Annotated in this window: 68 protein-coding genes (2 of these 68 cut by a window edge); 38 read left to right on the top strand and 30 right to left on the bottom strand. The window is 73.4% G+C overall.

From position 1 onward, the window contains the following. On the bottom strand, nucleotides 1-7,260 hold the 5' portion of the coding sequence (locus GNZ18_RS09170; RefSeq protein WP_156215828.1) for a type I polyketide synthase. 3,012 nt of this gene lie to the left of the window's left edge; 7,260 of the gene's 10,272 nt are visible here — the first part of the coding sequence; the start codon lies at nucleotides 7,258-7,260; its stop codon lies beyond the left edge, outside the window. Between the two features lie 32 nt (nucleotides 7,261-7,292). Then, entirely contained in the window at nucleotides 7,293-18,722 is an 11,430-nt protein-coding gene (locus tag GNZ18_RS09165; RefSeq protein WP_156215827.1) for a type I polyketide synthase, read from the bottom strand. Between the two features lie 215 nt (nucleotides 18,723-18,937). Here GNZ18_RS09165 and GNZ18_RS09160 point away from each other — a divergent pair, with 215 nt between their 5' ends. Genes GNZ18_RS09160 through GNZ18_RS09145 form a run of 4 tightly spaced genes read left to right on the top strand, consistent with a single transcriptional unit; the run spans nucleotide 18,938 to nucleotide 23,545 of the window. Continuing rightward, nucleotides 18,938-19,966 carry a 3-oxoacyl-ACP synthase III family protein gene (locus GNZ18_RS09160; RefSeq protein WP_156215826.1) on the top strand — a complete coding sequence of 343 codons (1,029 nt, stop codon included), beginning with the start codon at nucleotides 18,938-18,940 and terminating at the stop codon, nucleotides 19,964-19,966. A 3-nt stretch (nucleotides 19,967-19,969) separates the two neighbouring features. Continuing rightward, a complete protein-coding gene (locus GNZ18_RS09155) occupies nucleotides 19,970-21,832 on the top strand; it encodes an HAD-IIIC family phosphatase (protein WP_156215825.1) in 1,863 nt (620 codons plus the stop codon). After that, the gene (locus GNZ18_RS09150; protein ID WP_214618511.1) at nucleotides 21,829-22,056 is read left to right on the top strand and encodes an acyl carrier protein; all 228 of its coding nucleotides are present in this window, start codon (nucleotides 21,829-21,831) and stop codon (nucleotides 22,054-22,056) included. The genes GNZ18_RS09155 and GNZ18_RS09150 overlap by 4 nt, the downstream gene beginning before the upstream one ends. Nucleotides 22,057-22,084: 28 nt before the next feature. Then, on the top strand, nucleotides 22,085-23,545 hold the full coding sequence (locus GNZ18_RS09145; RefSeq protein WP_156215824.1) for an FAD-dependent monooxygenase: 1,461 nt from the start codon (nucleotides 22,085-22,087) through the stop codon (nucleotides 23,543-23,545). 68 nt (nucleotides 23,546-23,613) lie between these two features. Here GNZ18_RS09145 and GNZ18_RS09140 read toward each other — a convergent pair whose 3' ends face one another. Then, nucleotides 23,614-24,915, bottom strand: a complete 1,302-nt coding sequence (locus GNZ18_RS09140) for a phthiocerol/phthiodiolone dimycocerosyl transferase family protein (protein WP_173390700.1) — start codon at nucleotides 24,913-24,915, stop codon at nucleotides 23,614-23,616. A 172-nt stretch (nucleotides 24,916-25,087) separates the two neighbouring features. Between GNZ18_RS09140 and GNZ18_RS09135 the strand changes: the two genes are divergently transcribed. The 3 genes from GNZ18_RS09135 to GNZ18_RS41125 all read left to right on the top strand — a co-directional run bounded on the left by GNZ18_RS09135 (nucleotide 25,088) and on the right by GNZ18_RS41125 (nucleotide 45,274). After that, on the top strand, nucleotides 25,088-26,608 hold the full coding sequence (locus GNZ18_RS09135) for an FAD-binding oxidoreductase (protein WP_156215822.1): 1,521 nt from the start codon (nucleotides 25,088-25,090) through the stop codon (nucleotides 26,606-26,608). Between the two features lie 111 nt (nucleotides 26,609-26,719). Continuing rightward, on the top strand, nucleotides 26,720-34,876 hold the full coding sequence (locus tag GNZ18_RS09130) for a type I polyketide synthase (RefSeq protein WP_156215821.1): 8,157 nt from the start codon (nucleotides 26,720-26,722) through the stop codon (nucleotides 34,874-34,876). Continuing rightward, nucleotides 34,877-45,274, top strand: a complete 10,398-nt coding sequence (locus GNZ18_RS41125) for a type I polyketide synthase (RefSeq protein ID WP_156215820.1) — start codon at nucleotides 34,877-34,879, stop codon at nucleotides 45,272-45,274. It begins immediately after the preceding gene. A 61-nt stretch (nucleotides 45,275-45,335) separates the two neighbouring features. Here the strand turns inward: GNZ18_RS41125 and GNZ18_RS09120 are convergent, their stop codons facing one another. Further along, nucleotides 45,336-46,796, bottom strand: coding sequence for an FAD-dependent monooxygenase (locus GNZ18_RS09120; RefSeq protein ID WP_173390699.1), 1,461 nt, complete (start codon nucleotides 46,794-46,796; stop codon nucleotides 45,336-45,338). A 299-nt stretch (nucleotides 46,797-47,095) separates the two neighbouring features. Here GNZ18_RS09120 and GNZ18_RS09115 point away from each other — a divergent pair, with 299 nt between their 5' ends. Next, nucleotides 47,096-47,881, top strand: a complete 786-nt coding sequence (locus tag GNZ18_RS09115; RefSeq protein WP_156215818.1) for an AfsR/SARP family transcriptional regulator — start codon at nucleotides 47,096-47,098, stop codon at nucleotides 47,879-47,881. A 41-nt stretch (nucleotides 47,882-47,922) separates the two neighbouring features. Here the strand turns inward: GNZ18_RS09115 and GNZ18_RS09110 are convergent, their stop codons facing one another. Further along, entirely contained in the window at nucleotides 47,923-48,576 is a 654-nt protein-coding gene (locus tag GNZ18_RS09110) for a TetR/AcrR family transcriptional regulator (RefSeq protein ID WP_156215817.1), read from the bottom strand. 427 nt (nucleotides 48,577-49,003) lie between these two features. Here GNZ18_RS09110 and GNZ18_RS09105 point away from each other — a divergent pair, with 427 nt between their 5' ends. Next, the gene (locus GNZ18_RS09105) at nucleotides 49,004-51,823 is read left to right on the top strand and encodes a helix-turn-helix transcriptional regulator (protein ID WP_156215816.1); all 2,820 of its coding nucleotides are present in this window, start codon (nucleotides 49,004-49,006) and stop codon (nucleotides 51,821-51,823) included. A 111-nt stretch (nucleotides 51,824-51,934) separates the two neighbouring features. Here GNZ18_RS09105 and GNZ18_RS09100 read toward each other — a convergent pair whose 3' ends face one another. Then, on the bottom strand, nucleotides 51,935-54,124 hold the full coding sequence (locus GNZ18_RS09100) for an MMPL family transporter (RefSeq protein WP_312874398.1): 2,190 nt from the start codon (nucleotides 54,122-54,124) through the stop codon (nucleotides 51,935-51,937). Nucleotides 54,125-54,275: 151 nt separating this feature from the next. On the opposite strand from GNZ18_RS09100, the gene GNZ18_RS09095 reads away from it, so the two are divergent. The 8 genes from GNZ18_RS09095 to GNZ18_RS09060 all read left to right on the top strand — a co-directional run bounded on the left by GNZ18_RS09095 (nucleotide 54,276) and on the right by GNZ18_RS09060 (nucleotide 62,421). Beyond that, complete coding sequence (locus tag GNZ18_RS09095; protein ID WP_156215815.1) at nucleotides 54,276-55,490, top strand: carboxyl transferase domain-containing protein; 1,215 nt, start codon at nucleotides 54,276-54,278, stop codon at nucleotides 55,488-55,490. Between the two features lie 27 nt (nucleotides 55,491-55,517). Then, entirely contained in the window at nucleotides 55,518-56,828 is a 1,311-nt protein-coding gene (locus tag GNZ18_RS09090; RefSeq protein ID WP_156215814.1) for an MFS transporter, read from the top strand. 47 nt (nucleotides 56,829-56,875) lie between these two features. After that, complete coding sequence (locus tag GNZ18_RS09085) at nucleotides 56,876-57,118, top strand: DUF5988 family protein (protein WP_156215813.1); 243 nt, start codon at nucleotides 56,876-56,878, stop codon at nucleotides 57,116-57,118. After that, nucleotides 57,115-57,885, top strand: a complete 771-nt coding sequence (locus GNZ18_RS09080; protein WP_156215812.1) for a thioesterase II family protein — start codon at nucleotides 57,115-57,117, stop codon at nucleotides 57,883-57,885. Before GNZ18_RS09085 ends, GNZ18_RS09080 begins: the two co-directional genes overlap by 4 nt. A 52-nt stretch (nucleotides 57,886-57,937) precedes the next feature. Continuing rightward, a complete protein-coding gene (bla, locus tag GNZ18_RS09075; protein WP_156215811.1) occupies nucleotides 57,938-58,924 on the top strand; it encodes a class A beta-lactamase in 987 nt (328 codons plus the stop codon). Nucleotides 58,925-59,089: 165 nt separating this feature from the next. Next, a complete protein-coding gene (locus GNZ18_RS09070) occupies nucleotides 59,090-59,770 on the top strand; it encodes a response regulator transcription factor (RefSeq protein WP_156215810.1) in 681 nt (226 codons plus the stop codon). A gap of 8 nt (nucleotides 59,771-59,778) precedes the next feature. Continuing rightward, nucleotides 59,779-61,878: a sensor histidine kinase gene (locus GNZ18_RS09065; RefSeq protein ID WP_156215809.1), complete on the top strand. Its 2,100-nt coding sequence runs from the start codon at nucleotides 59,779-59,781 to the stop codon at nucleotides 61,876-61,878. A 57-nt stretch (nucleotides 61,879-61,935) separates the two neighbouring features. Continuing rightward, complete coding sequence (locus tag GNZ18_RS09060; protein ID WP_156215808.1) at nucleotides 61,936-62,421, top strand: DUF6463 family protein; 486 nt, start codon at nucleotides 61,936-61,938, stop codon at nucleotides 62,419-62,421. Here the strand turns inward: GNZ18_RS09060 and GNZ18_RS09055 are convergent. Together GNZ18_RS09055 and GNZ18_RS09050 are read right to left on the bottom strand one after the other, a co-directional pair. After that, nucleotides 62,310-64,706 (bottom strand): FtsX-like permease family protein, encoded by a 2,397-nt coding sequence (locus tag GNZ18_RS09055; RefSeq protein WP_312874397.1) that lies wholly within the window; start codon nucleotides 64,704-64,706, stop codon nucleotides 62,310-62,312. The two genes, GNZ18_RS09060 and GNZ18_RS09055, sit on opposite strands and share 112 nt — an antisense overlap. Then, entirely contained in the window at nucleotides 64,703-65,434 is a 732-nt protein-coding gene (locus GNZ18_RS09050; RefSeq protein ID WP_173390697.1) for an ABC transporter ATP-binding protein, read from the bottom strand. Before GNZ18_RS09050 ends, GNZ18_RS09055 begins: the two co-directional genes overlap by 4 nt. Nucleotides 65,435-65,561: 127 nt before the next feature. On the opposite strand from GNZ18_RS09050, the gene GNZ18_RS09045 reads away from it, so the two are divergent. Further along, entirely contained in the window at nucleotides 65,562-66,167 is a 606-nt protein-coding gene (locus GNZ18_RS09045) for a response regulator transcription factor (protein WP_312874396.1), read from the top strand. Here GNZ18_RS09045 and GNZ18_RS43595 read toward each other — a convergent pair. Further along, nucleotides 66,164-68,167, bottom strand: coding sequence for a sensor histidine kinase (locus GNZ18_RS43595; protein ID WP_216651212.1), 2,004 nt, complete (start codon nucleotides 68,165-68,167; stop codon nucleotides 66,164-66,166). The two genes, GNZ18_RS09045 and GNZ18_RS43595, sit on opposite strands and share 4 nt — an antisense overlap. Nucleotides 68,168-68,723: 556 nt before the next feature. Here GNZ18_RS43595 and GNZ18_RS09035 point away from each other — a divergent pair. From GNZ18_RS09035 to GNZ18_RS09020, 4 genes are read left to right on the top strand one after another with little or no spacing between them, the layout of a single operon-like run. Beyond that, nucleotides 68,724-69,977, top strand: coding sequence for an extracellular solute-binding protein (locus tag GNZ18_RS09035; protein WP_156215807.1), 1,254 nt, complete (start codon nucleotides 68,724-68,726; stop codon nucleotides 69,975-69,977). A gap of 2 nt (nucleotides 69,978-69,979) precedes the next feature. After that, nucleotides 69,980-70,927, top strand: a complete 948-nt coding sequence (locus GNZ18_RS09030) for a carbohydrate ABC transporter permease (RefSeq protein WP_308166121.1) — start codon at nucleotides 69,980-69,982, stop codon at nucleotides 70,925-70,927. Beyond that, nucleotides 70,924-71,796 (top strand): carbohydrate ABC transporter permease, encoded by an 873-nt coding sequence (locus GNZ18_RS09025; protein WP_156215806.1) that lies wholly within the window; start codon nucleotides 70,924-70,926, stop codon nucleotides 71,794-71,796. Before GNZ18_RS09030 ends, GNZ18_RS09025 begins: the two co-directional genes overlap by 4 nt. Continuing rightward, nucleotides 71,793-72,692 (top strand): ROK family protein, encoded by a 900-nt coding sequence (locus GNZ18_RS09020; protein WP_216651211.1) that lies wholly within the window; start codon nucleotides 71,793-71,795, stop codon nucleotides 72,690-72,692. The genes GNZ18_RS09025 and GNZ18_RS09020 overlap by 4 nt, the downstream gene beginning before the upstream one ends. Nucleotides 72,693-72,695: 3 nt before the next feature. Here GNZ18_RS09020 and GNZ18_RS09015 read toward each other — a convergent pair whose 3' ends face one another. Beyond that, complete coding sequence (locus tag GNZ18_RS09015; RefSeq protein ID WP_156215805.1) at nucleotides 72,696-73,622, bottom strand: NADP-dependent oxidoreductase; 927 nt, start codon at nucleotides 73,620-73,622, stop codon at nucleotides 72,696-72,698. A gap of 125 nt (nucleotides 73,623-73,747) precedes the next feature. Here GNZ18_RS09015 and GNZ18_RS09010 point away from each other — a divergent pair, with 125 nt between their 5' ends. The 3 genes from GNZ18_RS09010 to GNZ18_RS09000 are packed head-to-tail and all read left to right on the top strand — an operon-like array spanning nucleotide 73,748 to nucleotide 74,846. Next, the gene (locus GNZ18_RS09010; RefSeq protein ID WP_156215804.1) at nucleotides 73,748-74,107 is read left to right on the top strand and encodes a VOC family protein; all 360 of its coding nucleotides are present in this window, start codon (nucleotides 73,748-73,750) and stop codon (nucleotides 74,105-74,107) included. A gap of 2 nt (nucleotides 74,108-74,109) precedes the next feature. Beyond that, nucleotides 74,110-74,433, top strand: coding sequence for an ArsR/SmtB family transcription factor (locus GNZ18_RS09005; RefSeq protein ID WP_156215803.1), 324 nt, complete (start codon nucleotides 74,110-74,112; stop codon nucleotides 74,431-74,433). Continuing rightward, complete coding sequence (locus GNZ18_RS09000; protein ID WP_312874395.1) at nucleotides 74,430-74,846, top strand: SRPBCC family protein; 417 nt, start codon at nucleotides 74,430-74,432, stop codon at nucleotides 74,844-74,846. The genes GNZ18_RS09005 and GNZ18_RS09000 overlap by 4 nt, the downstream gene beginning before the upstream one ends. Before the next feature lie 358 nt (nucleotides 74,847-75,204). Here GNZ18_RS09000 and GNZ18_RS08995 read toward each other — a convergent pair whose 3' ends face one another. Further along, entirely contained in the window at nucleotides 75,205-77,088 is a 1,884-nt protein-coding gene (locus tag GNZ18_RS08995) for an ABC transporter ATP-binding protein (RefSeq protein ID WP_156215801.1), read from the bottom strand. A gap of 139 nt (nucleotides 77,089-77,227) precedes the next feature. On the opposite strand from GNZ18_RS08995, the gene GNZ18_RS08990 reads away from it, so the two are divergent. Then, a complete protein-coding gene (locus GNZ18_RS08990) occupies nucleotides 77,228-78,388 on the top strand; it encodes an aminotransferase class V-fold PLP-dependent enzyme (protein WP_214618490.1) in 1,161 nt (386 codons plus the stop codon). A gap of 6 nt (nucleotides 78,389-78,394) precedes the next feature. Here GNZ18_RS08990 and GNZ18_RS08985 read toward each other — a convergent pair whose 3' ends face one another. The 3 genes from GNZ18_RS08985 to GNZ18_RS08975 all read right to left on the bottom strand — a co-directional run bounded on the left by GNZ18_RS08985 (nucleotide 78,395) and on the right by GNZ18_RS08975 (nucleotide 80,550). Then, nucleotides 78,395-78,814 carry a CBS domain-containing protein gene (locus GNZ18_RS08985; protein ID WP_156215800.1) on the bottom strand — a complete coding sequence of 140 codons (420 nt, stop codon included), beginning with the start codon at nucleotides 78,812-78,814 and terminating at the stop codon, nucleotides 78,395-78,397. Between the two features lie 78 nt (nucleotides 78,815-78,892). After that, nucleotides 78,893-79,939 carry an LCP family protein gene (locus tag GNZ18_RS08980; RefSeq protein ID WP_156215799.1) on the bottom strand — a complete coding sequence of 349 codons (1,047 nt, stop codon included), beginning with the start codon at nucleotides 79,937-79,939 and terminating at the stop codon, nucleotides 78,893-78,895. Nucleotides 79,940-79,941: 2 nt separating this feature from the next. Continuing rightward, a complete protein-coding gene (locus tag GNZ18_RS08975; protein WP_156215798.1) occupies nucleotides 79,942-80,550 on the bottom strand; it encodes an RNA polymerase sigma factor in 609 nt (202 codons plus the stop codon). A 239-nt stretch (nucleotides 80,551-80,789) separates the two neighbouring features. Here GNZ18_RS08975 and GNZ18_RS43590 point away from each other — a divergent pair, with 239 nt between their 5' ends. Next, nucleotides 80,790-82,589, top strand: coding sequence for a D-alanyl-D-alanine carboxypeptidase family protein (locus GNZ18_RS43590; protein ID WP_312874394.1), 1,800 nt, complete (start codon nucleotides 80,790-80,792; stop codon nucleotides 82,587-82,589). Here GNZ18_RS43590 and GNZ18_RS08965 read toward each other — a convergent pair. The 7 genes from GNZ18_RS08965 to GNZ18_RS08935 all read right to left on the bottom strand — a co-directional run bounded on the left by GNZ18_RS08965 (nucleotide 82,586) and on the right by GNZ18_RS08935 (nucleotide 94,640). Then, complete coding sequence (locus GNZ18_RS08965) at nucleotides 82,586-83,191, bottom strand: TetR/AcrR family transcriptional regulator (protein WP_156215797.1); 606 nt, start codon at nucleotides 83,189-83,191, stop codon at nucleotides 82,586-82,588. The genes GNZ18_RS43590 and GNZ18_RS08965 overlap by 4 nt on opposite strands. Before the next feature lie 65 nt (nucleotides 83,192-83,256). Then, nucleotides 83,257-83,886 carry a LysE family translocator gene (locus tag GNZ18_RS08960; protein WP_214618487.1) on the bottom strand — a complete coding sequence of 210 codons (630 nt, stop codon included), beginning with the start codon at nucleotides 83,884-83,886 and terminating at the stop codon, nucleotides 83,257-83,259. Between the two features lie 145 nt (nucleotides 83,887-84,031). Next, complete coding sequence (locus tag GNZ18_RS08955; protein ID WP_156215796.1) at nucleotides 84,032-85,168, bottom strand: hypothetical protein; 1,137 nt, start codon at nucleotides 85,166-85,168, stop codon at nucleotides 84,032-84,034. Then, a complete protein-coding gene (locus GNZ18_RS08950) occupies nucleotides 85,165-85,653 on the bottom strand; it encodes an RNA polymerase sigma factor (protein ID WP_312874393.1) in 489 nt (162 codons plus the stop codon). Before GNZ18_RS08950 ends, GNZ18_RS08955 begins: the two co-directional genes overlap by 4 nt. Before the next feature lie 87 nt (nucleotides 85,654-85,740). Beyond that, a complete protein-coding gene (locus GNZ18_RS08945) occupies nucleotides 85,741-86,289 on the bottom strand; it encodes a GNAT family N-acetyltransferase (RefSeq protein WP_312874392.1) in 549 nt (182 codons plus the stop codon). A gap of 33 nt (nucleotides 86,290-86,322) precedes the next feature. Continuing rightward, nucleotides 86,323-93,618 carry a type I polyketide synthase gene (locus tag GNZ18_RS08940; protein ID WP_156215795.1) on the bottom strand — a complete coding sequence of 2,432 codons (7,296 nt, stop codon included), beginning with the start codon at nucleotides 93,616-93,618 and terminating at the stop codon, nucleotides 86,323-86,325. Nucleotides 93,619-93,626: 8 nt separating this feature from the next. Then, the gene (locus GNZ18_RS08935; RefSeq protein WP_173390696.1) at nucleotides 93,627-94,640 is read right to left on the bottom strand and encodes an alpha/beta fold hydrolase; all 1,014 of its coding nucleotides are present in this window, start codon (nucleotides 94,638-94,640) and stop codon (nucleotides 93,627-93,629) included. Between the two features lie 427 nt (nucleotides 94,641-95,067). Between GNZ18_RS08935 and GNZ18_RS08930 the strand changes: the two genes are divergently transcribed. Then, nucleotides 95,068-95,907, top strand: coding sequence for a hypothetical protein (locus tag GNZ18_RS08930; RefSeq protein WP_156215793.1), 840 nt, complete (start codon nucleotides 95,068-95,070; stop codon nucleotides 95,905-95,907). A gap of 18 nt (nucleotides 95,908-95,925) precedes the next feature. Here GNZ18_RS08930 and GNZ18_RS08925 read toward each other — a convergent pair whose 3' ends face one another. Together GNZ18_RS08925 and GNZ18_RS08920 are read right to left on the bottom strand one after the other, a co-directional pair. Beyond that, entirely contained in the window at nucleotides 95,926-96,111 is a 186-nt protein-coding gene (locus GNZ18_RS08925) for a DUF397 domain-containing protein (RefSeq protein ID WP_156215792.1), read from the bottom strand. Next, complete coding sequence (locus tag GNZ18_RS08920) at nucleotides 96,102-96,905, bottom strand: helix-turn-helix domain-containing protein (RefSeq protein ID WP_156215791.1); 804 nt, start codon at nucleotides 96,903-96,905, stop codon at nucleotides 96,102-96,104. The genes GNZ18_RS08925 and GNZ18_RS08920 overlap by 10 nt, the downstream gene beginning before the upstream one ends. A gap of 98 nt (nucleotides 96,906-97,003) precedes the next feature. Between GNZ18_RS08920 and GNZ18_RS40755 the strand changes: the two genes are divergently transcribed. Together GNZ18_RS40755 and GNZ18_RS08910 are read left to right on the top strand one after the other, a co-directional pair. Next, nucleotides 97,004-97,510, top strand: coding sequence for an ATP-binding protein (locus GNZ18_RS40755; RefSeq protein WP_156215790.1), 507 nt, complete (start codon nucleotides 97,004-97,006; stop codon nucleotides 97,508-97,510). A gap of 23 nt (nucleotides 97,511-97,533) precedes the next feature. Further along, nucleotides 97,534-97,893: a hypothetical protein gene (locus GNZ18_RS08910; RefSeq protein WP_156215789.1), complete on the top strand. Its 360-nt coding sequence runs from the start codon at nucleotides 97,534-97,536 to the stop codon at nucleotides 97,891-97,893. On the opposite strand, the gene GNZ18_RS08905 is transcribed toward GNZ18_RS08910, so the two are convergent. Then, nucleotides 97,866-98,285 carry a winged helix-turn-helix transcriptional regulator gene (locus tag GNZ18_RS08905; RefSeq protein ID WP_312874391.1) on the bottom strand — a complete coding sequence of 140 codons (420 nt, stop codon included), beginning with the start codon at nucleotides 98,283-98,285 and terminating at the stop codon, nucleotides 97,866-97,868. The genes GNZ18_RS08910 and GNZ18_RS08905 overlap by 28 nt on opposite strands. Nucleotides 98,286-98,379: 94 nt before the next feature. On the opposite strand from GNZ18_RS08905, the gene GNZ18_RS08900 reads away from it, so the two are divergent. Beyond that, nucleotides 98,380-99,264: an alpha/beta fold hydrolase gene (locus GNZ18_RS08900; protein WP_214618480.1), complete on the top strand. Its 885-nt coding sequence runs from the start codon at nucleotides 98,380-98,382 to the stop codon at nucleotides 99,262-99,264. A 9-nt stretch (nucleotides 99,265-99,273) separates the two neighbouring features. Here GNZ18_RS08900 and GNZ18_RS08895 read toward each other — a convergent pair whose 3' ends face one another. After that, complete coding sequence (locus GNZ18_RS08895; RefSeq protein ID WP_156215788.1) at nucleotides 99,274-99,411, bottom strand: hypothetical protein; 138 nt, start codon at nucleotides 99,409-99,411, stop codon at nucleotides 99,274-99,276. Nucleotides 99,412-99,585: 174 nt separating this feature from the next. Between GNZ18_RS08895 and GNZ18_RS08890 the strand changes: the two genes are divergently transcribed. From GNZ18_RS08890 to GNZ18_RS08865, 6 genes are all read left to right on the top strand, one after another. Beyond that, nucleotides 99,586-100,509 carry a cytochrome P450 gene (locus GNZ18_RS08890; RefSeq protein ID WP_156215787.1) on the top strand — a complete coding sequence of 308 codons (924 nt, stop codon included), beginning with the start codon at nucleotides 99,586-99,588 and terminating at the stop codon, nucleotides 100,507-100,509. 200 nt (nucleotides 100,510-100,709) lie between these two features. Further along, nucleotides 100,710-101,852: an alpha/beta hydrolase gene (locus GNZ18_RS08885; protein WP_156215786.1), complete on the top strand. Its 1,143-nt coding sequence runs from the start codon at nucleotides 100,710-100,712 to the stop codon at nucleotides 101,850-101,852. A 1-nt stretch (nucleotide 101,853) separates the two neighbouring features. After that, on the top strand, nucleotides 101,854-103,092 hold the full coding sequence (locus GNZ18_RS08880) for an alpha/beta hydrolase (RefSeq protein ID WP_156215785.1): 1,239 nt from the start codon (nucleotides 101,854-101,856) through the stop codon (nucleotides 103,090-103,092). Between the two features lie 87 nt (nucleotides 103,093-103,179). Next, on the top strand, nucleotides 103,180-104,478 hold the full coding sequence (locus GNZ18_RS08875; protein WP_156215784.1) for a sensor histidine kinase: 1,299 nt from the start codon (nucleotides 103,180-103,182) through the stop codon (nucleotides 104,476-104,478). Further along, nucleotides 104,475-105,140 (top strand): response regulator, encoded by a 666-nt coding sequence (locus tag GNZ18_RS08870; RefSeq protein WP_214618475.1) that lies wholly within the window; start codon nucleotides 104,475-104,477, stop codon nucleotides 105,138-105,140. The genes GNZ18_RS08875 and GNZ18_RS08870 overlap by 4 nt, the downstream gene beginning before the upstream one ends. Before the next feature lie 89 nt (nucleotides 105,141-105,229). Beyond that, complete coding sequence (locus tag GNZ18_RS08865; protein ID WP_214618474.1) at nucleotides 105,230-105,835, top strand: response regulator; 606 nt, start codon at nucleotides 105,230-105,232, stop codon at nucleotides 105,833-105,835. An 11-nt stretch (nucleotides 105,836-105,846) separates the two neighbouring features. Here the strand turns inward: GNZ18_RS08865 and GNZ18_RS08860 are convergent, their stop codons facing one another. The 3 genes from GNZ18_RS08860 to GNZ18_RS41955 are packed head-to-tail and all read right to left on the bottom strand — an operon-like array spanning nucleotide 105,847 to nucleotide 110,956. Continuing rightward, the gene (locus GNZ18_RS08860; protein ID WP_156215783.1) at nucleotides 105,847-107,196 is read right to left on the bottom strand and encodes a serine/threonine-protein kinase; all 1,350 of its coding nucleotides are present in this window, start codon (nucleotides 107,194-107,196) and stop codon (nucleotides 105,847-105,849) included. 22 nt (nucleotides 107,197-107,218) lie between these two features. Further along, on the bottom strand, nucleotides 107,219-108,934 hold the full coding sequence (locus GNZ18_RS41120) for a serine/threonine-protein kinase (RefSeq protein ID WP_216651210.1): 1,716 nt from the start codon (nucleotides 108,932-108,934) through the stop codon (nucleotides 107,219-107,221). Between the two features lie 54 nt (nucleotides 108,935-108,988). After that, nucleotides 108,989-110,956 carry a serine/threonine-protein kinase gene (locus GNZ18_RS41955; RefSeq protein ID WP_246249552.1) on the bottom strand — a complete coding sequence of 656 codons (1,968 nt, stop codon included), beginning with the start codon at nucleotides 110,954-110,956 and terminating at the stop codon, nucleotides 108,989-108,991. A 185-nt stretch (nucleotides 110,957-111,141) separates the two neighbouring features. On the opposite strand from GNZ18_RS41955, the gene lysX reads away from it, so the two are divergent. Next, a complete protein-coding gene (gene lysX, locus GNZ18_RS08845; protein WP_156215782.1) occupies nucleotides 111,142-114,429 on the top strand; it encodes a bifunctional lysylphosphatidylglycerol synthetase/lysine--tRNA ligase LysX in 3,288 nt (1,095 codons plus the stop codon). Here the strand turns inward: lysX and GNZ18_RS08840 are convergent. Continuing rightward, the gene (locus GNZ18_RS08840) at nucleotides 114,426-114,977 is read right to left on the bottom strand and encodes a hypothetical protein (RefSeq protein WP_156215781.1); all 552 of its coding nucleotides are present in this window, start codon (nucleotides 114,975-114,977) and stop codon (nucleotides 114,426-114,428) included. The two genes, lysX and GNZ18_RS08840, sit on opposite strands and share 4 nt — an antisense overlap. A 66-nt stretch (nucleotides 114,978-115,043) precedes the next feature. Further along, nucleotides 115,044-115,343, bottom strand: the final stretch of a protein-coding gene (locus GNZ18_RS08835) for a winged helix DNA-binding domain-containing protein (RefSeq protein WP_156215780.1). It continues 795 nt past the right edge of the window; only the last 300 of its 1,095 coding nucleotides appear in the window; the start codon falls outside the window, past its right edge; the stop codon is at nucleotides 115,044-115,046.

Genomic DNA, 115,343 nt, shown 5'->3' with positions numbered 1-115,343 from the left:
GCGTGTTCCGGTGAGGGTGGAGTAGAAGGGGATGTGCGGGGTTTGTGGCGAGAGGTCGATCAGGTCGGTGAGGATCTGGTCGCGGATGCGTTCGGTGTGGGCGCAGTGGGAGGCGTAGTCCACGGGGAGGACACGCGCCTTGATTCCCTCGGCCTCGCAGCCTTTGACGATCGCGCTTATCGCGTCCGGGTCGCCGGAGATGACGGTGGCCGAGGGGCCGTTGAATGCCGCGATCTCCACACCGTCATGGGCGGCGATACGGTTCTGTGCTTCCTCGTGCGGAAGCGGCAAGGACGCCATCGCGCCGGTGCCGGAGAGGGCGGTGAGTGCCTGGCTGCGCAGTGCGACGACTTTGGCCGAGTCGTGGAGGGTGAGGGCTCCGGCGATGTGTGCGGCGGCGATCTCGCCTTGGGAGTGCCCGATGACCGCGTCCGGGGTCACACCGGCCGACTTCCACAGTTCGGCCAGGGACACCATGACGGCCCACAGCGTGGGTTGCAGGACGTCCACCCGCTCGAATCCGGTTCCCTCGCGCAGGACTTCTTCGAGCGACCAGTCGATGAAGGGGTTCAAGGCATCGGCGCAGCGCTTGATGGCGTCGGCGAAGACCGGCGACTCGTCCAGGAGCGTGGCGGCCATTCCCTGCCACTGCCAGCCCTGCCCGGGGAACACCAGCACCGTCTTGCCGGGGGTACCGGCGCGGCCTTGGACCAGGTGGGGTGCCTCGGCGCCGATGGCCAGGGCCCGCAGGGCTTCCTGGAACTGGTCGTGAGTCTCGGCGACGATGACAGCGCGGTGATCGAGAGTCGCACGGGTGTTCGCCAGGGCGGTCGCCACGCCCGCCACGTCATCGGTCACGCTCGTGAGCCGGTCGGCCTGGGCGCGCAGGGCGGGTTCGGTTTTCGCCGAGATCAGCCATGGCACCGGTCCCGACGACTCCGCCGGCTCCGTCGCCGGTTCTTCTGGGGCTTGTTCGAGGATGATGTGGGCGTTGGTGCCGCTGATCCCGAACGAGGACACCGCAGCGCGGCGCAGCCCGTCCTTGTCCCAGGGCTGGGGTTCGGTGAGCAGTGACACCGCACCGGCGGACCAGTCGACGTGCGGGGACGGCTGGTCCACGTGCAACGTCTGGGGAAGGACACCCGCACGCATCGCGCCGACCATCTTGATGACGCCTGCGACTCCGGCGGCGGCCTGGGTGTGCCCGATGTTGGACTTCACCGACCCCAACCACAACGGACGACCCTCCGAACGCCCCCGCCCATAGGTCGCCAACAACGCCTGCGCCTCGATCGGGTCACCCAACGCCGTACCCGTCCCATGCGCCTCCACCACGTCCACATCACCACCGGTCAAACCCGCATTAGCAAGAGCCTGCGTGATCACGCGCTCCTGCGAGGGGCCGTTGGGCGCGGTCAGGCCGTTCGACGCACCGTCCTGGTTGACCGCCGAACCACGCACCACCGCCAACACCCGATGCCCGTTGCGTCGGGCGTCCGAAAGGCGTTCCAAGAGCAACAGCCCGACGCCCTCGCCCCAGCCCGTCCCGTCGGCGGAGGCCGCGAACGCCTTGCAGCGGCCGTCCACCGACAAGGCCCGCTGCCGCGAGAACTCCACGAAATGGGTCGGGCCCGCGATGATCGTGGCGCCGCCCGCCAGGGCCATCGTGCATTCGCCGTTCCGCAGCGACTGGACCGCCAGATGCATGGCGACCAGCGAAGAGGAGCAGGCGGTGTCCACCGTGATCGCCGGGCCCTCCAAACCGAACGAATAGGCGATCCGACCGGACGCGACGCTCGTCGTGTTGCCGACGGCCATGTGCCCTTCGAGTCCCTCGGGGACGGCACCGGCGCGCGCGGCATAGTCGCCCGCCGTGACTCCGGCGAAGACCCCGGTGCTGGAGCCGCGCAGCGCGTTCGGGTCGATGCCGGACCGCTCGAACACCTCCCAGGCCGTCTCCAGCAGCAGTCGCTGCTGCGGGTCCATCGCGGTGGCCTCACGCGGCGATATCCCGAAGAACGCCGCGTCGAACCCGTCGGCGTCATGCAGGAATGAACCGCGCCGCGCATAAGAGGTGCCGACGTGGTCGGGGTCCGGGTCGTACAGCGCCTCGACGTCCCAGCCACGGTTCATCGGGAAATCGGATACGGCGTCGCGCCCTTCGGCCACCATTCGCCACAGTTCTTCGGGTGACGAGGCACCACCGGGATACCGGCAAGCCATTCCGACGATCGCCACCGGCTCGTCCATGACAGCAGCGGCGACGACCGCTTCCGAGGACGAGGAGGCACCCGACAGTTCACCCACCAGGTAGGCCGCGACCGCCTCGGGCGTCGGATGGTCGAACACCAGCGACGCGGGCAGCCGCAGGCCCGTTACCGCGCTCAGCCGGTTCCGCAGTTGCAGCGCGGTTAGCGAGGTGAAACCGAGGTCCTTGAAGGCCCGGTCGGTCGCGGGCGTGTCGGACGCGGCGAAGCCGAGGGCCCGGCCGACCTCGGCGCGGACGAGGTTCAGCACTTCCCGGTCGCGTTCGCGCGGCGGCAGGTCGGCGAGCGGGAGGTCGCGCCCGGACGCGGCGGCCCGGCGCCTGGGCGCCGGGACGAGCCCGCCGAAAACGCTGGGCAGCATCCCTGACTCGGCCTGGGCCCGCAGCGCCTTCGGGTTGAGGCGGGCGGCGGCGATGACCGCGTGATCGGGGACGGCGAGGGCCGCGTCGAGCAGGGCGAGGCCCTGGTCGGGGGTGAGGGGCGCGACGCCGGTGCGGCGGATGCGGGCGAGTTCGGCTTGGTCGAGCGATCCGGCCATGCCGCTTTCCCAGAGTCCCCAGGCGATGCTCGTCCCCGGCAGCCCCTCCGCACGGCGACGGCTCGCCAACGCGTCCAAAAACGCATTCGCCGCCGCGTAATTCGCCTGCCCCGCACTCCCCGCCAACCCAGCAAGAGAAGAGAACAACACAAACACCGACACATCCCGCATCAACTCATGCAGATTCCACGCCGCATCCACCTTCGCCCGCAACACCGCATCCAACGCCCCACCCGACAGCGAAGCGATCGTCGCATCCTCCACCACCCCGGCCGCATGAACCACGGCAGTGACCCGCACACCAGACAAGGCCCCAGCCAAAGCATCACGGTCAGCGACATCACACGCCACCACCGACACCTCAGCCCCAAGCCCCACCAACTCATCCCGCAGAGCCCCAGCACCCCCACGACGACTCATCAACATCAGATCGCGGACACCGTGCTCCACCACCAGATGCCGCGCCACCACACCACCCAGCACACCCGTACCACCCGTGATCAGAACCGTCCCATCACCCCACGAACCACCCACGCCCTCAGCGGCGGCGCGAGCGAGGCGCGGGACGAGGAACTCTCCCTCCCGGAGGGCGATCTGGGGTTCCCCGGTGGCCAGCGCGGCACCGATGCGCTCGTCGGTGAGGGCGTCGTCGGCGTCGAAGAGGACGAACTGACCGGGATTCTCCGTCTGGGCGCTGCGGACGAGCCCCCACACGGCCGCCGCGCCCGGGTCGCCGGGCTCGGTGCCGGCGACGGCCATCGCGCCGCGTGTCAGCACGACCAGCCGGGAGTCCTGGGCGTCCGTCCGGGACAGCCAGTCCCGGACGGCCCGCAGCACGTCACGGGCGACGGTGTGGGCGTGGGCGGCCGCGTCGCCGTCCGACGGCGGCACGGCATGGACCACGAACGGCGGCGCGTCCTCCTGGCCGAGCGCGTCGCCGACCGGTACCCATTCGACGGGCAGCAGCTCGCCCGCGCGGGACGGCTCGGCGGTCTGGAGGGGTTCGGTCCGCACCGTCCGAGCGGTGGCGACGAGGCCGCCGGACGGGTCGGTCAGCGTGAGCGCGAAGGCGTCGCCGCCCGCCGGGACGAGACGCGCGCTGACCGCCGACGCGTCCGACGCGTGGACCTGGAACCCCTCGATCGCGGTGAGCCGCTGCGGCTCGCGGTCGGAGGCGAGCAACTGAAGCGCCGACTCCAGCAGCACAGGATGGACGCCATATCCCGAGGGATCGATCTCGGAGTCCAGGGCGAGTTCGCCTGAGACCTCCTGCCTGCCGGCGGGAGCCACCGGCCCGGGCCCGGCCGGGCGGATCTGCCCAGCCGCCAGCCGTGTCCACGCGGAGTCGTCGTCGGTCCGGCCGTGGACGGTCACGGAACGGGCGCCGTCCTCCCCTGCCGCGCCCACGCTCACCTGGAGCTGCACGACTCCCTCGGTCGGCAGGACGAGGAGCGGGTCGATCGTGAGGGAGTCGACGAGGTCGCCGTCCGCGACGCCGAGGACGATGTCGGCCAGCGCCGCGCCCGGCAGCACCGGCCGTCCCCCCGCGTGATGGCCGTCGAGCCACGGGTGGTCCTGGACGGTGAAGCGGCCGAGGAAGACCGTCCCCTCGCCGTCGGCGAGGGTGAGGGCGGCGGCGAGCAGCGGGTGCGGGGCGCCGTCCAGCTCGGAGGACGCGAGGTCCGCGCCGGGCTCGGGGCGCAGCCAGTAGTGACGGCGCTGGAAGGCGTAGGTCGGCAGGTCGACGTGCGGGGCCGCCGGGTGGAGCGCGCCGGGGTCGACGGCGTCGGTCACCGTCCGGACCTGCGCGAGGGCGGCGGCGGCCGTGAGCGGCTCGGGCCGGTCCTCGCGCAGCGTCGGTACGGCGGTCGGCGCGTCGCCCCGGGCGAACGACGCGCCGACCGGGTCTGAGCCCGCCAGGCATTCGTGGACGAGGGCCGTGAGCGTGTCGTCCGGCCCGACCTCCACATAGGCGGCGGTCCCCTCGCGGTGCAGGGTGCGGACGCCGTCCAGGAACCGGACGGGCGCGCGCAGATGCCCCGCCCAGTAGCCGGGGTCGCGCACCTGCTCGGGGTCGGCGAGGCGGCCGGTCACGTTCGACACGATCGGGACGGCGGGCGCGTGGAAGGCGACGCCGCGCGCGACCTCCAGGAACCGGGCCGCCGCCTCGTCCATGTGCGGGGAGTGGAAGGCGTGGCCGACGCGGAGCCGCTTGGTCTTGCGGCCGAGGGCGGAGACCCGGGCGGCGACCTCGGCGACCGGCTCCGCGTCCCCCGACAGCACGACCGAGGCGGGCCCGTTGATCGCGGCGATCGCCACGGTGTCCTCGTGGCCCGCCAGCAGCGGGGCGACCTCGTCCTCGGCGGCCTGGACAGCGATCATCGCGCCGTCGGTCCGCGCGTCCCGCATGAGCCGTCCGCGGGCGGCGACGAGCGCGGCCGCGTCCTCCAGCGTCCACACCCCGGCGACGTGCGCGGCGGTCAGCTCGCCGATCGAGTGGCCCATGAGCAGGCCGGGGCGCAGGCCCCGGTGTTCGAGGAGCCGGAACAGCGCGGTCTCCACGGCGAACAGGGACGCCTGCGTGTAGAGGGTCTGGTCGAGCAGGGCGGCGGCGCCGCTACCCGGGTCCGCGAACAGGACGTCGCGGAGGGGGCGGTCGAGGTGCGGGTCGAGGTGCTCGCACACCTCGTCCAGCGCGCGGGCGAACACGGGATCGGCCGCGTGGAGTTCGCGTCCCATGCCGGGCCGCTGGCTGCCCTGCCCGGTGAAGAGGTAGGCGACGCGTCCGGGGGTGAGGGCGCCCTCGACCACGCGGGGGGACGGCTCGTCCGACGCGAGGGCGGCCAGCCCCTCCAGCCCGGACGCGAGGTCGTCGGCGAGGACGACGGCGCGGTGCTCGAACGCGGTCCGGGTCGTCGCGAGCGCCGCCGCGACCTCGCCCAGCGGCACGTCACCGGCCCCGGACAGGTGCTCGCGGAGCCGGGCCGCCTGCGCGCGGACCGCGTCCCGCGTGCGGCCGGTGACCAGCAGCGGCACCGGGGCGGGGTCGCCGTCCGCGACGGGGTCGGCGGCCTCGGGAGCCGGGGGCTCCTCCAGGATGACGTGGGCGTTGGTGCCGCTGATCCCGAACGAGGACACCCCGGCGCGGCGCGGGCGCTCCCCCGCCTCCCACGGCCGGGACTCGGCCAGCACCGACACCCCGCCCGACGACCAGTCGACATGCGGGGACGGCTCGTCCACGTGCAGCGTCCGCGGCAGGACGCCGTGCCGCATCGCGCCGACCATCTTGATGATGCCGGCGACCCCGGCGGCGGCCTGGGTGTGGCCGATGTTCGACTTGATCGACCCCAGCCACAGCGGGCGCCCCTCGGGACGGCCCTGCCCGTAGGTCGCGAGCAGGGCCCGCGCCTCGATCGGGTCGCCGAGCGTCGTGCCGGTGCCGTGGCCCTCGACCACGTCCACGTCGGACGGCTCCAGGTGGGCGTCGGCGAGCGCGCGGAGCACGACCCGCTCCTGCGCCGGTCCGCTGGGCGCGGTGAGGCCGTTGGACGCGCCGTCCTGGTTGACCGCCGAGCCCCGGATCACGCCCAGGATGGTGCGGTCGTTGCGCTGCGCGTCCGACAGGCGCTCCAGCAGCAGGACGCCCGCGCCCTCGCCGAAGCCCGTGCCGTCGGCGCCGCCCGCGAACGCCTTGCACCGGCCGTCCACCGAAAGGCCGCGCTGCCGGGCGAACTCCACGAACAGGCCCGGCGACGGCAGCACCGTCACCCCGCCCGCGAGCGCCAGCCCGCACTCGCCGCGGCGCAGCGCCTGGACCGCCAGGTGCACGGCTACCAGCGACGACGAGCAGGCCGTGTCGATCGTCACCGCCGGGCCCTCGAACCCGAACGTGTAGGCGATCCGGCCGGACGCGACGCTGGTCGTGGTGCCCGTCAGCATCTGCCCGCCGTACTCGGCGGGGACGCGCGGCGGCGCGTAGTCCTGCGCGATCGCGCCGACGAACACGCCCGTCCGGCTGCCGCGCAGCCGGGTCGCGTCGACCCCGGCGCGCTCGACGGCCTCCCACGCGACCTCCAGCAGGATCCGCTGCTGCGGGTCCATCGCGGTCGCCTCACGCGGGCTCAGCCCGAAGAACTCGGCGTCGAAGTCCCCGGCGGGCAGGAACCCGCCCTCGGTGACGTAGGTGGTGCCGGGCGTCTCCGGGTCCGGGTCGTACACGCCGGCGAGGTCCCAGCCGCGGTCGCGGGGGAACGGGCCGATCGCGTCGCCCGCCCCGGCGACCAGGCGCCACAGCGCCTCCGGCGAGTCGACCCCGCCTGGATACCGGCAGCCCGCGCCGACGATGGCGATCGGCTGCCGGTCCTTCTCCTCGACCTCGCGCAGCCGCCTGCGGACGGCCCGCAGGTCCGTCGTGGCCCGCTTGAGGTAATCCCGGAGCCTGTCTTCGTTCGCCATGGAAGCGTCCACCTCGGAGAGCGCGTGCGGTTTCAGGAGATGCCGAGTTCGTTGTCGAGTGCGTCGAAGAGTTCCTCGTCGGTCGCCGCGCCGAGGCCGTCCGCCTCCTCCGGCCCGGCGCCGGGCGCCGCGTCAGCGCCGTTCCACTTCCAGAGCAGCGTCTCCAGCCGCGCGACGACCTTCGAGCGGGAGTCGTCGTCGACCGGCCCCGACCACGCCGCCTCGATCCGTTCGAGGTCGGCCAGCAGCGCCCGCGCCGGGTCGGCGTCCTGCGGCGCGAACGCGGCCTGGAGGTGCCGGGCCAGCTCGCCGGGCGTCGGATGGTCGAAGACGAGCGTGGACGGCAGCCGCAGCCCGGTCGCCGAGCCGAGCCGGTTGCGCAGCTCGACGGCGGTGAGCGAGTCGAAGCCCAGCTCCTTGAAGGCGCGCCGCGCGTCCACGCCGTCGGCGACGCCGTGCCCGAGGACCGCCGCCGCCTGCCCGCACACCAGGTCCAGCAGGACGGTGTACCGCTCGTCCGGCGGGAGCTTCGCGAGGCGGTCCTCCAGGGACGTTCCGGCCGTGGCCCGTGCCGCGCCCGCCTGGGCCCGCCGGACGGGCGCGCGGACCAGGCCGCGGAGCAGGTGCGGGATCTCCTCCTGCGCCCGCAGCGCGGCGAGGTCGAGCTTCACCGGCACGAGGACGGGGTCGGCCGCGCGGGCCGCCTCGTCCAGCAGCGCCAGGCCCTCTTCGTCGGACAGCGCGCCGACGCCGGTCCGGCCGAGCCGCGACAGGTCGGTGCCGTCCATGTGCCCGGTCATGCCGCTGGCCCGCGCCCACAGGCCCCAGCCCAGCGACGTCGCCGGAAGGCCCCGCGAGACGCGGTGCCGCGCGAGCGCGTCGAGGAACGCGTTCGCCGCCGCGTAGTTCGCCTGCCCGGCCGCGCCCAGCGTCCCGGCGGCGGAAGAGAACATCACGAACTCCGCCAGTTCCGAACCTGCCGTCAGCTCATGCAGATGCCACGCGGCGTCCACCTTGGGCTTCAGGACGGTGTCGAGGCGTTCGGGGGTGAGTTGGGAGAGGACGCCGTCGTCGAGGACGCCGGCGGCGTGGATGACGGTGGTGAGGGGGTGCTGGTCGGGGATGTGGTTGAGGAGGGTGGCGAGTTGTTCGCGGTCTGCGGTGTCGCAGGCGGCGATGGTGACGTGGGCGCCCAGTTCGGTCAGTTCTTTGTGGAGTTGGGCGGCGCCTTCGGTGGCCGGGCCCCGGCGGCTGGTGAGGAGGAGCCGCCGGGCGCCCCGCTCGGTCACCAGATGGCGCGCGACCGTCCGGCCGAGCACGCCCAGACCGCCGGTGATCAGCACCGTGCCGTCGCTCTTCGGCTCGGACGGCAGGGTCAGGACGAGCTTGCCGATGTGCCGCGCCTGGCTGAGGAACCGGATGGCGTCGGGCGTGCGGCGGATGTCCCACGCGGTGATCGGCGGCGGCTCCAGCGCGCCGTCGGTGAACAGCCCGCCCAGCTCCAGCAGCATCTCCTGGATGCGGTCGGGGCCCGCGTCGAGCAGGTCGTAGACCCGGTAGGCCACGCCCTCGTACGCCTCGGCGACCGCCGCCGGGTCGCGCTTGTCGGTCTTGCCCATCTCCAGGAACCGTCCGCCGGGACGTTGCAGGCGCAGCGACGCGTCCACGAACTCCTTCGCCAGCGAGTTCAGGACGACGTCGATGCCCCGGCCGCCCACTGCCTTGCGGAAGTGCTCCTCGAACGCCAGGTCGCGGGACGAGGCGATGTGGTCCTCGTCCAGCCCCCACGAGCGCAGGACGTGCTGCTTCGCGGCGCTCGCCGTCCCGAACACCTCCAAACCCCAGTGCCGGGCCAGTTGCAGCGTCGCCATGCCCACACCGCCGGTCGCGGCGTGCAGCAGCAGCGACTCCCCGGCCTGGACGTCGGCGAGGTCGCGCAGCCCGTAGAAGGCCGTCATGAAGATCACCGGGACGGACGCGGCCTGCGCGAACGACCAGCCCGGCGGCATCGGCGCGACCATCCGCCGGTCCGTCACGGTGACCGGGCCGACGCCGCCCTCCAGCAGACCCATCACGCGGTCTCCGGGGCGCAGGCCCCGCACGTCCGGGGCGACCTCCAGGACGACTCCGGCGCCCTCACCGGCGGTGGGCCGTCCGTCCTCGGGGACCATGTCCAGCGCGACCAGCACGTCCCGGAAGTTCAGCCCGGCCGCGCGCAGCGCGATCCGCACCTCGCCCGGTTCGAGCTCCCGCAGCGCTTCGGGGGCCGGGTCGAGCGACAGCCCGTCCAGCGTGCCGCCGCCGCGCAGGGCGAGCTTCCACGTCTCCGCGTCCTCGGGGACCGTGAGCGCTCCGGCGCCGGTGTAGCGGGCGAGCCGCGCGGCGTGAACCGCGCCTTCGCGGAGCGCTGTCTGCGGTTCGCCCGAGGCCGCGGCGTCGAGGAGGACGGCGCGGGAGTCGTCCCGTCCGTCGATGTCGAGTAGGACGAAGCGGTCGGGGTTCTCCGTCTGCGCACTGCGGACGAGCCCCCAGACGGCGGCACCCGCCAGATCGTGCACGGCCTCCCCCGGACGCGTCGCCACCGCGCCGCGCGTGACGATCACGAGGCGGGAGCCGGTGAGGCGGTCGTCGGTGAGCCATTCCTGGAGGAGGGCGAGCGTCCGTCCGGTGGCGTCCCGGACGTCCGTGCCGGTGCCGGACACGAAGACCAGTTCCGGATCGGTGAGCGACTTGAGGTCCTGGTGCGCGTCTTGATGGGGGAACAGTTCCTCCAGGCCCGTGCCGAGGACGCTGTATCGCCGCCCATCGGACGGGGCGACCGTCACGGCCGGCCAGTCGAGCGCGAACAGCGAGTCGCGGATGGACGGCCTTTGCGTCTCCAACGGCCGCACCGTCAGCGCCTCTACCGTCGCGACGGGCATTCCGGCGGGGTCGGCCAGCGCCAGCGTCACCCGGTCGCCGGACTCCCGCGCCAGGCGGGCCCGCAGCGCCGTCGCGCCGACGGCCTCCAGGCGGACACCCGTCCACGAGAACGGCAACCGGACCGCGTCCGTCTCGCCGAAGAAGGCCATCGCGTGGAGCGCGGAGTCGAGAAGCGCCGGATGGACGGCGAAGCCTTCCGTGTCGGTGTCCGGCGGCAGGTCGACCTCGGCGTAAAGGGTGTCCTCTCCCTCGTGCCAAGCCGCCTGGAGTCCCTGGAAGAGCGGGCCGTATTCGTAGCCCTGGTCGGCGAGGCGCTCGTACATGCCGTCGAGGTCGATGGGCTTGGCGGTGTCGGGAATTCGCCCGTCGTAGGCGTCATTGCCGGGGTCCGCCTCCCCGACACTTCCGGACGCGTGCTGGATCCATTCGCCATCACCCTTGCGGGAGCGGATGGTGATTTCCTTTTCCGGGCTCAGGACGACCTGGATGTGCGTGAGGCTCTCGTCAAGCGTGAGCGGCGCGTTCAGGATGAGTTCCTGGACGGTGGGGTGCGTGTGGAGGGCCAGATCAAGGAACGCGGTCCCTGCCAGGAGAGGGGTGCCGGTGACGGCGTGGTCGGTGAGCCAGGGGTGGGTGTGGGTGGAGATGGCTCCGGTGTAGAGGGTGGTTCCGTCGGGGAGTTCGGTGGCGGTGGCCAGGAGTGGGTGCTCGGCGCTCTGGAGGCCGAGGTGCGGGGCGTCGGCTGCGGGCTGGGGCGGGTTGAGCCAGTACGACTGGTGCTGGAAGGGGTAGGTGGGGAGGTCAACTGGCGCTGCGTCCTTGGGGAGGAAGGGCGTCCAGTCGATGGTGGTGCCGTGGACGTGGAGGTGTGCGGCGGAGGTGAGGAATCGGTCGAGGCCGCCTTCGTCGCGCTTGAGTGTTCCGGTGACGAGGGTGTCTTCGTCGATGTCGCTGATGGGTGTGGTGAGGACGGGGTGAGCGCTGGCCTCGATGAACGTCTCATGCCCGTCGTTGAGGAGTTGCTGGATGGCGGGTTGGAATCGGACGGGGTTGCGGAGGTTGTTGTACCAGTACCGGCCGTCGAGGTGTTCGGTGTCGAGGCGTCGGCCGGTGAGGGTGGAGTAGAAGGGGATGCGGGGTGGCTGGGGGGTGATGTCGGCCAGGTCGGTGAGGATCTGCTCGCGGATGCGTTCGGTGTGGGCGCAGTGTGAGGCGTAGTCGACCGGCAGGACGCGGGCGTTGAGCCCTTCGTCTTTGCACGCGCCGACGATGGTTTCGATCGCGTCGGGGTCGCCGGAGATGACGGTCGCCAAAGGTCCGTTGAAGACGGCGATCTCCACGCCGTCGTGGGCGGCGATCCGCTGTTGTGTCTGCTCGGCCGACAGCGACAGGGACGCCATCGCACCGCTCCCCGACAGGGCGGTCAATGCGCGGCTGCGCAGTGCGACGACTTTGGCCGAGTCGTTGAGGGTGAGTGCTCCGGCGATGTGTGCGGCGGCGATCTCGCCTTGGGAGTGCCCGATGACGGCGTCCGGGGTCACACCGGCCGACTTCCACAGTTCGGCCAGGGACACCATGACGGCCCACAGCGTGGGTTGCAGAACGTCCACCCGCTCGAACCCGGTCCCCTCACGCAGGACTTCTTCGAGCGACCAGTCAATGAATGGATCGAGGGCCTCGGCGCAGCGCTTGATGGATTCGGTGAAGACCGGTGACTCGTCCAGGAGGGTGGCGGCCATTCCTTGCCATTGCCAGCCCTGTCCGGGGAACACCAGCACCGTCTTGCCGGGGGTTCCGGCGCGGCCTTGGACCAGGTGGGGTGCTTCGGCGCCGATGGCCAGTGCCCGCAGCCCTTCCTGGAACTGGTCGTGGGTCTCGGCGACGATGACGGCGCGGTGGTCGAGAGTCGCGCGGTTCGTCGCCAGGGCGGTCGCCACGCCCGCCACGTCATCGGTCACGCTCGTGAGCCGGTCGGCCTGGGCGCGGAGGGCGGGTTCGGTCTTGGCTGAGATCAGCCATGGCACCGGTCCCGACGACTCCGCCGGCTCCGTCGCCGGTTCTTCTGGGGCTTGTTCGAGGATGATGTGGGCGTTGGTGCCGCTGATCCCGAACGAGGACACCGCAGCGCGGCGCGGTTGATCCTTGTCCCACGGCTGCGACTCGGTGAGCAGTGACACCGCACCGGCGGACCAGTCGATGTGCGGGGATGGTTCGTCCACGTGCAACGTCTGGGGGAGGATGCCTGCGCGTATGGCGCCGACCATTTTGATGACGCCTGCGACTCCGGCGGCGGCCTGGGTGTGCCCGATGTTGGACTTCACCGACCCCAACCACAACGGACGACCCGCCGAACGCCCCCGCCCATAGGTCGCGAGAAGGGCCTGGGCCTCGATCGGGTCACCCAACGCCGTCCCGGTGCCGTGGGCCTCCACGACGTCCACATCACCGCCGGTCAAACCCGCATTGGCGAGAGCTTGCGTGATGACGCGTTCCTGTGAGGGGCCGTTGGGGGCGGTCAGGCCGTTCGACGCGCCGTCCTGGTTGACCGCCGAACCGCGCACCACCGCCAACACCCGGTGCCCGAGTCGTTTGGCATCCGACAAGCGCTCCAGCAACACCAAGCCGACGCCCTCGCCCCAACCCGTCCCATCAGCGGAGGCCGCGAACGCCTTGCAGCGGCCGTCCACCGACAAACCACGCTGCCGCGAGAACTCGATGAAGGTGTTGGGGGACGCCATAACGGTGGCGCCGCCCGCGAGAGCGAGGCCGCATTCGCCGTTCCGCAGTGCCTGGACCGCGAGATGCATGGCGACCAGCGAGGAGGAGCAGGCGGTGTCCACCGTGATCGCCGGGCCCTCCAACCCGAAGGTGTAGGCGACCCGGCCGGACGCCACGCTCGCCGTGCTGCCCATGCCGAGGTAGCCCTCAAGCTCCGGCGGCGGCGTGGGGAAGCGGGAGGCGTAGTCGTTGTACATGACGCTGGCGAACACGCCGGTGTCGCTTCCGCGCAGCGTCGTCGGGTCGATGCCGGACCGCTCGAACACCTCCCACGCGGTTTCGAGCAGCATCCGCTGTTGCGGGTCGACGGCGAGGGCTTCGCGCGGGGAGATGCCGAAAAGGTCGGCGTCGAAAAGGTCCGCGTTGTGAAGGAATCCGCCTTCCCGCACATATGAGGTCCCGGTGTGCTCGGGGTCGGGGTCATAGAGCGACTCGACATCCCAACCCCGGTTCTCCGGGAAGCCCGATACCGCGTCGCGGCCCTCGGCCACCAGCCGCCACAGCTCCTCCGGAGAGGTCACCTCGCCCGGGTAGCGGCAGGCCATGCCGACGATCGCGATCGGCTCGTCCTGGGCGACGGTCGCCCGCGCGGTCACCGCCGTGGTGGTCCCGGAGAACTGCGCCAGGATGTGGCGGGCCAGGGCCGAGGCGTTCGGGTGGTCGAAGACGGCGGTCGCCGGGAGGCGCAGTCCGGTGGCGGTGTTGAGCCGGTTGCGGAGTTCGATGCCCATCAGCGAGTCGAATCCGAGGTCGCGGAACGCCCGGTCGAGGGGAACGGCGTCGGTCTCGGCGTGGCCGAGGACGGCGGCCGCGTTGGTCGCGACGAGTTCCTCGATCTGGTGCGGTTCGGTGAGCGGCGCGGCGGACGCGGCGTCCGCCGCGGCCGCCCGGCGGCGCACGCGGACGAGCCCGCTCAGCAGGGCTGGCAGCGCCCCGGCCTCGGCCTGCGAGCGGAGGGCGGCGGTGTCGAGGCGGGCCGCCGCCAGCAGCGCGGAGTCGGCGGCGAGCGCGCCGTCGAGCAGGGCGAGGGCGTGGCCGTCGGACATCGGCAGGACGCCCGCGCGGCTCATCCGCTGCCGGTCGGAGCCGGTGAGCGTACCGGTGATGCCGCTTTCGGTGTCCCAGAGTCCCCAGGCGATGCTCGTCCCCGGCAGCCCCTCCGCACGGCGACGGCTCGCCAACGCGTCCAAAAACGCATTCGCCGCCGCGTAATTCGCCTGACCCGCACTCCCCGCCAACCCAGCAAGAGAAGAGAACAACACAAACACCGACACATCCCGCATCAACTCATGCAGATTCCACGCCGCATCCACCTTCGCCCGCAACACCGCATCCAACGCCCCACCCGACAGCGAAGCGATCGTCGCATCCTCCACCACCCCGGCCGCATGAACCACGGCAGTGACCCGCACACCAGACAAGGCCCCAGCCAAAGCATCACGGTCAGCGACATCACACGCCACCACCGACACCTCAGCCCCAAGCCCCACCAACTCATCCCGCAGAGCCCCAGCACCCCCACGACGACTCATCAACATCAGATCGCGGACACCGTGCTCCACCACCAGATGCCGCGCCACCACACCACCCAGCACACCCGTACCACCCGTGATCAGAACCGTCCCGTCACCCCAAGAGCCGCCGGTACCGGCGGTGGTGCGGGACAGGCGGGGGACGAGGACCTCCCCGTCCCGGACGGCCACCTGCGTCTCGCCGTCCAGCAGCGTCTGGAGGGCGGCGAGGAGATCGCCGCCGTCGGAGTCGAGGAGTCCGAAGCGGCCGGGGTTCTCCGACTCTGCGGACCGCCACAGCCCCCAGGCCGGAGCGGTGGCCAGGTCGCGGACGCCCTCGTCCGGCAGCACGGCGACGGCCCCGGAGGTCACGAGGACGAGCCGGGCCGAGGCGAAGCGGTCATCGTCTGACCAGCGGCGGGCAAGGTCCAGGACGTCGCGAGCGGCGGCGTGGGCGGCCGCGACGGGATCGTCGCCCTCGGAGGACCGCGGAACCAGCACGATCCGGGGCGCGACCGCCCCGCCGTCGACCGCTTCGGCGAGCGCGGCCAGGTCGGGGAGGCTCGGGAGGCCGGCGAGATCCGAGCCGAGCACCACGACCCCGTCCACCTCAGAGGGACGGCTCCCGGGGACGGTGTTCCACACGACCTCAAGCAGCCCGTCGCGTCCCGCCGGCGCCGCCTCGACGGACGCCGGGGCGGGACGCACCGAAACCGTGTCGATCGCGACCACCGGCGAGCCCGCCGGGTCGGTGGCGACGAGGCCGAGGGCGCCGTCGCCCTTCGGCGTCAGCCGGACGCGGAGGCTCGTCGCGCCGGTGGCGAGCAGCCGCGCGCCGCCGAAGGAGAACGGCAGCCGCAGTGTGTCCCCGGCCGGGGTCGCGAGCGCGAACGCGTGGAGGGCGGCGTCCAGGAGGGCGGGGTGGACGCCGAAGTGCCCGGCGGCGTCGGACTGGTCCGCGGGCAGCGCCACCTCGGCGCAGATGTCGTCGCCGTCGCGCCACGCGGCTCGCACGCCCCGGAACGCGGGCCCGTACTCGTATCCGAGAGCGGCCAGTTCGTCGTAGCGCCCGTCCAGGGGGATGGGCTCGGCCCCGACCGGCGGCCACGCGGTCTGGGCCTCGGTAGCAGGAGTTTCGGAGGAAGCGACGAGCTGGCCGGTCGCGTGCGTCGTCCAGGTCTCGCCGTCCAGGGACGACCGGATGACGATCTCCCGTGACGCGGACGTCTCGACGCGCAGTCGCGGGGACGCGCCGTCCGGCAGGACGAGCGGCGCCTCCAGGACGAGTTCGCCGAGCGTGTCGCAGCCGGCGTGGTCGGCGGCGTGCAGGGCGAGTTCGGCGAGGGCCGTGCCGGGCAGCAGGACGGCGCCGCCGACGGAGTGGTCGGCGAGCCAGGGGTGGGTGCGGACCGAGAGCCGTCCGGTGGACACGGCGGCGCCGTCCGCGAGGTCGACGACGGCGGCGAGGAGGGGGTGGCCCGCCGCGGCCTGCCCGAGGCCGGTGGCGTCGCCCGCCGCCTCGGGGGCGTCGAGCCAGTAGGGGCGGTGGTCGAAGGCGTAGGTGGGCAGGTCGACGCGGCGCGCGCCGGCGAACAGCGGGGTCCAGTCGGCGGGGGTGCCGTGGGCGTGGGCGGCGGCGACGGCGGCGACGAGCGTCTCCGGTTCGGGGCGGTCGTGGCGCAGGGTCGCGGCGAGCGCGGCCGGGGCGTCGCCGGTGCGGCACTCGTGGGCCATCGCGGTGAGGACGGCGTCGGGCCCGAGTTCGAGGAAGCAGCCCGTCCCGGCGGCTTCGAGGGCGCGGACGCCGTCGAGGAACCGGACCGGCTCCCGGACGTGCCGCACCCAGTAGCCCGGGTCGGTCAGCTCATCGGTGGCGATCTCACCGGTCAGGTTGGACACGACGGGGATGCTCGGGCGCCGGTAGGTGAGCCCGGCGGCGACCTCGCCGAACTCCTCCAGCGCCGAGTCCATGTGGGCGGAGTGGAAGGCGTGGCTGACCCGCAGCCGCCGCGTCTTGCGGCCGAGCCCGGCGAAGTGCGCGGCGGCCTCCTCGACGGCGTCGGCGTCACCGGAGATCACCACGGCGGCGGGGCCGTTGACGGCGGCGATGCCGGCCCGCCCGTCCAGGACGTCCCGCACCTCGTCCTCGCTCGCGCGGACGGCGACCATCGCGCCGTCGGAGCGCGCGGCCTGCATGAGCCTTCCCCGCGCGGCGACGAGCGCGCACGCGTCCTCCAGCGAGAACACCCCGGCGACATGCGCGGCTGCCAGCTCGCCGATCGAGTGCCCGAGGACGTGGTCGGGCGCAGGCAGGAACTCGCGGACGAGCCGGTACAGCGCCACCTCGACGGCGAACAGTCCCGCCTGCGCGAAGACGGTCTGGTCGAGCGGCCCCGCCTCCTCGGACCCGGGCTCGGCGAACAGGACGGAAAGCAGGGGGCGCGGCAGATGCGGGTCGAGCGCGGCGCGGATCTCGTCGATCGCGGCGGCGAAGACGGGGAACCCGGCGTAGAGCTCGCGCCCCATCCCGGGACGCTGCCCGCCCTGCCCGCCGAACAGGAACGCGAGGCCGCCGGGCGCGGCCGTCCCACGAACCAGCCCCGGCGCGCTCTCACCGGCGGCGAGGGCCTCCAACCCGCGCAGCAGCCCGGAGGCATCCGCGCCGACGACGGCCGCGCGGTGCTCGAACCGGCTGCGCGTGGTCGCCAGCGACAGCCCCACGTCGGCGACGGAGGCGGTCCGGAGGCCGGCGTGGTCGAGCAGCCGCCGCGCCTGGCCGCGCAGCGCCGTCTCGGACTTCGCCGACAGCACCCACCCGGTCACCGGCGCCGCCGCACCGGCGGGCTGCGGCTCCCCGGCGGACTCCGCGGGCGCCTCCTCCAGAAGGACGTGCGCGTTGGTGCCGCTGATCCCGAACGACGACACCCCGGCGCGGCGGACGCGGTCCCCCGCGTCCCACGGGCGGGACTCCGTCAGGAGCGACACCGCCCCCGCCGACCAGTCGACGTGCGGCGACGGCGCGTCCACGTGCAGCGTCCGCGGCAGGACGCCGTTGCGCAGCGCCATCACCATCTTGATCACACCGGCGACCCCGGCGGCCGCCTGGGCGTGCCCGATGTTGGACTTCACCGACCCCAGCCACAGCGGATGCCCGGCGGGACGCGCCCGCCCGTAGACGGCGAGGAGCGCCTGCGCCTCGATCGGGTCGCCCAGTCTGGTGCCGGTGCCGTGCGCCTCGACCGCGTCGATGTCGGCGGGGCCCAGCCCGGCGCTCGCCAGCGCCGCGCGGATCACACGTTCCTGCGACGGGCCGTTCGGGGCGGTGAGCTGGCTGCTGTGCCCGTCCTGGTTCACGGCGGACCCGCGCAGCACGGCGAGGACGGGGTGGCCGTGGCGGCGGGCGTCCGAGAGCCGCTCCAGCAGCACGAGGCCCGCGCCCTCGCCGAGGCCGGTGCCGTCGGCGGACGCGGCGAACGCCTTGCAGCGGCCGTCGCGGGACAGGCCGCGCTGGCGGGCGAACTCCACGAACGTGCCGGGCGTCGCCATGACGCTGACGCCGCCCGCCAGGGCGAGCGAGCACTCGCCGTTCCGCAGCGCCTGCGCGGCCAGGTGCAGCGCGACCAGCGACGAGGAGCAGGCGGTGTCGACGGTCACGGCGGGCCCCTCGAACCCGAACAGGTAGGAGACGCGGCCGGAGGCGACGCTGCCCGCGCTGCCGTTCACGACATGGCCGTCGAGGCCCTCGGGGACCGTGTGCAGCCGGGAGGCGTAGTCGCCGTACATGACGCCGGCGAACACGCCGGTGCCGCTGCCGCGCAGGCCGGCCGGGTCGAGGCCCGCGCGCTCCAGCGCCTCCCACGCCAGCTCCAGCAGCAGCCGCTGCTGCGGGTCGGTGGCGAGCGCCTCGCGCGGGCTCATCGCGAAGAACGGCGCGTCGAACAGGTCGGCGTCGTGGAGGAAGCCGCCGTCGCGCGCGTAGCAGGTGCCGGGACGGGACGCGTCCGGGTCGTAGAGGCGCTCCAGGTCCCAGCCGCGGTCACTCGGGAACGGGGAGACGGCGTCGCGGCCGCCGTCGACCAGCCGCCACAGGTCCTCGGGCGAGGACACCCCGCCCGGGTAGCGGCACGCCATGCCGACGACGGCGATCGGCTCGCGCCGCGCCGCCTCCAGCTCGGCGAGCCTCCCGCGGGTCTGGTGCAGGTCCGCCGTCACCCGCTTGAGGTAGTCGCGCAGCTTCTCTTCATTCGCCATGCGAGGCCATCCCGTCCTGCCCGTCCTGCGTCATGCCAGCAACCTCGGAGACGGCGCTAACGGTCCGCTTTACGCGCTCTAAAGCGCGCCGCGGCCTCGGCGCGGGCTCCGGACGCGCGGCAAGCAGCCGATTAGCGCGGCTTTAGCGGGCGTCCCGAGCATGGCCGGGACATCGAGACCCCACATGCCCGGGAGTGGGGCATGAGGAGGGACCCATGGACATCTCGGAGGTCCGCGTCCTGGCGGCGGGGACGGCGCTGCCCGGCCCGCCGATCGACAACGCGGCGCTCGCCCGGCGGTTCGGCATGGACGGCGCGTGGGAGCAGTGGATCGCGGCGTTCGTCGGCACCGACAGCCGGCACCTCGCCGTCGACCTGGACACCGGCGAGGTCCGCTCGTCGCTGTCGGAGCTCGGCGCGCTCGCCGCCGAGCGCGCCCTGCGCGGCGCGGCGCTGCGGCCCGCCGACATCGACGTGCTGGTGCTCGGCACGTCCACACCGGAGATGCTGATGCCCGCGACCGTGAACGTGGTCGCGGACCGGCTCGGCATCAACGACGTCCCGACCTACCAGCTCCAGTCCGGGTGCGCGGGCGCCGTCCAGGCGCTGGACGTGGCGCGCGGGATGCTCGCGAACGGGGCGCGGAACGCGCTGGTCATCGGCGGGGAGGTGTGCGCGAAGCACTTCGACCTGTCGGTGGACCTCAAGGACCTCTCGCCCGCCGAGCTGGTCAACGTCGTGCTGTTCGGCGACGGGGCCGGGGCCGCCGTGCTCACCGCCGACCCGGTGGAGGGCGTCCCGGCGGTCCGGCGGGTGCTGAACCGGCTGACCGGCCAGGGCCGGGAGCCCGGCCAGTCCGTGCAGTGGTTCGGGCTGGCCGACCGCGCGTCCGCGGCGGCCGCCGTCAAGGAGGACTACAAGGCGATCGAGGAGTCGGTGCCGCTGATGGCCGCCGAGATCGTCAAGGAGCTGCTGGCCGACACCGGCTGGGACGCGACCGACGTCGACTACCTGCTGCCGCCGCAGCTGTCGGGGAGGATGACCGCGCGGATCGTCGAGGAGCTGGGCCTGGCGGCGGCCGAGGAGGTCAGCTGCGTGCGCGAGACCGCCAACACCGGCAACGCGCTGCCGTTCTTCCAGTTCGAGCGCGCCCTCGCGGAGATGACCACCGGTGACCGCGCGCTGTGCGTCGCGGTCGAGTCGAGCAAATGGATCAAGGCCGGAATCGCGCTGGAGTGTGTCTGACCCATGTCCGCCGACGAGCTGACATCGCTGCACCGGTCCGGGCGCGTCCCGGCCGAGTTCCCCCGCGTCCCCCGCCTGCTGGACGGGGCGACGCCCGACGAGCTGGCCCGCGCCGGACGGCTGCTGGCCGCCGTCGACCCCGGCGAGGTGCTCCGCGAGCATCCGGGCACGCCGGTGCTGAAGGCCGCCGTGACCGGCCACGGCACGCTCTCCGGGCTCGTCCCGTCGCTGACCGCCGAGCTGGCCCGGCACGGGACGCTGCTGCGCCCGGCCGCGTCGGACTTCGACTCCTACGTGTTCGACCTGTCCGACCCCGAGGGGTTCGCCGGGGACGCCGACGTCGTCCTGTGCGTGCTGGACCACGACATCGTGACGGGCGAGCTGCCCGTCCCGTGGAAGGTCACGGACCTGGAGCGGGTCCTCGCCGAGAAGGTGTCGCTGGTCGCGGGCCTGGCGGGACGGTTCGCCGCCGCGTCCCGGGCGACGCTCGTCCTCAACACGCTGCCGCTCCCCCGGAGCGTTCCGGCGCAGCTCGTCGACCACCGGTCCCGGGCGCTCGCGGGCGCGGCGTGGCGGGAGGCCAACGCGCGGCTGCTGCGGCTGACCGCCGAGCACTCCGGCGTGGTCGTCATCGACCTCGACCCGCTGACCGCCGAGGGCGTGCCGGTCACCGATCCCCGGTTGGGCGTCTACGCGAAGGCGCACCTGGCGCCCGGTCTGCTCGCCGCGTACGCGCGGGAGGTCGGGCACCTGGCCCGGCACCTCACCGGGCGCGGCAAGAAGTGCCTCGTCCTCGACCTGGACGACACGGTCTGGGGCGGGATCCTCGGCGAGGACGGCGCCGAGGGCATCGAGGTCGGGCACTCGCCGCGCGGGGAGGCGTTCACCGCGTTCCAGCGGGTCGCCAAGCAGATCACCGCGCAGGGCGTCCTGCTGGCCGCCGTCAGCAAGAACGACCTGGAGCCCGTCCGGGAGGTGCTGCGCGACCACCCCGGCATGGTGCTGCGCGAGGAGGACTTCGTCCGGGTCGTCGCGAACTGGCGCCCCAAGCACGACAACCTGCGGGAGCTGGCCGCCGACCTCAACATCGGCGTCGACGCGTTCGTGTTCGCCGACGACAGCCCCTACGAGCGCGGGCTGGTGCGCCGGGAGCTGCCCGGCGTCGCGGTCGTGGACCTGGACCGCGAGCCCGCCGGGCACCCGGGTGCGCTGCTGGCCGACGGCTGGTTCGACACCGTCGAGCTGTCGGACGAGGACCACGCGCGGCCCGCCCGCTACCGGCAGGAGATGGCGCGCCGCGACTTCCTGGAGAGCTTCGACTCGATCGAGGAGTACCTGCGGGAGCTGGGCGTGACCGTGCGGATGGCGCGCGCCGCGTCCCGCGAGCTGCCGCGGCTGTCCCAGATCACGCTGCGCACCAACCAGTTCAACCTGACGACGCGGCGGCTCCGGCAGGCCGACGTCGAGGCGCTCGCCGCCGACCCGCGGGCGTTCCCGCTCGCCGTGCACGCCTCCGACCGGATGGGCGACAACGGCGTCGTCGGCGCCGTGTTCGCGCGGCGCGACGGCGGCACCGTCCACATCGACAACTTCCTGCTGAGCTGCCGGGTGTTCTCGCGCGGCATCGAGCAGGCGTGCCTGGCGGCGCTGCTGCGGCACGCGAAGGACACCGGCGCGGCGGAGGTCCGGGCCTCCTACCGGCCGAGCGCCAAGAACGGCAAGGTCGCGGACTTCTATCCCCGCTCCGGCTTCGTCCCGGTCGCCGAGGACGAGGACGGGACGCACTTCCGGCACGACCTCGCCGAGCTGCCCGAGCCGCCCGAGCACGTCAGGCTCACCACCGACTTCGAAGGGACCCCGTCGTGAGAAGCATCGACGACTTCGTCGCGCTCGTCCGCGACGAACTCGGCCTGCCGGTGACCAGCGAGACCGTCGGCACCGGGTTCGACGAGCTGCCCGGCTGGGACTCGGTGCACCTGCTGGCGCTGATGGTCGTGCTGGAGCGCGAGACCAGCCGCCCGATCTCCCTGCCCGACCTGCTGGAGGCGCCGAGCCTCGCCGGCATCTACGAGCTGGCGGCCGGCGCGTGAGCCGTCCGCCGCACCGAAAGGAAGCACCGTGAACGCTGAGGAAAGCACCTCCGTCGTCGTGGTGGGCGGCGGGCCCACCGGCATGATGCTGGCCGGGGAGCTGCGGCTCGCCGGGGTCGACGTCGTCCTGCTGGAGCGGATCGGGACGCTCCACGAGCACACGCACTCGATGGGCCTGCACCCGCGCGCCGCCGAGGCGCTCGACCAGCGCGGGCTGATGGACCGGTTCGGCGGGCCGCTGCCGAAGTGGCCGCGCCTGCACTTCGGGCTCATCTGGCTGGACGTGGAGAAGGTCGGCGAGGACGAGTACACGCTCGCCTCCCCCGACTGGCGCGCCGAGGAGATCCTGGAGGAGCGGGCGGTGGAGCTCGGCGCGGACGTCCGCCGCGGGCACCGCGCGACGAGCCTGCGGCAGGACGGGTCGGGCGTCACCCTCGGCGTGTCCTGCGCCGACGGCGACTACGAGATCCGCTGCTCCTACCTGGTCGGCTGCGACGGGCCCGACAGCCCCGTCCGGGAGATGGCCGGGTTCGACGTCACCGAGAGCACGCTGTCCTACTACGGCGTGTTCGGCGACTTCAAGGTCGCCGCCGGGGAGTCCCCCGAGTTCGACACCGGCCTGTACGCGGACGGGATGACCTCGGTGCTGCCGTTCGGCGACGGCCTGATCCGCGTGATGTCGGTCGAGTTCGACCGGCGCCCGCCCGCCGCCGACGTGCCGCTGAGCAAGGACGAGCTGCTGGCCTCCCTGCGCCGCGCGTCCGGCGAGGAGCCCGAGCTGGGCGAGCCCGAGCGGCTGTTCCGCTACGGCGGGCCGACCCGGCACGCCGACGGCTACCGCAAGGGGCGGGTGTTCCTCGCGGGCGAGGCGGCGCACGCCCACTTCGTCCACGCCGCGCACGGCAAGAGCACCGGCATCCACGACGCGCTCAACCTGGCGTGGAAGCTCGGCGCGGAGCTGAACGGGTGGGCGCCCCCGGGGCTGCTCGACAGCTACGACGCCGAGCGGCGGCCGGTCGGCGACCGCGCCTGCCTGCACGGCGAGGCGCAGCTCGCCGTGTTCCGGTCGGGGAGGACGACCTCGGCGCTGCGGGAGCTGATGGCCGAGCTGATCCGCTACGACGAGGTCAACCGGCAGCTCATCACGCAGGTGACCGACGTGCGCTACCCGCTGGGCAGCGACGCCGCCCCGCACCCGCTGGTGGGCGCGCGCGTCCCGAACACGCTGCTGGCCGTGAAGGACGAGCGGCCGCTCGCCGCCGGCTGCGGCGTCCTCTATGACCTTTCGGGGTCCGAGCCTGACCAGGCCCGGGTCACCGGATGGGCCGACCGCGTCGACGTGGTCGCCGCCGAGCCGCACCCCGGGCTCGACGCGGCCGCGCTGCTCGTCCGGCCGGACGGCTTCGTCGCCTGGGCGACACCCGGCGACGGCGTGGACACGGGGCTGCGCGAGGCCCTCACGCGGTGGTTCGGAGAGCCGACATCCTGAGAGCCGTCCCGTGACCGCCGCGGAAAGGGGGCACCGGTGATCCCGGTGCCCCCTTTCGGGTGCGGCGCTCAGGCGTTGACGCGGGCCGGGTTCCCCGCGGCAGCGTGCCCGGCGGCGCCGTCCGGCGTCGCGCCCGAGGACGCCAGCTCGGCCAGCACCTCCCGGACCGAGGACGCGAACGCCCGCACGAGCCCCTCGTCCAGGAACCCGCCGTTGAACGCGAACTCGACGGTCAGGCGGCCGTCGAGGGTGAGCACGAACGCGGTCAGCGGCCCCATCGCGGCCAGCCCGAACCAGCGGAAGCCGGTGATCTCCACGCCGGGCGGGGTGACCGGTGTGGAGATCGCGCCCGCGTTGGTGACGACCAGGCTCGGCATCAGCAGGCTCGGGTCCTCCAGCAGCCGGTGCACGCCGAGGATCTCCAGCTCCAGGTCGCCGCGCTCGCGGGCGCGCCGGAACCCCTCGTTCAGCCGGGCGCCGACGGCGGTCGCCTCACCGTCCTCGGGCACCTCGGCGTAGGCGGTGAACCAGGACGCGGCGAGCACCATGTCCTCGCGGTCCACCTCCGGGTCCAGCCGCGACCGGAGGTCCACCGGCGTGAGGCAGCTCAGGTTCGCGGGGCCGGACGGCGCGTCCAGGTGCCGGCGCAGCGCGGTCAGCAACGCGCCGGACACCAGCCAGTGCCGGCTCAGCCCGTCCCGCTTCGCCGCCGCCGAGATCGCCTCGGTGTCCGCCGCGCTCAGCCGGATCTGCTCCAGCCGGATGCCCGGCTCCCCGCCCGCGCCGTAGGGGAGCGTGACCGGGCGCATCTCCTTCGCCTCCGCGACGCGGCGGGCGACGTGCGCGGAGATGTCCTCCTCGGACCAGGGGCGCAACCGGACCTGGACCGGCTCCGGCACGGCCCGGGGCGGCGCGTCCGGCGCGGCGCCCGCGACGGCGCGGGTGTAGTGGTCCCAGAACGCCTCGTGCAGCGTGACGACGCTGATGCCGTCCGACACGGCGTGGTCGACGGCGAACACCACGACGTCCTCGCGGTCCTCGCCGTCCGCGTCGTCGCCGCGCAGGAGCACCGCGCGGACCAGCGCCTCGCCGGGGTCGAGTGGCGTCTGGATCTCCTCCTCCAGCGCGTCCCGGCCGCCGGGGCGGACCTGGAGGACGGGGTGGTCCGCCGGGTCGAGCGGCTCGAACCGCAGGCCGTCCGGCGTCCGCACGACGTGGCTCCGCAGCGCGGGATGCTCGGCGACCTTGGCGGCGAAGGCGGCGGCGAGCGCGTCCGCGTCGATCCCGCCGCGCAGCGTGCACACCACGGTGATGCGCGTGCTCGCGTCGCCGACGAGCATCGCCTCGACGGCGTTCAGCTTTCGTTCCACGTGGCACAGCCTCCTGTGTCGGGCCTGCTGAATAGGGGTCGAGCACAACCTCCTCGGCGCGGCTAAACCGCCGCTAATCCCATGGAACCGCCTAAGCGCGGGTTTAGGGGGCGCGCCCAGGCTTGCGGCCGGCCGAACGGCCCCCACCGGGGCCCTGAGGAGAGAGGTGCGCATGACGACGACACGGAGAGCGGTGCTGAAGGGCGGTGCCGCGACCCTGGCAGCCGCCGGGCTCGGCGTGATGGGCCTGGCGGGCAGCGCGGGCGCGCAGGCGACGGAGTGGGACCGGCTGCGCAGGCGGCTGGGCGACCGCCTCGTGCTGCCGTCCGACGCCGGGTACGCCGCCGCCAAGCAGATCCAGTGGACCGAGTTCGACGGCGTCAACCCGGCCGGGGTGGCGTACTGCACGTCGCCGGGGGACGTGCAGGCGTGCCTGTCGTTCGCGCAGTACAACGGCATCGCGGCGGTGCCGCGCAGCGGCGGCCACAGCTACGGCGGGTACTCCACCTCCACCGGGCTCGTCATCGACGTGTCCCGGATCAACGGGATCCAGATGAAGGGCGACACGACCTACATGGGCCCCGGCGCCCAGCTCGTCGACGTCGTCGACACCCTGTCCAGGAACGGCGCGGCCGTGTCCGCCGGGCTGTGCCCGACGGTCGCGATGGGCGGCTACCTCCAGGGCGGCGGCATCGGCTGGCAGACCCGCGCGCTCGGCATCGGCTGCGACACGGTCGAGTCGGCGCAGGTCGTCCTCGCCGACGGGCGGGTCGTGACCTGCTCGGAGAAGTCCTATCCCGACCTGTTCTGGGCGCTGCGCGGCGGTGGCGGCGGCAACTTCGGCATCGTCACCGGCTACCAGCGCCGGCACGCGATGGTCCCCCGGATGGTCAACTTCACCCTGTACTGGGCGTGGGACGACGTGCAGCGCGTCATGGCCGCCTGGCAGAAGTGGTCGCGGACCGTCCCGGACAACCTCGGGTCGCGGTGGCTGTTCATCCACTTCGACGCGGCGCCCGGCAACGTCCCCTACCTGATCACCGACGGCGCGTTCCTCGGCTCGCCGGAGGACCTCGCCCCGCACCTGGAGGCGCTGATCTCCGAGGTGGGCAGGCGGCCGCAGAAGCGCGACGTCAACGACCTGACGTTCCGGGACGCGATGATGACGTGGTTCGACTGCACCACCAAGACCGTCGCGCAGTGCCACCGGGTCGGCGCGAACCCCGAGGCGATGCTCCCCCGCACCGGGTACACGCTGGAGCGGACCCGCATCTTCCGCAAGGACGCGCCCGCCGCCGGGCTGGAGGCGATGGTCGAGGCGTTCGACGCCGACCGCAAGGCCGGGCACATCAGGTTCGTGCAGGCGTTCGCGCTCGGCGGGGTCTCGGCGCGGCCGTCCCGCACCGACACCGCCTACGTCCACCGCGACGCGCTGTTCACCGTCAACTGGTCGACGATGGTGCCGCCCGCGGGCGCGACGCAGGAGGACCGGGCGATCGCCCGCCGGTGGATCGACAACGCCTTCACCGTCACCGACCGGTACTCCTCGCACGAGACGTACCAGAACTACATCGACCCCGAGCTGACCGACTGGCGGCGCGCGTACTACGCCGAGAACTATCCCCGGCTCGTCGATGTGAAGCGCCGCTACGACCGGTACGGGTTCTTCGACTTCGAGCAGGCCATCGGCTGACCCGCCCGGCCCGGCCGCGCCGACTTTAGCGCCCGGCAAGACCTCCGTTAGCAGCGCCTCCGACCGTGGAGGCCGACCGACTGCGACCAGCACCAGTGACGAGGAGCCGGGATGCCCCAGGAGGAGTGGCCGAGCACGGCGATCGCGGTGATCGGGATGGCGTGCCGCCTGCCCGGCGCGCCCGCCCCGAACGCGTTCTGGACGCTGCTGCGCGAGGGCCGCGACGCCGTCGGCCCGGCGCCCGCCGGACGCGGCCTGGACGGCGCGCGCGGCGGCTTCCTCGACCGGGTCGACGGCTTCGACGCCGCGTTCTTCGGCGTCTCACCGCGCGAGGCCGCCGCGATGGACCCGCGCCAGCGCCTCATGCTGGAGCTGAGCTGGGAGGCGCTGGAGGACTCCGGCACCGTCCCCGCCGCGCTGGAGCACACCGCCACCGGCGTCTTCACCGGGACGTTCTGGGACGACTACGCGATGCTGTCGCGGGACGCGGGCGCCGCCGGGCGGCACACCCTCACCGGCACCGCGCGCGGCATCATCGCCAATCGCGTCTCCTACACCCTCGGCCTGCGCGGGCCGAGCCTGACGGTGGACTCGGGCCAGTCGTCGTCGCTGGTCGCCGTGCACCTGGCGATGGAGAGCCTGCTGTCGGGCGAGTCCGCGCTCGCGCTCGCGGGCGGCGTCAGCCTGATCATGGACCCGGCGAGCACGCGCGGCTCGGAGCTGTTCGGCGGGCTGTCCCCCGACGGTCGCTGCCACACCTTCGACGCCCGCGCCAACGGCTACGTGCGCGGCGAGGGCGGCGGCGTGCTCGTGCTGAAACCCCTCCACCGCGCGCTCGCCGAGGGCGACCCCGTCCGCTGCGTGCTGCTCGGCGGCGCCGTCAACAACGACGGCGGCGGGGCCGGGCTGACCGTCCCCGACCGGGACGCGCAGGCCGACCTGATCCGGTCGGCCTGCGCGCGGGCGGGCGTCTCTCCGGGCGAGGTGCAGTACGTCGAGCTGCACGGCACCGGGACGGCCGTCGGCGACCCGGTCGAGGCCGCCGCGCTGGGCGCGGCGCTCGGCGCGCCGCGCCCGGCCGGTTCGCCGCCCCTCGCGGTCGGCTCGGTGAAGACCAACGTCGGGCACCTCGAAGGCGCCGCCGGGATCACCGGGCTCATCAAGACGGTGCTGAGCGTGCAGAACCGGCTGCTGCCGGCCAGCCTCAACTACGAGACCCCGAACCCGCACATCCCGTTGGACGAGTTGAACCTGCGCGTCCAGGACCGGGCCGGCGAGTGGCCCGCGCCCGACCGCCGGTTGGTGGCGGGCGTCAGCTCGTTCGGGATGGGCGGGACGAACTGCCACATACTGGTCGGCGAGGCGCCTCCGGTTCGCGATGAGACGCCACGGGATCCGGCTCCGGGACCCGTGGTGTGGACGCTGTCGGGGCGTGACCGCCGCGCGCTGCGCGACCAGGCCCGGCGGCTGCGCGACGTCAGCGGCTCCCCCGCCGATATCGGGTTCTCGCTGGCCACGACCCGGACCGCGTTCGCGCACCGGGCGGTTGTGATCGGGGACGAGCCGGGCGCCGCGCTCGACGCGCTCGCCGAGGACCGCCCTGTGACCGGGATGGTCACCGGAAGCGTGGGCGATCCCGGCAAGGTCGTGTTCGTCTTTCCGGGCCAGGGCTCGCAGTGGGCCGGGATGGCCACCGAGCTCATGGAGACCTCGCCGGTCTTCCGGGCGCGGCTCCAGGACTGCGCCGACGCCCTCCAGCCGCATGTGGGCTGGTCGCTGATCGACGTCCTCACCGGCGGCGCCCCCCTCGAAGGCGACGACGTCGTCCAGCCCGCGCTGTGGGCGGTGATGGTCGCCCTCGCCGACCAGTGGCGGTCGTTCGGCGTCCACCCCGACGCGGTCATCGGCCACTCGCAGGGCGAGATCGCCGCCGCCTGCGTCGCGGGCGCGCTGTCGCTGCCCGACGCCGCGCGGATCGTCGCGCTGCGCGCCCAGGTCGTCCGCGACCTGGCCGGGAACGGCGCGATGGCCTCGCTCGAACTCACCGCCGACCAGACCCGCGACCGCATCGCGCGCTGGGACGGCGCCGTGGCGATCGCCGCGCTCAACGGCCCCGGCGCCACCGTCGTGTCCGGCGACGCCGCCGCCGTCGAGGAGATCATCGCCGAGTGCCGGGCGGAGGACGTGCGGGCCCGCCGCGTCCCGATCGACTACGGCTCCCACTCCCGGCACGTCGAACCCGTCCGCGAACGGCTCGCCGAGGTGCTGTCGGGGGTCGCTCCCCGGACCTCCGACGTCGTCTTCCACTCCACCGTCACCGGCGAGGTCCTCGACACCGCCGGACTCGACGCCGGGTACTGGTACCGGAACCTGCGGCAGCCGATCCTGCTCGAACCGGTCACGCGACTGCTGCTCGAACGCGGACACCGCACGTTCATCGAGGTCAGCCCGCATCCCGTGCTGACGATGGCGCTCCGCGCCACCGCCGACGCCGCCGGTGTCCCCGCGGTGGTCACCGGGTCGCTCCGCCGGGGCGAGGGCGGCCTGGAGCGCTTCCTCACGTCCGCCGCCACGGCCCACGTGAACGGCGTCCCCGTCGACTGGACGGCGGGGCCGGGCTGGCAGGACGCGGTCCGCGTGCCTCTGCCGACCTATCCGTTCCAGCGCCGGAGCCACTGGATCGACACCTCGGGTTCCACTGTTCCGGCTGTTCCGCGTCCCGTCGCGGAGGCTGCGGTCGTTGAGGACGATCTCCCGGACGTGCGGTCCGAGGAGGAGTTCCTGCGGCTCGTACGCGCCACCGCCGCGATCGTCCTCGGACATGACGCGCCGGACGACGTCCCGCCCTCCGCGACCTTCAAGGACCTCGGCTTCGACTCGCTCGGCGCCGTCGAACTGCGGGAACGCCTCGAATCCGGCACCGGCCTGCGGCTGCCGCCCACCCTCGTCTACAACCACCCCACACCCGAACGCCTCGCCCGCCACCTGTGGACGCTCGAAGGCGGCGCTTCGCCCTCATCGGACACCGCTGTTTCCACCGTTGCGCTGGACGAGCCGGTCGCGATCGTCGGGATGGCCTGCCGCTACCCGGGCGGCGCGTCGTCTCCGGAGGAGCTGTGGCGGCTGGTGGCCGAGGGCCGCGACGCCGTGTCCGGGTTCCCGGAGAACCGCGGCTGGGATATCGAGGCGCTGTACGACCCCGATCCTTCTCGCGCCGGAACGTCGTATGTGCGGCAGGGCGGATTCCTGCACGACGCGGACCTTTTCGACGCCGACCTGTTCGGCATCTCCCCGCGCGAGGCGTCCGCGATGGACCCGCAGCAGCGACTGCTGCTGGAGACCGCGTGGGAGGTGTTCGAGCGGGCCGGGATCGTCCCCTCGGCCCTGCGCGGTACCCGGACGGGCGTCTTCGCCGGGGTCACCACGCACGACTACGGCCCCCGCCTCGCCGACGCGCCCGCCGACTTCGGCGGCCACGTCCTCACCGGCAGCACGACGAGCGTGGCCTCCGGCCGGATCGCCTATTCGTTCGGGTTGGAGGGCCCGGCGATCACGGTGGACACGGCCTGCTCGTCCTCCCTGGTCGCCATGCATCTGGCGGTCCAGTCGCTGCGGAACGGCGAATGCACGATGGCCCTGGCGGGCGGTGCCACGATCATGTCCACGCCGGGCATGTTCACCGAGTTCTCGCGGCAGCGTGGTTTGTCGGTGGACGGCCGCTGCAAGGCGTTCGCCGCTGCCGCTGATGGGACGGGTTGGGGCGAGGGCGTCGGCTTGGTGTTGCTGGAGCGCTTGTCGGATGCCGAACGACTCGGGCATCGGGTGTTGGCGGTGGTGCGTGGTTCGGCGGTCAACCAGGACGGCGCGTCGAACGGCCTGACCGCGCCCAACGGTCCCTCGCAGGAGCGCGTGATCACGCAGGCTCTGGCCAATGCGGGCCTTACCTCGGGCGACGTTGATGTGGTCGAAGCGCATGGGACGGGTACGGCGTTGGGTGACCCGATCGAGGCCCAGGCCCTTCTCGCGACCTATGGGCGGGGGCGTTCGGAGGGTCGTCCGTTGTGGTTGGGGTCGGTGAAGTCCAACATCGGGCACACCCAGGCCGCCGCCGGAGTCGCAGGCGTCATCAAAATGGTCGGCGCGATGCGTGCGGGTGTCCTTCCCCAGACGTTGCACGTGGACCAGCCGTCCCCGCACGTCGACTGGTCCGCCGGTGGGGTGTCACTGCTCACCGAGTCGCAGCCGTGGGAGAAGGATCAACCGCGCCGCGCGGCGGTGTCCTCGTTCGGGATCAGCGGCACCAACGCCCACATCATCCTCGAACAAGCCCCAGAAGAACCCGCAACAAAGCCGGCGGAAATCTCAGGCCCGGTGCCATGGCTGATCTCAGCCAAGACCGAACCCGCCCTACGCGCACAGGCCGACCGCCTTGGCGGTGTGACCGACGATGTGGCGGGCGCGGCAACCGCCCTGGCGAACACCCGCGCCACCCTGGAACACCGCGCGGTCATCATCGGGCAGAGCGCTGACGAGTTCGACGCCGGTCTGCGGGCCCTGGCCGCCGGCGCCGAGGCACCCAACCTGGTCCAGGGCCGCGCCGGAACCCCTGGCAAGACGGTGCTGGTGTTCCCCGGGCAGGGCTGGCAATGGCAGGGAATGGCCGCCGCGCTACTCGATGAATCCCCGGTGTTCGCCGAGTCCATCGCGCGCTGCGCCGAGGCACTCGAACCGTTCATCGACTGGTCTTTGATCGACGCCCTTCGCGAAGGGGTCGGTATGGATCGGGTCGATGTTCTGCAACCAGCGCTGTGGGCGGTCATGATCTCCCTGGCCAAGGTATGGCGGTCGGCCGGTGTGATCCCGGACGCCGTCATCGGGCACTCCCAAGGCGAGATCGCCGCCGCCCACATCGCCGGAGCCCTCACCCTCCACGACTCAGCCAAAGTCGTCGCCTTGCGCAGCCGCGCATTGACCGCCCTGTCGGGGAGCGGTGCGATGGCGTCCCTGTCGCTGTCGGCCGAACAGACACAGGAACGGATCGCCGCCCACGACGGCGTGGAGATCGCCGCGTTCAACGGACCCTCGGCCACCGTCATCTCCGGCGACCCCGACGCGATAAACGCGATCGTCAACACCTGCAAAGACGAAGGGCTCAACGCCCGCGTCCTGCCGGTCGACTACGCCTCACACTGCGCCCACACCGAACGCATCCGCGACCAGATCCTCACCGATCTGACCGACCTCTCACCGCAAACCCCGCACATCCCCTTCTACTCCACCCTCACCGGCCAACGCCTCGACACCGAACAACTCGACGGCCGGTACTGGTACAACAACCTCCGCAACCCCGTCCGATTCCAACCCGCCATCCAACAACTCCTCAACCACGGACACAGCACATTCGTCGAGGCCAGCGCGCATCCAGTCCTGGCGCCCGCCATCAGCGACACCGACGACGGGGCCGTTGTCACCGGAACGCTGAGGCGGGACGAAGGCGGACTCGACCGATTCCTCGCCTCGGCCGCGCACCTCCACGTCCACGGAACGCCCATCGACTGGACGCAGCTCCTCCCCAAGGACGCGCCCCAGGCCGATCTCCCCACCTATCCCTTTCAACGCCGGTCGTACTGGCTGAACCCACCCCGGCCGACAACGGACGTCCCGCACCTCGGCCTTCAGCCGGCCGAGCACCCCCTCCTGGCAACGGTCAACGAACTCCCCGACGGGACGACCGTCTACACCGGAGCCGTTTCCACCACCACCCATCCCTGGCTTGTCGACCACGCCGTCACCCACACTCCGATCCTCCCCGGCACCGCGTTCCTCGATCTCGCCCTCCACACCCACCCCACCGTCCACGAACTCACCCTCCACGCCCCGCTCATCCTGGACGAGCGCCTGACGCAGATCCAGGTCGTCCTAGGCCCGGACAGGGACATCACCATCCGCTCCCGCACCGGCGGGGGCGAATGGACGCAGCACGCGACCGGGATCGTCGGGGACGAGTCGGACGAGCCCGCACCGAATCCCCCGGTCTGGCCGCCGGAAGGCGCCGAACCCGTCGAGCTGGCGGAGTTCTATGACGTCCTCGCCGATACGGGCTTCACCTACGGCCCGGCGTTCCAGGGAATGCGGGCCGCATGGACGCGCGGCAAGGAGGTGTTCGCGGAGGTCGGCCTCGCCCCCGAGCAGCAGGACGAGGTGGACGGCTTCGGAGTCCACCCCGCCCTGCTGGACGCGGCGCTGCACGCGATGTTCGTCCCCGACGCCGAGGAAGGCGGCCTGCCGTTCTCCTGGACCGACGTCACCCTGCGCGCGACGGGCGCGACCGTCCTGCGGGTGCGGATGACCTGGACGGCCCCGGACGCGATCTCGTTCACGGTGTTCGACCCGTCCGGCGGTGCGGTCGCGGCGGTCGAGTCGCTGACGCTGCGCCCGTTGTCGTCGGCGCGCCTCAGCGCGGGACGCGGCGCCGGTCCCCTCTACCGGACGGCTTGGACGCCGCTCCCGTCCACGACTCCGGAACCAGGACGACGCTGGGCCTGGGTGGGCCCCGAGGACGCCCGGATCCGCAAGGGCTTGGAGGAGGCCGGGATCACGCTCGACACCGTCCCCGACCTCGCCTCGCTCGAAGCACCCGACATCGTCCTGGTCCCCGCTGACACCGTCCACCACGCGCTGAGCACGGTGCAGGAATGGCTGGCCGACGAAGCGTTCGCGTCGGCGCGGCTGGTGTTCGTGGGGGCGGGTCCGGACGAGGTGTCCGAGGCGCCGGTCTGGGGCCTGGTCCGCACGGCGCAGACGGAGGAGCCCGGCCGGTTCGTCCTGGTGGGCCTGGACGGCGACGCGGCATCGGTGGCGGCGCTCCCGGCCGCGCTCGCGTCCGGGGAGCCCCAGCTACAGATCATCGACGGCCACCCCCGCGCCGCACGCCTCGAAAAGGCCGCGACCGACGAGTCGGCACCCCTTCCGCCCCTGGACGGCACGGTACTGATCACCGGCGGAACGGGCGGCCTCGGCCGCATGCTCGCGCGCCACCTGGTGACCGAGCGGGGCGCCCGGCGGCTCCTCCTCACCAGCCGCCGGGGCCCGGCCACCGAAGGCGCCGCCCAACTCCACAAAGAACTGACCGAACTGGGCGCCCACGTCACCATCGCCGCCTGCGACACCGCAGACCGCGAACAACTCGCCACCCTCCTCAACCACATCCCCACCCAACACCCCCTCACCACCGTCATCCACGCCGCCGGAGTCCTCGACGACGGCGTCCTCTCCCAACTCACCCCCGAACGCCTCGACACCGTCCTGAAGCCCAAGGTCACGGGCGCGTGGAACCTGCACGAGCTGACCCGCGACCTGGACCTGGACGCGTTCGTCCTCTTCTCCTCCGTGGTCGGGACGATCGGCGGCGCGGGCCAGGCGAACTACGCCGCCGCCAACGCCGCGCTCGACGCGCTGGCCCGGCTGCGGCACGGCGAGGGCCTGCCCGCCCTGTCGCTGGCGTGGGGGCTGTGGGCGCAGGAGAGCGGCATGACGTCCGCGATGGGCGAGGCGGACCGGCGCCGCATGCTGCGCTGGGGTGTGACGCCGCTGCCGTCCGAGCAGGGGCTCGCGCTGCTGGACGCGGCGTGGGCGTCGCCGCTCGGGCCGGTGCTGGTGCCGGTCCGGCTGGACCTGGCGGCGCTGCGCGCGAACGCGGAGGTCCCGGCGCTGATGCGCGGCCTCGTCCCGCGGCGGCCGCGCAAGGAGGCGGCGGCAGCCCAGGAGGCCGACCTGAAGGGGCGGGTGGCGGCGATGCCGCCGGACGCGCGGCGCCGCTTCCTGGTCGACCTGGTCCGCGGGCACGCGGCGGCGGCGGTCGGGCACGCGGAGCCGGCGGCGGTCCCCGAGGACCGTCCGTTCAAGGATCTCGGGTTCGACTCGCTGACCTCGGTGGAGCTGCGGACGCGGCTGAACCGGGCGGCGGGCGTCCGGCTGCCCGCGTCCGTGACCTTCGACCACCCGACGCCCGCCGCGCTGGCGGAGCGCCTCGCCCGCGAACTCGGCGCCGACCCGCACCAGGAGGCGGACGACGAGGCCGCCGTCCGCGGGCTGCTGGCGTCGGTCCCGCTGGCCAGGCTCCGCGCGTCCGGCCTGCTGGAGCGGCTGACCGAACTCGCGGAAGACGGCGGCGGCGCGGCGCCCGCCGAGACCGAACAGATCGACGCCATGAACGCCGATGAACTCATCCGGCTGGCCTTGAACGGCAGCACCAGCGATGGAGCGTAGATGACCACGTCGAACGACCAGCTCGTTGAAGCGCTGCGCGCGTCCCTGAAGGAGGCCGAGCAGCTACGCCGCCGCAACTCCGAGCTCATCGCGGCCACCACCGAGCCGATCGCGATCGTCGGGATGGGGTGCCGCTACCCGGGCGGCGTCGACTCCCCCGAGGCGCTGTGGCGGCTCGTCGCGGACGAGGGCGACGCCGTCGGGCCGTTCCCGGGCGACCGGGGCTGGGACCTGGAGAACCTGTTCGACCCGGTCCCGGCGACGCCGGGGAAGGTGTCGTCGCGGGCGGGCGGGTTCCTGTCGGACGCGGGCGGGTTCGACCCGGGGTTCTTCGACCTGAGCCCGCGTGAGGCGACGGCGATGGACCCGCAGCAGCGGATCGCGCTGGAGACGGCGTGGGAGGCGTTCGAGCGGGCCTCGGTCGATCCGGGCGGGCTGCGCGGGTCGGCGACCGGCGTGTTCGTCGGGGCGATGGACCAGGAGTACGCGCCGCCGCGCACCCCGGCCGAGTTCGAGGGGCACCTGCTGACCGGGCGGATCAACAGCGTCATCTCCGGGCGCATCGCCTACACGCTCGGGCTGGAGGGCCCTGCGGTCACGGTCGACACGGCGTGCTCGTCGTCGCTGGTCGCGGTGCACCTCGCGGTTCAGGCGCTGCGGCGCGGCGAGTGCGGGCTGGCGCTGGCGGGCGGCGTCACGGTCGTGGCGCGCCCCCGGGTGTTCGTGGAGTTCTCGCGCCAGCGGGGCCTGTCGCCGGACGGGCGGTGCAAGGCGTTCGCCGCCGCCGCCGACGGGACCGGCCTCGGCGAGGGCGCCGGAATGCTGGTGCTGGAGCGGCTCTCGGACGCGCGGCGCAACGGCCGCGCCGTCCTGGGCGTGATCCGGGGTTCGGCGGTCAACCAGGACGGCGCGTCCAACGGGCTGACCGCGCCGAACGGGCCGTCGCAGGAGCGGGTGATCCGGCAGGCGCTCGCGGGCGCGGGCCTGTCCGGCGCGGACGTGGACGCGGTCGAGGCGCACGGCACCGGCACCTCGCTGGGCGACCCGATCGAGGCGCAGGCGGTGATCGGCACCTACGGGCAGGACCGTCCCGAGGGGCGCCCGCTGTGGCTGGGGTCGATCAAGTCGAACATCGGGCACACGCAGGCGGCCGCCGGGGTCGCCGGTGTGATCAAGATGGTGATGGCGATGCGGCACGCCGAGCTGCCGCGGACGCTGCACGTGGACGAGCCGTCCCCGCGCGTGGACTGGGCGGCGGGCGAGGTGGCGCTGCTCACCGAGCCGCGCCCCTGGGAGCCGGGCGACCGGCCGCGCCGCGCCGGGATCTCCTCGTTCGGGATCAGCGGCACCAACGCCCACGTCATCGTGGAGGAGCCGCCGGAGCAGGCCCACGAGGCCGCCGCCGCGAGGGAGCCGGGGCTCGCGCCCGTCCTGTGGACGGTGTCGGCGCGCGGCGAGGAGGCCCTCGCCGCGCAGGCCGCGCGGCTCCGCGCCCGGCTCGCCGGGGCCGACCCGGTCGACGCCGCGTTCTCGCTCGCCACGACCAGGAAGCCGTTCGAGCACCGCGCGGTCGTCGTCGCGAACGACCGCGAGGAGGGCCTGGACGCGCTGGACGCGCTGGCGCGCGGCGAGGCGTCCCCGCAGGTCGTGCGCGGCACGGCGGACGGCGCGGCGCGGGTCGCGTTCCTGTTCACCGGCCAGGGCAGCCAGCGCCTCGGCATGGGACGCGAGCTGGCCGCCGCGTTCCCGGTGTTCGCGGAGGCGCTGGACCAGGTCTGCGGCGAACTCGACCGGCACCTTCCGCGCCCGCTGCGCGAGGTGGTGTTCGCCGAGCCCGGCTCCGAGGACGCGGCGCTGCTCGACCAGACGCGGTTCACGCAGGCCGCGCTGTTCGCCGTCGAGACCGCGCTGTTCCGGCTCGCCGAGCACTTCGGCCTCGCCCCCGGCCACCTGATCGGGCACTCGATCGGCGAGCTCGCGGCGGCGCACGCGGCCGGGGTGTGGTCGCTGGAGGACGCGTGCGCGCTGGTCGCCGCGCGCGGACGGCTCATGCAGGCCGCCCGCGGGGACGGCGCGATGCTCGCCGTCGGCGCCGACGAGGACACCGTCGCCCGCGCGCTGGACGACCGGGTCGCGATCGCGGCCGTGAACGGTCCCGCGTCCACGGTCGTCTCCGGAGACGCCGACGCGATCGACGCCCTCGCCGCGCGCTTCAAGGCCGACGGCCACCGGACGCGGCGCCTCCAGGTCAGCCACGCCTTCCACTCCCCGCACATGGACGAGGTGCTGGAGGAGTTCCGCCGCGTCGCCGCCGGGCTCACCTACCACGAGCCGCGCCTCACGGTCGTCTCCAACGTGACCGGACGCGTCGCCGAACCCGGGCAGCTCACCTCCCCGGACTACTGGGTGTCGCACGTCCGGCAGGCCGTGCGGTTCCACGACGGCGTGCGGGCGCTGCGCGCGCTCGGCGTCACCGCGTTCCTCGAACTCGGCCCCGACCCGGTGCTGACCGGCATGCTCCACGACTGCCTGGGCGAGGTCACCGGGCTCGCGACGTCCGGCGCGCTGAAGGAGGGGCGTCCCGAACCCGCGTCGTTCGCCCACGCGCTCGCGCGGATGGTCGCGGGCGGCGCCGCCCTCGACTGGGCGGCGGTGTTCCCCGGCGCCCGCGCCATCGACCTGCCGACCTACGCGTTCGACCGCCGCCACTACTGGCTGCGCCCCGGCCCGGGGGGCGACGTCGCCTCGGCGGGCCTCGGCGTCGCCGAGCATCCGCTGCTGGCCGCCGCGATCGGCCTCGCCGACGGCGACGGGACGCTGTTCACCGGCCGGATCTCGGTGCACGACCACCCCTGGCTCGCCGGACACCGCGTCGCGGGGCGGATCGTCCTGCCCTCGGCCGCGCTGGCCGATCTGATCGTGGCGGCCGCGGGGTCCGCGTCCGTCCGCGACCTGGAGTTCGGCGCGCCGCTGGTGCTGCCGGACCAGGGCGCCGTCCACCTCCAGGTCGCCGTCGGCGCGCCCGGCGAGGACGGGACCCGGGCCGTGACCGTCCACGGCCGCCCGGCGGACGCCGACCTCCCCTGGGCCCTGCACGCCCGCGCCGTCGCCGCCGACATCGCCGCCGACATCGCCGTCGGCGGTGCGGACGTCGGCGTGTGGCCGCCGGCCGGAGCCGACCCCCTTGACCTGGACGACCTCGACGACCTCGGCAACGCGCGGGTGCGGGCCGCGTGGCGGCGCGGCGACGAGGTGTTCGCCGACCTGGCGCTCGCGGACGGCGTCGAGGTCTCCGGCTACGGCCTCCACCCGGCGCTGCTGGACGCCGTCCCCCACCTCCTGCGGCCGGACGCCCCGCCGCACATCACCGGCATCGGCGGGCTGCGGCTGCACGCCACCGACGCCACCGCCGTCCGGGCCCGCCTCTCTCCGGGCCCGGACGGCGCCCTCGACGTCACGCTGACCGACCCGGCCGGAGCGCCCGTCCTGTCGGTCGGCGCGCTCCGGACCGGGCCGATGCCGCTGGACGACCTCGGCCCCTCGTCGCCGGTGGCGCGCTCGCTCTACGCGCCCGAATGGCAGCCGATCCCCACGCCCGCGGACGCGCCGACGCCCGACGTGGAGGTGAGACCCGCCGTCGGGTCCGGGGACGACGTCCTCACGGGGACGCGCGACCTCACCCGCGACGTGCTCGCGGCGCTCCAGGAGTGGTCCGGCGACGGCCGCACCGGCTCCCGGCTCGTGATCGCCACCCGGAACGCGGTCGCGGCCCGTCCCGGCGAGGACGTGACCGACCTGGCGGGCGCCGCCGTGTGGGGGCTCGTCCGCGTCGCCCAGACCGAGAACCCGGGACGGTTCGTCCTGCTCGACACCGACGACCCCACGGACGACGTCCTCGCCGCCGCGATCGCCACCGGAGAGCCTCAACTCGCCGTCCGCGACGGGGAGCTGCTCGTGCCGCGCCTCGTCAGTGCCGCCGAGCCCGAGGGGGACACGGCCCCCGACCTGGACGGGACCGTGCTCGTCACCGGCGGCACCGGCGCGCTCGGCGCCCGCGTGGCGCGGCACCTCGTCACCGAGCACGGCGTGCGCCACCTGCTGCTCATCAGCCGCCGGGGCCCCGCCGCCGAAGGCGCGGCCGCCCTCCGGGACGAGCTGGCCGCGCTCGGCGCCGACGCCGACGTCGTCTCCTGCGACGCCGGCGACCGCGACGCGCTGGCCGCGCTGCTCGCGTCGATCCCCGGGGAGCGTCCGCTCACCGCCGTGATCCACACCGCCGGGGTCATCGACGACGCCGTCCTCGCGTCCCAGGACGGCGAACGCCTCGACCGCGTCCTGCGCGCCAAGGCCGACGCCGCCTGGAACCTGCACGAGCTCACCCGCGACCTCGCCCCGGAGGCGTTCGTCCTGTTCTCCTCCGTCGCCGGGCTCATCGGCAACGCCGGACAGGCCAACTACGCCGCCGCCAACACCTTCCTCGACGCCCTCGCCTGCCACCGGCACGCGAACGGGCTCCCCGCGACCAGCCTCGCCTGGGGCCTGTGGGACACCGAGGCGAGCGGCATGGGCGACACCCTCCGGCAGAGCGACCTGGACCGGCTCCAGCGGACCGGCATCTCCCCGCTCTCCCCCGCCGAGGGCATGGCCCTGCTGGACGCGGCGCTCGCGTCGCCCCGGCCGCTCCTCGCACCCGTCCACCTGGACACCGGGGCGCTGCGCTCCCAGGCACGATCCGGGCTGCTGCCCGCCGTGTTCGGCGGGCTCGTCCGCGCCCCGCTGCGCCGGGCCGGACGCGCGACCGGGGACGAGAGCGCCTGGGCCCGCAGGATGCTCGACCTGCCGGAGGCCGAACGCGCGACGGCCGTGGCGACGCTCGTCCGGCAGGAGGCCGCCGCCGTCCTCGGCCACACCGGCTCCGGCGCGCTCGCCTCCGACCGGAACTTCAAGGAACTCGGCTTCACCTCGCTGACCGCCCTCGAACTGCGGAACCGGTTGAGCGCGGTGACGGGCCTGCGGCTGCCCGCGTCGCTGGTGTTCGACCGTCCGACGCCCGAGGCGCTGTCCGCCTACCTGGTGGGCGAGCTGTCGGGCGCGTCCGTCTCCTCTGGCGCCATAATGGCCGCCGCTTCAGCGGACGAGCCGATCGCGATCGTCGGGATGGCGTGCCGGTTCCCCGGCGGCGTCGCCTCACCCGAGGACCTGTGGACGCTCGTCGCGGGCGGCCGGGACGCGCTGACGGGCTTCCCGGTCAACCGCGGCTGGGACCTCGACAAGCTCTACGACCCCGACCCGGACGGCGGCACCGGGACGTCCTACGTCCGGCACGGCTCGTTCCTGCACGACGCGGACGGGTTCGACGCGGCGTTCTTCGGGATATCGCCGCGCGAGGCCACCGCGATGGACCCGCAGCAGCGGCTGCTGCTGGAGACGGCCTGGGAGGTGTTCGAGCGGGCGGGCATCGACCCGAACGCGCTGCGCGGCTCCAGCACCGGGGTCTTCGCCGGGGTCACGCCCGGCGACTACACCGCGCACCTCACCGAGGCCCCCGAGGAACTCGCCGGACAACTCGCCATCGGCAACACCACCAGCGTCGCCTCCGGCCGGATCGCCTACACCCTCGGCCTGGAGGGCCCGGCGATCACGGTGGACACCGCCTGCTCGTCCTCCCTGGTCGCCATGCATCTGGCGATGCAGTCGCTCCGCAATGGCGACTGCGCTCTCGCCGTGGCCGGAGGAGTCACCGTCATGGCGGGCCCGACCCATTTCGTGGAGTTCTCGCGGCAGCGGGCCTTGTCGGTGGACGGCCGCTGCAAAGCGTTCGCCGCTGCCGCTGATGGGACGGGTTGGGGTGAGGGCGTCGGCCTGGTCCTGCTGGAGCCGCTGTCCCAGGCGCAGCGCAACGGGCATCGGGTGTTGGCGGTGGTGCGTGGCTCGGCGGTCAACCAGGACGGCGCGTCGAACGGCCTGACCGCCCCCAACGGCCCCTCGCAGGAGCGCGTGATCACTCAGGCGCTGGCTAATGCGGGTTTGACCGGCGGTGATGTGGATGTCGTTGAGGCGCATGGGACGGGTACGGCGTTGGGTGACCCGATCGAGGCGCAGGCGTTGTTGGCGACCTATGGGCGGGGGCGTTCGGAGGGTCGTCCGTTGTGGTTGGGGTCGGTGAAGTCCAACATCGGGCACACCCAGGCCGCCGCCGGAGTCGCAGGCGTCATCAAAATGGTCGGCGCCATACGCGCAGGCATCCTCCCCCAGACGTTGCACGTGGACGAACCATCCCCGCACGTCGACTGGTCCGCCGGTGCGGTGTCACTGCTCACCGAGTCGCAGCCGTGGGACAAGGACCAACCGCGCCGCGCTGCGGTGTCCTCGTTCGGGATCAGCGGCACCAACGCCCACATCATCCTCGAACAAGCCCCAGAAGAACCCCCAACAACGCCGGCGGAAATCTCAGGACCGGTGCCATGGCTGATCTCAGCCAAGACCGAACCCGCCCTACGCGCCCAGGCCGACCGCCTTGCTGGTGTGACTGGGGATGTGGCAGGGGTAGCAACCGCCCTGGCGAACACCCGCGCCACCCTGGAACACCGTGCCGTGATCATCGGGCAGGCCCCGAACGAGTTCGACACCGGTCTGCGGGCCCTGGCCGCCGGCGCCGAGGCACCCCACCTGGTCCAAGGCCGCGCCGGAACCCCCGGCAAAACGGTGCTGGTGTTCCCCGGACAGGGATGGCAATGGCAGGGAATGGCCGCCACGCTCTTGGACGAGTCACCGGTCTTCGCCGAATCCATCAAGCGCTGCGCCGAGGCACTCGAACCGTTCATCGACTGGTCTTTGATCGACGCCCTTCGCAACGAGGTCGGCATGGACCGGGTCGACGTCCTGCAACCCACGCTCTGGGCCGTCATGATCTCCCTGGCCGAACTGTGGAAGTCGGCCGGTGTGACCCCGGACGCCGTCATCGGGCACTCCCAAGGCGAGATCGCCGCCGCCCACATCGCCGGAGCCCTCACCCTCGCCGACTCGGCCAAAGTCGTCGCATTGCGCAGCCAGGCACTCACCGCCCTCTCCGGCACCGGCGCGATGGCATCGCTTTCCCTGTCCGCCGAGCAGACGCAGAAGCGCATCGCCGGGCATGCCGGAGTCGAGATCGCCGTCTTCAACGGGCCATTGGCGACCGTCATCTCCGGCGACCCCGACGCGATCGAAACCATCGTCGGGGCGTGCAAAGACGAAGGGCTCAACGCACGCGTCCTGCCGGTCGACTACGCCTCCCACTGCGCCCACACCGAACACATCCGCGACCAGATCCTCACCGACCTGGCCGACATCAACGCGCAAGAACCCCACATCCCCTTCTACTCCACCCTCACCGGCCAACGCCTCGACACCGAACAGCTTGACGGCGACTACTGGTACAACAACCTCCGCAACCCCGTCCGATTCCAACCCGCCATCCAGCAACTCCTCAACGACGGGCATGAGACGTTCATCGAGGCCAGCGCCCACCCCGTGCTGACCACACCCATCAGCGACATCGACGAAGACACCCTCGTCACCGGAACACTCAAGCGCGACGAAGGCGGACTCGACCGATTCCTCACCTCCGCCGCACACCTCCACGTCCACGGCACCACCATCGACTGGACACCCTTCCTCCCCAAGGGCGCAGCGCCAGCCGACCTCCCCACCTACCCCTTCCAACATGAGCCCTACTGGCTCACCGCGTCACCTTCCGCGACCGATGCCCCGCACCTCGGCCTCCAGAGCGCCGAGCACCCACTCCTGGCCACCGCCACCGAACTCCCCGACGGAACCACCCTCTACACCGGAGCCATCTCCACCCACACCCACCCCTGGCTCACCGACCACGCCGTCACCGGCACACCGATCCTCCCCGGCACCGCGTTCCTCGACCTCGCCCTCCACACCCACCCCACCGTCCACGAACTCACCCTCCACGCACCCCTCATCCTCGGCCGGCGGCTCACCCATCTTCAGGTGGTCGTCGGGCCTGAGGAGAGCGGGCGACGGCCCATCACGATCCGTTCCCGCACCGGCGACGACGCCTGGACGCAGCACGCGGCCGGGGTCGTCGGGGGCGAGGCCGTGCTCCCGGAAGCGGTCCACGAGGCGTGGCCGCCGCCGAGCGCCGAGCCCGTGGAGCTGGACGGCTGCTACGAGCGCCTCGCCGAGCGCGGCTACGAGTACGGCCCGCTGTTCCAGGGCCTCAAGGCCGCCTGGCGGGACGGCGACGACGTCTGCGCCGAGGTCGAGCTCCCGCCCGGTACCGGCACCGGGGGCTTCGTCCAGCACCCCGCCCTGCTCGACGCCGCGTTCCACCTGCTGGGGTTGCGTGTCGAGGAGGGCGAGGAGACCGAGCTTCCGTTCTCGTTCGGCGACGTCGTGGCGCGCCGGGCGCCGGTGACGGCCGCGCGCGTGCGGATCCGGGCCCAGGACGGCGGAGTCCGCGCGGTCCTCAGCGACGCCGACGGGCCGATCGTCGCGTTCGGGACGGTGACGACGCGTCCGATGTCGCCGGAGCGGCTGGCGGCCCTCGGCGAGGCCGAGCGGTCGCTGTTCACCCTCGACTGGATCCCCGTGGGAGACCTCCCCGCGACGCCGATCGACGCCCCGCGGATCGCCGTCCTGGCCGACCACTCCGACCTCAAGGCCCTCGCGGAGACCGGGCCGCCGCCGATCGTGCTGGCGCCCTGCACCGGCGCGAGCCCCCAGGACGCCGCCGAGCACGCGCTCCACCTCGTCCAGAACTGGGTGTCCGAGGAGCGCTTCGCCGATTCCCACCTGGTGGTGGTGACGCGGCGGGCCGTGGACGCCGGGGACGGGCAGAAGGAGATCGACCTGGACTCGTCCACGGTGTGGGGGCTGGTGCGCTGCGCGCAGAACGAGGAGCCCGGCCGGATCACCCTGGTCGACCTGGACGGGGACGACGTCGCCTGGCCCGCCCTCGCGGCGGCCGTCCACGCGACCGAGCACCCGCAGCTGGCCGTCCGCGACCGCACGCTGCTGGCACCGCGCCTGGCGCCGGTCGCCCCGTCCCCGGCGGCACCGCGGCTGCGCACCGACGGGACCGTCCTGATCACCGGCGGGCTCGGGCAGCTCGGCACGCTGGTCGCCCGGCACCTGGTGGCCGAGCACGGCGTCCGGCGGCTCCTCCTGCTCGGCCGGAAGGGCCCGGACACGCCGGGCGCCGACGCCCTGCGCGAGGAGCTGACCGGACTCGGCGCGGACGTCGCGATCGCGGCCTGCGACGCCGCCGACCGCGCGGCGCTCGCCGAGCTCATCGACGCGGTCCCCGACCGGTATCCGCTGCGGGCCGTCGTCCACGCGGCCGGGATCACCGACGACGGGATGCTCGCCTCGCTCACCCCCGAGCGGCTCGCTCGGGTCGTCCGGCCGAAGGTCGAGGCGGCGTGGAACCTGCACCGGCTGACGCGCGACCACGACCTGGACGCGTTCGTGCTGTTCTCCTCGTTCGCCGGAATCCTGGGCAACCCGGGCCAGGGCAACTACGCCGCCGCGAACACCTACCTCGACGCGCTCGCGCGACAGCGGCGGGACGACGGGCTGCCCGCGGTCTCGGTCGCGTGGGGGCTGTGGGCGGGGGCGAGCGCGATGACCGGCCACCTCGACGGCGCGGAGCACGAGCGGCTCGGCCGGGCGGGCATCGTCCCGCTCGACGCGGAGCAGGGCCTGCGGCTGCTGGACGCGGCGCTCGCCGGCGGGCGCCCGCTGGCGATCCCGGTCGCCCTCGACCCGCGCGCGCTGCGCCGCCAGGCCGCCGACGGGACGCTGAACCCGGTCTTCGCGGGCCTGGTGAAGCGTCCGCCCACGACGCCCCCACCGGCCCCGGCGGCGGCGCGGACGAGCGACGTGCGCGAGCTGCCCCCCGAGGAGCGGGAGAAGGCGGCGCTGGAACTCGTCCGGTCGGCGACCGCGACGATCCTCGGGCACGGCTCGGCGTCGTCGGTGGACCCGGGCGCCGGGTTCCTGGACTCCGGGATGACCTCGCTCACCGCCGTCGAGCTGCGCAACCGGCTGTCGGCGGCGACCGGGCTGCGGCTGCCGTCCACGGTCGTGTTCGACCATCCGACGCCGGTCGCGCTCGGCCGCCACCTGGCCGGGCTGCTGGTGCCCGAGGAGGGCCGGGGCGTGCTGGCCGAACTCGACCGGCTCGACGCCGAGCTCGCCGCGGGGCCGCCGCCCGAACCGGCGGTGGTCGAGGAGCTGGCGGCGCGGCTCCAGGGCATGCTGACCCGCATCGGCGTGGCGGTGAGCGTGACCGGGGACGCCGCCGGGGCCGTCACCGACCGGCTGGGCGCCGCGTCCGACGAGGAGATCTTCGAGTTCATCGACAACGAGCTGGGCGCGGGCTGACCCAAGAAGAAGGGCGCGCGTCCCGTCCCGGGATGCGCGCCCTTCTCTGCGGTCGAGGCGATCAGCTCCCGGCCGGGGCCACCGCCGCGATGTGGCCGTCGGGGCGGATCAGGACGGCGTCCAGCCCGTCCCAGCCCTCCCTCGGCGCGGACGGCTCGCCCCGCACGACCCTGACCTGGGCCTTCGCCGGGACGTCCAGCTCCTTCGCGCCGCCCGCCGCCAGCTCCAGCACGACGTGCCCGCCGTCGCGGAACAGCTCGTAGAGGCGTCCGGCGTCCGGGGACTTCAGCTCCAGGTCCGGGACGCGCGTGCCGACCAGCGGGTGCGCGCCGGAGGCGGGCGCGTAGGAGTAGTCCAGCGCGGTGATCATCCCGGCGAGGTGGTCGTTGACCTGGGGCAGCTTCATCAGCGAGGAGAACAGCTCGCGGAGCCGCGCGCCGCCGAGCGTGAAGTCGAAGACCATCCGCGTCTGGGCCAGCGTGTTCGCGACGACCCGCTCGCCGATCGGGTGCCGCTCGTCGTGGTAGGTGTCCAGCAGTTCCTCGCCGGACTCGCCGCGCACGACCGCCGCGAGCTTCCAGCCGAGGTTCGTGGCGTCCTGGAGGCCGGTGTTCAGGCCCTGCCCGCCGAACGGCGAGTGGACGTGCGCGGCGTCGCCCGCCAGCAGCACCCGCCCGGCGCGGTACCGGTCGGCGACCCGCGCCTGGTTGCCGACCCGCGCGAGGCAGGTCGGGCTGTGCGCGCCGAAGTCGGACCCGGCGATGCGCCGCAGGATCGCGCGGACCTCCTCGATCTCGACCGGGTCGTCCTTGCCCGCGCGGCTGGACGGCTCGTCCGCGATCATGATGCGGTACTGGTCGGTGCCGGGGACCTGGCCGCCGAGGAACCAGCCGATCCGCTGCCCGTCCGCGCCCTCGAACGACTTGATGCCGAGCTTGCCGAGCCACTCGGGCGGGTCGTCCAGCCGCACGTCGGACAGGACGTAGGTCGCGGTCGAGTCGATGCCGGGGAAGGTGATCCCCGCCTGCTTGCGCACCAGGCTGCGGGCGCCGTCGCAGCCCACGACGTAGGCGGCCTCGATGACCTCGCCGTCCTCCATCGCGACCCGGACGGCGTCCGCGCCCTGCTCCACGGCCGTCACCGTCCGCTCGCGCTCCACGGTGACGCCGAGTTCGCCGAGCAGCTCCTCGGTGATCTGCTCCACGACGTCCTGCCGGATCGTGAGCCCGAACGCGTGCGCGGTGTCGAGCGGCGCGAGGTCGAGCAGCGGCATCAGACCGGCGAAGTTCACGTAGGGCCATTTGAGCGCGTGGCCGGTGTAGCGGTCCATGACGCCGCGCATGTCCAGCAGCTCGATCGTGCGGGGATGCAGGCCCCCGGCGCGGACGTAGGAGCTCGGCCGGGGCTCGCGTTCCACGATGCGCGGCCGGACGCCCGCCAGCGCCAGCTCCCGCGCCAGCCACAGCCCGACCGGGCCCGCCCCGACGATGAGCACGGGCGCCGGCCGCTGTCGTGATTCCATCTCCACCCTCCCGTGCCGCCTGGTGCGGCGGCGGCGTGACGTTCCGGCCGCTCCACGGCGGAGGCGGCCCCGGCCCATCGTCGGACCCGCCGCTAAAGCCGCCCTTACCGCCGCCCGGCCCGGCGCGCCCTGACCGGCGGCGGAACGGGAACAGAATTCACAATTACGAAAAGTAAATCCCCGATAACCACTCGGGGCGCCCGATCTGGGGTCTGTAGGGGCCGCGTAGGGGTTCGAAGGCGAGTTTAGGGTGTGCCAAAGTCTGATAAGGCACAACATGACACACCACGGGGGATCACATGCGCTTCGAAATGCTCGGCCCGGTACGCGTTATTGATCATGATGGGGCGTCCTCACTCACCGCGCGCAAGATCGAGATTCTTCTGGTGGTGCTGCTCGCGCGGGCGGACCAGGTGACGACGACCGGCCAGCTCATGACCGAGATCTGGGGCGAGAACCCGCCCCGCCGGGCGACGGCCTCCCTGCACGTGTACGTCTCCCAGCTCCGCAAGTTCCTCGACCGGCCCGGCCGCGAGACCGGCCCGATCATCACCCGTCCCCCCGGCTACCTGCTGCGGCTCGGCGACGACGAGCTGGACGTCCACGACTTCCAGCGGCTCGTCCAGCAGGGGCGGTGCGCCGTCCAGCAGGGCCGTCCGGAGGAGGCCGCCCCCGCCTTCGAGCGGGCGCTCGCGCTCTGGCGCGGCGCGACGCTCGGGGACCTGCGCGACGGCCCGATCATCTACTCCTACGTCACGTGGCTGGAGGAGCTCCGGCTGGAGTGCCTGGAGATGCTCATCGACGTCTACCTGTGGCTCGGCCGGCACCGGGAGATCATCGGGCGGCTCTACACGCTGACCGAGGAGCACCCGCTGCACGAGGCGTTCTACCGGCAGCTCATGCTGGCGCTCTACCGCGCCGACCGGCAGGCCGACGCGCTCGGCGCCTACCGCACCGCGCGCGAGCGCCTCAACCGGGAGCTGGGCCTGGAGCCGTGCCGCTCGCTGCGCGACCTGCACGAGTCCATCCTGCGCGGGGACGAGCGGCTCCTCGGCGCCCCCGAGCTGGCCCGCGCCGCCGTCTGACGGCCTGGGCCGCGCGACCGGGCCCCGCGGACCGAAACCCCTTACTCCGCGTGATCCCGGCCGTCACACGGGCGCGATACGGCGCCGGGCGGGACGGCGGTCCAGGAGGGCGAGCCGCCGGGCGAGCCCTCCTGGACCGGGGCCGGGACGATGCTCCGCAGGATCAGCTCCACCCAGCGGCGGCGGGCGGGCTCGGGCACCTCGGCGCCGGGCATCGTGCCGATGAGCAGGCCGATGTCCTCGGAGGTGACGTCGGGACGCAGCGCCCCGGCGGCGTGCGCCGCCGCGACCATCCGGCCGAGCGCCGCGTCGGCGTGCCGGCGGACGTTGTCGGGCGAGTAGGCCCCGATGCGGGTCGCCACGGCGCGCAGCGCGCGGTCGTCGGCCATGTCCACGGCAAGCCGGCGCAGCATCAACTCGATCTCCGCCAGCGCGCTGCCGCCGCCCTCGATGCGGGCCACCGCCTCCTCCAGGCCCGCGACCACCCCGGCCTCGATCTCGATCATGATCGCGTTGACCAGGGCGTTCTTGGTCGGGAAGTGCCGGTACAGGGTGCCGACCGCCACCCCCGCCGAGCGCGCGATCTCATCCATCCCGATCTGCGGGCCGTGCGCGGTGATCAGATCACGCGCCGACTGAAGGATCTTCGCCCGGTTCCGGGTGGCGTCGGCCCGAAGTCCCGGTGTTTTTTCCATGCGCGCCCGTCCTCGGTGGACTTATCATAAGATGAACCACGGTTCACACTACACCGTAGTGCAGCGCTGGAGTCGCCATGACCGCAGGTCCCGCCGGGTGCGCCGTTCGCGGCGAGGGTCCCGGGCCGGTCCCGCGTCCTCCCGTCGCGGCGCCGCGCGGGCCGGGCCCGCGGGGCCGCCCACCGTCCCCGACCACTTCAGGCCACGACCCGAACCCGGGAGTCCACCCATCCATACCAACGGTTAGAGTGAACAGAAAATGAACCGGCTCCCTTATTTGTTTGGCGTGCGCAACGGCCGACAATTGATCATCGCTCCCACGACCATTTCGCCCTAACACCTCTTCTGCCCCGCTGAATCGTGTCCCACCTGGTCGCAAGCCGGGTGTGCCCATGTGTCTTTCACCTGGAATTGACGAGGCCGACCTGTGACCTTGGCGGAACGCTACAGAGAATTGTCCAGTCTCGACGCACTGTTCAAGGAGTGCGCCACCGGCACGGTGCGGGTCGCGATCGTCGGCGGTCCGGTCGCGAGCGGGAAGACCGCGCTGCTGCACGCCCTCGCCGAGCGCGCGGTCGAGGCCGGCGCGCTGGTGCTGAGCGCGGCGGCGTCGCGCGCGGAGCAGACCCTCCCGCTCGGCGTGCTCGACCAACTGCTCCGCAACGTGGAGTCCGCGGACGGCGACGTCGACCGCGAGCTGTCCCCGCTCGACCACGCGCTCACCCGCGCGCTGTCCTCGCCCGACCTCGACGTCACCACGCACCTGGCCTCGCCCAGCGTCCGCGACCTGCTCGGCAGGCTGCACCAGCTCGCCGAGGACCGGCCCGTCCTGATCGCCGTCGACGACGTCGAGTACGCCGACGACCTGTCCCTGCGGTGCCTGCTCTACCTCGTCCGGCGGCTGCGCTCCGACCGCGTCATGGTGGTGTTCACCGAGCTGTTCGGCCCCCGGCGGCGGCATCCGATCCTGGAGACCGACGTCATGCGGCAGCCCTACTGCCGCTACATACGGCTGGAGCCGCTGTCGCCGTTCGCGGTGGGAACGCTCCTGACGCAGCGGACGAGCCGTCCGGGCGCGCAGCGCCTCGTCGGCGCCTTCCACCGCATCACCGGCGGCAACCCGCTGCTGGTGAAGGCCCTGCTGGAGGACTCGCTCGACCCCGCGCGCGGGATGAGCGCGCCGGCGCCGGGCGAGGCGTTCCAGGAGGCGGTCGTCCGCTGCCTCTACCGCTATGAGTCGCCCGAACTTGACGTGGCACGTGCCATCGCGATCCTGGGCGACGCCGCGTCCCCCGACCTGCTGGCGGCGACGCTCGGGCTGAGCCGCCATCCGGTCGCCGAGGCCACCGAGACGCTGACGCTCGCCGGGCTGCTCGACGGCACCCGGTTCCGGGACGGGGCGGCGCGGGTCGCCGTCCTGCAGAGCATCCCGCCGGGCGACCGGATGGCGCTGCACGCCTCGGCGGCGACGGCGCTGCACAACGCCGGGTTCCCCGCCTCCGCCGTCGCCGAGCACCTGCTGTGCGGGGTCGGCCCCCGCGAGCCGTGGGAGGTGGCGGTGCTGCGCGAGACCGCCGAGCAGGCCCTCGACAACGGCGACGGGGAGCGCGCGCTGGTGCTGCTCAAGCGGGCGCAGCGGCACAGCGCCGACGAGCGCGAGCGCGCGGTCGCGCTGTCGCTGATCGCGCGCGCCGAGTGGCTGCTGGACCCCTCCAGCGTCGAACGGCTCCTGCCCGAGCTCGGCACCGCCGTGCGGCGGGGGCTGCTCACCGGCCGGCACGGCGCCCGCGCCATCGACTACCTGCTGTGGCACGGCCGCCCGCAGGACGCGGCGGAGCTGCTCGGCGAGCTGCGGCACCACGACGAGCGGACCGCCGGCCAGGCGCTGAACCGCCTGCGGGCCCTCTACCCCGACACCAGGCCCCCGGCGTGGGGCGAGGCGGCCCCGGGCCGCGCGGCGCTCGCCCCGCAGCTGTCGGCGGTGCACACCCTCTCCGACGACGTCGACGTGCTGATGACCGGCGCCGAGCAGGTGCTCCAGAGCGCGCGGCTGGACGACTCCGCGCTGATCCCCGTCATCGCCGCGCTCGCCGCGCTGATCTACGGCGGCTCGCTCGACAAGGCGGAGTTCTGGCGCGAGTCCCTCGCCGCCGAGGCGGGGGTGCGCCGCACCCCCGTGTGGGAGGCGATGCTCGCGGGCCTCGGCGCGATGACCGAGCTGCGGCGCGGCGACCTGCGCGCCGCGCACCGGCAGGCGTCCCGGGCGCTGACGGTCATGCCCGCCAGGAGCTGGGGCGTCGGGATCGGGCTGCCGCTGGCGAGCATGGTGGCGGCCACCGTCGGGCTCGGCAACCTGGACCGCGCCGAGGCGTGGCTCGACACCTCCGTCCCCGAGGCGATGTTCCAGACCCGCGCGGGCCTGCACTACCTGGAGGCGCGCGGCTGGTTCCACATGTCCACCGGACGGCTGCACGCCGCGCTCGGCGACTTCCAGGTGTGCGGCGAGCTGATGGGCCGGTGGGGGCTGGACATCCCGGCGGTCGTGCCGTGGCGCTCCTCGGCCGCCTACGCCTACGCCGAGCTGGGCCGCCGGGACGAGGGCCGGGCGCTGGCCGAGGAGCAGCTCGCCGTGATCCCGTCCTGGGACCACCGGACGCGCGGGATCACGCTGCGCGCCCTCGCCAGGACCAGCGACATGCGGGGCCGCCGCGCGCTGCTGTTCGAGGCCGTCGAGGTGCTCCAGCGCTCCTACGACCGGCTGGAGCTGGCCCGCGCGCTCACCGACCTCAGCCGCGTCCAGCACGGCCTGGGCGAGCCCGGCACCGCCCGCCGGACGGCGCGCCGCGCCGACCGGCTCGCCGAGGCGTCGGGCGCGCAGTGGCGGGGCCGCCCGCCGTTCGCGCTCGCCCCGGCGGCGCGCGCGGCCACCGAGGGACGCGCGGTGGCCGAGGGGCGTGCGGAGGCCGGGTCGGGCGCCGGTTCCAGGGGCGGCCCCGAGGGCGTCCCCGCCGCGGTGGCCGGGCCCGGCGTCGACGACCTCAGCAACGCCGAGCTGCGGGTCGCCGCGCTCGCCGCCGACGGCTACACCAACCGGCAGATCGCGGCGAAGCTGTTCATCACGGTCAGCACCGTCGAGCAGCACCTGACCCGCGTCTACCGCAAGCTGCGTCTGAGCCGCCGGTCGGACCTGCCGTCCGCGATCCCGCCCGAGGCGAGCCTCGCCCTCTCCGAGCGGTACGGCTCCTGACCCTCACCGCCGACCTGCCCCTCACCACCGAAGTGCGTCGCAAGGGAGTGGCCCCGCCGTCCGCCCCACGGGGGACGGACGGACGGCGGGGCCCGGGGAGGGGAGTCGGGGTCAGCCGGCGGGGGCGGCGACGTCCGGCTCCGAGCGTCGGCCGGCCGGCGGGTCGCGGCGCTCGGCCAGCCGCTCGCCGTCGACGTCGACGGCGGGCAGGATCCGCTCCAGCCAGCCGGGCAGCCACCAGGCGGCCCGTCCGAACAGCGACATCACCACCGGCACGATCGTCATGCGCACGACCAGCGCGTCGGCGAGGACGCCGAAGGCCAGCGCGAAGCCGATCGACCGGCTGAGCTGCTCGGTGGAGAACAGGAACCCGGCGAACACGCTGATCATGATGATCGCGGCGGCGGTGACCACCCGGGCGTTGTGCCGGAACGCGGTCGCGACGGCCTCGTCGGGGGCGGTGCCGTGGACGTGCTCCTCCCGCATCCGCGCGACGATGAACACCTCGTAGTCCATCGCGAGGCCGAACAGGATGCCGATCAGCGCGATCGGCAGCAGGCTGGCGGTCGGGCCCGTCGCGTCCAGGCCGAACACCGACGACAGCCAGCCCCACTGGAACACCGCGACGACCGCGCCGAACGTCGCCGCGACGCTGAGCAGGAAGCCGAGCGCGGCCTTCACCGGGACGATCAGCGACCGGAACACCAGCATCAGCAGCAGGAACGTCAGCCCCACGACGACGCCGAGGTAGGGCAGCAGCGCGTCGTTGAGCTTCTTGGAGAAGTCGATGTTGACGGCGGTCAGCCCGGTCACGGCGATCGAGGCGCCGGTCGCCGCGCGCACTTCGCCGCGCCGGTCGCGGATCCGGTGGACGAGGTCGGTCGTGGCCTGCTCGGTCGCCCCGGTCTTCGGGAACACCGTCAGCAGCGCGATGCCGCCGTCGCGGTTCGGGGTCGGCGGGGTGACGGCGGCGACGCCGTCCATGCGGCCGATGGTCGCGGCGACCTGGCCCGCCGCCGCGGCGCCGCCGCCGCGTCCGCCGTCCACGACGACGACCAGGGGGCCGTTGAAGCCGGGGCCGAAGCCCTCGCTGACCAGCTCGAACGCCTTGCGCTGGGTGGAGTCGGCGGGCAGCATCGAGTCGTCGGGCAGGCCGAGCCGCAGGTCGGCGGCCGGGATCGCGGCGATGCCGAGGCCCACCAGCGCCACCAGCAGGACGGGGATCCGCCGCCGGATGACGAACCGCGCCCACCGCTCCCCGTGCGGGACCGCCCCGGGCTTGACCCGCCCGCGCCTGGCCGCCGCGATGCGGCGCGCGGCGAAGCCGAGCAGCGCCGGGAGCAGGGTCAGCGCGAGCAGCACCGCGACGGCGACGGTCCCGGCGGCGGCGAGGCCCATCGCGGTCAGCACCGGGATGCCGACGACCGACAGCCCGGCCAGCGCGATCATGACGGTGAGCCCGGCGAACACGACCGCGGACCCGGCGGTGCCGACCGCGAGCGCCGCCGCCTCCTCGGGCGGGCGCTCGGCCACCTCGTGCCGGAACCGCGACACGATCAGCAGCGTGTAGTCGATGCCGACCGCGAGGCCGAGCATCAGCGCCAGCACGCCGGTGTTGACGTTCAGGTCGGTCATGCCGGAGGCGATCGCGACGCCGCTCATCCCGATGCCGACGCCGAGGATCGCCATCACCAGCGGCAGCCCGGCGGCGATCATCGAGCCGAGCGTGACCACCAGCACCACGGCCGCGACCAGCACGCCGATCAGCTCGAACACGCCGGTGACGGGCTTCTCGGTGACGGCGTCGCCGCCGAACTCGACGGTCAGCCCGGCGGCGCGGCCGGGCGCGGCGGCGTCCTTGAGCGCCTCCTGCTCCTCCTTCTCCAGGTCCGCGGCGGGGACGTCGTAGGTCGCCTGCCCGTAGCCGAACCTGCCGTCGCGCGACAGCGCCTTCGCCTGGAACGGGTCGAGGACCGCGCTCACCCTCGGCGCCTTGCGCATCCCCTGGACCACCTTCTCGACCGCGGCCTGGTTCGGCCCGTCGGAAAGGCGCTGCCCGGGGGGCGCGACGAACACGACCCGGGCCGAGGCGTTGCCGACCCTCGCCTCGGGGAAGCGCTCGTTCAGCCGGTCGAGGGTCTGCTGCGCCTCGGTGCCGGGGATCGTCACGGTGTTGGACGTCTCGCCCGCGAGCGTGGCCGCCCCGGCGATCGTCAGCACCACGAGCAGCGCCCAGAGCCCGCAGACCAGGCGGCGGCGCCGGAAGCAGAAGGCGCCAACCCGGTAGAGGATCGCAGCCACGTGAGGTCACCCTTCCATAAGTCGAACCATGGTTCACCATAATAATGAACCATGGTTCATCTTATTTCCAGCGATTCGGGGCACCGGTCGCCGCCGAGTGTCCGCTTCGCCGGTTAGGTCGCGCTTTAGCGGCGCTCTCGACACTGCGTCCATGACGAGACTCACCACGGTGCCGCCCGGCGAGCGGCGTCCCGCGGGCGGGCGCGACCCCTACCTGCGGCTCAACCGGCTGCTGGACACCGGTTCCCTGCGCCGCGTCCACCCCGAGGACGACCTGTCGGCCGTCGCCGTGCGGGGCCGCGTCGCGGGCGCTGAGGTCATCGCGTTCTGCGCGGGCGGCGAGATCGGGATGGGCGAGTGCCTGCGGATCGCCCACGCGACCGACCTCGCCGCCGCCGAGGACCGTCCCGTCATCGGCGTCTGGCACCCCGGCGGCACCCGGCTGGACGACGGCGTCGAGGCGCTGGACGGCGCGGGCCGCGTGTTCGCGGCGATGGTGCGGGCCTCGGGGAAGGTCCCGCAGATCTCCGTCGTCCTCGGGCCCGCCGCGCACGGCGCCGCCTACGGCCCCGCGCTCACCGACCTGGTGATCGTGGCGCCGGACGGGCGCGGCCCGCTCATCGACCCGACCGGCTTCGGCGCGGAGCCGCAGGCGCGCCACACGGGCGTCGTCCACATGGTGGCGGGCTCGCGGGACGAGGCGCTCGACGAGGCCAGGCGGCTGATCGCGCTGCTGACCCGACCGGGGAGGTTCGATCCCGCGCCGCCGGCGGGCCTGCCGCCCGACGCCGCGCCCGACCCGCGCGCGCTGCTGCGCGCCCTGCTCGACGGCGGCGAGCTCACCGAGATGCAGCGCCACCGGGCCCCGGGCGTCGTGATCGGCCTCGGCCGGCTCGCGGGCGGGACGATCGGCGTCGTCGCGGGCGACCCCCGGCGCGAGGGCGGCACGCTCGACGGGGTCGGCGCGGAGAAGGTGGCGCGCTTCGTCCGGATGTGCGACTCCCTCGGGATCCCGCTGGTCGTCGTCTTCGACGCGCCCGGCGAGCTGCCCAGTGCCCGGGAGGAGTGGGACGGCGTCATGCTGCGCGGCGCCAAGCTGCTGTACGCGTTCGCGGAGGCCGTCGTCCCGCGCGTCACGCTGATCACCGGGCGCTCCGCCGACGCGATGTGCGTCGCGCTGAACTCCCGCTCGCTGGGCGCGACGAAGGTGTTCGCCTGGCCGGACGCGGACGTCGCGGCGATGGGCGACGCCCGGTACGGCGTCGTCGACGAGGTCGTCACCCCCGGCCGCACCCGGGAGAAGATCGCCGCCGCCCTCACCGCCGGGGTCCGCCGCCGCGGCCGGCACGGCAACATCCCGCTCTGACCCGCGCCTCAGGAAGGCACCCCTCCGATGCGTAATCCCCCACGGCGAACCTCTTCCCGTACCGCGCTGCTCCTGCTGGCGGGCTTCATGTTCGTCAACGTCGCCGACAAGAGCGTGCTCGGCCTCACCGCCGACCCGATCATGGAGGAGTTCGACCTCACCGCGACCGGCTTCGGCGCGCTCGCCTCGGCGTTCTACCTGCTGTTCAGCGTGTCCGCGCTGCTGGTGGGGATGCTCGGCGACCGGTTCCCCGCGCGGACGCTGCTCGCCGCGCTCGGCCTGGTGTGGGCGGCGGCGCAGCTGCCGGTGCTGATCCCGGCCGCCGGATACGCCGTCCTGCTCGGCACCCGCGTCGTGCTGGGCGCGGGCGAGGGGCCCGGCTTCCCGCTCGCCAACCACACCGCGTTCAGCTGGTATCCCGAGGGGCGGCGCGCGCTGCCCGCCGCCGCGATCACCGTCGGCGGGGCGCTCGGCGCGGTCGTCGGCGGCCCGCTGGTCATCGCGGTGGACGGGCTGTTCGGCTGGCGCGCGGCGTTCGGCGCGCTCGGCGTCATGGGCCTCGGCTGGGTGCTGGTGTGGCTGCGCTACGGCGGCACCGGTCCCTACGCCCCCTCGCCCGCCGCCGCGAAGCCGGTCGAGGCGTCCGGCGGGCCGGTGCCGCGGCGGCGCGTCCTCCTCACCGGCACGTGGCTCGGCGGGACGTTCACGACGTTCACCGCCATGTGGGCGCTCGCCGTCGGGCTCGCGTGGATGCCGCTGTTCCTGGAGGAGGACACGGGCCTCACCGACGCGCAGATCGGCGCGACCGTCGGGCTGCCCAGCGTGCTGACCGTGGTGCTGGGGCCGCTGCTCGGCATCGCGGCGCAGCGGCTGCTCGGGCGCGGCGCGTCCACCCGGATCGCCTACGGCGCGGTCGGCGGCGCCGTCGGCCTCGCCGCCGGGCTGTGCATGTTCGGTATGACAAGGACGGGCGGCGTCCCGCTGCTGCTGCTCCTGATGGCGGTCGCGTTCTGCGGGAACGCGCAGGTTCCGCTGGTCAACGCGGCGATCGCCGACGGCTGCCCGGCGCGGCTGCGCGGCGCGGCGCTCGGCCTGTCCTACGCGGTCGCCGCGCTCGCGAGCGTGCTCGGGCCGTTCACCACCGGACGGATCATCGACGCGGCGGCGAGCCGCCCGGACGGGTTCCGGCACGCCTTCGACGTCGCCGCCGGGCTGCTCGCGGCCGGCGCGGTCGTCTCGGTGCTCACGATCCGGCCGGGGCGCGACGCCGCCCGGACGCGCCGCGCCGGCGCCGCGTCCCTCCCCCGGTTGGAGGCGCGGCCGGAGGGACGGCCGTGACGGTGCGGCTTTGTGACCGCTTTAGCGGGTATTGCGAGCCTGCGGCCATGGACACTGCGAGGAAATCCTCCGGCCGACCCGGCAGCGTCTGCGCGGTGCTTGAGGGCGGGCCCGCCGACCTGCCCGCCGAGCTGCGCGTGCTCCGCACCCCACCCGAGGGCGCCACCGTCAAGATCCCGCACCGGGGCGCCTACCAGCACTTCGAGCGGGCCGACGGCCCGGACGGCGGCGCGTCCGCCGACGGCGTCCCCGTCTACCACTGGACGACGCGAACGAAGATCGCCGAATGAGCGCGCCGCAGACCACCGCCGACCTGTGGGTCCGCCGCTACCGCCGCGTCACCGACGCCGCGCTGCGCCTGGTGTGCTTCCCGCACGCGGGCGGCTCCGCGAGCTTCTTCTTCCCCGTCGCGACCGCGCTGGCGGACCGGGGCGTCGAGGTGCTGGCCGTCCAGTACCCCGGGCGCCAGGACCGCCGCCACGAGAAGCCGGTCACCGACCTGCACCGGCTCGCCGACGCGGTCGCCGAGGCCCTGCCCGCCGCGCTGCCCGGCTGGGACGGCGCGCCGACCGCGTTCTTCGGGCACAGCATGGGCGCCGCGCTGGCGTTCGAGGTCGCCCGCCGGATGGAGCGCCCGCCCGTCAAGCTCGTGGCCTCGGGGCGCCGCGCGCCCTCGCGCCGCCGCGCCGAGTCGGTGCACCTGCGCGACGACGCGGGCGTCGTCGCGGAGCTGCGCGCGCTGGGCGGCACCGAGGCGAGCCTGCTGGAGGACGCCGAGCTGCTCGCGATGCTGCTGCCGGCCGTCCGCGGCGACTACGCCGCGATCGAGACCTACGCCTGCGCGCCGGGCGCGGCGATCGACACGCCGATCACCGTGTTCGTCGGCGACGACGACCCGCACGTCACGCTGGACGAGGCGCGGGCCTGGCGGGAGCACACCACCGGCGGGTTCGACATGCACGTCTTCGAGGGCGGCCACTTCTACCTGACGCGGTCGCCCGCCGAGACGATCGAACGGCTCGCGACCACGATCGATATGCGAACCAGTATCAGCTGAAAACCAATATCAATATTGGACATCATCGCCGGGGGTCTGGTCTTCTTCCGGCATGCGAACTCCACCTTCCCGGTTCCGGGTCCGGCTCGCCGCCGGGGCCGCGGCGGTCCTGCTCACCGGCGTGACCGCCTGCGGCGCCGGCGGCGGCTCCACCTCCGCCGCGCCCCGCGGCGACACCGCACCGCTGGCCGCGCCCGCACGTCCCGCGCTCTCCCAGGGCGCCGTCGCCAAGCGGCTGAACGAGCTGGAGCGGACCCACCGGGCGCGGATCGGCGCGTGGGCGCTCGACACCGGCACCGGCCGGGTCCGCACCCACCGCGCGGACGAGCGGTTCCCGTTCCTGTCGACGTTCAAGGCGATCGCGTGCGGCGCGGTCCTGCGGAAGGCGCGCCGGTCCGACCCCGGGCTGCTGGACCGTGTGATCCGCTACACCGAGGACGACCTCGTCCCGAACTCGCCCGTCACCGAGAAGCACGTCGCCACCGGGATGAGCGTCGCGGACCTGTGCCACGCGGCCATCACCGTCAGCGACAACACCGCCGGGAACCTCGTCCTGCGGCAGATCGGCGGGCCCGCCGGGCACACCGCCTTCTTCCGCTCGCTCGGCGACCGGGTCAGCCGCCACGACCGCTGGGAGACCGACCTCAACCTGTGGAGCCCCGGCGAGCGGCGCGACACCGTCACGCCCCGCGCCTGGGGACGCGACCTGCGCGAGCTGACGCTCGGCCGGGCGCTCGTCCCCGCCGACCGGGCCCGGCTGATCGGCTGGATGAAGGCCGCCGAGACCGGCGGCGCCCGCATCCGCGCCGGGCTGCCCCCGGGCTGGACGGTCGGCGACAAGACCGGCACCGGCGGCACCTACGGCACGGCCAACGACATCGCCATCGCCTACCCGCCGTCCGGCGGCGCCCCGCTGATCATCGTGATCACCACCAACCGGCGGGCATCGGGCGGTTCGGCGGATGAGAAGGCGATCGCCGAGACCGCCGCGATCCTGGCGGAGGGCCTCGGCGCCCGTCCCGTCTCGCGTCCCGCATAGTGAGATCTCACCGGCGGTGAGGTTCCGCCGGCCGTCCAGAAGGGGTACGAAGGGACGGAACCCGGAGGCCGGCTGTCGCGGCCCGCGTGATCGAGGGGGTCACGCGGGCCGACCGGCCGACCCGCCCGAGCCGGGCGCGGACGACCGGGCAATATCATCGCCGACATGGCACTTCGGGTCGTTCTGGCCGACGACAGCTACCTCGTCCGGGAGGGCGTCGCCGCGCTGCTCGCGCGCGCCGGGGGCGTCGAGGTCGCCGCGACCGCCGACGACCTGCCGGACCTGCTGGCGGCCGTCGCCGAGCACCGCCCGGACGCCGTCCTCACCGACATCCGGATGCCGCCGACGGGCACCGACGAGGGGATCCGCGCGGCGCGGACCATCCGCCGCGACCACCCGGACGTCGGCGTCGTCGTGCTCTCGCAGTTCGCGGAGCCCGACCTCGCCTACGACCTGCTGGGCGAGAGCGCGGAGGGCCTCGGCTACCTGCTCAAGTCGCGGATCGGGGACGTCGAGCAGATCGTCCGCGCGCTGGAGGACACGGCGCGCGGCGGCTCGGCGCTCGACCCGGAGATCGTCGCCGCGCTGCTGGCCGGGCGGCGCCGCGCGCCCGGCTCGCCGCTCGGGGCGCTGTCGCCGCGCGAGCGGGAGGTCCTCGCGCTGATGGCGGAGGGCAAGAACAACGCGCGGATCGCGGCCGACCTGACCGTGTCGGTGCGCGCCGTGGAGAAGCACATCAACGCCGTGTTCGGCAAGCTCGGCATCACCGAGGAGCCGGTGGTGCACCGGCGGGTGAAGGCGGTCCTGCAGTTCCTGGACGACGAGGGCCTGCTCGCGTCCGGCTGAGCCCCTCCATGGACATCGACAAGGCGCGGTGGGTGCGGTGGGCGTGCCACGGGCTGTGGCTCGGGACGGTGCTCCTGGCCTCGGCGAACCTGCTCCTCGCCGTCCTGAACGGGACCGACGCGGGCGGCCTCGGCGCCGGTTACCCGGTCGGGCTGTCGCTGATGGCGGTGGCGTTCGCGGCGGTCGGCGCGGTCGTGACGCCGCGCCATCCGGCGAACCCGGTGGGCTGGCTGCTCAGCGGCATCGGCGCGGCGATCGCGATGACGGGCCTGTGGCAGTCCTACGCCGTCTACGCGCTGACGACGCGGCCGGGGTCGCTGCCGTTCGGGGAGTTCGCGGGCTGGGCCGGGACGTGGTCGTGGATCCTCGCGGTGTTCCCGGCGGGAACGTTCCTGCCGCTGCTGTTCCCGGACGGGCGGCTCCCGTCCCGGCGCTGGCGCGCGGTCGGCCGGCTGTCGGCCGCGAACCTCGCCGCGGCCTCGGTCTGCTTCGGCGCCGTCTCGGCCGGGGCGGGCCCGCCCGCGTTCCAGCCGGAGGTGAGCGGGCCCGGGGACGTGGCGCTGGTCGCCGGGCCCGCCGCCGCGGCCGGGCTGCTCGCCGTGCTGTCGGCGGCGGCGAGCCGGGGCCGGTACCGGCGGGCGCGCGGCGACGAGCGGGCGCAGCTCCGCTGGTTCGGGCTGAGCGTGGCGCTCGGCGCGGCGGCGGTGGCGGCGCAGTTCGTCCAGCCGGTGGCGCCGACGCCGGACCCGTGGTTCGCGTCGCTGCTCGTGCTGGGCACGGGCACGCCGGTCGCGATCGGGTTCGCGATCTCCAAGTACCGGCTGTACGACATCGACGCCGTCCTGCGCGGCACGATCGTGTACGCGACGCTGGCCGCGTTCATCACGGTCGTCTACGTCGCGGTGGTCGTCGGCGCCGGTTCGCTGGTGGGGTCGCACGTCGGGGGCGGGCCGCTGCCGCCGCTCGTGGCGACGGCCGTCGCGGCGCTCGGGTTCGGCCCGATGCGCGCTCGCGCGCGGCAGGTCGCGGACCGGCTCGTCCACGGCGTGAGGGCGACGCCCTACGAGACGCTGTCGCTGCTGTCGGAGCGGCTCGCCTCGGCCGCGCCGATCGAGGAGTTCCTGCCCTCGCTCGCGCGGGCCCTGGCCGACGCCACCGGCGCGTCCCGCACGGAGGTCTGGGTCAGGGTGGGCGAGGAGCTGCGGCTGGCCGCCGCGCACCCGCCGCGCACCGCCGAACCGGTCCCGTTCCTGGACGGCGTCCCGGGCGCGGACGCCGTGGCCGAGGTGCGCGACGGCGCGGAGACGCTCGGGGCGATCACGATCGCCAAACCGCCGGGCGACCCGGTCACCGCGCGGGACTCCGCCCTCGCCGCCGACCTCGCCGCGCACGCCGCGATCGCGTTCCGCGACGTCGCGCGCGCCGCCGAGCTGCGCGCGTCGCGGCGGCGGCTGGTCGCCGCGCAGGACACCGAGCGCCGCCGCCTCGAACGCGACCTGCACGACGGCGCGCAGCAGCACCTGCTCGCGGTCGCCGCGAAGATCGGCCTCGCGCGGGCGCTGCTCGGTGACGCCTCCCCCGAGGTCGGGGCGCTGCTGGACGAGCTTCGCCACGACACCGGGACGGCCCTGGACACCCTGCGCGACCTGGCCCGGGGCATCTTCCCCGCGATCCTCGCCGAGAAGGGCCTGGCCCGGGCGCTGCGCGCGCACGCGGCCCGCGTCCCGGCCGAGGTCGCGGCGGCACCGGCACTCGCCGGGCGGCGGTTCGCGCCCGAGGTCGAGGCGGCGGTGTACTTCTGCTGCCTGGAGGCCCTGCAGAACGCGGCGAAGCACGCCGCCGGGAGCGCGCCCCGGCTCCGGCTCGACCTCGGCGGAGACGGTGACGTGCTGGAGTTCGCGGTGTCCGACGGCGGGCCGGGGTTCGACCCGTCCGCGACGGCGCGGGGGGCGGGACTCGGCAACATGCGCGACCGGATCGACGCCGTCGGCGGGCGGCTGGAGATCCGCTCGTCCCCCGGCGCGGGCACCACCGTCCGGGGGCGGGTGCCCGTGCCTCGTGCGGGCACCACCGCGCGGGGGCGCGGAACCGTACCCGGAACCGGGTGACCGCACCCTCGCGGGCCCGCGCGGCACGGCCGTAGCGTCCCAGGTCAGGAGGTAATCATGGACAATCTGACCCGCTGGACGATCCGCCTGATCCTCGCCACGGCGGTGGGCCACGTGCTGTTCGCGTTCGTCCAGCCGAACGCCTGGGACGACATCGCCCGCGACGGGTTCTTCCGGGCGCTGGCGGACGACGGCGCGGCCGGCTTCGTCGAGCGCGAGTCGAGCGTGTGGTTCCTGCTGGCCGCCCCGATGCTGCTGCTCGCCGGGCTCCTGTCGCGCTCGGTCGCCGTCCGGACGGGGCGCATGCCCGCCGAGACCGGCTGGGTGATGCTGCTGCTCGGCGTCGTGCTCGTCGCGCTGTACTTCCCGGCGGGCGGCGGCTGGCTGCTGCTGGTCATCGGCGCGCTGTCGCTGACCTCCGCCTACCGGGCTCACTCGCCCGCGCCGATGGTGTCGGCCGGACGCGGCGCCATCGCGAGCCGCGCCGGGAGCGCGGTCGCCACCAGCGCGAGCACCCCGGCCCAGCCGAGGACGCCCAGGTAGGTGAGCGGCGGGACGTGGGGCGCGCCGCCGGTCATGCCCCGGCCGAACGCGGTGAGCGTGACCAGCGCGACCGCCGTGCCGAGGACGGCCGCGATGAGCACGGTCGCGAGCGTCTCCCAGCCGAGCATGCCCATGACCTGGCGGCGGGTGGTCCCGACGATCCGCAGCAGCGCGAACTCGCGGGCGCGGGCGGAGGTCGCCATCGCCAGCGTGTTCACCACGGCGATCGCGGTGAACGCGATGATCAGGATCATCGCGACCTGGTTGACCTCGGCGTTCTGGGAGGCGTTCGTGGTGATGGAGGCAGCGCCGGCGAACCGCAGGCCGGGGATCCGCGGGGGCTCCCCGGCCACGAGCAGGGTGCCGCGCGGGTCGTCCACGTGGGCGGCGAGCAGGTCCCGGGAGACGGTGAGGTCGCCGAACCCGAGGCCGCGCCCGTAGACGGCGATCACCGTGGGGGCGATCGGCGTCCCGTCCCCGAGCGTGAGGCGAAGCCGGTCGCCCGGCCGCACGTGCAGCCGTCCGGCGGCCGTCTCGCTGACCGCGATGCCGGACCCGCCCAACGCGTCCAGCGAGCCGGAGCGGACGTCGAGGTCCAGCGTGCGGTTCAGACCAGCGGGCGTGACGCCCTGGATCCGGTAGTTCTCCAGCCCGACCCGGACGGTGCCGCGCACGACCTCGGTCACGGCGGTGACCCCGGGCGAGCGGCGGATCTCCTCCGCGACCGCGTGCGGAACCCCGGGCCCGGCCACGTGCGCGGCGATCGTGCCGTCGGCGGCCTGGCGGGTCGCGGCGTGGCCCATCGTCGTCTGGACGAACAGGATCGTGGCGGTCAGCCCCATCATCAGCGTGAGCGGGGTGATGACGGACGCGAGCCGCCGCGCGCCCGCGCCGAGGTTCGCGGCGGCCAGGTCGCCACCGACCGGGAACAGGCGCAGCGGCACCGCCAGCACGGCGACACCGGCGCGGGCGAGCACCGGGCCGAGGAGCGCCACGGCGACCGTCCAGACGATGGCGGTCAGCATCGTGACCGGGCTGGACGCGGCCTCGACGTTCAGGTGGGCCAGCAGCACCGTCAACGCGGCGCCCCCGGCGGTGCACCCGAGCCCGGCGACGAGCCGCCCCACCCCGAGCCGGACGGGACGCAGCGCCGCCTCCCCCAGCGCCTCGACCGGCCGGATCCGCGACGTCCGCCGCGCGGCGGTCCGGGCGGCCGCCCACGCGGCGGCCACGGCCGCGAGCACCGCGACGGCCGGCGGGAACGGGCCGGTCACGAGGTCGAGACCGGCCGGCAGCGCGCCGAGGCCCCGGAACCGGTCGCGCAGCCAGAACGCCAGCGGCAGCCCGGCGGCGGCGCCGAGCGGGCCCGCGACGAGCCCGACCGCCAGGGCCTCCCGGCCGATCATCCGGCGGACCTGGCGCGGCGTCGCGGCGATGGCGCGCAGCAGCGCGATCTCCCGCTCCCGCTGCTGCACCGACAGCGCGAACGTGCCGGACACGACGAGGACCGCCACCAGCAGCGCCGTCCCGCCGAGGGCACCGCCCATGCTGATCAGCTTGATCCGGGACCGCTCGGCGCCGGGGAACTCGGCCCTGCCCCGGCCGTCCCCGGTGTGGACGGTCACCCGCGCGCCGCGCACCGCGTCGCGCACCGCCCGCTCCGGCCCGGTCACGCCGATCGCGGAGACCATGCCGGGACGCCCGGCCAGGCGCGCCGCCCGCGCGGAGCTGAAGAAGATCGCGGTCTGGTCCCTGAGCGCCTGCCGCGTCACGCCCACGACCCGGTAGGTGCCGGGCTCAGCCGACTCGACCCGCACCCGCGAGCCGGGCCGCAGCCCCCGCTCGCGGGCGGACGCCGCGTCCACCACGATCTCGTCGTCGGCGGCGGGCGCACGCCCGGCCCGCAGCGTGAACGGGGTGAGCGCGGCCGACTCCCAGCCGTGCCCCCACGACTCGCCGTCCCGGCCCGCGATCTCGGCGGGGAAGCTGACCTCGGTCGTCACCGCGCGGACGCCCGGCGCCGAGCGGATCCGGTCCGCCAGCGACGCCGGGACCCAGACGCGCTCGCCGAGCACCTTCGCCTTGTGCTTGGTCCTGCCCTTCTTCTCCTTGACCGCGTGCACGTACTGGTCGCCGCCGACGACGACCGGCGCGCCCGCGTACCGCTGCGGCGCGACGGACCCGCGCAGCCCCGTGTCCAGCAGGATCCCGCAGGCGCAGACGAGCGCGGCGGCGCACAGCAGGGCGGCGAACGCGCCGGCGAGACCGGCCTTCCTCGCGATCACTTCCAGGCCCCCAGCCGCGTCATGCGGGCGGCGACGCCGTCGCTGGACGGCGCGTCCAGCGTGTCGGCGATCCGGCCGTCGGCGAGGAACAGCACCGTGTCGGCGTAGGACGCGGCGACGGGATCGTGGGTGACCATCACGACCGTCTGGCCCATCCCGTCCACGAGTTCGCGCAGCAGCGTGAGGACCTCGCGCGCCGTCATCGTGTCGAGCGCGCCGGTCGGCTCGTCGCCGAACACCACGTCCGGCCGGGTGACCAGGGCGCGGGCGATCGCCACCCGCTGCTGCTGCCCGCCCGAGAGCTGCGCGGGACGGTGCGCGGCGCGGTCCCGCAGGCCGACGCGGGCCACCACCTCCTCCAGCCACGCCCGGTCGACACGCGCGCGGGCCAGCCGCAGCGGCAGCGTGATGTTCTTCTCCACGGTCAGCGCGGAGACCAGGTTGAACGCCTGGAACACGAACCCGACGCGCTCGCGGCGCAGCTCGGTCAGCCGCGTCTCGCTCATCGCCGACAGCTCGGTGCCACCGAGCCGGACGGTCCCCGACGTCGGCGTGTCCAGCCCCGCCGCGCAGTGCAGGAACGTGCTCTTCCCCGATCCGGACGGCCCCATGACGGCCGTGAACCGGCCGCGCGGGATCCCCACCGTCACCTCCCGCAGCGCCGCGACGGCGCCGCCGCCCCTGCCGTAGACCTTGCTCACCGCGTCCAAACGCACCGCTTCGTCCATGCCCCCAAGTCTTCTGACCTGCGGGTCCGCCCACCAGAGACGCCGTCACCGATCACCCATGACCTCGTCATGGGTGCCGCCGTGGCGGCGGCTGGTAGACATTGGTGGACATTGATAGACATAGAGCGTGATCAGGGTGCTGCTGGCCGACGACCACCACGTCGTGCGCGGCGCGCTCGCCGCGCTGCTGAACCTGGAGCCCGACCTGGAGGTGGTGGCCGAGGTCGAGCGCGGCGACGCGGTGCTGCCCGCGGCCCGGACGCACCGTCCCGACGTCGCCGTCCTCGACGTGGACATGCCCGGCATGGACGGCCTCGCGGCCGCGGCCGCCCTGCACGAGGAGCTGCCCGCGACCGCGGCGCTGATCCTCACCGGCCACGGCAAGCCCCACCACCTGCGCCGCGCGCTCGCCGCGCACGTCCGGGGGTTCCTGCTGAAGACCGCGCCGCCCGAGGAGCTGGCCGCCGGGATCCGCGAGGTCGCGGCGGGCGGCCGCGTCCTGGACCCGAGCCTCGCCGTCACCGCCTGGGACCTCGCCGACAACCCGCTCACCCCGCGCGAGACCGACGTGCTGCGCCTCGCCGCCGAGGGCGCCGAGGCCACCGAGATCGCCGAGCGGCTGTTCCTGTCGGCCGGGACGGTCCGCAACCACCTGACGTCCGTCGTGGCCAAGCTCAACGCCCGCAACCGCACCGACGCGGCGCGAATAGCGGGCGAGGCCGGCTGGCTCTAGGCGGGCAGGTGGGCGTCGAGGCGGAAGTCGCCGTTTCCGTCGGCGCGGGCGCTGAGCGTGCCGTTGTGGGAGGCGAGCCTCGTGGTGAGGTTGCCGATGCCCGCGCCGGGGGGCGTGCGGCGGGCGCGCGGGTCGAGGCCGTCGTTGCGGACGGTCAGCCGGACGCCCGCGCCGTCGCGCGCCGTGACGATCGCGCAGTGCCGGGCGGCGCTGTGCCGCAGCACGTTGGTGACCGCCTCGCGCAGTACGACGCTGAGCACCGCCGACGCCTCGGCCGTGAGCCCCGCGTGGCCGGTGTCCACCTCGACCTCGACGCCCGCCGCCGCGAGCACCGACCGCGCCGAGGCGACCTCCGCGTCCAGCACCAGCGCCGACGTGCCGCCGGTCGCGGCCCGCAGGTCCCCCTGCGCCCGCTCGGCCATCGCGAGGACCTCGGTCAGCTCGGCCCTGGCACGGGCCGGGTCCGCCTCCGCCAGCCGCCGCGCCAGCTCGCACTTCAGCAGGATCGCGGCGAGGCTGTGCCCGAGCAGGTCGTGCAGGTCGCGGGCCGCCCGCAGCCGCTCCTGGACGGTCGCGGCGCGCGCCAGCTCCTCGCCCGCGACCCGGAGGTCGCGCACCAGCCGGGTGAGGCGGACGAGCCCGTACAGCACGAGCCCGGTCACCAGCGCGCTGATCATGGAGTTGACCGTGGCGGCGACGTCCGGGCCGGCCTCCTGCGGGGGGACGTCCCCCCGGAACGGCCCGGCGGCCGCCGCGCCGACGCCGGTGATCACGGCCGCGACCAGCGGGACCGCGAACCGGTGCGGCAGCGCGACCAGCAGCCCTCCGACGAGGAACCCGGCCAGCCCCAGCCACAGGCCCGACGGGGCCTGTAGCAGGCCCTTCAGCGCGAACCCCGCCAGCACCGCCGCGAGCAGCGTGACCGACAGCCGGTAGGCGTTGCGGTCGGATGTGGTCACGGGTCGCTTCGCGGCCCGGATGGCGGCCTCCACCGTGAAGCGGCCGTCGCCGCCGAGGCCCGTGGCGAACGTGCCGCCCGCCTCGCGGACGCGTTCCGCCGCGTCCGCGAGGCCCTCCTCGCCCTCGGCCGCCGTCCGGACGCCGTCGTTCACGACGCGCAGCCTGACCACGCCCCGGCTCTCGGACGTCTCGATGACGCACCGCTCGGCGGAGTCCCCGCGCACCACGTCGGTGACCGCCTCGCGCAGGACGGTCGCCAGCAGCGCCCCGGCCGGGCCCAGCGGTTCCCGGTGCCCGCTCCGCACCTCCGCCTCGACGCCCGCCGCCTCCAGCAGCGCCCGCGCCGCCGCCACCTCCGGCGCCAGCGACATGCTCCGGAAGTCGGCCGCCGCCGCCCGCACGTCGTTCAGCGAGCGGCGCGCGACGTCCAGCACGTCGCCGATCCGTTCGGGGCGGTCGAGGGCGCGGCGGCCGCCCGCGGAGATCGTGGCGAGCCCCTCGCCGAGGCCCCGGTCGAGTTCGGTCGCGATGCGGAGCCGTTCCCGCGACACCGCCGCCATCGTGAGCGGCAGCCGCGCCGCCGCCGTGTCGTCCACCCGGTCGGCGAGCCGCACCAGCCCGTAGACGACGAGCCCGACCAGCAGGGCCGAGAGCGTCGCGTCGGCGGTCGAGCCGTCGCGCGGCGCGTCCAGGACGGCGGCGCTCGCGAGCACCGCGACCGCCGCCGGCCACGCCGCCGCCAGCATCAGCGAACCCGCGACGAAGCCGAGGACCCCGACCGAGGTGCCGAGCGCCACCGCGCCGTAGGCGCACGCGGCCTGCGCGGCGACGGCGGCCCAGCGGCTGCCGGGGATTCGCGGGACGAGCCACACCAGGTGCAGAGCGCACACCGCCGCGACGAGGACGATCGCCACCGCGACCCGGGGCGCGCCGTCCGTCCGCGCGGGGGCGCCCAACGCGTACACACCGGCGAACGAGGCCATGACGAGCCCGGCGACCAGCCGCGCCCGCCCGGACGCCGTGAACCCCTCGACGGCCACCGATCCCCTCACATCGCAGTCGCGCCCGCCTCGGATCCTCCCATGTCCGCCACTTCCCGCGTTCCCGGCGGGCGCTCGACCGGCGTACGGCGCCGACACGTGGAGGCCACCTCGGGGCCACCTCAGGTCCGTTTCGGCCCGAAAGACCAACGTTCGCTGAGAGTGAACAGCAAGACACTCCTGACAGCTGGACTAGACCAGTCCAGCGTGCACACCGGACCAGATCTCCGCAGGTCCCGCGCCCGGTAACAGTTAAGACTCTTGCGGAAATGACCTCTTGAACTGGTACGGACCAGCTCATATCTTCTGGGACCAACGCGCGTTTGTGCTCAATGAGCATTCGCCCCGCGCACAAATGTTCATGCGCGCGAGGGGGCACGCCGGGCGGAACCCGAGACCGTCCGGACGCCGTGCCCAGGAGACTCATCGCGCCAAACGACCGCGGCGGGAGAGGCCGCGCGACCCTAGCGCGGGGTCGGCGGCAGCTAGCGGATCGACAGTCGGCACGGGCGCGCGGGCGCCCCGAAGAAGAGCAAGCCGGAGAAGGCGGGGACAGATGAAACGGCACCTCACGGTCGCCATCGCCACGGGCCTGACAGTGGCCCTCGGCGTGAGCGGATGCGGGAAGGGCAGCTCGTCGGACGACGGCGGCTCCGACGGCAAGAGCATCAAGTTCGTCGCGGCGATCTACGACAGCAACGCCGAGCCCTACTGGAAGGCGCTCATCAAGGACTTCGAGGCCAAGAACTCCGGCTACAAGGTGCAGCTGGAGATGGTCGACTGGACCCAGATGGACGCCAAGGTCAAGACCTACATCCAGACGAAGCAGGCTCCCGACCTCCTGAACTACAACTCGTTCTCCGACTTCGCGCGGGACGGGCTCATCTACAAGGCGTCCGAGGTCGTTTCACCGACCACGCTGAGCGACTTCACGCCGACGTTCGTCGAGCAGTCCAAGTACAACGGCGACCAGTACGCGCTGCCGTTCATCTCCAGCGCCCGCCTGCTGTTCTACAACAAGGACCTGTTCGCCAAGGCCAAGATCGCCAACCCGCCCAAGACCTGGGACGAGGTCAAGACCGACGCCGAGAAGATCCAGAAGGAGGGCGGCGCCACCGGCTACGGGCTGCCGCTCGGCCCCGAGGAGTCGCAGGCGGAGTTCTACTCCTGGGCGATGAACAACGGCGGCGGCTGGGTCGACGCGTCCGGCAAATGGGCGATCAACCAGCCCGCCAACGTCGAGACGCTGAACTTCCTGAAGGGCCTGAAGGACGCCAAGCTGACCCAGCCGAACCCGGAGACCACCGACCGCAAGACGGTGTTCAACCAGTTCGCGCAGGGCAAGATCGGCATGGCGATCGGCGGACCGTTCACCAAGGCCGGGTTCATCGACCCCGTCAACAAGAACCTGAACTTCGGCGTCACCTCGCTGCCGAGCAAGAGCGGCACCGAGCACAACACGCTCGGCGTCATGGACCTCCTCGCCGCGTTCAAGAAGAACGACGGCAAGAACAAGGAGGCCCTCAAGAAGTTCCTCGACTTCCTGTACCAGAAGGAGAACACGTCCACCTTCCTCAAGAAGGAAGGCTTCCTCCCGGTGACGAAGTCGGCCGGTGACGCGCTCAGCTCCGACCCGTACATGAAGCAGTTCGTGGACGCGCTGCCCTCCTCCAAGTTCGCGCCGACGAGCAACCCGGCGTGGTCGGCCGTCGCGGGCGCGGTCAAGCAGAGCCTCGGCTCCTCGGTGGCGAACAAGGACCCGAAGAAGGTCCTGGACGACATCCAGAAGACGGCCGAGAAGAGCGGCTGATAGTGCAGGACCTCGAAACCAGGGCGCGGGACGCCGGTGCCACGGCCCGGCCGTCCCGCCCCTCCGCACTCCGGCGGGCCGGGCGGGCGCTGACGCCGCTCGTCTGGCTCGGCCCGTCCCTCGTCCTCATCACCGTCGTCGTCCTGTGGCCCGTCGTCGAGATGGTCCGCACCTCGTTCCAGAAGATCAGCTCGTCGGGTGTGACGCTCGGCGGCAACGGGACCACCAACTACACCGACCTGTTCGACGAGGACGACCTCATCCCGGTCGTCCTGCGGACGCTCGGCTGGGTCGCCGGCATCGTCATCACCACGATGGTGCTGTCGCTCGCCATCGGCCAGTTGCTGAACAGCCGCTTCCCGGGACGGCGCATCGTCCGCTGGACGGTCATCGTCCCGTGGGCCGCGTCGGTGCTGATGACCTCGCTCATCTGGAAGTGGATGCTGGACAACTACTCCGGCCTGGTCAACCGGGTGCTGCTCGACCTGCACCTGATCGACGAGCCGGTGAACTGGCTGGCCCATCCCTGGCAGGCGATGCTGTGGATGATGTGGGTCGCGGTGTTCGTGTCGCTGCCGTTCGCCTCGTTCGTGATCCTCGCCGGGCTCCAGACGATCCCCGAGGACGTCTACGAGGCCGCGCGCGTCGACGGCGCCGGACCGCTGCGCACCTACTTCGGGATCACGCTGCCGCTGCTGCGGCCCTCGATCATGATCGCCTCCATCATCAACGTCATCAACGTGTTCAACAGCTTCCCGATCATCTGGGCGATGACCGGGGGCGGCCCCGGGCACTCCACCGACACCACCACCACGTTCATGTACAAGCTCGCCTTCTACGACCAGAACGTGGGTGAGTCCGGCGCGATGGCGGTCGTCAACTTCGTCCTCATCCTCGCGATGGTCCTGATGTACCTGCGCGCCGCGCGGTGGCGGGAGGAGGTCCGATGACGCGCCCGTCCAAGGAGACGAGCCCGGCGGGGGCGGCGCGCCGCCGCCCGCTCCGGCTCCGCACGGCCCTGCTGACCGCCGTCGGCTGGCTGGTGGCCGTGGGCTTCCTGCTGCCCTACCTGCAGATGGCGCTGACCTCGCTCAAGTCGGAGAAGGACCTGACCAAGTCGCCGGGCGGCTACCTGCCCGACCACTGGACCTGGTCGAACTTCGTCGACGTCTGGGACGCGGCGCCGCTGTGGACCTACCTGCGGGTCTCGCTGATCGTCGCGGTGGCCGCGACGGTCGTCACGCTGGCGTGCGCGCTGCCCGCCGCGTACTACACGGCCCGCTACCGCTTCCGGGGGCGCGGCGCCTACCTGCTGCTCGTCCTGGTCACGCAGATGTTCGCGCCGACCGCGCTGGTCATCGGCATCTACCGGGAGATGGTCGCGCTCAACCTGACCGACACGCTGTTCGCGCTCGTGCTGGTGAACGCGGCGTTCAACCTGCCGTTCTGCGTGTGGATCCTGCACGGCTACTTCTCCAGCATCCCCAAGGAGCTGGAGGAGGCCGCGTTCCTGGACGGCGCCGGACGGGTCGGGGCGCTCACCCGCGTCACCCTGCCCATCTCGATGCCCGGCGTCGTCACCGCCGTCGTCTACACCTTCATCGCGGCGTGGAACGAATACATCGTGGCGCTGACCGTGACCGCGTCGCCCGACCGGCGTCCGCTCACCGTCGCCGTCCCCTCGTTCGTGACCCAGTACCAGGCGCACTGGCAGTACCTGTTCGCCTCGTCGCTGATCGCGATCGTGCCGGTCGTCATCCTGTTCGTGTTCGTCGAGCGCTACCTGATCGGCGGCCTCACCGCGGGCTCGGTCAAGTGACGCTGATCGGCCTGGACGTGGGCGGCACGTCGATGAAGGCGGAGATCGTCAAGGTCGCCGGCCGGGCGGAGGCGGGCGGGGAGGTCCTCGCGACGCTCTCCTGGCCGACCGACCAGGCCGACCCGGTGGGCGGCGTGCTCGGCTTCGCCGCCCACCTCGCCGCGCGCGCGGAGGAGCTGACCGGCTCCCCCGCCGCCGCGGCGGGCATCGTGCTGCCCGGCATCGTGGACGAGACGTCCGGCACGGCCGTGCACTCGGCCAACCTCGGCTGGCGGGACGTCCCGATGCGGCGGCTCGCGGCGGAGCGCCTCGGCATCCCGGTCGCGATCGGCCACGACGTCCGCACGGCCGGGCTCGGGGAGGCCGAGCTCGGCGCGGGACGCGAGGTGTCCGACTTCGTGTTCGTCGCCATCGGCACGGGCATCGCCGCCGCGCTGATCCTGAACGACTCCCCCTATCCGGGCACGTCCGGGTGGAGCGGCGAGATCGGGCACATCGTCGTCCGCCCGGACGGCGAGCCCTGCGCCTGCGGCAACCGGGGGTGCCTGGAGACCTACGCGTCGGCCGCCGCGCTGACCCGCAGGCACGGCTCGGGCGTCCCGGCCGAGAAGGTGGTCGCGCTGGCCGCCGCGGGCGAACCGCACGCGTCCGCGGTCTGGAACGAGGCACTGGACTGCCTCGCCGACAGCCTGGCCTCCGCCACGCTCTTCCTCGACCCGGGCCTCATCGTCGTCGGCGGCGGGCTGGCCAAGGCGGGCGCCACGCTGCTCACGCCGCTGGCGTCCCGCCTGACCGACCGTCTGAAGTTCCGCCCGGCGCCGCCGATCGTCCCCACGGAGCTGGACGACCAGGCCGGCGTCAAGGGCGCGACGATCCTCGCCTCCCGCCTCCGCTAGACCTCAGGCGGACGGGTCGATCACCAGCTTGCCCCGGGTGTGCCCGGCCCGGCTGAGGTCGAAGGCGGCTCCGACCTCCGCCAGGGGGAAGGAGCCGGCGACCTCGACGTCGAGCGCGCCCCGCTCCGCGAGGTCGGCGAGCAGGGCGAGCTTGGCGCCGTCCGGGCGGACCCACACCACGTGGCCGCCGTGCTCCTCGACGGCGGGGTCGGCGATCGAGGCGTGCCGCCCGCCGGGCGCGAGGACCGCGAGCGTCGCGTCGAGCTGGCCCCCGGCGAGGTCGGCCACGGCGGAGACCCCGTCCGGCGCCAGCTCGCGGACGCGTCCCGCCAGCCCCTCGCCGTAGGCGACCGGCGCGGCACCGAGTCCCCGCAGGTAGTCATGGTTCTTCTCGGACGCGGTGCCGATCACCCGCGCACCTCGCGCCCGCGCGATCTGCACGGCGAGGCTCCCCACGCCACCGGCCGCCGCGTGCACCAGGACGGTGTCACCCTCACCCACGTCCAGGTGGTCGAGGACGCGCTGCGCGGTCAGCCCGGCGAGCGGCAACCCTCCCGCCTGCTCCCAACCGAGGTTCGCGGGCTTGAGGGCGATGTGGGCCGCCTGCACCGCGACGTACTGCGCGAACGTCCCCGCCTGGAGGGCGTCCTTGCGCGCGTAGGCCATCACCTCGTCACCGGCCGCGAACTCGGGGACGTCGGGCCCCGGCCTGACGACGACCCCGGCGACGTCCCAACCCGGGATGACGGGGAACACGGTGTCCAGCAGCGGGTCGAGCCCGCCCGCCATCGCCTTCCAGTCCACCGGGTTCACCCCCGCCGCGCGCACCTCGATGAGCACACTGCTCGGCGGGACCCTCGGATCGGGGACCTCACCCAGCTTCAAGCGGGAGTTGTCGTCGGCGTAGGCGTCATAGGTGACCGCGCGCATGTCTTCCTCCGGTTAGTGGACCATTCCAAAGCCTGCCACCGCGCCGGAGGCCCGAGCCCACCGGGGTCGCGTAGGCAACTCCCTACGCTTGACAGGTAGGGAGCTTCCTACCTATCTTCGGGCGCATGAACATCACGTGTGTACGGCTGCTGACGGTGCCGGTCTCCGACCAGGACGCCGCGAAGGACTTCTACGCCGGAACCCTCGGGTTCGAGGTGGTCACCGACCGGGCGATGGGCCCCGTCCGCTGGCTCCAGCTCGCCCCCGCCGGCGCGGGCACGAACGTGGTGCTGGCGAACCACGTCCCCGGCCTCGCGCCGGGGACCGTGCACGGCCTCATGCTGGAGACGTCCGACCTCGACGGCGACTGCGCCGAACTGCGCCGCGCGGGCGTGGACGTCGAGGGCCCGCAGGACCTGCCGTGGGGACGCCAGGCCACCCTGGCCGACCCCGACGGCAACGGGATCGTCCTCGCGGCGCGCTGACCATGGCCGCCGAGGTCACCGACGTCTTCGCGGCGCTCGCGAGCCCGGTGCGGCTGGAGCTGACCCGCCTCCTGCTGGAGGGCCCGCGCTCGGTGAACGAGCTGGCGGCCCACTTCGAGATGAGCCGCCCGAGCGTCTCCGAGCACCTGCGCGTCCTGCGGACCGCCGGGCTCGTCACCGAGCGGCGCGACGGCCGCCGCCGCGTCTACCGTTTGGAGCCGGGCCCGCTGATGGACGTGTCGGACTGGCTCACCCCCTACGAGCGGTTCTGGCGCGAACGCCTGGCCGACCTGCGCGACGTCCTGGACGAGGAGCACCCGGAGTGACCGCCGACATCGAGGTCGAGGAGTTCCTCCCGCACCCGCCCGCCAAGGTCTGGCGGGCGCTCACCGACCGCGACCTGCTGGCCCGGTGGCTGATGCCGAACGACTTCGAACCCGTCGTCGGGCACCGGTTCACCTTCACCACCCGCCCTATCCCCGGCGCCGGTTTCGACGGGACGATCCGCTGCCGGGTCCTCGACCTGGACGAGGAACGGCTGCTGCGCATCAGCTGGGGCGGCGGCGCCCTCGACACCACCGTCACCTGGCGCCTGGTCCCCGAGGGACGCGGCACGAGGCTCTTCATCCGCCACGCGGGCTTCGACATGGACGACCCGTCCCAGGCGTTCGCGTTCCGCGGCATGACCAACGGCTGGCGCTCCCACGTGCTGGAGTCCCTCCACACCGCCCTCGCCTAGCCGCACCAGGACGCCCCGGCCGCCCGCCCGCCCGGCCCGGCGCCGGCGCGGAGCGCGGCCAAGCCCCCGGTGAGCACTCCACGGGCACCCGCAACGGCCCGTGACCTTGATGCCCGGCATCCGAACCGTGCGGATCAACGGCACGCGATCCGCACCCGCCCGCTCTTGGCGGCTCGCCAAGAGCGGGCGGTCGACCTCCCGGCACTCGATCGCCCACACCGGGTGGCCGCGGGCAGGCGGCCGCTGACCCGGGGCGCCCGCGCTCCTCTCCCATGCCTCCCGCCGCCGTCCGGCGGCTCGTCCGGGTCGGGAGCCGGAGCGGCGGCCGGGTGCCGGGGCGGGCCGAGTCCGAGGAGGGTCAGGCGACGGGTTCCAAGGGGGTCTCGTCGCTGAACTGGGTGCGGTAGAGGTCGGCGTAGCGGCCTCCGGCGGCCAGCAGTTCGGTGTGGGTGCCGCGTTCGACGATGTGGCCGGCCTCGACGACGAGGATGAGGTCGGCGGCGCGGACCGTGCTGAGGCGGTGGGCGATGACGACGGCGGTGCGGCCGTCGAGGGCCTCGGCCAGGGCCTCCTGGACGGCGGCCTCGGACGTGGAGTCCAGGTGGGCGGTGGCCTCGTCCAGGATCACGACGCGCTGGCGGGCCAGCAGCAGGCGGGCGATCGTGAGGCGCTGGCGCTCGCCGCCCGACAGGCGGTAGCCGCGCTCGCCGACGATCGTGTCGAGCCCGTCGGGCAGGCCCTCGATGAGGGTGGCGAGGCGGGCGCGGCGCAGGACGTCCCAGAGGTCGTCCTCGGTGGCGTCGGGGCGGGCGAGCAGCAGGTTCTCGCGGATCGACTCGTGGAACAGGTGCCCGTCCTGGGTGACCATGCCGAGCGTGTCGCGGATCGACTCGAAGGTGAGGTCGCGGACGTCGACGCCGCCGAGCCGGATCGCGCCGGAGTCGGCGTCGTACAGGCGCGGGAGCAGTTGCGCGATCGTCGACTTGCCCGCGCCGGACGAGCCGACGAGCGCGACCATCTGGCCGGGCTCGGCGCGGAACGACACCCCGTGCAGGACGTCGACGCCGCCGCGCGTGTCGAGGGTGGCGACCTCCTCCAGCGAGGCGAGGGAGACCTTGTCGGCGGACGGGTAGGCGAAGCGGACGCCGTCGAACTCGACCGCGACGGGCCCCTCGGGGACGGCGCGGGCGCCGCTCTTCTCGGCGACCAGCGGCTTCAGGTCGAGCACCTCGAAGACCCGCTCGAAGCTGACGAGCGCGCTCATGACCTCGACGCGGGCGCTGGCGAGCGCGGTCAGCGGGGCGTAGAGGCGGGTCAGCAGCAGGGCGAGGGACACGACCGCGCCCGCGTCCAGGGAGCCGCGCAGCGAGAACCAGCCGCCGAGGCCGTAGACGAGCGCGAGGGCGAGCGCCGACACCATGGTCAGCGCGGTGATGAAGACGTGCTGGACCATCGCGGTGCGGACGCCGATGTCGCGGACGCGGCGCGCGCGGGCCGCGAACTCGGCGGACTCGCGGGCGGGGCGGCCGAACAGCTTGACCAGCGTCGCGCCGGGGGCGGAGAACCGCTCGGTCATCTGGGTGCTCATCGCGGCGTCGTGCGCGGCGGCCTCGCGTTCGAGGCGGGCCAGGCGGGTGCCCATGCGGCGCGCCGGGAGGACGAAGACGGGCAGCAGGACCAGCGCGAGCAGCGTGATCTGCCAGGAGATGCCGACCATCACCCCGAAGGTCAGCATCACCATCACGAGGTTGCTGACCACGCCCGACAACGTGTCGCTGAAGGCGCGCTGCGCCCCGATGACGTCGTTGTTGAGGCGGCTGACCAACGCGCCGGTGCGGGTGCGGGTGAAGAAGGCGACCGGCATCCGCTGCACGTGGTCGAAGACGGACGTGCGCAGATCGAGGATCAGGCCCTCGCCGATGCGGGCCGACAGCCACCGGTTGGCCAGCCCGAGCCCGCCCTCCAGCAGGGCCAGCAAGGCGATCAGGATGGCCAGGTTCACGACGGTGGAACTGGCCGAGTCGTCCACGATCGCGTCGACGACGCGTCCGGCCAGGACGGGCGTCGCGACCGCGAGGACGGCCAGCACGACGCTCAGCCCGAGGAAGGCGAACAGCTGCCGTCTGTGCGGGCGCGCGAACCTCGCTATCCGCTTCAGGGTCGCCTTGGAGAACGGGCGGCGGTCGTCCTTGGCGTTCATCGCATGGTGCAGGGACATCCACGCGGTCACTTCCATGTCCATCGGTTACCACTCTCTCTGGAGGATCTCGCCAAGAACATCTTGGAACCTCAACAAAGATTGAGGTCAACCTTGCCGCCGTGCACAACCTCGCACATGGGTACGACAGGATCGATAGACGATCTTCGGCGAAAGGCATCATGTGGACATCGACGCGGCGCGTAAGGACACCCCCGGCTGCGCGAACGTGGCGCATCTCAACAACGCGGGGGCGGCGCTGCCCCCGCGTCCCGTGATCGAGGCGGTGGCGGAGCATCTCGCGCTGGAGTCGACCATCGGCGGCTACGAGGCGGCCGAACGGAACGCGGTGGCGATCGAGCGGTTCTACGAGTCGGTGGCGGGGCTGGTCGGGGCCCGCCCGGACGAGATCGCCTACGTGGAGAACGCGACCCGCGCGTGGGACATGGCGTTCTACGCGATCCCCTTCGCGCCGGGCGACCGGATCCTCACCACGACGAGCGAGTACTCCAGCAACGCGATCGCCTACCAGCAGGTCGCGGCGGCCAGGGGCGTCAAGGTGGAGGTCGTCCCCGACGGCCGGGACGGCGTGCTGTCACTGGACGCGCTGAGCGCCGAGCTGGAGCGGGGCGACGTCCGGCTGGTGTCGATCAACCACGTCCCGACGCACAACGGGCTGGTGAACCCGGCGGCGGCGGTCGGGCGGCTGTGCCGCCAGCACGGCGTCCTCTACCTGTTGGACGCCTGCCAGTCGGTGGGGCAGATCAGCGTGGACGTGGAGGAGATCGGCTGCGACATGCTGTCCGCGACGGGCCGCAAGTATCTGCGGGGACCGCGCGGGACGGGGTTCCTCTACGTGCGCCGGGAGATGATCGCGGCGCTGGAGCCGCCGTTCCTCGACCTGCACGCCGCCACCTGGAAGGCGCCGGACGGCTATGAGATCCGCGGCGACGCGCGCCGCTTCGAGTCGTGGGAGCGCTACGTCGCGGGCCAGATCGGCCTGGGCGTGGCGGCGGAGTACGCGTCGGAGCTGGGCATCGAGGCGATCCGGGAGCGGGTGGCCGCGCTCGCCGACGGGCTGCGGGAGCGGCTCGCCGCCCGGCCCGGGACGACCGTCCTGGACAAGGGCGAGCGCCCGTCGGGCATCGTCACCTTCACCGTGGACGGGCACGAGCCCGCCGCCGTGAAGAAGGCGGCGCGGGAACGCGGCGTCAACATCAACACCACGAGCCCGCGCTCACAGGGGTATGACCCACGGGCGCTCCCGTCGGCGGTGCGGGCGTCCGTGCACTACTACAACACCGAGGAGGAACTGGACCTACTCATGTCGGCCCTCCCCGGCTGACCGGCCTCAGCGGTTGGGGCGGGACGCGCTGATGTCGGCCAGCGCCGAGCCGGAGTCCTCCTCGACCGCGAGGTCGCCGATCGAGACGATGCCGACCGGACGGCCGTCCTCCAGCACCGGGAGCCGCCGGACGGACCGCTCGCGCATGATCTGCGCGGCCTTCTGCGGGGAGTCCTCCGGGCCGATCGTCGCGGTGACGCTGCTGGTGATGCCGCCGATCTTGGCCTGGCTCGGGTCGCCGCCCGCCGCCAGGCCCCGCACGACCAGGTCGCGGTCGGTGACGAGTCCGCGCAGCTCGTCACCGTCCGCGACCAGGACGGCGCCGATGTCCTCGTCGCGCATCGCCCGCGCCACCGTGACGATGTCGAGTTCGGGGGACACCGACGTCGGGGAACCGGTCATGATGTCGCGGATCTTCGTGGCCATCACTCACTCCTTGCGACTCGCTCCTGGTCCTGGGACGAGCCGTGCCCTACCCGAGGAGATTCGGCTCACTCATCGCGCCTATTTCCTGAACTGCGCGAAGAGCCGCTCCGCCGCGGCGCCGTCGAGGGCGACGCGGTTCGGGTCCTGCGGCGCGGGCTTCACCGGCACGGTCGAGAAGCGCACCGCGTCCGCGCCCGTCTTCTCCATGCCGCGCGCGACGGCCTCCAGGGCGCCGACGTCCAGCCGCGGATACGTCGAGACCGACCGCGCCGACATGGCCAGGAATTTCGCGTACCGCGCGGGGTCGCGCAGCCGCTGCTCCCTGGCCTCCTTCAGGAGGGCGGACATGAGCTTCTGCTGGCGTTCGATCCGGGCCAGGTCCGAACCGTCCCCGAGGCCGTGCCGGACCCTGGCGTAGGCGAGCGCCTGCCGGCCGTCGAGCCGCTGCCTCCCCGGGCGCAGCGACAGGCCCGACGGCGGGTCCGAGACCGCCCGGGGGATCGTGAGCTCGACGCCGCCGAGCACGTCCACGATCTTCGCGAACCCGGTGAAGTCGACCACCACGCTGGTGTCGACCTCGACGCCGGCCACCGACTCCACCGTGCGGTGCGTGCATGCGACGCCCAGCGCGAACGCCGAGTTCACGGGCGCCACGCGGGCCGGGACGACCCTCCCGCCGTCGGCCTTGCAGGACGGCACGCGCACCAGCGTGTCCCGGGGGATGCTGACCGCGCGCACGTTCTTGCGGTCGGCGGGCAGGTGGACGAGGACGAGGGTGTCCGAGCGCGCCGCGCCGCCGCCCCGCGAGTCCGAGCCGACGAGCAGGACGTTGAGGGTCTTGCCCGTCCCGAACGCGAGGTGCTTCGCGCCGCCGAGCACCGGTTTCCCGGCCCCGCGCAGCACCACGCCCGGGATGAGGACCAGCGCGGCCGTCACCATCGCGACCGCGCCGATCAGGCTCCAGCCCGCGGGGCCGCCCGGCCTGCGGAGCCGCCCGCTCCTGCCCGGCGTCGCGCGGCGGCCGTCCGGCGCCTCCAGCAGGCGCCGCCGCTGCCGCGCCAGCGTCCCCGGCGGCTCGTGCTCCAGCTCCCGGCCGAGGCCGCGCAGCAGTTCGAGATCGTCCACCGCTACTCCTCCTCGTGCATCGGGTTGGTGTCGCCGAGCACCGCGCGCACCTTGCGCCGGGCGCGGTTCAGCCGCGAGCGGACGGTGCCGACCGGTATCCGCAGCGCCTGCGCGACCTCCTCGTAGCTCAGATCGCCCCAGGCGATCAGCAGCAGCACGTCCCGGTCGCGGCGCGGCAGCCCGGCCAGCGCCTCGGCCAGCAGCGGGCGCGCCGCGAACGCCGTCACGTCCTCCGCCACGCGCTCGGCCAGTTCCTCCCCGGGGCCGTCCACCGGGCTGCGGCGCAGCGCACGGTACCGCGTCGCCTCGCCCCGGTGGTGCCGCGCGATCAGCTTGGTCGCGATGCCGAACAGCCACGGCCGCGCGTCCCGGTGGGCGAGGTCGTAGCGGTGCCGCTTGCTGAAGGCGGTCAGGAACGTGTCGCCGACGAGGTCCTCGGCGGGCTCCGGGCCGATCCTGCGCGAAACGTAGCGGTACAGCATCGCCGAGTAGCGGTCGAACAGCGCGGCGAACGCCTCCGGCTCCTCCAGCGACCGCTCGACGAGGTCGGCGTCGCAGACCGGTCCGGCGGCGGTGCCGGTGACGGGGATACCGGCCGGAGGTGCTGTCATCGCTGACACCATGGCATGCGAACCGGCCTTCCGTGGGGACTGTGTTCGCCGGTGTATCTCCGCGACGCCGCGTCCCGGTTCACGGCGGAACCGCCGTCTCATGATCACTAATGCGTAACGAAGTGAACCTTCCAGCTAAACTGCGCATCCTTCAGGGTGCACGGGTCGACGGCGTGGGGGCGCGCTGCCCGCGACCGTCCCGTCCGCGTGTCAGGACACCGAGTCGAGGAGGTCGTGCCGTGGACGACGCCCAGCGGGAGCCGGAGGCGGCCGAGCAGGCCGAGGTCCCCGACGGTCCCGACCGCATGAGCACCGCCGAGTTCGCCCTGCCCAGGCCCCCCGGACCCGCCGAGCCCGCCGAGCCCGCCGAGCCTGAGGACGAGGCGTCCGAAACAGCGGAAACAGAGCCGGAGGAGGACGGGGAGGCCCGCGCCGAGCGGGAGCGGAAGAAGGCCGCCTCCCTGACCCGCCCGGACATCTCCGTCCGGCGGAACCCGGACGCGACCGTCTTCGACATGTCCTCCCAGCGGACGCGGGAGGAGCCGAGGCCGGAGACGCCCGCCGCTCCCCCGCCCGAACCCCCCGCCGCCCCCCTGCCCGAACCGCCGAGCGCGCCGCAGCCCAGCGCCCAGCCGGAAGCACCGCAGGGCCCGTGGGAGGCCGCGCTCCCCCAATCCCAGCCTCAACCGGCCCCCACGACGCGATCGTCCGGCCAGTGGACGGTGCCCTGGGAGACATCCGAGCCCGAGCCCGAACCGGCGCACGCCCTGGTGCCGGCACCGGCACCGGCACCGCCGCAACCGCCGCTCCCCGAACCGCCACCGCCCGCGGCCGAGCGGCGGCCCCGGCGGCGACGGCGTGCCCTGGTCATCGCCCTGGCGGCGGTGGTCCTGGTCGCCGGTGCGGTGGCGGGCCAGCTCGTGCGGCCCGCCCCCGACGCGACGCTCAAGATGACCTTGGCGACGTCCAGGCACACCTTCCCCGGGGCGGCGCCGGCACTGCCGTGGCCCGCGCAGGGGCAGTCGGTCGTGCATGTGGACGGGCTCGGGACGATGGGCGCCTCCGGTGGGTCGGCGCCGACGCCGACCGCGAGCGTCGCCAAGGTGATGACCGCGTACGTCTACCTGCGCGGCCATCCGCTGCGCGCGGGCGAGCCGGGCCCGGTGCTGACGGTGTCGCCGCAGGCGGCGGCGCAGATCCCGATGCGCAGGAAGCGCCAGGAGTCGCTGCTCGGGGTGACCGCGAACCAGCGGCTCACCCAGCGCAAGGCCCTGGAGGCCCTGATGATCATCTCCGCCAACGACGTGGCGCACGAGCTGGCCCGGTGGGACGCCGGGGACGAGCGCGCGTTCGTCGCGAAGATGAACGCGGCCGCGCGCGAGCTGGGCATGACGAGCACGACCTACACCGACCCGAGCGGCTATGACGCGCGGACCGTGTCCACGGCCGCCGACCAGGTGAAGCTGCTGACCGCCGCGATGGCGATCCCGGCGTTCGGGGAGATCGTCAACCACCCCGCCTACGTGCCCGACGGCGGCGGCGCGCCGCGTCCGGGCGGGAACATCCTGCTCGGCCAGTACGGCGTGGTCGGCGGCAAGACCGGCTACACCGACGCGGCGGGCGGCAACTTCGTGTTCGCCGCGCGCAAGCGGGTCGCGGGCGTCCCGACGCTGATCGTGGGCGCGGTGATGGCGCAGCGGTCGCCGAGCGCGATGGGCGCGGTGACGGCCGGGCAGCAGTTGGTCGCGGCGGCGGAGGGCGCGCTGACGGCGGCGACGCTGGCGCCCGCGAACACCGCCGTGGCGAAGGTCGACGACGGGCTCGGCGGCGGCGCCCCGGCGCGCGCCGCGTCCGCCGTGACCGTGGTGGGGTGGCCCGGTCTCTCGGTCCCGGTGACGGTCGGCGGCGACCCGCCGGCCACCGGGAGGCGCGGCGACAGGGTCGGCGTGCTGACGGCGGGCGCGGCGCGGATCCCGCTCGTCCTCGGCGCCGCGCTGAGCGAGCCGTCCCCGCTCAGGCGCCTGACCCGGCTCCGCTAGCGGACCTCGTCGCCGGGCAGGCGGAGAGCGGTCGCGACGAGCCCGCGCAGATGGGCGCGGAAGCGGGCCAGCTCGCGCGGGTCGTCGACGCCGTGCCGCCGCCCGTCGCCGTCCAGGACGCCGCCGCGCGCGAAGCCGTGGGTGCACCAGACGATCGTCCAGGCGAGGTACTCGACGTCGGCGCCGTCGCTGAGCAGCCCGCCGACGGCGCCGGTGACCATCCGCATGAGCGGCTTGACGTAGAGGGATTCCAGGTGGGCGACGTCGGCGGCGTCCGACAGCCAGCGGTGCATCCACAGCGCGGGGATCTCGGGGTGCGCCGCGCAGAAGTCGATGTAGCGGTCGAGCAGGTTGAGGACGCCCGCCGCGTCGGGGGTCATGTCCGCGACCGCCGCTTCGAGCGCCGACCGCTCCATCCGGTGCGCGCGCTCCATGACGGCCAGGTAGAGGTCGCGTTTGCCGCCCGCGTGGTGGGCGATGGCGGCGGTGTTCAGCCCCGCCGCCTCGGCGATCATCTTGGTGGACGTGCCGTCGTAGCCGAGGGCCGCGAACAGCCGGGTCGCCGCGTCCAGAACCCGCTCCCGGCCGGGCTCGCTCGTCATGCGGCTCACCGTAGGGGCCGGGCGCGGGCCCGGTCAATCGGCCGCCGCGGCCGTGCAGGAACCTCTCAGGTACGGCGGGCGGACGGCCCCGCGAGGACGGTCGCGGCACCGAGCCCGAGGTAGATGATCCCCGTTGCGTACCGCTGGCGGCGCCGGAACGCGGGCCGCGACCGCAGCCACCCGCCGATCGACCCGGCCGCCGCCGCGTAGACCAGGTCGACGGTGAGCCCGATCAGCGTGAGCACGAGCCCGAGCACCACGATCTGCGCCGGGACGGCCCCCGCGTCCTGGTCGACGAACTGCGGCAGGAACGCCAGGAAGAACAGCACGACCTTCGGGTTGAGGATGTTGACGAGCACGCCGTCCAGGTAGACGCGGTGCAGCGGCTGCGGCTTCAGCCTGATCTCCTCGTGGCCGTTCCCGCCGCGCAGCGTCCGAATGGCGAGATAGAGCAGGTACGCGGCGCCCGCGTACCGCAGGATCCCGAACGCGGTGGCGGACGCGGCGACGACCGCCGACAATCCCGCCGCCGCCGCCGCGACATGCACGAGCGTGCCGCTCTCGACCCCGAACGCGGACATGAACCCGGCGCGACGTCCCTCCCCGATGCTGCGCGTGGTGATGTACAGGTGGTTGGGCCCGGGAATGGCGACGAGCGTGAGCGCCGCCAGGACGAACAGCAGTGGGTTGGTCACCGTCGCCACGCTACGGACAGGCCACACCGACCAGTAGGGCCATTCGGCGCCCTTGTTTCCGGGCCATTCGGGCCCACCGAATTCTCAGCGGCCACGACCGCCGACCGCACGGGGACCGGGCCGCCGCCCGGTCCCCGCCAGCGGGCTACCACACGAACCGGGCCGTTTTCATGTCGAGGCCCTCGAACTCGGCGGGGACTCGCTTGCCGGTCTTCAGATCCATTCGGACCCATTCGCCGTCCCGGCTGTAGAGCACGTGGCCGCCGCCCCCGTCGACGGCCACGGAAGCCTCGCTCGCACCGTTGGAGTTCCAGCGGTCGAGGGTGCGTTCGAGGCGTCCCGAGCCCCCTGGCATGCGCACCAGAAGGCGCACCCCCGCCATGGTGCGCACGACGATCCGATCGCCATTCGGTAGCAGCTTGGCGCGCAGCGGCTCACCGTCGTCCGCGAAGGACCGGGTCGGCCGCAGGACGTCCGGCTTGCTCCGGGGATCCAGCCGCCCCGAAGAGCGGTCGGACGCCCACAGCAGCGAACCGTCCTCGCCCCAGGCGAGAGCGGTCACCGCGACCGGACTGCCCCAGACCGCGGACTTACCTGTCCGCAGATCCCAGACCGATATCCCCGTGGCCTTCTTCGAGGAGACCACCATGGCCAACCGGGTCGCATCGGGCGAGACGGCGATGTCCTCCCCCTCCGCCCAAGGCGCCGGGGACGCCGTGGGCGACCCCTTCCGGTTCGGCGCCGCCGCCTCCACCTCACGGCTTCCCGGTGCCTGGGCGACGACGACGGCGCGGGCGTCCAACCGGCCCCGGTCGTCCAGGTGAGCGCGTGCGACCATCCAGGGGCCGTCCGCCGTCTTGCGTACCGTGAAGAAGACCGTCCGGTTGTCGGCCGCCATCGCCGCGTGACCCGCCCACAGCACCGGATAGCCGGGCGGCGGCAGAACCGCTCCCCTGGCCTCGCCGGTCGCGACGTCCACCACCCGCAGTTCCCGCTCGTATCCCACCTGCAAGGCGAAGGCGGGCGACCGGGCCGGCCGCACCGGCGTGGCGCCTCCGGTGGCGGCGGAGAAGGGCTGCCCCGCCCTTGGAGCCTCGTCCCGCACCAGGCCGATGCCGAACGCCACCATGACCGTCGCCGCGACCGCGGCGGCGACGCCCAGAACCGGAACGAGCCGCCGCCGGGACCGAACCGGTTCCCACTCGGGCTCGGCCGGGTCCCGGACGTCGGCGGTCGCCGCGTGGAACGTGTTCCGCAGGCGGTTTTCGAGATCGGTGGTCATGCGTCCTCTCCCAACAGGCTTTCCAGGCTGCGCAGCGCTCTGGAGATCGTCGACGAAACGGTTCCGCGGCTGACGCCGAGCGTGTCGGCGATCGCGCGGTCGTCCAGGTCCAGGAAGAAGCGCAGCACCAGGACCTCGCGCTGGCGGCGGCTGAGGCCGTCCATGGCGGCGAGCACTTCGGTCTGCTCCTCGCGCAGCAGGACGGCGGCCTCCGCCGAGACGTCCGGCACGAGTTGGGGGACCTTGGCGCTCGCGGCGACCCTTCTGCGCCGCAGCGCCGACCGGCAGCCGTTGACCACGGACGTCCGCAGATACGCCTCGGGGCTCCGCGGCGGTCCTTTCCTCCGCCAGCGGCGATGGAGGCCGAGAAAGGCTTCCTGCACCACCTCTTCGGCCAGTTCTTCGTCGTTGGTCAGGAGCACCGCCGTGCGTACGAGCGTTCTCGCGTGCTCCTGGAACAACGTGGACAGAGCTTCTCTTGCCACGCCAGGGTCCGCCCTTTCTAGAGCTTCTACCTAGAAAGACGCCCGGCGGCCCCGACTGCTGAAGCGGGAACCCGCCCGGTCCGGCGCTCAGACCTCGGGAAGGGACGGGTGCGGCGTCCACGCAGACGGCGCGGTGATGGCCCAGCGCTCATGGTCGCGCCAGGCACCGTCGATGTAGAGGTAGGAGGGCGAGAGCCCCTCGTAGCGAAAGCCCAGCCGCCGGACGAGCGCCAGCGACGCCGTGTTCTCGGCCTGGATGTTGGCCTCCAGCCGATGGAGCCGCAGCTCACCGAAGGCATGATCCAGCACGGCGGCGACCCCCTCGCGCATGTATCCCCGCCCCGCCGCCCAGGCGAAGGCGGCATACCCGAGAGCGGCACCCTGGTAGCGGCCCCGGATGATCGAGTTGATGTTCACCATCCCGGCTGCGGCACCGCTCTCCCGGACCCGGACAAGAAAGCCGAGGTTGTCACCGCCCTCGAAACGCCGCATCCACTCCTGGAACTCCTGCGCCGTAACGGGCAACCGCATCCAAGGCCGATGCAGCCCGACACTGTCCCGAACGAGCGAGCAGAACTCATCCTGCTCACCAAGAGTGAGCGGAGCCAATTCGATCCGTGCAGAATTCCCAGACACAGACCAACGTTAGAGCAGTTCACCCAGCGGCCTTCACCGCTGCTTGTCGCCGGTCGTCCCGGGACGCGCGAGGAGGCGGTGGGCGATGGCCGGAACGGTTCCCAGGCTGAGGATCTCCATCGCGGAGATCTCGGTGTCGAGCAGCCGCCGGATCTCGGCGGCGAACTCGACGGTCAGCATGGAGTCCGCGCCGAGCTGGTCCAGGCGGCGGGACCGGTCGAGGTGGTCCGGGGCGGTCTGCAGGACCTTCGCCAGCAGGACGGTCAGCGCGTCCGCCATGACGGCCCCGGCTTCGCCGGCGCTCGCGGTCGCGAGGGCTTCGCGGAGCCGGGCGCGGTCGTCGTCGGCGTGCTCGGACGAGGCGCTGAGCAGGGCGGCGGTGCGCGGCGCGTCCAGGCGCGGCAGCAGGTGGCGGAGCCGGTCGCCGTCGAGGTGAGCGACCGCGACGACGCCGGCGCCGGGGTCGGCGAGCAGGTCGCTCAACGCGGTCAGGGCGTCCTGCGCGGTCAGCTCGCCGAGGCCGAGGCGCCGCATCTCCTCGGCGCGTCCGGCGCGGTGCACGTATCCGGCGTCGCCGATGGCGCCCCACTGCACGGCGAGGCCGGGCAGTCCGGCGCGGCGGCGGTCGCGGACGAGCGCTTCGAGTTCCAGGTTCGCCGCGACGTAGGCGGCCTGCTTGAGGTTCCCGGCCAGTGCCGCGACCGAGCTGTAGACGACGAAGAAGTCCAGCGGCCGGTCGCGGGTCAGCTCGTCCAGCAGGTGCGCGGCGGCCGTCTTGGGCGCCAGGGTCGCGCGGACGCGTTCGTCGGTCAGCTCGGTGAGCGGGGCGTCGTCGAGGACCATGGCCGCGTGCACGACCCCCGCCAGGCGGCGGCCCTCCGCGTCGATCCGCGCGAAGACGTCCCGCATGCGCCGCGGATCGGTGGCGTCGGCGGCCAGGGCCAGCACCGTCGCGCCGCGTCCGCGCAGGTCGTCGAGCAGGGCCCGCGCCTCGCCGGTGTCCGGGCCGCGCCTGCCGATCAGGGTCAGGTGGCGCGCCCCGCGCGCGGCCAGGTGCCGGGCGGTCGCCGCGCCGAACCCGCCCAGACCCCCGACGACCAGGTAGGTCGCCTCGGGGTCCAGGACCGGAGCCGCGCGCCGGGGCGGCGGCGGGACGTGCTCGCCGAAGGTGATCAGGACCTTGCCTATGTGCCGGGAGTGCCGCAGGCACTCGAAGGCCTCCTCGACCTGGTGCGCGGGGAAGGTCCGGTAGGGCAGGGGGCGGTACCGGCCGGTCTCGATCGCCCTGGTGATCGCCGTCAGGTGCGCGGCGGTGAGCGCCGAGGGCGCGGTGAACAGCGTGGAGACGTCCACGCCGAAGAACGCCAGGTTCGCGGCGAAGGGCCCGAGCGGCAGGGGCCGATCGGCGAGGATGTCCTGCTTGCCCAGCTCGACGAACCTGCCGTGGGGCTTGAGGAGTTCCAGCCCCCGGGTCAGGGCCTCGCCGGCCAGCGAGTTCAGCACGACGTCGACGCCCTCGCCGCCGGTGAGGTCCTTGACCTGCCGGACGAAGTCCAGCGTCCGCGAGTTCAGGACGTGCTCGACGCCGAGCAGGCGCAGCAGGTCGCGTTTGGCGGGGGTGCCGGCGGTGGCGATGACGCGGGCGCCGACGCCGCGGGCGTACTGCAGCGCCGCCAGCCCGACGCCGCCCGCCGCCCCGTGGACCAGTACGGTCTGGCCCGCGGCGAGCCGGGCCAGGTGGCCGAGGCCGTGGTGGACGGTGAGGAAGACCGTCGGCATCGAGGCGGCCTCGGCGAGGCTCAGCCCGGCGGCGACGGGGATCACCTGGTCGGCCCGGACGGTGATGTGCGTGGCGAGGCACCCGGGCGCGAGCACCGCGACCCGGTCGCCCGGGACCGGGGTGGGCACGCCCCCGCCCACCGCGGTGACCACCCCGGCGCATTCCAGGCCCAGCGGCCGGGACGGGTCGGCCGCCGGGACGCGCCCGGTGGCGACCAGGACGTCGCGGTAGTTCAGCCCCGCGACCTCGACCCGGACCGCGACCTCGCCCTCGCCCGGTTCGCGCGCGGTCGCGGGCCGCCACCGCAACCGCTGCTCGCCGGTGGGGTGCGGGGTCAGCACGCGGGGCTCCGCGCCGACCCGGTCCGGGCCGGGCGGTTCGCCGCGCGGGCGCACCCGTGTCACGAAGCGGCCCGCGCCGGTGAGCAGCACCTCGTCCTCATCCGACCCCGACATCAGCTCGCGCGCCAGCCGCCGCGCGAGGGCGTGCGGGTCGGGGCCCGCGAGGGCGACCCGGCGGACCTTCAGGTCGGGGCGTTCGTTGCCGAGCGTCCGCGCGGCGCCCCACAGGCCGGTGCCGGACGCGGCGAGCGGCGGGCCCTGCGCGCCCTCGGTGACGATCCACACGGCGAGCCCGCCGGGGGCCCGCGCGGCGAGGGCGCGCAGCACCGCCAGGTGCCCTACCGCCTGCTCGGTATCCGGGCGCGCCGCGCCCGCCACCAGGATCACTCCGAGCGCCCCCGGCGCGAGGTGCGCCGCCCAGCGCTCGCGGTCGCCGTCGGCGGGCACGGCCTCGGCGCCGAGGACGCGGCCCAACTCGGCGGCGACGGGGGTGCCGCCGTCCAGGTCGGCGACCAGCCACCGGCCGGGGACGTCGATGTCCGGAGCGGAGGCGGCGGACGCCGGACGCGGCGCCCGTGCGGTGAGGATCACCGAGTGGTCGCCGCGCGCGGGCTCGGTGTCATCGCCCGCCCGCACCGTTCCGGTGAAGCCGCATGCGTGCAGCAGCGGCGGCCATTCGTCCCGGCCCGGCAGCGGCCGGGAGCCGAGCACCTCGAACAGCGGCGGGACCAGCGGCGCGTGGAACTCCAGGGCGAGCAGGTGCCCGTGATCGGCCAGCAGGTCGGCGATCCGGCGCAGCGCGGCGGCCGGGTCGCGGCGGGCGCTCAGCGTGTGACCGGCGATGACCAGGTCGTAGGAGGCGGGGGTGAAGCCCTGCTCGGCGGGGTCGGCGTCCGGGTCCAGCGTGCGGTAGTCGATGAAGTCGCAGGCGGCGAAGCGGTTCCGCGCCTGCGGGAAGCGCGCCGTGGTGAGGTCGGTGAAGGTGTAGCGGCTGAGCCGGGGCGGCAGCAGGGGAAGCAGGGCCGCCGTGGTCGTGCCGGTGCCCGCGCCCGTCTCCAGTACCCGCAGCGGACGGTCGGCGGGCCAGTCGGCGAGCGTCGCGCGCAGCAGCCGCGCGGCCAGCCGCCGGTGCGCGCGCAGCAGCGGGAAGCCCTCGGCGAAGCGCGCGGCGAGCTGGTCGGGCATGGCCCGCAGCAGGTCCGAGGCGTCCCGCTCGCCGCGCAGCACTTCGGCCAGGTGGCGGCCGCTGACGCCCCACACGTGCAGGGCGGTGCTCTGGCCGGGCAGCTCGTCCAGCGCCTCCCGAAAAAGCTCCGCGGGACGCGGCGCGGCGGCGACGCGCCAGCGCCCGGGGGCGTGGAGGGCCAGGACGCCGCGTTCGGTCGCGGCGCGGATCAGGGCGCGCAGCAGTTCGGTGTGCCGCGCGTCCACCCCGGCCGCCAGCAGGTCCTCCAGGGTGAAGGTCTCCGGCTCCGCCAGCAGATCACCGATCGCCGCCGCCGCGAAGTGCGCGGTCAGGTCCAGCAGCCGGTCGCGCACCCGGGCGTGGTCGTGGACGCGGCCGGTCTCCGGATCGCGGGCGCAGGCCGCGAGGACGTCGGCGGGAGCGGGCAGCGGGCTCGCGGTGATCGGTGCGAGGTCCTCGGAGGGCAGCGGCGCGGCCCGCACGACCTCGACCAACCGGCCCGGCTCGGCGGGACGCCCGGCGTCGTAGCGGCGTACCAGGCATCCGAGCAGTTCCAGGGCGACCTCGCCCCGCTCGTCGGTGACCGTGACGTCCCACACCGCCTCCGCGGAGTCGCCGCGCAGGGGCCGCGCGTGCAGGAATCCGGCGCGGGGCATCGGGCGGTGGCAGCGGATCGTCTCGACGCGAACCGGCAGGAACAGCTTCCGCTCCCGCGCCATCTCGGGCCACAGCGCGTAGTAGAGCTGTAGCGCCGCGTCCAGGACGGTGGGATGGGCCGCGTGGCCCTCGCCGAGGTCGATCCGGGCGCTGTAGGCGGCCCGCACCGCGCCGGAGCCGGCCCGGAGCGCCGTCACGGTCTGGAAGGCGGGGCCGTGCCGCAGGCCCGTACGGGCCATGGCCGTGTAGAACCGCTCGGCCTCCCGCGCGGACAGCGACCCCGGCTCGGGCGGTTCCCATGTCGCCGGGGCGTCGTGCAGCAGGCGCCGGACCCGTCCCCGCGCATGATCGACCCAGTCGCCGGCGTCGCCGTCCCTGCCGGCGATGACGAGGGTGCCGTCCTGCGCCAGCGTGGTGTGCAGCCGGACGTGCGCGCTCGTGTCGTCGGGCCGCACGACGAAGGCCCGTTCGATGGACAGGCCGAGGATCTCGACCGGCCCGTCCAGCACCTGGCGCCCGGCCGACAGGGCCATGTCCGCGAAGGCGGCGGCGGGCAGCACGGCATCGGGGCCGACGCCGTGGTCGGCGGGCCATCCCAGCCGTCCGGCGTCGAAGTCCAGGTTCCAGGACGGGACGGGGGCGACCTGCCGCCGACCGAGCAGCGGGTGCCCGGTCGGCCGGTCCTCCGGAGGCTCGCTCCACCAGTCCGGCGTACCGCTCCAGTGGGGCTCGCGCTGCCAGGGATAGCCGGGAAGGGGCACCGCCCTCCCCCGTCGAGGAAGGATCCGGTCCCAGCCGATCCGCCCACCGGCCGCCAGCACGTGCGCGACGGCGGTGTCCATCGCCCGCGCGCCGCTGGACGAGCGGCTCATCGTCGGCACGACCGCCACCGGCTCCGGACGTCCCGAGCGGATGCGGCGCAGGTAGGCGGCGAGCACCGGGTGCGGCCCGACCTCCACCAGCACGTCGCAGCCCTGCGTGTCGAGCAGCGTGTGGACGGCGTCGGCGAAGCGGACCGGCTCGCGGACGTTGCGCCACCAGTAGTCGGCGTCCAGCGCCGTCCCCTCGATCACCTCGCCGGTCACGGTGGACACCAGGGGGACCGAGCAACCGGCGGGGGCGAGGCCGCGCAAGGCCGAGTGGAGCGGTTCGCGCAGCGGGTCCATCACCGGGCTGTGGAAGGCGTAGTCCAGATCCAGGTCGCGGAAGAACAGCCCGCGCTCCTCCAGCAGCTCGCCGAAGGCCGCCAGCTCCCGCAGGTTCCCGGTCAGCGTCACATCCCGCGCGGCGTTCAGCCCCGCGATCCAGATGCGGTCGAGGTAGCCCTGGTCGGCGATCCACCGCTCGGCCTGGCGCGGGCTCAGGCCCGCCGCCGCCATCCGGCCGAGGCCCGCCGTCGGCGCCTGCGCCCGGCTGCGCTCGGCGACCACCCGGCACGCCGCCTCGCGGGTCAGCGCCCCCGCGCGGTAGGCGGCGGCCACTTCGCCGACGCTGTGCCCGGTGACGGCCGACGGCCGCACCCCGCGCGCCGCGAGCGCCGCCGCGAGCCCCGCCTGCACCGCGAACAGCAGCGGTTGCGCCACCTCCGTCCGCGCCCATCGCGCCGCGTCGGCGGGGACGGCCAGCTCCTCGCGGACCGACCAGCCGAGCAGGCCGGACAGCACCTCGTCGACCGCCTGGACCTCGGCCTCGAACGCCGGATCAGTGGCCAGCAGCGCACCGCCCATCCCCATCCACTGGGAGGCGTTGCCGCTGAAGACGAAGGCGACCCGGCCGCCCGGCACGGCCGCCGCCGACGCGGCGCGCGGGGTGGGCCGTCCCCGGGCCAGCGAACGCAGACCCGCCGCGGCCTCGTGCGGGTCGTCGGCCAGCACGGCCATCCGGTGCTCGTGCAGCGCGCGGCGGCGGCAGGAAGTGTAGGAGATGTCGTAGAAGTCTTTCTCGTCCGCTTGCTCCAGGTGCTCCGCCCAGCGCTCCGCCGCGTTCTTCAGAGCCAACGGGGTGCGAGCCGAGACCAGCACGGGAAGCGGGCCCGCCTCGCACACCCGCGCGTGCCCGTCCTCCGGCGGGGGCGCCACCACGACGTGGACGTTGGCGCCGCCGAACCCGAAGGAACTGACACCGACGACGCGACGGCCGCCGGTGGGCAGCGGCCGGGGCGAGGTGACCGGCTCCAGCCCCAGACCGGCGAAGTCGATGTGCTCGTTGAGCACCTCGGCGTGCAGTGTCGCCGGGATCCGCCCCGACCGCAGTACCGTGATCGCCTTGCACAGCCCCGCCATCCCCGACGCGGGTTCCAGATGCCCCAGGTTGGACTTGACCGACCCGATCGGGAGCGGCCGCCCGCCTCGACGCCGCCCCAGCACCTCGCCCAGGGCCTCGCACTCGGCCGGATCCCCGGCCGCCGTGCCGGTGCCGTGCGCCTCGACGTAGGCCACCTCTTCGGGCGCCACGCCCGCCTGCGTGTACACCCGCTCCAGCAAGGCGGCCTGCGCGCGGGAACTCGGCAGCGTCAGGCCCCGGGTGCGGCCGTCGTCGTTGGCCTCACTCGCCAGGATCACGCCCAGCACCCGGTCACCGTCGCGCACCGCCGTCCGCAGCGGCTTGAGCAGCACCACCGCGGCCCCCTCCGCGCGCACGTACCCGTCGGCGCGGGCGGAGAACGGGCGGCACCTGCCCGTGGGCGAGAGCATGGACGCCTGCGAGAACCCCAGGTAGGGATGCGGTGACAGCAGGACGTTCACGCCGCCCGCCAGCGCCAGCGGGCTGCGGCCGGACCGCACCGCCATGCATGCCTGGTGCACCGCGAGCAGCGACGACGAACAGGCCGTGTCCACGGTGTGCGAGGGCCCGCGCAGGTCGAGGAAATAAGAGATGCGATTGGCGAGATTGCACGCCGCTATCCCGCTCATCGAATAGGGCGTGGCCGGAACCCTGCGCGTCTGGAGGACCTCGTAGTCGTGCAGGGACGCACCGGCGACCACGGCCACCTCGCTGCCCCGCAGCCCGGCGGGGTCGATCCCGGCGTCGTCGAACGCCTCCACGGCGCATTCCAGCAGGAGCCTCTGCTGCGGGTCGATCTGGGCGGCCTCCTTCGGCGAGATCTCGAAGAAGTCCGCGTCGAACGATCGCAGATCGTCCAGGAAGCCGCCGGCCGCGGTGCACGCGTTCCGCTCCCCCCTTCTTCCGGGGGTGGCCCATTGCGCGGCGTCGAAGCGATCCGGTGGGACCTCGCCGACGAGGTCCCGCTGCTCGGTGAGCGCCGTCCACAGGCCGTCGAGCGACTGGATCCCCCCGGGGAAACGGCACCCGACGCCGACGATGGCGACGGAGGATATAGGTGTCTCCGCGAAATCAGCGGTCATCTTTGCTCCTAGGGGCCCGGGACGACGGGCGGCCGGGGGGCCTGCGGGGTCGCTGGAGTCTCGGCACCGCGAGGGCCGAGGAAATACTCGATCGAGGCCAGATACGGCAGACCGTCGAGCGGCTGGTCGGTGACGAACCGGCGCACCAGGTCCGCGACCTCGTGGATACGTTCCAGGTGCGCCATGTGGTCCGCCCTCCCGATGGTCGCGAAGGTCGACGGAGCCAGGGTGGCGGCGAATTCGCGACACGCCTCCGGAGGGGTCAGGGCGTCGAACTCACCGGTGCAGACCAGGGCGGGACCGTCATAGGCGCCGCCGCCGGAATCGGTGGAGAGGGCGGCGAGCGCCTGCCATTGGTGGGCGAGGCGCGCGATCTCCTCGGGCATCATGTGGCCGAACATCGCCCTCAGCCGGTCTCGGACCGCGTCCCTCCCGATCACGGGGTTGCCGGAGGAGTGATCCACGAGCAGCCGCAGGACCGTGTCTATGTCGGACTGCGTGAGGGTCTCCGTCACCCCTTCGTCCCAGGACACGGACTTGTCCGCGTGGAGGCTGCGCATCTCCGACGCAGAGGCGACGGCGGCGATCAGAACGAGCCGCCGCACCCGCTCCGGATATCGCCGGGCGAACTGGTAGGCCAACGGACCGGTAGCGGACCCCCCGACGAGGTTGACGCGCGGCAGCGGCACCTCGTCCATCACCTCAAGCAGCACGCGGATGAGGAAATCGGGTGATTGATCGACAGGAACGTCATCCGCGTCACCGGAGCCCGGCAGATTCACCTGGACGAGAGTGGCGACGTCGCTGATCGGCCCGGAAAGCCCACAGAAGTGCATCCGCGCGAACGCGTCATGCGTGTACACCACGGGCACCGTCTGCGGATGATCGTCATTCCACAGAATGCGGCAGTTGAATCGCACACCGTCCACGGACAGGACCCGGACATCGTCACCAGGGGCGGAAGAAACGTCCATCAATGCCTCCCCCATGATCTGATACGCGGTGTTCACCGCCTTATTCATCAAGGAGAGCACAACACGTGATAAACCGTAACGTTCCGCAACGGCCATGGCACGGTTGCCGTTCGGTTTCGTTCTGTCGACACCGCAGCAACCCGAGCCCCTCCCGCCCCGGCGGACCGTGCCGGTCGAACCTGTAGCCGGAGGCCGAGCGTCCTCGGCTCCCCCGGCCGGTTTCGGACTCGTGGTCCGAGGGCGGGGTTCCCCGAGACCCCGCAGTTCAGCGCGGGTTCGCCGGGGTTGGGGCCGTCGTCGGGGGGGTGGGGGTGGAGGCCGGAAGTCCCGGGGGGCTTGGCGGTGCGGGGAGGCGGTGAGATGCTCGCCGCCCACCGGAGCCCCACGGCGGGGCGCAGCGGCGGTGCCTTCACGGGAAGGAGACGTTTTGCTGTCCCGACGCTCCCACACCGGCCTCCTGGCGCACAGCCGTGCCGTGGCCGCCGCGCTCGCCCTGATGGCCACCGCCGCCGTTACCGGTGTCTCGCCGTCCGTGGCCTCGGCCGTCCCGTCCTCGGCCACCGGCGCGGCGGCCCCGTACCGGTTGACCGACCTGGAAATGGTGCGGGAGACCGGGACGGTCGCGCCCTACGAGGCCAAGATCGCCCACTGTCCTCCGGGCAAGCAGCCACTGGGAGGCGGGTTCGAACTCCCCATCGAGCACACCGTGTCCGCCTCCTATCCCGTCGCCGACACCGGGTGGGTGGTCAAGGCCCGTTCCATCAAGGACGACCCCACGCCCTTCGAGATGACCTGGTACGCCATGTGCGCCACCCCGTCGCCCGGCTACCGGATCGTCAAACAGACGGGCATCGTGCCCAACGGAGATAACGTTGGGCAGACCTGCTCAATCTTCAATTACCCGTACGAATACATGGTGAACGTCGGAGGTGAAGCCAAGGGCCCCACTGCGGCACTGACCACCAGCAGCATGTGGACCAACCCGTCCAGCACGATCACCTACGCGGGCGCGAGGGGTTTTCGAACTGACGCCGGCACCGTCGAGATCGACGTTTACGCGATCTGCGCCACCGCTTACGACGGCAGCACCTACTGGCACAATGAGTGGCAGAGTTCCTATCCCAACGACCGGGGGCCGCTCTGGGCCTGCCCGGCCGGGGAGCGCAGCATCGGTGTCACGTTCAGGTCGAACGCCTCTCTGAGGTCCAGCAAGCCCCACACCATCGGCGAGAGCGACTGGCGAGTCACCGCCCTCAACCCCGGCGTTCCCGGCTACGACATAGAGGGAGGCGTCGTCTGCGCCCCCCGCCCCTAGCGCGGCCGGACACCGGCCCTAGATGCTCTTGAGCCTGTCGGCGAAGCGGCGAAAGTCGCTCCGGCTCAAGATGAGCTTGGGACCTTCGGGGTCTTTGCTGTCACGAACAGCCACGACTCCGGTCGCGAGCGCCAACTCAACGCAGTTGTCGTTTTCCACCGTGCTGCGCGAAGCCTTGCGCCACACAACCTTGCTCAGGTCCATCTCTCCTCGATCACCTTTCTGATCAGCGCCCGAGAATCTCTCACGTTGAGTGCCTCTGCTTGCAGACTAGCGAACCTTACGTGGAGGTTGGCCGCATCTGCCGGATCTGCGCTGGTGATGCCACCGGTGGCGGTAACGACGTATGCGGCTTCGCTGCGGTCTGCCTGGGTGGCGATGGCAAAGGCCGCTCGGGCTTCCTCCACGTAGACGGTGGGGAGCACCTGGAGCCGGACGCCGTCCCGATGGGACAGCTCGTACAGGAACTCCAACTGCTCGCGCATGACATCGGCCGATCCGACCTGCCTGTGCAGGACGCTCTCCTCCAGCACCACGAATATCTTCGGCAACGGGTCACTCATGACCTGCTTCTGCCTGGTCATCCGGGTGGTGACGTCATCGGGGCTCTTGAGGATCGCGCTGGCGTAGCGCTCGGTCTGGAAGAGGCCGTTCACGATGTGCGTCTCATAGACACGGATCAGGTTGGCGGTCAACTCCGCCTTGGGGAAGTCGACGAAGTAGGCGGCGTACCTGATCGACTTGATCGCTTCCAGCAGATCGTCCCAGGCCCGAATGATCTCGCCGTTAGCACGCAGCGCGATGTCCAAGCGTTCCGCGAAGTCATAACGGCAGCGCGTCCTGCCGCGCTCGACATGACTGATGTAGGCACGTGAGACATGTACCAGTACGGCCAGTTCGGCCTGGTTGAGCCCAGCTCCCTCGCGCAAGCGCCTGACCTCCGCGCCAAACGTCCGGAGTTCGGGATTGTCCTTGGCCTTGCCGCTGGTCTCAGCCATTTCGGTCTCCCGTCGGGGGCGAGCGGAGCGCTAACGAAGGCGACTGGAATGCGGGTGCTTCGGGGGTCACCTATTAACCTACGCGACTCTGTGGCTTCATGGTGACCGTTCCACAACACAGAGTGATTTTGGTCGGGATGTACCAGCTTGCGGTGAGGACCTCGTCCGAGATCATCTTTGCCGCCCATGCTGGAAGGGGGTCTCCGATGCCAGCGATAGCGCTTACGCCGGAACCGTCAGTTCTCGTACTTGCGCCTACTGGTCTTGCGGCTGCTTGTGCGCGGCGATTCGTCAGTGCGCGGTTCTGGGAGATGGGGGTCGCCGACGACCATGTCGGGCGGCTCGTGGTTACCGAATTGGTGACCAATGCCTACAGGCACGTGGGATTCGGGCACATCGTCGTCCGGGTCGTCCCCGAGGAAGGGGGCGGGCTGGTGGGAATCGAGGTCTGGGATCAGGGGGCCGGAATGCCCGTGATCCGGGCCGCCGAACTCCATGACCTCTGCGGGCGCGGGCTGGCACTGGTGGCCGCGCTCGTCCATGACTGGGGTGTCCGTCCGCTGAATGAGGAGGGGAAGATCGTATGGGCGCGCTGCGCGGTCTGACGCGACGGCGGTGGAGGCGGGCCATGCGGATCCCGTGGGGGCGCGCCGCCGCCATCGGGCATCTGGATCTGCTCGCCCACGCGCTCGGCAAGAAGGGCTACCGGTGCCTCAAGCTTTATCGCGCCGAGCGGTTTCCCACACGGCCTTTGCTGCTGTGGGTGTGCACGCCCCGGCCCGGCGATCGGCTCAAGGTCGTGATGATCGTCCATGCGGCGCCCGGACGGACCTGGGCCTACTACCGGATCGACGGGCCTGAGGAACGGCATGGGCTGCTTGCGCCCTGCGACGATCCCACGGCTGCGGCGGAGCGCATCGACGCTGTGCTCAATGGCGCCGTCCGCGTTCCGGACGAGGGTCAGTTCGAGGAGGACGACTCGGTGTGACCGCTTTTCCTCTTGGCGTCGAAGCGGCGGCGGGAGTCCTCGATCTCGGTCAGGTAGCGGCGGGTCCAGGCGCACATGGCGTTGACCGTCACTCGCAGCACCTTGCCCGGCTCCGTCAGGTGGTACTCCACGCGCGGCGGGACGGTGGGGTACACGGTTCTGTGCACCACTCCGTCCCGCTCCAGGCCGCGCAGCGTCTGGGTGAGCATCTTGTGGCTGATGCCCTCCAGCTCGGTGCGCAGCTCGGTGAAGCGCAGCGTGCGCTCCCCCAGGATGTTGATGGCCAGCAGGGCCCACTTGTTGGCGACGCCGGAGAAGATCTCGCGGGCCAGGGAGTCGGCGCGCGTCACGTCCGCGTCGTCGGGGGCGCGGCCTGCCTGCTCGGTTTCCACCGGGTTCCTCTCTCACCAAGAAGTGCGTTCTTCCAGGTCGGAGCTTACTCGCTTACGGTTCCCGAGTAACCAGAAGAGAGCACAGGGAGCGGGAATGATGATCCTCGACCATCGCGGGGCGGCCGTCCGCAGCGGGCGCGCCGACGTGAACGGGACGAGCCTGCACTACCGGACGGGCGGCTCCGGCCCGGTGATCGTGCTGCTGCACGGCGTGCCCAAGACCGGGTACCACTGGCGTCATCTCGTCCCCCGGCTGACCGAGCGGTACACGGTCGTGGTGCCGGATCTTCGCGGGCTCGGGGACTCCGCCCGTCCCGCGGACGGATTCGACTCCGCGACGATGGCCGACGACATCGCCGAGCTGATGGCGCATCTCGGGCACGCGTCCTACAGCGTGATGGGCGAGGACTGGGGAGCGGTCATCGGCTACCAGCTCGCGGCCCGGCACCGGGGACACGTCTCGGCGCTGGTGTTCGCGGAGGCATTGTTCCCCGGCTTCGGTTTCGAGGACCACACGGCTTTGACCTCGGAGAACGTGCACGGCGGAATGCATATGTGGCACCTGGGCTTCTATTTCCAGCCGGACGTCCCCGAGATGCTCATCGCCGGGCATGAGCGGGAGCTGATCACCTACATGGTGAAGTTCGAGCGGAGCCGCCCCGACAGCGCGACGCCCGACGCGGTCGAGGAGTATGTGCGCTGCTATTCGATGCCCGGCGGCATTCGGTCCATGCTGGCGATCTACCGGGCGATGCTCGTCGACGCCGAGCAGAACCGGGAGGCCGCGCGGACCCGGCTCGACATACCCGTGCTGGCCCTCGGCGGTTCGGCGTTCATCGGCGCACGGAACGAGAGCCAGATGCGTTTCATGGCCGACGACGTCACCGGCCATGTCTTCGACGCCGGACATGATCTCGCCGAGGAGGTTCCCGACGAGGTGGCCGAGGTCGTGCTGGGTTTTCTCGCCGAACGCGTGTGAGCCGCGCGGTCAGCGGCGGTCGGCGACCGCCGGCTTCTGCTGCGGCGCCAGGAAATCCATCGAGCCCAGCTTGAGCGCCAGGACCTCCATCAGAGCGATGGTCAAAACGAACGCGACGGCCAGCAGGCCGAGCTTCTTGCGGTTCACCCCGTGCACCCCTTTAAACCCCCATCAAGCAGGGAAAATCTAACACAATCCGGGGTACTTCGCCGCGCTAGGCAACTTCTCCGGCACCCGCCGCCGGCATCGGATGCGGCCGAAACCGGACATACCGGGTCTGCTCCGGTGCGTTAGCGTCCGCCTTGAGGGAGGAGGTCCCCCATGCCTCAACGCCGAGGCGCGTTGCCCATCTCCGACGCCGAGGTCCTCGACTGCCCGGACACCTACGCGCGCGGCGTCCCCTACGACCGGCTGGAACGGCTCCGGGCGCGCACCCCCGTGGTCTGGCTGGACGGGCGGCTCTCCGATGTCCCCGGCGCCTGGGCCGTGCTGCGCTACGAGGACGTCCGGCACGCGCTGGCGCACCCCGGACTCTTCACCCCGGAGCACGACGACGGCCTGCACGCCACCCCCGAGGAGCCCCCGAGCGGCGAGGCCGCGCGCATCGACATGGACCCACCGGCCAGGGCCATGCTCGACCGGATGCCGGACGGGGCGCCCGTCGACTTCATGGCGGACGTCGTCACCGGCCTCCCCGAGATGCTCCGCAACACGCTGGCCGGAGGCGTGCACGCGCTGCTGCGCCACCCCGGGCAGTACGAGCGGCTGCGCGAGCGCAGGACGGACGACGGCCTCCTCGACAGCGCCGTCGAGGAGATGCTGCGCTGGTGGACGCCCGTCATCCAGGTGTGGCGGACGATGCGGCGCGGCACCGTGATCGGCGGGGTGCCGCTGCTGGCCGGTGAGCGGGTCGCGCTGTGGCTCGCGTCCGCCAACCATGACGAGGCGGTGTTCGCCGAGCCCGGACGGTTCGTGCCCGACCGCTTCCGGAGCGTCCCGCTCGGGGGGACGCCGAACCGGGCCGCGCGGCGGCGGCTGCGGGAGCAGCGCGTCCGCCCGCATTTGTGCTTCGGATACGGCGAGCGGGCATGCCTCGGCGCGGCGCTCGCGCGGGTTCACCTGCGCGCCCTTCTCGTCGCGCTTTTGGACCGGCCTGGGCGTGTTCGTCCCGCCGGAGAGCCGGTACTATTGCGGTCAAACGCCCGTCACGGCTTCGAACGGCTTCCCGTTCGATGGACCGGCTGAAGAGCGGGCACGGCGTCTTCGCCTGAACTGCCGCGGCACATTCCCGCCGCGCGCCGGCCGTTGTGAGCACGGCCTGCCCTACCCCGCCGTTCACGGTTGCCTTCAACCGCTGAACGCCCATCGTGATCGCGCCGTACAGCGGCTCGATCGCTCCTTCGCACATCCGCGTGGACGTGCCTTCGGTACAAGGGGAGACGGCAGTGGGACTGACGAGCTGGGGGCTGCTCGGTCTGCTGACATTCATCACCTCCGGCCTGCTGGCCGTGACGGTGTGGGCGTGGCCGCGGGTCGCCTCGTCCGGCGCGCGCTCGGTGGGCGCGCGCGTGCTGATCCTGGTCGGCTGCCAGTTCGCCGTGCTGGTGACGCTGGTGACCTCGCTGAACAGCTACTACCTGTTCTACGGGTCGTGGGCCGATCTCGCGGGCGCGGCGGGCGGCAAGGCCCAGGAGATGCGCGACCGGCCGCCGCCCAACCCGAACGCGGCGGCGGCCTCGCAGGTCGTGCGGACGGTGCGCGCGAGCCTCGGGCCCGCGCTCGGCCACGGGCGCGTCCCCGAGCGGGACGGGCAGGTGGAGCACCTCGACATCCGCGGCATCCGCACGGGGCTGTCGTCGGACGCGTTCGTCTACCTGCCGCCGCAGTACTTCCAGCCCGCCTACGCGAACAGGCGGCTGCCCGTCGTGATCTTCATCGCGGGCTATCCGGCGTCGGACAAGTTCGTGTGGATCAGCAAGGGGCACATCCCCGCCGACGTCGCGAAGGCGCAGCAGGCCGGGCAGCTCCAGCCGATGATCTACGTGATGATGCGGCCCACCGTCGAGAAGGGCTGGGACACCGAGTGCGCCGACGTCCCCGGCGGCCCGAAGGTCGAGACGTTCTTCGCGCAGGACGTCCCGGAGGCGGTCGCGGAGACCTACCGCACGGCCCGGGACCGCTCGGGCTGGGGCGTCGCCGGGTACTCCACCGGCGGGTACTGCGCGACGAAGATCGCGATGCTGCACTCCGACCGGTTCTCGGCGGCGGTGAGCATGGCGGGGCACTTCCACGCGCTGCTCGACACCACGACCCGCGACCTCTACGCCAACAGCCTGGAGCTGCGGAACAACAGCGACCTGATCTGGCGGCTGAAGAACCTGCCGCAGCCGCCGATCTCGGTCCTGGTGGCGTCGGCGGACGTCGGCGAGAAGACGTTCCCCTCCGCGCAGCGGTTCATGGCGGAGGCGCGCCCGCCGCTCGTGGTGGACAAGATGCTGCTGCCGACCGGCGGCCACAACTTCAAGACGTTCCGCAAGTACATCCCGCCGTCGATCCGGTGGCTGAGCGATCACCTGAGGGGGGAGTGACATGGAACCGGTCAGCGCGGCCTTCCTCTTCCTGGTGTGCGGGCTCGCCCTGGTGGGCGTGGTCGCCGCCGTCGTGCTGTGGCCCCGGCTCGCCGGGCCCGGCCCCCGCCCGCTGGCGTCGCGGACGGGGGTGCTGGTCGCGACGCAGGCGCTGCTGACGGCGGCCGTCGTCCTGCTCGCGAACAAGTACTTCGTGTTCTACGCGACCTGGAACGACCTGTTCGGCAGCGACGTCGCGAAGGTGAAGGTCAACCAGGTGCAGCCGAGCCGCGGCGGACACGCCGGCCCGGCGGAGCTGGTGCGCCGCACCACCACCGACCTCGCCCCGGACCACCGCGGCCGCGAGCAGGGCCCGGCCAGGGACGGACGGGTCGACCGCCTGGAGATCCACGGCCCGCGCAGCGGGATCGACACCGAGGCGTACGCGTACCTGCCGCCGCAGTACTTCCAGCCCGCGTACGCGGGGAAGCGGCTGCCGGTGGTCGTGCTGCTGTCGGGCGGCCCGGCCGCGATGGCGTGGATCAAGCAGGCGCGCCTGCCCGACGCGGCGGACAAGGCGACCGAGGACCGCACCGCCCAACCGATGATCTACGTGATGCTCGGCGCGCCGCGCGCCTGCGTCGACACCCCCGGACGGCGCGGCGGGCTCCCCGAGACCTTCCTCGCGCAGGACCTCCCGCCCGCGCTGGCGGGCACCTACCGGCTGCCGTCCACCCGCAAGGGCTGGGGGCTCGCCGGGATCGGCGAGGGCGGGCGGTGCGCCGCGCGCCTGGCGATGCTGCACTCCGACCGGTTCGCCACCGCCGCGAGCCTCGGCGGGCGGTTCGACCCGCCGGGCCCGCCCGCGAAGGCCGAGCCGCCCGGGGCGGGCGAGCCGCCCGCGACCGCCGTGCCGGTGGAGGCGGGCAAGCGCCACAAGCACGGGAAGCACGACAAGCCCAAGCGGTACGGGCTGCCCGGCGCGAAGGGCGACCCGTACGGCGGCAGCCCGGTCTACCGGCGCGACAACGACCTGCTGTGGCGGCTGGAGCACCTGCCGCCGCCGCCCGTCGCGATCTTCGCCACGACCGGCGCCGGCGGTGAGGAGCAGCGGCAGGCCGACCGGCTCGTCGCCCTCGCCAAGCCGCCGATGTGGGCGTCCAGGACCATCATCCCGGCGGTGCTGAAGACGCCCCGGGACTGGCGTCCCCACATCCCACCGGTCTTGCAGTGGCTGAGCACGCATCTGCGGGCCGAGTGACACGGGACCGGCTACCTCCCGAGGAGTAGGCGCGCTGACTCCCCCCAGCCGACGAGGATTCGCCCATCGGTGTCCTAACGTGCTGACATGAGCACCTCTCCGCCGCACGGGCCGCGGCTGCCGAGCCCGGCCCGGTGGCCCGTATGGGTCGTCCCGCTGTTCCTGGCGTTCGTCCAGGTGGCGGGGTCGCTGGCGGCGCAGAACGGGCCGCCGCGCAGGCACGGCGGCACCCATGATCTGGGGACGAGCCACGCGCTCGGCCACACCGACCTCGACGCGCTCGGGTTCGGGCTGCTGCTCGCCGGTCCGGCGCTGCTGCTGTTCCGCCGCCGCGACCCGGTGGCGACGCTGGCCGGTACCGCGCTGGTCACCGGCCTCTACCTGCTGCGCGCCTACACCTACGGGCCCGCGCCGTTCTCGCTCGCGGTCGCGCTGTTCGCGGCGGTCACGGCCGGGCACCGGACGGCGGCCTGGGCGGGCACCGGCGCCGGGCTGGCCGCCTACTTCGGCCTCACCATGCTGATCGGCGTCCCGGAGAGCGACCGCGGCGAGCCCGGCCGCCTCTTCCCGGTGGAGCGGCCGACCCTCGGTTCGACGATCTTCGTCATCGGCTGGGCGCTGGTCGTGCTGATCACCGCCGAGCTGCTGCGGGCGCGCGGGCAGAAGGCCGCCGAGGCCGCCCGCGTCCGCGCCGAGGAGGAGCGCCGCCAGGCCAGCGAGGAGCGGCTGCGGATGGCCCGCGAGCTGCACGACGTCCTCGCGCACAACATCTCGATGATCAACGTGCAGGCGGGCGTGGCGCTGCACCTGATGGACGAGCACCCCGAGCAGGCGCGGACGGCCCTCGCCGCGATCAAGGAGGCGAGCAAGGAGGCGCTGACCGAGATGCGCGGCGTGATCGGGGCGCTGCGCGCGCAGGGCGAGAGCGCGCCGCGCTCCCCCACCGCCGGGCTCGACCGGCTCGACGACCTCCTCGACCGCGCCCGCTCCGCCGGGCTGCGGGTGGAGACCGAGGTCACCGGCGAGCGCCGGCCGCTGCACGCGAGCACCGACCTCGCCGCGTTCCGGATCGTCCAGGAGTCGCTCACCAACGTCACGCGGCACGCGGGGCCGGGGCCGGTGACGGCGCGGGTCCGCATCGCCTACGGTGAACGCGATATCGAGGTGCGGGTCGAGGACGACGGGCGGGGCGCGGCCCTGCTGGACGACCGTCCGGGCGGCAGCGGTATCCGGGGCATGCGCGAGCGCGCCGCGGCGCTGGGCGGCACGTTCGACGCCGGGCCCCGGTCCGGCGGCGGGTTCGGCGTCGTGGCGCGGCTGCCGCTGGAGGAGGGCTCCGGAGACGGTTCGGCGGACGAGGCTTCGCTGGAGAGGGGCGCACGGTGATCAAGGTCCTGCTGGCCGACGACCAGGCGCTGGTGCGGGCCGGTTTCCGGGCGCTGCTGGACGCCCAGGCCGACATCGAGGTCGTCGGCGAGGCGGGCGACGGCGCGGAGGCGGCCCGGCAGGCGCGGCTGCTGCGTCCCGACGTGATCCTCATGGACATCCGCATGCCGGGCCTGGACGGGCTCGCCGCCACCCGCCAGATCGCCGCCGACGACCGGCTGGACGGCGCCCGCATCGTGATCCTCACCACGTTCGAGCTGGACGAGTACGTGTTCGAGGCGTTGCGCGGCGGCGCCAGCGGCTTCCTCGTCAAGGACACCGAGCCGGTGGAGCTGATCCACGCCGTCCGGGCGGTGGCGGCCGGGGACGCGCTGCTGTCGCCGAGCGTGACCCGGCGGCTGATCGCCGAGTTCGCCACCCGGGCCAAGGAGCCCGCGCCCTCGCCCCGGCTGAACGCGCTCACCGACCGCGAGCGGGAGGTGATGGCGCTGGTCGGCGAGGGACTGTCCAACGAGGAGATCGCCGCGCGGCTGGTCGTCAGCCCGGCGACCGCGAAGACGCACGTCAGCCGCACGATGGTCAAGCTCGGCGCCCGCGACCGCGCACAGCTCGTCGTGTTCGCCTACGAGTCGGGACTCGTCAAGCCCGGTTGGCTGCCCTAGAAATCGTCACTCTGGGGCGATTGACTGTCGTCGTCCGCACTGGCGTGACAAGGTGGGACGCGTAGCAGGTCACCGATGCGGAGGGTGCGGTGCCGAACGCCACGAGGATCCTGGCCGTCGACGACCGCGAGGAGAACCTGACCGCCCTCGCGGCCGTGCTCGACGCGCTGCCGGTGGAGGTCGTCCCCGTCTCCTCGGGTCAGGACGCGCTCAAGGAGCTGCTCAACGACGACTTCGCGCTGATCCTGCTCGACGTCGTGATGCCGGAGATGGACGGGTTCGAGACCGCCGGGCACATCAAGGCCAGGCCCCGCACCCGCGACATCCCGATCATCTTCCTGACCGCCGCGGGCGATGCCCGCGACCAGGCGTTCCGCGGCTACGCGGCGGGCGCCGTCGACTACCTCACCAAGCCGTTCGACCCGTGGCTGCTGCGCGCGAAGGTGCAGGTGTTCGTCGACCTCAACCACCGCACTGCGGAGCTGCGGCGGCAGGCCGCGCTGCTGCGCACCACGCTCGCCGAGGGGACCGAGGGCTTCGAGGGCTCCGAGCGGCTCCTCAAGGCGCTGGACGAGCGGCTCTCCCTCGTCGAGGACGACGTCGCCCGGCTGCGCTCGGACGGCGGGCCCGGCGGCCTTGAGGAGCACGTCGCCGACCTGCGCCTCGCGCTGGACGCGCTCACCGCCGGTTCCTGAGCCCGCCCGCGTCAGATCCCCGGGCCGGGCGTCACGACCCACGTCCGGGGGGCGCGCGTCGCGTCCATGGCGCCCGAGTGGAGCTTCTGGCGCAGGATGAACGCCCCGGCCAGCACCGCCACGATCACCAGGATCACCGCGACCGTGACGATCAGCACGGTCCTGCGGCGCTCGTCCAGGCCGTGCCGGGCGCCGTCGTCGACGGTCGGGGGCGGTGGGGGCTGCTGCCAGTTCGCCGCCTGGCGCGGCTGCTCCCACGGGGGCGGCGTCTGCGGGGCGGCGTGCGGGTTCACCGGAGGGGGCGGGGCCCAGTCGGTCTCCAGCAGCGTCCTCGGCTCGGGGTCGCCCTTGCCGGGGTTCGGAGGCGGGGCCGCCGGGCCGGGGAAGTGCTGGTTCGTGCCCTCGCGCCGGGTGACCGCCTCGATCTCGCTCGGGTCGAGGACGGTGTCGGCGGCCTCGTCCTCCCGCCCGCCCCGCGGCCGGGCGGGGAAGCGGCCGGACGGCTCGTCCAGCACGGTCGCGTCCGCCGAGGTCATCGGGGCCGGGGGCAGCGTCGCGACCTGGACGAGCAGCGGCTGCGCCTGCGCGGCGGTCATCCGGTGCACCGGCTCGCGCGCCAGCAGCCCGTCCAGCACGCGCGCCAGCGGCCCCGCGTTGCGCGCGGGCGGGACGGGCTCGGTGAGCGCGGCCTGGAGCGAGGCCATCGCGTCCGAGCGCTCGTAGGGGGAATGGCCCTCGACGGCCGCGTACAGCGTCGCGCCCAGCGCCCACAGGTCGGAGGCGGGCACCGCCCGCTCGCCCTGCGCGCGCTCCGGCGGGATGTAGGCGGGCGAGCCCATGACCAGGCCGGTCTGGGTGAGCGTCGCGTCGCCCTCCATCTGGGCGATGCCGAAGTCGGTGAGGACGACCCGGCCCGCGTCGGTGATCAGCACGTTGCTGGGCTTGATGTCGCGGTGCAGGATGCCCTTCTCGTGGGCGTGCCGCAGCGCCGCGAGCATCTGGAGGCCGATCTCGGCGACCCGGCGGTGCCCGATCGGGCCCCGGTCGAGCAGGTCCTGCAGCGACGGCGCGCTGACCAGCTCCATCACGATCCAGGGCCGGTCGGCCTCCTCCACCACGTCATGGACGATCACGACGCCCGGGTGGCTCAGCCGCGCCGACGCCCGCGCCTCCCGGAACGTCCGCTCGTACAGGACGGCGCGCTCCGCCTCGCTCAGCCCCGGCGGGAGGACGACCTCCTTGACCGCGACCTCGCGGTCGAGCATGACGTCGTAGGCGCGCCACACGGTGCCCATGCCGCCGCGGCCGACCACCGAGTCGAGCCGGTAGCGGTTGCCGAGCAGACGCGCCTCTGCTGCCATTCCTGAACGGTCTCCCTGGTGCTCATCCCGCCCCGGCGGGGCGGAAACTGTCGAGCACATTGTTCACGAGTGCCGTCCGGTCGTTCCACCTGGCGGCCGGGAGCGCCACGATCACGGCGTACGGGGTCCCGTTCGCGATCACGCCGCGGTCGCGGGCCCGCGTGCCGCCCTGGCGCGACCACAGGAACTCGATGTCGGCGGCGGGCAGCGACCCGACGGTTGTCCGGGTGATCCCGATCTTCTGGAAGCCGGGGAGCTTGCCGTCGGCGCGGGCCTCCTGCTCCCAGGCGACCCAGTGGTCGTAGGGGTCGCCCGTCCACGGCGTCCGGTCGACCTGGACGTAGGCGCCGGACGCGGGATCGATCCACGAGGAGCGGGTGCCGTCCACCGTGCGCTTCCAGCCGTCCGGCACCCCGATCGTGTACCCGGGGCCGCTCGAACGGGTGAGCCCCGCCGGAAGCCGCGTCGCCCCCGGCACCGTCGGGGTCGGCGGCGTGGGGGACGGCCTCGACTGCGTGAGGTCGCCCACGCCCGTGCTGACGGGCGGGCTGGGGACCGGTGAGGAGCCGGTGGCGTCCGGACCGCCGCTGGACGCCCCGTCCGGCCACAGGAAGATCCCCACCGGGACGAGGAGCGCGACGACGGCGACCGCGCCCAGGATCATCGGCAGCCTCGACCGGCGCTTCGGCGCGGGTCCGGTCGCGGTGGGCCCGGCGGGGGCCCAGGGGCCGCCCGTAGGAGTGGCGTAGTGGTCGGTCATGCCGGTGGCCGGGGTCGCGGGCGCGGCGAGCGTGGCCCCGTCGTCCACCGCCGTGCCGGTGTTCCAGTGCCGGTCGGCCGCGGTCCCGCCCATGCCGCCGGCCTGCATCGCGATCTGCGCGGCGGCCTGGCTCGCCGCGTGGCCGGAGGCGACCGCGGCGAGCGCCTCCTCCGCCTGGTCGGCGCTCAGCCGCCGGACGGGGTCGCGCTGCAGCAGCCCCGCGAGGACGGGCGCGAGCGGCCCGGCGTTGCGCGGCGGCGGCGGTTCCTGCGTCATCACCGCCGCGAGCACCGCCATCGCGTCGCTGCGGTGGTGCGGCGCGCGGCCCTCGCTGGCGGCGTAGAGCGTCGCGCCGAGCGCCCACAGGTCGGACGCGGGGGTCGCGGGCTCGCCGTTGACCCGCTCCGGCGGCATGTACGCCGGCGAGCCCATGATCAGCCCGGTGTTGGTGAGCGTCGCGTCGCCCGCCATCTGCGCGATGCCGAAGTCGGTGAGCACGGCGCGGTCGTCGGGGGTGACGAGCACGTTGGCGGGCTTGACGTCGCGGTGCAGGATCCCGATCGCGTGCGCGGCGCGCAGCGCGCCGATCACCTGCCTGCCGATGTCGGCGACGCGCCCCGGCGGGAGCGTCCCGTCCTCGTCGATGACGTCCTGGAGGGAGCGGGCCCGCACCAGCTCCATGACGATCCACGGACGGTCGTCCTCGTCGACGACGTCATGGACCGTCACGACGCCCGGATGGTTCAGCCGCGCCGAGGCGCGCGCCTCGCGCAGCGTCCTGCGGTGCCGGTTCTCGCGATCCTCGGCGCTGAGGGAGGCGTGCAGCACGACCTCCTTCACCGCGACGTCGCGGTCGAGGGTCTCGTCGCGGGCACGCCAGACCGTGCCCATCCCCCCGCTCCCGACCACCGACAACAGGCGGTACCGGCCGGCCAGGAGCCGTCCGTCCGTGTGATCCGCGTGTTCCCCGTCCGACATGTGTCGCGACCCTACCGATCTCACCTAACAGATCGGCATACACCGATCCTGAGTTCACTTTTTGGCGGCCTCGAAGAACCGGAACACGGGCTGGAGCGCGGCGAACCGCTCGCCCCAGCCGCCGTCGGGGGCGCGCACGAGGATCGCGTAGCCGTGCCCGTTCGCGACGAAGCCGCGGTTGAGGATGTGCAGCCGCCCGCCGTCGCCGTCGAAGGTGAACTCCCAGTCGGCGGACCGGTCGCCGGAGCCGGTGTCGCGCACGGGCGGCTGGTCGCCGCTCGGCGCGATCTTGATCTTCTTGTACCCCGGGAAGCCGGGGCCGCCGGAGTCCGCCCTGCGCCAGTCGTCGATCGCGCTCGCGCCCGGCTTGTCGGTCTGGTCGATCTGGATGTAGGCGGCGCGGTCGGGCGAGTAGAAGAAGTCGCCGCCGGTCTTGCGCTCGGGGCCCTTCCACCCGTCCGGGACGGGGACGGCGTAGCCGCTGCGGTCGTGGTGCATCCGGAAGCCGGCGGGCAGCGTCGGCTTCGGCGTGCCGCTCGGCTTCGCCGAGGTCGCGGGGGCCGACGGCGAGGGGCTCTGCGACTTCGGCGCCGGCCGCGCGCCCTTCTCGTCCGGGTCGTCCGAGCCGCCGCCCGAACTGGCCATCGCGATACCGGCGATGACCACGATGATGACGAGCACGACCACGCCGATGATGAGCGCGTTCCGGTTGAGCGCGAGCGCGGGGATCGCGGGGCGTCCGGGTACCTCGGGCGCGCCGGGCGGAGGCGGCGGTTGGTGGACGGCGCCCGCCGGACGCGTCGGCGGCCCCGCCTGCCAGGACGTGTCGCTGCCCGCCGGGGCGACGGCGCCGGCCGCGGCGGCCAGGGTGGAGTCGTCCAGGACGGTGGTGTCCGGGCGCGGCTCGTCGTGCGCGGTGTCGCCCGGCCCCGCCGGCCCCCTCGCCCTGGTCGGCGGAGCGCCCTGAGGAGAGGTCGCGGGCCGGGGGCGGTGCGGCTTGGCGGGCTTCTTGACCGGGTCGAACCGGGTGAGCTGGTCGGGCCGCGCGTTGTCGGGGGCCGACACCTCCTGGATCTCGGGCGTGTCGGGGACGTCGGGCAGCTCCGGGATCGGCGTCACCCGCGTCTGCGCGGCGGGCGCCTCCACCGGGTACTCCACGGCCATCGTGCGCTGGGTGTCGACGGTCTCCTGGCGGACGATGTCGTCCAGCAGCGCCCCGGCCTCGATCGCGCCCATCCGCTGGTCGGGGTTCTTGTGCAGCAGGCCCTCGATGACCGGGACGAGCCGTCCGCCCTTCTCGGGCGGGTCGGGGGCCTCGGAGATGACGGCGACCAGCGCGGCCATCGGCTCGGGGCGCTCGAACGGCGACTTGCCGTGCAGCATCGCGTACAGCGTGACGCCGAGCGACCACAGGTCGGAGGCGGGCCCGGCGACGCGGCCACGCGCGCGCTCGGGCGCGATGTAGGCGGGCGAGCCCATGACCAGCCCGGTCTGGGTGAGGGTGGCGTCGCCGGCGGCGGTGGCGATGCCGAAGTCGGTGAGCACGGCCCGGTCGCCCGCCCCGCCGCTGCCGGTGACCAGCACGTTGCTGGGCTTGACGTCGCGGTGCAGCACCCCGGCCTCGTGCGCGGCGTGCAGCGCGGCGAGCATCTGCCGGCCGATCTCGGCGGCGCGGCGCGGTTCGAGCGGCCCCTCCTGCTTGATCACCTGGTCGAGGGAGCGCGCGCGGATGAGTTCCATGATGATCCAGGGGCGGTCGTCCTCCTCGACGACGTCGTAGACGGTCACCACCCCGGGATGGCCGAGCCGCGCGGCCGTGCGCGCCTCGCGGAAGGTCCGCTTGTGGTGGACGGCACGCTCCTCATCGGTGAGACCATGCGGGAGGATGACCTCCTTCACAGCGACGTCACGACCGAGGACCTCATCGTGTGCCTGCCAGACCGTCCCCATGCCGCCTCGGCCGACCTGGGTTACCAGTCGGTAGCGGCGGGCGAGCAACCGCTCCCCGGGTTCATTTGGCATATCCGCGACCATATCGACTTTTACTGAGAACCTTGGACCGAGCTTGCAAGCCACAACCCCCTACCCGTACGACGCCCGGCACCACTCCGCGGTTCGCCACAGGGCGAGGGAGTGCGGACGGAAGCGTGATCGACGTGACACCCGGTACAAATAAGAGAGTTGCACAGCGTGCCGACGGGGGGACGATGCCGGAGAAGGGCGTGACCGGCGAGTGGCGGCGGCTCATCCAGGCCGCGCCGACGATCTTCTTCTGGTACACCCGGCTCTCCGGCATCCTGTCACTGCTGGCGTGGGTCTCCTATGGTCTCATCCTTGAGATAGCCGACATCTGGGCGCTGCGCTGGATCGGCTACCTCGGCTGGTTCCCCAGCGTGCCCGTCGGGCTCGTCTGGATCCTGCTCTCCATGGGCGTGCGGCGGCGCAAGAAGGCCGCCTGGCGGATCCTCGTGCTGATGTTCTGCCTGCCCGCCGCGCTCGGCGTCACCGGCGTCCTCACCACGCTGTTCGACCCCGACCGGCCGACCCCGGTCGGCCTGATCGTCACCGCGAGCGTGTACCTCGCCGTGCTGGGCCTGCTGGTCGCCGCGCGCGGGCAGTTCACCACGCTGCCCGACCGCGCCAACCGGCGGCTCGCCGCGATCGTCTTCACCTGCCTGCTGATCGTGACCTGCGGCATCGGCACCTTCCTGGTCACCGTCACCGACCGCAACGCCAAGGGCGACTTCTGGACGCACCCGGTCTACGCGATCACCCAGACCGTCCTCGGGCCGCGCGTCACGGGCAAGCCGATCGACGTGCACGTCCCGTTCTACGTGGACGTGATCCTGTGGGTGCTCGGCACCGGGCTGTTCGTCGGGACGTTCTGGGCGCTGTTCAAGCCGGGCCGCCGCGACCCCGTCCTGAACCCGCCGGAGGAGCTCGCGGCGCGCGCGCTGCTCGCCGAGTACGGCGACCAGGACTCGCTCGGCTACTTCGCGCTGCGCCGCGACAAGGACATCATCGTCGCGCCGAACGGTAAGGCGGCCATCGCCTACCGGGTGGAGGGTTCGGTCTCGCTGGCCAGCGGCGACCCGCTCGGCGATCCCGAGTCGTGGGACCAGGCGATCGAGGCGTGGCTCGGGGAGTGCCGCGCGCACGCGTGGATCCCGGGCGCGGTCAGCGTCGGCGAGCGCGCCGCGCACATCTACCGGCGGCACGGGTTCGACGCGCTGGAGCTCGGCGACGAGGCCATCATCGACCTCACCGACTTCAACCTGGACGGACGCGAGATGCGGCAGGTCCGCCAGGCCGTCCGCCGGGTCGAGCGGGCCGGGTACACGGTCCGGATCCGGCGGCACTCGCAGATCCCCGGCTGGGAGATGGCCAAGCTGATCCGCAACGCGGACGCCTGGCGCGGCGAGGAGACCGAGCGCGGCTTCTCGATGGCGCTCGGCCGCCTCGGCGACCCGACCGACGGGCGCTGCGTGATGGTCGAGGCGTTCGACGCCGAGGGCGAGCTGCGCGGCCTGCTCAGCTTCGTCCCGTGGGGGCGGACGGGCCTGTCCCTCGACCTGATGCGCCGCGACCGGGCCGCCGAGAACGGGCTCAACGAGTACATGGTCGCCAAGCTCGCCGAGAAGGCGGCGGCCGTCGGCGCGCAGCAGCTCTCGCTGAACTTCGCGATGCTCCGCTCGGCGTTCGAGCGCGGCTCCCAGATCGGCGCCGGGCCCGTCGCCCGCGCCTACTACCGGTTCCTGTCGTTCGCGTCGAAGTTCTGGCAGCTTGAGTCCCTGTACCTGGCGAACGCCAAATACCTGCCGCACTGGCGCCCCCGGTTCATCTGCTACCAGCAGGGGCGGCACATCATCCGGCTCGGGCTCGCCTACGCGCGGGCCGAGGGCTTCCTGCCGAGCTTCAACCGGCCGAAGCTCGACCGCGCCGCCGCGATGGTGCCGACGATGGGCCTGGTCGACCGGATCAAGGAGATCGAGGAGGCCGCCGAGTCGGCCCGCGCGCCGCAGCGGCGGCTGTCGGAGCAGGAGCGGGTGCGGCACGCCAAGCTCGACCAGATCCGCGCCTGCGGCATGGAGCCCTACCCGCTGTCGTTCGAGCGCGCCGACTTCGCCGCCGCCGTCCGCGACCGGTTCCCGTGCCTGGCGCCCGACACCCGCACCGGCGAGCACGTCGCGATCGCCGGGCGTGTCGTCCTCGCCCGCGAGCACGGACGGCTCATCTTCGTCACGCTGCGGGACGAGACCGCCGACATCCAGGTGATGCTGACCGCCGACGCGCTCGGCGAGGAGTCGCTCGGGTACTGGAAGTCGCTGATCGACCTCGGCGACCAGGTCGGGGTGGCGGGCGAGGTCGTCACGTCCCGGCGCGGCGAGCTGTCGGTGCTCGCCGAGGAGTGGCGGCTGACGGCCAAGTGCCTGCGCCCGCTGCCCAACAAGCGGTCGGGCCTGTCGGACCCGGAGGCCCGCGTCCGGCAGCGCTACGTCGACTTCATCGTCAACGACGACGCCCGCCGGATGCTGCGGATGCGCGGCGACGCGGTGGCGGCCGTCCGGGACGGCCTGCGCGCGCGCGGCTACCTGGAGGTCGAGACGCCGATGCTCCAGCCGATCCACGGCGGGGCGGCGGCGCGTCCGTTCACCACCCGCATCAACGCCTACAACATGCAGCTCTACCTGCGGATCGCGCCCGAGCTGTATCTGAAGCGGCTGCTGGTCGGCGGCGTCGGGCGGGTCTTCGAGCTGAACCGCAACTTCCGCAACGAGGGCGTCTCGCAGAAGCACAACCCCGAGTTCACGATGCTGGAGGCGTACGAGCCCTACGGCGACTACGACACGATGGCCGACCTCACCCGCTCGCTGGTCGTGGACGCGGCGAAGGCGGCGCTCGGCACGTCCGTCGTCGTCCGCGACGGCGTCGAGCACGACCTGGCGCAGCCGTGGCGGGAGATCACCGTCTACGGGTCGGTGTCGGAGGCGCTCGGCGAGGAGGTCACCCCCGACACCGCGGCGGCGAAGGTGCGGTCGTTCGCCGAGCGGGCCGGGCTGAACCTCGACCCCGCCTGGAGGCAGGGGCGGGTCGTCCAGGAGCTGTTCGAGGCGCTGGTCGAGGAGGAGCTGACGGAGCCGACGTTCGTCCGCGACTACCCGGCCGAGACGTCGCCGCTGACCCGTCCGCACCGCGACGACCCGCGCCTGGCGGAGAAGTGGGACCTCATCGTCTTCGGGCTGGAGCTCGGCACCGCCTACTCGGAGCTGATCGACCCGATCCTCCAGCGGCAGCGGCTCACCGAGCAGTCGCTCCAGGCGGCCGGGGGCGACCCCGAGGCGATGGAGTTGGACGAGGACTTCCTGCGGGCGCTGGAGTACGCGATGCCTCCGGCGGGCGGGATGGGCATGGGGATCGACCGGCTGCTGATCACTCTGACGGGGCGCAGCATCCGCGAGACGATCCCGTTCCCGCTCGTGCGGCCGGGTTCCTAGAGGGTTCTCGGCGCCGGGCGGTGGCCCTGGGCCGCCAGCCAGTGGCGGGCGTGCGCGCGGCGGGCCTCCTCCGTGCTGTCGCAGGCGGGCTGACCGGGCTGGATGAGGAGCCAGCGGTCGGGGTCGTAGGCGGGGCCGGCCATGTCGAACGCGGGGTCGTCCGCCAGGTCGTCCGCCGGGAGGACGTCGCCCCGGTGCAGGTCGAGGAGGTGCGGCTCGTCATCGTCGAGGGCGGCGGCGAGCGCGCCGAGATCCACCGGGAGGGGTGTCAGGGGCTCACCGGTTCGCGGGGTTCCGAGCGCGGCCGCCACCTCGTCGGCCAGCTCGGCGTCGCCGGGAAGGTCGCGTTCGCGCAGCTCCGCGAGGACCCGCCGGGCCTGCTCGCCGGCCGGGCGGCCCTCGGTCAGCGCGGCGACCAGCACGTCGCCCGCGTATTGGAGGACGGGCCCGAGCGGGCGGTCGCCGAGCGCGGCCAGCCCGCCGGCCCCGTCGCCGCGCCGCGCGGCGGCCCGCAGGCGCGCCATCGCCTCCTCGTCCCATCCCGTCACACGGACATTTCTACCGACTCCCCATGACATTCGTCGGCCGATTCGGCAGACCGTTCGGTGGCCCGATCACCGGAGCGGGGTTATGCGGATTTCGTGATCGGAGTCGGGGGCGGCGAATCGCAGCAGGGCCCCGGCCTCCTCCCGGACGGACGGCTCGTCCGGGAGCGGCGCGAAGGTCTCGATGGTGAGCGCCGCGTGCCGCGCTTTGCGGTCGTGCTTGAGGTTCCAGATCCCGTGGGTGCGGCCGTCCACGAGCACGGTCGCCTTCACCCACGCCCCCACGCAGATGATCGCGCGCTGCTCGGCGGTCATGACGCGGGTGCGGTCGGCGTAGGCGAGGAGGAGATTGTCCAGGTCGGGAAGGAA

Source organism: Actinomadura litoris, assembly GCF_009733595.1.
Classification (GTDB): Bacteria; Actinomycetota; Actinomycetes; order Streptosporangiales; family Streptosporangiaceae; genus Spirillospora; species Spirillospora litoris.
The sequence above is the reverse complement of the archived record's forward strand: the minus strand, read 5'-3'. Positions and strand labels throughout refer to the sequence as shown.

Bases quoted from the DNA above. Each gene is read 5' to 3' on its own strand.
- GNZ18_RS09080 (WP_156215812.1), top strand. From the start codon at position 57,115: ATGAGCGCGCCGCAGACCACCGCCGACCTGTGGGTCCGCCGCTACCGC.
- GNZ18_RS08910 (WP_156215789.1), top strand. From the start codon at position 97,534: ATGCGGATCCCGTGGGGGCGCGCCGCCGCCATCGGGCATCTGGATCTG.
- GNZ18_RS09120 (WP_173390699.1), bottom strand. From the start codon at position 46,796: ATGGAATCACGACAGCGGCCGGCGCCCGTGCTCATCGTCGGGGCGGGC.
- GNZ18_RS09115 (WP_156215818.1), top strand. From the start codon at position 47,096: ATGCGCTTCGAAATGCTCGGCCCGGTACGCGTTATTGATCATGATGGG.
- GNZ18_RS08955 (WP_156215796.1), bottom strand. From the start codon at position 85,168: ATGACCACCGATCTCGAAAACCGCCTGCGGAACACGTTCCACGCGGCG.
- GNZ18_RS08890 (WP_156215787.1), top strand. From the start codon at position 99,586: ATGCCTCAACGCCGAGGCGCGTTGCCCATCTCCGACGCCGAGGTCCTC.
- lysX (WP_156215782.1), top strand. From the start codon at position 111,142: ATGCCGGAGAAGGGCGTGACCGGCGAGTGGCGGCGGCTCATCCAGGCC.
- GNZ18_RS09070 (WP_156215810.1), top strand. From the start codon at position 59,090: ATGGCACTTCGGGTCGTTCTGGCCGACGACAGCTACCTCGTCCGGGAG.
- GNZ18_RS41120 (WP_216651210.1), bottom strand. From the start codon at position 108,934: ATGTCGGACGGGGAACACGCGGATCACACGGACGGACGGCTCCTGGCC.
- GNZ18_RS08900 (WP_214618480.1), top strand. From the start codon at position 98,380: ATGATGATCCTCGACCATCGCGGGGCGGCCGTCCGCAGCGGGCGCGCC.
- GNZ18_RS08975 (WP_156215798.1), bottom strand. From the start codon at position 80,550: ATGACAGCACCTCCGGCCGGTATCCCCGTCACCGGCACCGCCGCCGGA.
- GNZ18_RS08875 (WP_156215784.1), top strand. From the start codon at position 103,180: ATGAGCACCTCTCCGCCGCACGGGCCGCGGCTGCCGAGCCCGGCCCGG.
- GNZ18_RS09130 (WP_156215821.1), top strand. From the start codon at position 26,720: ATGCCCCAGGAGGAGTGGCCGAGCACGGCGATCGCGGTGATCGGGATG.
- GNZ18_RS41125 (WP_156215820.1), top strand. From the start codon at position 34,877: ATGACCACGTCGAACGACCAGCTCGTTGAAGCGCTGCGCGCGTCCCTG.
- GNZ18_RS09155 (WP_156215825.1), top strand. From the start codon at position 19,970: ATGTCCGCCGACGAGCTGACATCGCTGCACCGGTCCGGGCGCGTCCCG.
- GNZ18_RS09065 (WP_156215809.1), top strand. From the start codon at position 59,779: ATGGACATCGACAAGGCGCGGTGGGTGCGGTGGGCGTGCCACGGGCTG.
- bla (WP_156215811.1), top strand. From the start codon at position 57,938: ATGCGAACTCCACCTTCCCGGTTCCGGGTCCGGCTCGCCGCCGGGGCC.
- GNZ18_RS08860 (WP_156215783.1), bottom strand. From the start codon at position 107,196: ATGGCAGCAGAGGCGCGTCTGCTCGGCAACCGCTACCGGCTCGACTCG.
- GNZ18_RS09165 (WP_156215827.1), bottom strand. From the start codon at position 18,722: ATGGCGAATGAAGAGAAGCTGCGCGACTACCTCAAGCGGGTGACGGCG.
- GNZ18_RS08985 (WP_156215800.1), bottom strand. From the start codon at position 78,814: ATGGCCACGAAGATCCGCGACATCATGACCGGTTCCCCGACGTCGGTG.
- GNZ18_RS41955 (WP_246249552.1), bottom strand. From the start codon at position 110,956: ATGCCAAATGAACCCGGGGAGCGGTTGCTCGCCCGCCGCTACCGACTG.
- GNZ18_RS08920 (WP_156215791.1), bottom strand. From the start codon at position 96,905: ATGGCTGAGACCAGCGGCAAGGCCAAGGACAATCCCGAACTCCGGACG.
- GNZ18_RS09025 (WP_156215806.1), top strand. From the start codon at position 70,924: ATGACGCGCCCGTCCAAGGAGACGAGCCCGGCGGGGGCGGCGCGCCGC.
- GNZ18_RS09090 (WP_156215814.1), top strand. From the start codon at position 55,518: ATGCGTAATCCCCCACGGCGAACCTCTTCCCGTACCGCGCTGCTCCTG.
- GNZ18_RS09160 (WP_156215826.1), top strand. From the start codon at position 18,938: ATGGACATCTCGGAGGTCCGCGTCCTGGCGGCGGGGACGGCGCTGCCC.
- GNZ18_RS08940 (WP_156215795.1), bottom strand. From the start codon at position 93,618: ATGACCGCTGATTTCGCGGAGACACCTATATCCTCCGTCGCCATCGTC.
- GNZ18_RS08925 (WP_156215792.1), bottom strand. From the start codon at position 96,111: ATGGACCTGAGCAAGGTTGTGTGGCGCAAGGCTTCGCGCAGCACGGTG.
- GNZ18_RS09050 (WP_173390697.1), bottom strand. From the start codon at position 65,434: ATGGACGAAGCGGTGCGTTTGGACGCGGTGAGCAAGGTCTACGGCAGG.
- GNZ18_RS09095 (WP_156215815.1), top strand. From the start codon at position 54,276: ATGACGAGACTCACCACGGTGCCGCCCGGCGAGCGGCGTCCCGCGGGC.
- GNZ18_RS08880 (WP_156215785.1), top strand. From the start codon at position 101,854: ATGGAACCGGTCAGCGCGGCCTTCCTCTTCCTGGTGTGCGGGCTCGCC.
- GNZ18_RS09015 (WP_156215805.1), bottom strand. From the start codon at position 73,622: ATGCGCGCGGTCACCTATGACGCCTACGCCGACGACAACTCCCGCTTG.
- GNZ18_RS09135 (WP_156215822.1), top strand. From the start codon at position 25,088: ATGACGACGACACGGAGAGCGGTGCTGAAGGGCGGTGCCGCGACCCTG.
- GNZ18_RS09010 (WP_156215804.1), top strand. From the start codon at position 73,748: ATGAACATCACGTGTGTACGGCTGCTGACGGTGCCGGTCTCCGACCAG.
- GNZ18_RS08935 (WP_173390696.1), bottom strand. From the start codon at position 94,640: ATGAATAAGGCGGTGAACACCGCGTATCAGATCATGGGGGAGGCATTG.
- GNZ18_RS08965 (WP_156215797.1), bottom strand. From the start codon at position 83,191: ATGACGAGCGAGCCCGGCCGGGAGCGGGTTCTGGACGCGGCGACCCGG.
- GNZ18_RS09035 (WP_156215807.1), top strand. From the start codon at position 68,724: ATGAAACGGCACCTCACGGTCGCCATCGCCACGGGCCTGACAGTGGCC.
- GNZ18_RS40755 (WP_156215790.1), top strand. From the start codon at position 97,004: ATGGTGACCGTTCCACAACACAGAGTGATTTTGGTCGGGATGTACCAG.
- GNZ18_RS09110 (WP_156215817.1), bottom strand. From the start codon at position 48,576: ATGGAAAAAACACCGGGACTTCGGGCCGACGCCACCCGGAACCGGGCG.
- GNZ18_RS09005 (WP_156215803.1), top strand. From the start codon at position 74,110: ATGGCCGCCGAGGTCACCGACGTCTTCGCGGCGCTCGCGAGCCCGGTG.
- GNZ18_RS09060 (WP_156215808.1), top strand. From the start codon at position 61,936: ATGGACAATCTGACCCGCTGGACGATCCGCCTGATCCTCGCCACGGCG.
- GNZ18_RS08995 (WP_156215801.1), bottom strand. From the start codon at position 77,088: ATGGACATGGAAGTGACCGCGTGGATGTCCCTGCACCATGCGATGAAC.
- GNZ18_RS09085 (WP_156215813.1), top strand. From the start codon at position 56,876: ATGGACACTGCGAGGAAATCCTCCGGCCGACCCGGCAGCGTCTGCGCG.